Origin of the sequence: Sphaerisporangium fuscum, from assembly GCF_018531465.1 — a bacterium.
Taxonomy (GTDB): Bacteria; Actinomycetota; Actinomycetes; order Streptosporangiales; family Streptosporangiaceae; genus Sphaerisporangium; species Sphaerisporangium fuscum.
In genome coordinates, this window is record NZ_JAHDTF010000018.1 from 115,343 (window position 1) to 230,685 (window position 115,343).

General features: G+C 70.0%; 94 protein-coding genes and 1 pseudogene (2 of these 95 running past the window's edge). 49 read left to right on the plus strand and 46 right to left on the minus strand.

Going from position 1 to position 115,343, the window contains the following annotated elements:
• A protein-coding gene (locus KIK05_RS22945; protein WP_214412947.1) for a cupin domain-containing protein crosses the window boundary here: on the plus strand, positions 1 to 135 show its final stretch. It extends 462 nt beyond the left edge of the window; the window shows 135 of its 597 coding nt (coding positions 463-597); its start codon lies beyond the left edge, outside the window; the stop codon is at positions 133 to 135.
• Between the two features lie 17 nt (positions 136 to 152).
• Here the strand turns inward: KIK05_RS22945 and KIK05_RS22950 are convergent, their stop codons facing one another.
• On the minus strand, positions 153 to 845 hold the full coding sequence (locus KIK05_RS22950; RefSeq protein ID WP_214412851.1) for a TNT domain-containing protein: 693 nt from the start codon (positions 843 to 845) through the stop codon (positions 153 to 155).
• Positions 846 to 1,135: 290 nt separating this feature from the next.
• Here KIK05_RS22950 and KIK05_RS22955 point away from each other — a divergent pair, with 290 nt between their 5' ends.
• The gene (locus tag KIK05_RS22955; protein ID WP_214412852.1) at positions 1,136 to 2,677 is read left to right on the plus strand and encodes an aldehyde dehydrogenase family protein; all 1,542 of its coding nucleotides are present in this window, start codon (positions 1,136 to 1,138) and stop codon (positions 2,675 to 2,677) included.
• A gap of 67 nt (positions 2,678 to 2,744) precedes the next feature.
• On the opposite strand, the gene KIK05_RS48245 is transcribed toward KIK05_RS22955, so the two are convergent.
• The 3 genes from KIK05_RS48245 to KIK05_RS22970 form a co-directional block, all read right to left on the minus strand.
• On the minus strand, positions 2,745 to 5,825 hold the full coding sequence (locus KIK05_RS48245; protein ID WP_214412853.1) for an AAA family ATPase: 3,081 nt from the start codon (positions 5,823 to 5,825) through the stop codon (positions 2,745 to 2,747).
• A 17-nt stretch (positions 5,826 to 5,842) separates the two neighbouring features.
• Positions 5,843 to 6,520 (minus strand): hypothetical protein, encoded by a 678-nt coding sequence (locus KIK05_RS22965; RefSeq protein ID WP_214412854.1) that lies wholly within the window; start codon positions 6,518 to 6,520, stop codon positions 5,843 to 5,845.
• A gap of 277 nt (positions 6,521 to 6,797) precedes the next feature.
• A complete protein-coding gene (locus KIK05_RS22970; RefSeq protein WP_214412855.1) occupies positions 6,798 to 7,784 on the minus strand; it encodes an aldo/keto reductase in 987 nt (328 codons plus the stop codon).
• A 205-nt stretch (positions 7,785 to 7,989) separates the two neighbouring features.
• On the opposite strand from KIK05_RS22970, the gene KIK05_RS22975 reads away from it, so the two are divergent.
• The gene (locus KIK05_RS22975; protein WP_214412856.1) at positions 7,990 to 8,739 is read left to right on the plus strand and encodes an SDR family NAD(P)-dependent oxidoreductase; all 750 of its coding nucleotides are present in this window, start codon (positions 7,990 to 7,992) and stop codon (positions 8,737 to 8,739) included.
• Positions 8,740 to 8,748: 9 nt separating this feature from the next.
• Here the strand turns inward: KIK05_RS22975 and KIK05_RS22980 are convergent, their stop codons facing one another.
• Complete coding sequence (locus KIK05_RS22980; protein WP_214412857.1) at positions 8,749 to 10,008, minus strand: nucleotide sugar dehydrogenase; 1,260 nt, start codon at positions 10,006 to 10,008, stop codon at positions 8,749 to 8,751.
• 202 nt (positions 10,009 to 10,210) lie between these two features.
• Here KIK05_RS22980 and KIK05_RS22985 point away from each other — a divergent pair, with 202 nt between their 5' ends.
• From KIK05_RS22985 to KIK05_RS23000, 4 genes are all read left to right on the plus strand, one after another.
• Positions 10,211 to 11,290, plus strand: coding sequence for an ice-binding family protein (locus tag KIK05_RS22985; RefSeq protein ID WP_214412858.1), 1,080 nt, complete (start codon positions 10,211 to 10,213; stop codon positions 11,288 to 11,290).
• Between the two features lie 409 nt (positions 11,291 to 11,699).
• A complete protein-coding gene (locus KIK05_RS22990) occupies positions 11,700 to 13,742 on the plus strand; it encodes a DUF4082 domain-containing protein (protein ID WP_214412859.1) in 2,043 nt (680 codons plus the stop codon).
• A 92-nt stretch (positions 13,743 to 13,834) separates the two neighbouring features.
• Complete coding sequence (gene rffA, locus KIK05_RS22995) at positions 13,835 to 14,989, plus strand: dTDP-4-amino-4,6-dideoxygalactose transaminase (RefSeq protein ID WP_308250071.1); 1,155 nt, start codon at positions 13,835 to 13,837, stop codon at positions 14,987 to 14,989.
• A 2-nt stretch (positions 14,990 to 14,991) separates the two neighbouring features.
• Entirely contained in the window at positions 14,992 to 15,747 is a 756-nt protein-coding gene (locus KIK05_RS23000; RefSeq protein WP_214412860.1) for a GNAT family N-acetyltransferase, read from the plus strand.
• On the opposite strand, the gene KIK05_RS23005 is transcribed toward KIK05_RS23000, so the two are convergent.
• Together KIK05_RS23005 and KIK05_RS48960 are read right to left on the minus strand one after the other, a co-directional pair.
• Positions 15,698 to 16,708, minus strand: a complete 1,011-nt coding sequence (locus KIK05_RS23005; protein ID WP_214412861.1) for a glycosyltransferase family 2 protein — start codon at positions 16,706 to 16,708, stop codon at positions 15,698 to 15,700. The genes KIK05_RS23000 and KIK05_RS23005 overlap by 50 nt on opposite strands.
• A gap of 264 nt (positions 16,709 to 16,972) precedes the next feature.
• The gene (locus KIK05_RS48960) at positions 16,973 to 20,422 is read right to left on the minus strand and encodes a DUF4082 domain-containing protein (protein WP_308250072.1); all 3,450 of its coding nucleotides are present in this window, start codon (positions 20,420 to 20,422) and stop codon (positions 16,973 to 16,975) included.
• A gap of 422 nt (positions 20,423 to 20,844) precedes the next feature.
• On the opposite strand from KIK05_RS48960, the gene KIK05_RS23015 reads away from it, so the two are divergent.
• The 7 genes from KIK05_RS23015 (at position 20,845) to KIK05_RS23045 (ending at position 29,566) form a co-directional block, all read left to right on the plus strand.
• Positions 20,845 to 23,196, plus strand: coding sequence for a hypothetical protein (locus tag KIK05_RS23015; protein ID WP_214412863.1), 2,352 nt, complete (start codon positions 20,845 to 20,847; stop codon positions 23,194 to 23,196).
• Positions 23,197 to 23,522: 326 nt separating this feature from the next.
• Positions 23,523 to 24,695: a glycosyltransferase gene (locus tag KIK05_RS23020; protein WP_214412864.1), complete on the plus strand. Its 1,173-nt coding sequence runs from the start codon at positions 23,523 to 23,525 to the stop codon at positions 24,693 to 24,695.
• Entirely contained in the window at positions 24,692 to 26,044 is a 1,353-nt protein-coding gene (locus KIK05_RS23025; RefSeq protein WP_214412865.1) for a lipopolysaccharide biosynthesis protein, read from the plus strand. The genes KIK05_RS23020 and KIK05_RS23025 overlap by 4 nt, the downstream gene beginning before the upstream one ends.
• Positions 26,045 to 26,105: 61 nt before the next feature.
• A complete protein-coding gene (locus KIK05_RS23030) occupies positions 26,106 to 27,206 on the plus strand; it encodes a DegT/DnrJ/EryC1/StrS family aminotransferase (protein WP_214412866.1) in 1,101 nt (366 codons plus the stop codon).
• Positions 27,207 to 27,210: 4 nt separating this feature from the next.
• A complete protein-coding gene (locus KIK05_RS23035) occupies positions 27,211 to 28,197 on the plus strand; it encodes a glycosyltransferase (RefSeq protein ID WP_214412867.1) in 987 nt (328 codons plus the stop codon).
• A complete protein-coding gene (locus KIK05_RS23040) occupies positions 28,194 to 29,144 on the plus strand; it encodes a WxcM-like domain-containing protein (protein ID WP_214412868.1) in 951 nt (316 codons plus the stop codon). The genes KIK05_RS23035 and KIK05_RS23040 overlap by 4 nt, the downstream gene beginning before the upstream one ends.
• Entirely contained in the window at positions 29,141 to 29,566 is a 426-nt protein-coding gene (locus tag KIK05_RS23045; RefSeq protein ID WP_214412869.1) for a GtrA family protein, read from the plus strand. Before KIK05_RS23040 ends, KIK05_RS23045 begins: the two co-directional genes overlap by 4 nt.
• Here KIK05_RS23045 and KIK05_RS23050 read toward each other — a convergent pair.
• The 3 genes from KIK05_RS23050 to KIK05_RS23060 form a co-directional block, all read right to left on the minus strand.
• The gene (locus KIK05_RS23050) at positions 29,542 to 31,878 is read right to left on the minus strand and encodes a hypothetical protein (RefSeq protein ID WP_214412870.1); all 2,337 of its coding nucleotides are present in this window, start codon (positions 31,876 to 31,878) and stop codon (positions 29,542 to 29,544) included. The genes KIK05_RS23045 and KIK05_RS23050 overlap by 25 nt on opposite strands.
• 238 nt (positions 31,879 to 32,116) lie before the next feature.
• Positions 32,117 to 33,100, minus strand: a complete 984-nt coding sequence (gene rfbB / locus KIK05_RS23055) for a dTDP-glucose 4,6-dehydratase (protein WP_214412871.1) — start codon at positions 33,098 to 33,100, stop codon at positions 32,117 to 32,119.
• Positions 33,097 to 34,164 (minus strand): glucose-1-phosphate thymidylyltransferase, encoded by a 1,068-nt coding sequence (locus tag KIK05_RS23060; RefSeq protein ID WP_214412872.1) that lies wholly within the window; start codon positions 34,162 to 34,164, stop codon positions 33,097 to 33,099. The genes rfbB and KIK05_RS23060 overlap by 4 nt, the downstream gene beginning before the upstream one ends.
• Before the next feature lie 285 nt (positions 34,165 to 34,449).
• Between KIK05_RS23060 and KIK05_RS23065 the strand changes: the two genes are divergently transcribed.
• From KIK05_RS23065 to KIK05_RS23085, 5 genes are all read left to right on the plus strand, one after another.
• Positions 34,450 to 35,385, plus strand: coding sequence for a sulfotransferase family protein (locus KIK05_RS23065; RefSeq protein WP_214412873.1), 936 nt, complete (start codon positions 34,450 to 34,452; stop codon positions 35,383 to 35,385).
• Between the two features lie 31 nt (positions 35,386 to 35,416).
• The gene (locus KIK05_RS23070; RefSeq protein ID WP_214412874.1) at positions 35,417 to 36,046 is read left to right on the plus strand and encodes a class I SAM-dependent methyltransferase; all 630 of its coding nucleotides are present in this window, start codon (positions 35,417 to 35,419) and stop codon (positions 36,044 to 36,046) included.
• Between the two features lie 9 nt (positions 36,047 to 36,055).
• Positions 36,056 to 37,105: a polysaccharide deacetylase family protein gene (locus tag KIK05_RS23075; protein ID WP_214412875.1), complete on the plus strand. Its 1,050-nt coding sequence runs from the start codon at positions 36,056 to 36,058 to the stop codon at positions 37,103 to 37,105.
• A gap of 11 nt (positions 37,106 to 37,116) precedes the next feature.
• Complete coding sequence (locus tag KIK05_RS23080; protein WP_250563300.1) at positions 37,117 to 38,214, plus strand: glycosyltransferase; 1,098 nt, start codon at positions 37,117 to 37,119, stop codon at positions 38,212 to 38,214.
• A gap of 173 nt (positions 38,215 to 38,387) precedes the next feature.
• Positions 38,388 to 38,810, plus strand: a complete 423-nt coding sequence (locus tag KIK05_RS23085; protein ID WP_214412877.1) for a hypothetical protein — start codon at positions 38,388 to 38,390, stop codon at positions 38,808 to 38,810.
• A gap of 106 nt (positions 38,811 to 38,916) precedes the next feature.
• Here the strand turns inward: KIK05_RS23085 and KIK05_RS23090 are convergent, their stop codons facing one another.
• The gene (locus KIK05_RS23090; RefSeq protein WP_214412878.1) at positions 38,917 to 40,200 is read right to left on the minus strand and encodes a hypothetical protein; all 1,284 of its coding nucleotides are present in this window, start codon (positions 40,198 to 40,200) and stop codon (positions 38,917 to 38,919) included.
• A gap of 561 nt (positions 40,201 to 40,761) precedes the next feature.
• Between KIK05_RS23090 and KIK05_RS23095 the strand changes: the two genes are divergently transcribed.
• From KIK05_RS23095 to KIK05_RS48965, 5 genes are read left to right on the plus strand one after another with little or no spacing between them, the layout of a single operon-like run.
• A complete protein-coding gene (locus KIK05_RS23095) occupies positions 40,762 to 41,937 on the plus strand; it encodes a glycosyltransferase (RefSeq protein WP_250563272.1) in 1,176 nt (391 codons plus the stop codon).
• A complete protein-coding gene (locus KIK05_RS23100; protein WP_214412880.1) occupies positions 41,934 to 42,902 on the plus strand; it encodes an NAD-dependent epimerase/dehydratase family protein in 969 nt (322 codons plus the stop codon). Before KIK05_RS23095 ends, KIK05_RS23100 begins: the two co-directional genes overlap by 4 nt.
• Before the next feature lie 56 nt (positions 42,903 to 42,958).
• Positions 42,959 to 43,957 (plus strand): GDP-mannose 4,6-dehydratase, encoded by a 999-nt coding sequence (locus tag KIK05_RS23105; protein ID WP_308250073.1) that lies wholly within the window; start codon positions 42,959 to 42,961, stop codon positions 43,955 to 43,957.
• Complete coding sequence (locus tag KIK05_RS23110; protein WP_214412882.1) at positions 43,954 to 44,991, plus strand: glycosyltransferase family 4 protein; 1,038 nt, start codon at positions 43,954 to 43,956, stop codon at positions 44,989 to 44,991. Before KIK05_RS23105 ends, KIK05_RS23110 begins: the two co-directional genes overlap by 4 nt.
• A 4-nt stretch (positions 44,992 to 44,995) precedes the next feature.
• Entirely contained in the window at positions 44,996 to 46,378 is a 1,383-nt protein-coding gene (locus KIK05_RS48965) for a tyrosine-protein kinase domain-containing protein (protein ID WP_214412883.1), read from the plus strand.
• On the opposite strand, the gene KIK05_RS23120 is transcribed toward KIK05_RS48965, so the two are convergent.
• The 4 genes from KIK05_RS23120 to KIK05_RS23135 all read right to left on the minus strand — a co-directional run bounded on the left by KIK05_RS23120 (position 46,341) and on the right by KIK05_RS23135 (position 51,359).
• Complete coding sequence (locus KIK05_RS23120) at positions 46,341 to 46,979, minus strand: arsenate reductase/protein-tyrosine-phosphatase family protein (protein WP_214412884.1); 639 nt, start codon at positions 46,977 to 46,979, stop codon at positions 46,341 to 46,343. The two genes, KIK05_RS48965 and KIK05_RS23120, sit on opposite strands and share 38 nt — an antisense overlap.
• 95 nt (positions 46,980 to 47,074) lie before the next feature.
• Positions 47,075 to 48,826, minus strand: a complete 1,752-nt coding sequence (locus KIK05_RS48970; RefSeq protein WP_214412885.1) for a DUF4012 domain-containing protein — start codon at positions 48,824 to 48,826, stop codon at positions 47,075 to 47,077.
• A complete protein-coding gene (locus KIK05_RS23130) occupies positions 48,816 to 49,808 on the minus strand; it encodes a hypothetical protein (RefSeq protein WP_214412886.1) in 993 nt (330 codons plus the stop codon). The genes KIK05_RS48970 and KIK05_RS23130 overlap by 11 nt, the downstream gene beginning before the upstream one ends.
• A 330-nt stretch (positions 49,809 to 50,138) precedes the next feature.
• Positions 50,139 to 51,359: an ABC transporter ATP-binding protein gene (locus tag KIK05_RS23135; RefSeq protein WP_214412887.1), complete on the minus strand. Its 1,221-nt coding sequence runs from the start codon at positions 51,357 to 51,359 to the stop codon at positions 50,139 to 50,141.
• 166 nt (positions 51,360 to 51,525) lie between these two features.
• Between KIK05_RS23135 and KIK05_RS23140 the strand changes: the two genes are divergently transcribed.
• Entirely contained in the window at positions 51,526 to 52,524 is a 999-nt protein-coding gene (locus tag KIK05_RS23140) for a LacI family DNA-binding transcriptional regulator (protein WP_250563273.1), read from the plus strand.
• 4 nt (positions 52,525 to 52,528) lie between these two features.
• Here KIK05_RS23140 and KIK05_RS23145 read toward each other — a convergent pair whose 3' ends face one another.
• Positions 52,529 to 53,017, minus strand: a complete 489-nt coding sequence (locus KIK05_RS23145; protein ID WP_214412888.1) for a glutathione peroxidase — start codon at positions 53,015 to 53,017, stop codon at positions 52,529 to 52,531.
• Between the two features lie 1,551 nt (positions 53,018 to 54,568).
• Here KIK05_RS23145 and KIK05_RS49710 point away from each other — a divergent pair.
• A pseudogene (locus KIK05_RS49710) lies at positions 54,569 to 54,859 on the plus strand (aggregation-promoting factor C-terminal-like domain-containing protein); the annotation flags it as partial.
• 45 nt (positions 54,860 to 54,904) lie between these two features.
• Here KIK05_RS49710 and KIK05_RS23155 read toward each other — a convergent pair.
• Positions 54,905 to 55,573 carry a TetR/AcrR family transcriptional regulator C-terminal domain-containing protein gene (locus KIK05_RS23155; protein WP_214412889.1) on the minus strand — a complete coding sequence of 223 codons (669 nt, stop codon included), beginning with the start codon at positions 55,571 to 55,573 and terminating at the stop codon, positions 54,905 to 54,907.
• Between the two features lie 92 nt (positions 55,574 to 55,665).
• Between KIK05_RS23155 and KIK05_RS23160 the strand changes: the two genes are divergently transcribed.
• Positions 55,666 to 56,781, plus strand: a complete 1,116-nt coding sequence (locus KIK05_RS23160; RefSeq protein ID WP_214412890.1) for a ferritin-like domain-containing protein — start codon at positions 55,666 to 55,668, stop codon at positions 56,779 to 56,781.
• Positions 56,782 to 56,784: 3 nt separating this feature from the next.
• Here the strand turns inward: KIK05_RS23160 and KIK05_RS23165 are convergent, their stop codons facing one another.
• Genes KIK05_RS23165 through KIK05_RS23175 form a run of 3 tightly spaced genes read right to left on the minus strand, consistent with a single transcriptional unit; the run spans position 56,785 to position 57,912 of the window.
• Positions 56,785 to 57,150 (minus strand): DUF202 domain-containing protein, encoded by a 366-nt coding sequence (locus KIK05_RS23165; protein WP_214412891.1) that lies wholly within the window; start codon positions 57,148 to 57,150, stop codon positions 56,785 to 56,787.
• The gene (locus KIK05_RS23170) at positions 57,147 to 57,488 is read right to left on the minus strand and encodes a YidH family protein (protein ID WP_214412892.1); all 342 of its coding nucleotides are present in this window, start codon (positions 57,486 to 57,488) and stop codon (positions 57,147 to 57,149) included. Before KIK05_RS23170 ends, KIK05_RS23165 begins: the two co-directional genes overlap by 4 nt.
• 55 nt (positions 57,489 to 57,543) lie before the next feature.
• Entirely contained in the window at positions 57,544 to 57,912 is a 369-nt protein-coding gene (locus tag KIK05_RS23175) for a DUF8711 family protein (protein ID WP_214412893.1), read from the minus strand.
• Between the two features lie 144 nt (positions 57,913 to 58,056).
• Here KIK05_RS23175 and KIK05_RS23180 point away from each other — a divergent pair, with 144 nt between their 5' ends.
• Positions 58,057 to 58,314 (plus strand): UBP-type zinc finger domain-containing protein, encoded by a 258-nt coding sequence (locus KIK05_RS23180; protein ID WP_250563274.1) that lies wholly within the window; start codon positions 58,057 to 58,059, stop codon positions 58,312 to 58,314.
• A 23-nt stretch (positions 58,315 to 58,337) separates the two neighbouring features.
• On the opposite strand, the gene KIK05_RS23185 is transcribed toward KIK05_RS23180, so the two are convergent.
• Together KIK05_RS23185 and KIK05_RS23190 are read right to left on the minus strand one after the other, a co-directional pair.
• On the minus strand, positions 58,338 to 59,957 hold the full coding sequence (locus tag KIK05_RS23185; RefSeq protein ID WP_214412895.1) for a Na+/H+ antiporter: 1,620 nt from the start codon (positions 59,955 to 59,957) through the stop codon (positions 58,338 to 58,340).
• Positions 59,958 to 60,018: 61 nt separating this feature from the next.
• Entirely contained in the window at positions 60,019 to 61,782 is a 1,764-nt protein-coding gene (locus KIK05_RS23190; protein WP_214412896.1) for a hypothetical protein, read from the minus strand.
• A gap of 419 nt (positions 61,783 to 62,201) precedes the next feature.
• On the opposite strand from KIK05_RS23190, the gene KIK05_RS23195 reads away from it, so the two are divergent.
• Entirely contained in the window at positions 62,202 to 64,274 is a 2,073-nt protein-coding gene (locus KIK05_RS23195) for an ATP-dependent DNA helicase (protein ID WP_214412950.1), read from the plus strand.
• Positions 64,275 to 64,427: 153 nt separating this feature from the next.
• On the opposite strand, the gene KIK05_RS23200 is transcribed toward KIK05_RS23195, so the two are convergent.
• From KIK05_RS23200 to KIK05_RS48980, 6 genes are all read right to left on the minus strand, one after another.
• Positions 64,428 to 65,189, minus strand: coding sequence for an SGNH/GDSL hydrolase family protein (locus KIK05_RS23200; RefSeq protein WP_214412897.1), 762 nt, complete (start codon positions 65,187 to 65,189; stop codon positions 64,428 to 64,430).
• Positions 65,186 to 65,620, minus strand: a complete 435-nt coding sequence (gene aroQ, locus KIK05_RS23205) for a type II 3-dehydroquinate dehydratase (protein WP_214412951.1) — start codon at positions 65,618 to 65,620, stop codon at positions 65,186 to 65,188. Before aroQ ends, KIK05_RS23200 begins: the two co-directional genes overlap by 4 nt.
• 52 nt (positions 65,621 to 65,672) lie before the next feature.
• Positions 65,673 to 66,749, minus strand: a complete 1,077-nt coding sequence (gene aroB, locus KIK05_RS23210) for a 3-dehydroquinate synthase (protein WP_214412898.1) — start codon at positions 66,747 to 66,749, stop codon at positions 65,673 to 65,675.
• Entirely contained in the window at positions 66,746 to 67,252 is a 507-nt protein-coding gene (locus tag KIK05_RS23215) for a shikimate kinase (protein WP_214412899.1), read from the minus strand. Before KIK05_RS23215 ends, aroB begins: the two co-directional genes overlap by 4 nt.
• Complete coding sequence (aroC, locus tag KIK05_RS23220; protein WP_214412900.1) at positions 67,249 to 68,427, minus strand: chorismate synthase; 1,179 nt, start codon at positions 68,425 to 68,427, stop codon at positions 67,249 to 67,251. Before aroC ends, KIK05_RS23215 begins: the two co-directional genes overlap by 4 nt.
• Positions 68,428 to 68,500: 73 nt before the next feature.
• A complete protein-coding gene (locus KIK05_RS48980) occupies positions 68,501 to 69,232 on the minus strand; it encodes a prepilin peptidase (RefSeq protein WP_214412901.1) in 732 nt (243 codons plus the stop codon).
• 164 nt (positions 69,233 to 69,396) lie between these two features.
• Between KIK05_RS48980 and KIK05_RS23230 the strand changes: the two genes are divergently transcribed.
• Complete coding sequence (locus KIK05_RS23230) at positions 69,397 to 69,981, plus strand: SseB family protein (protein ID WP_214412902.1); 585 nt, start codon at positions 69,397 to 69,399, stop codon at positions 69,979 to 69,981.
• Here KIK05_RS23230 and KIK05_RS48260 read toward each other — a convergent pair.
• The 4 genes from KIK05_RS48260 to KIK05_RS23250 form a co-directional block, all read right to left on the minus strand.
• Entirely contained in the window at positions 69,971 to 70,165 is a 195-nt protein-coding gene (locus KIK05_RS48260; protein WP_214412903.1) for a hypothetical protein, read from the minus strand. The genes KIK05_RS23230 and KIK05_RS48260 overlap by 11 nt on opposite strands.
• The gene (locus KIK05_RS23240) at positions 70,162 to 70,536 is read right to left on the minus strand and encodes a hypothetical protein (protein WP_214412904.1); all 375 of its coding nucleotides are present in this window, start codon (positions 70,534 to 70,536) and stop codon (positions 70,162 to 70,164) included. The genes KIK05_RS48260 and KIK05_RS23240 overlap by 4 nt, the downstream gene beginning before the upstream one ends.
• A 48-nt stretch (positions 70,537 to 70,584) precedes the next feature.
• On the minus strand, positions 70,585 to 71,691 hold the full coding sequence (bar, locus tag KIK05_RS23245; protein ID WP_214412905.1) for a barbiturase: 1,107 nt from the start codon (positions 71,689 to 71,691) through the stop codon (positions 70,585 to 70,587).
• Positions 71,692 to 71,755: 64 nt separating this feature from the next.
• A complete protein-coding gene (locus tag KIK05_RS23250) occupies positions 71,756 to 72,697 on the minus strand; it encodes a carbamate kinase (RefSeq protein ID WP_308250075.1) in 942 nt (313 codons plus the stop codon).
• Positions 72,698 to 72,910: 213 nt separating this feature from the next.
• Between KIK05_RS23250 and KIK05_RS23255 the strand changes: the two genes are divergently transcribed.
• Complete coding sequence (locus KIK05_RS23255; protein ID WP_214412906.1) at positions 72,911 to 73,252, plus strand: hypothetical protein; 342 nt, start codon at positions 72,911 to 72,913, stop codon at positions 73,250 to 73,252.
• Positions 73,253 to 73,264: 12 nt separating this feature from the next.
• Here KIK05_RS23255 and KIK05_RS23260 read toward each other — a convergent pair whose 3' ends face one another.
• Positions 73,265 to 74,431, minus strand: a complete 1,167-nt coding sequence (locus KIK05_RS23260) for a pyridoxal phosphate-dependent aminotransferase (RefSeq protein WP_214412907.1) — start codon at positions 74,429 to 74,431, stop codon at positions 73,265 to 73,267.
• Between the two features lie 199 nt (positions 74,432 to 74,630).
• Here KIK05_RS23260 and KIK05_RS48985 point away from each other — a divergent pair, with 199 nt between their 5' ends.
• Genes KIK05_RS48985 through KIK05_RS23290 form a run of 6 tightly spaced genes read left to right on the plus strand, consistent with a single transcriptional unit; the run spans position 74,631 to position 79,213 of the window.
• Positions 74,631 to 75,746, plus strand: coding sequence for a DUF418 domain-containing protein (locus tag KIK05_RS48985; protein ID WP_214412908.1), 1,116 nt, complete (start codon positions 74,631 to 74,633; stop codon positions 75,744 to 75,746).
• Positions 75,743 to 76,558 (plus strand): carbon-nitrogen hydrolase family protein, encoded by an 816-nt coding sequence (locus KIK05_RS23270; protein ID WP_214412909.1) that lies wholly within the window; start codon positions 75,743 to 75,745, stop codon positions 76,556 to 76,558. Before KIK05_RS48985 ends, KIK05_RS23270 begins: the two co-directional genes overlap by 4 nt.
• Before the next feature lie 16 nt (positions 76,559 to 76,574).
• Positions 76,575 to 77,033, plus strand: coding sequence for a hypothetical protein (locus tag KIK05_RS23275; protein ID WP_308250076.1), 459 nt, complete (start codon positions 76,575 to 76,577; stop codon positions 77,031 to 77,033).
• Positions 77,030 to 77,458, plus strand: a complete 429-nt coding sequence (locus KIK05_RS23280) for a UCP033725 family protein (protein WP_214412910.1) — start codon at positions 77,030 to 77,032, stop codon at positions 77,456 to 77,458. The genes KIK05_RS23275 and KIK05_RS23280 overlap by 4 nt, the downstream gene beginning before the upstream one ends.
• A complete protein-coding gene (locus KIK05_RS23285) occupies positions 77,455 to 77,967 on the plus strand; it encodes a SigE family RNA polymerase sigma factor (RefSeq protein ID WP_308250077.1) in 513 nt (170 codons plus the stop codon). The genes KIK05_RS23280 and KIK05_RS23285 overlap by 4 nt, the downstream gene beginning before the upstream one ends.
• Positions 77,960 to 79,213, plus strand: coding sequence for a hypothetical protein (locus tag KIK05_RS23290; protein WP_214412911.1), 1,254 nt, complete (start codon positions 77,960 to 77,962; stop codon positions 79,211 to 79,213). Before KIK05_RS23285 ends, KIK05_RS23290 begins: the two co-directional genes overlap by 8 nt.
• Positions 79,214 to 79,230: 17 nt before the next feature.
• On the opposite strand, the gene KIK05_RS23295 is transcribed toward KIK05_RS23290, so the two are convergent.
• The 4 genes from KIK05_RS23295 to KIK05_RS23310 form a co-directional block, all read right to left on the minus strand.
• The gene (locus tag KIK05_RS23295; protein WP_214412912.1) at positions 79,231 to 80,778 is read right to left on the minus strand and encodes a carboxyl transferase domain-containing protein; all 1,548 of its coding nucleotides are present in this window, start codon (positions 80,776 to 80,778) and stop codon (positions 79,231 to 79,233) included.
• Positions 80,754 to 81,911, minus strand: a complete 1,158-nt coding sequence (locus tag KIK05_RS23300) for a CaiB/BaiF CoA transferase family protein (RefSeq protein ID WP_214412913.1) — start codon at positions 81,909 to 81,911, stop codon at positions 80,754 to 80,756. Before KIK05_RS23300 ends, KIK05_RS23295 begins: the two co-directional genes overlap by 25 nt.
• 276 nt (positions 81,912 to 82,187) lie before the next feature.
• On the minus strand, positions 82,188 to 82,343 hold the full coding sequence (locus tag KIK05_RS23305) for a hypothetical protein (RefSeq protein ID WP_214412914.1): 156 nt from the start codon (positions 82,341 to 82,343) through the stop codon (positions 82,188 to 82,190).
• A gap of 132 nt (positions 82,344 to 82,475) precedes the next feature.
• The gene (locus tag KIK05_RS23310; protein ID WP_214412915.1) at positions 82,476 to 83,543 is read right to left on the minus strand and encodes a hypothetical protein; all 1,068 of its coding nucleotides are present in this window, start codon (positions 83,541 to 83,543) and stop codon (positions 82,476 to 82,478) included.
• Positions 83,544 to 83,904: 361 nt separating this feature from the next.
• Here KIK05_RS23310 and KIK05_RS23315 point away from each other — a divergent pair, with 361 nt between their 5' ends.
• The 5 genes from KIK05_RS23315 to KIK05_RS23335 all read left to right on the plus strand — a co-directional run bounded on the left by KIK05_RS23315 (position 83,905) and on the right by KIK05_RS23335 (position 90,266).
• Positions 83,905 to 85,053: a sensor histidine kinase gene (locus KIK05_RS23315; RefSeq protein WP_214412916.1), complete on the plus strand. Its 1,149-nt coding sequence runs from the start codon at positions 83,905 to 83,907 to the stop codon at positions 85,051 to 85,053.
• Positions 84,993 to 85,622 (plus strand): response regulator, encoded by a 630-nt coding sequence (locus tag KIK05_RS23320; RefSeq protein WP_214412917.1) that lies wholly within the window; start codon positions 84,993 to 84,995, stop codon positions 85,620 to 85,622. The genes KIK05_RS23315 and KIK05_RS23320 overlap by 61 nt, the downstream gene beginning before the upstream one ends.
• 152 nt (positions 85,623 to 85,774) lie before the next feature.
• A complete protein-coding gene (locus KIK05_RS23325) occupies positions 85,775 to 86,866 on the plus strand; it encodes a DUF2786 domain-containing protein (RefSeq protein ID WP_214412918.1) in 1,092 nt (363 codons plus the stop codon).
• 445 nt (positions 86,867 to 87,311) lie between these two features.
• Entirely contained in the window at positions 87,312 to 89,369 is a 2,058-nt protein-coding gene (locus KIK05_RS23330) for a DUF6571 family protein (protein WP_214412919.1), read from the plus strand.
• 591 nt (positions 89,370 to 89,960) lie between these two features.
• Positions 89,961 to 90,266: a hypothetical protein gene (locus KIK05_RS23335; RefSeq protein WP_214412920.1), complete on the plus strand. Its 306-nt coding sequence runs from the start codon at positions 89,961 to 89,963 to the stop codon at positions 90,264 to 90,266.
• 395 nt (positions 90,267 to 90,661) lie between these two features.
• Here KIK05_RS23335 and KIK05_RS23340 read toward each other — a convergent pair whose 3' ends face one another.
• The 4 genes from KIK05_RS23340 to KIK05_RS23355 form a co-directional block, all read right to left on the minus strand.
• Entirely contained in the window at positions 90,662 to 91,921 is a 1,260-nt protein-coding gene (locus tag KIK05_RS23340; protein ID WP_214412921.1) for an NsdA family TPR-like regulatory protein, read from the minus strand.
• A gap of 491 nt (positions 91,922 to 92,412) precedes the next feature.
• Positions 92,413 to 93,111 carry a hypothetical protein gene (locus KIK05_RS23345; protein ID WP_214412922.1) on the minus strand — a complete coding sequence of 233 codons (699 nt, stop codon included), beginning with the start codon at positions 93,109 to 93,111 and terminating at the stop codon, positions 92,413 to 92,415.
• A 312-nt stretch (positions 93,112 to 93,423) separates the two neighbouring features.
• A complete protein-coding gene (locus KIK05_RS23350; protein ID WP_214412923.1) occupies positions 93,424 to 93,690 on the minus strand; it encodes a DnaJ domain-containing protein in 267 nt (88 codons plus the stop codon).
• A 4-nt stretch (positions 93,691 to 93,694) separates the two neighbouring features.
• On the minus strand, positions 93,695 to 94,315 hold the full coding sequence (locus KIK05_RS23355; RefSeq protein WP_214412924.1) for a hypothetical protein: 621 nt from the start codon (positions 94,313 to 94,315) through the stop codon (positions 93,695 to 93,697).
• A 460-nt stretch (positions 94,316 to 94,775) separates the two neighbouring features.
• On the opposite strand from KIK05_RS23355, the gene KIK05_RS23360 reads away from it, so the two are divergent.
• Both KIK05_RS23360 and KIK05_RS23365 read left to right on the plus strand, forming a co-directional pair.
• Positions 94,776 to 95,297, plus strand: a complete 522-nt coding sequence (locus tag KIK05_RS23360; RefSeq protein ID WP_284681416.1) for a DUF4365 domain-containing protein — start codon at positions 94,776 to 94,778, stop codon at positions 95,295 to 95,297.
• A complete protein-coding gene (locus KIK05_RS23365) occupies positions 95,294 to 96,409 on the plus strand; it encodes a hypothetical protein (RefSeq protein ID WP_214412925.1) in 1,116 nt (371 codons plus the stop codon). The genes KIK05_RS23360 and KIK05_RS23365 overlap by 4 nt, the downstream gene beginning before the upstream one ends.
• 64 nt (positions 96,410 to 96,473) lie before the next feature.
• Here KIK05_RS23365 and KIK05_RS23370 read toward each other — a convergent pair whose 3' ends face one another.
• The 5 genes from KIK05_RS23370 to KIK05_RS23390 all read right to left on the minus strand — a co-directional run bounded on the left by KIK05_RS23370 (position 96,474) and on the right by KIK05_RS23390 (position 110,298).
• Positions 96,474 to 97,121, minus strand: coding sequence for a phosphoribosyltransferase (locus KIK05_RS23370; protein ID WP_214412926.1), 648 nt, complete (start codon positions 97,119 to 97,121; stop codon positions 96,474 to 96,476).
• An 85-nt stretch (positions 97,122 to 97,206) separates the two neighbouring features.
• Positions 97,207 to 98,127 carry a DNA-processing protein DprA gene (locus tag KIK05_RS23375; RefSeq protein WP_250563275.1) on the minus strand — a complete coding sequence of 307 codons (921 nt, stop codon included), beginning with the start codon at positions 98,125 to 98,127 and terminating at the stop codon, positions 97,207 to 97,209.
• An 83-nt stretch (positions 98,128 to 98,210) separates the two neighbouring features.
• The gene (locus tag KIK05_RS23380; protein ID WP_214412927.1) at positions 98,211 to 102,260 is read right to left on the minus strand and encodes an Eco57I restriction-modification methylase domain-containing protein; all 4,050 of its coding nucleotides are present in this window, start codon (positions 102,258 to 102,260) and stop codon (positions 98,211 to 98,213) included.
• Complete coding sequence (locus KIK05_RS23385; protein WP_214412928.1) at positions 102,257 to 105,103, minus strand: DUF8741 domain-containing protein; 2,847 nt, start codon at positions 105,101 to 105,103, stop codon at positions 102,257 to 102,259. The genes KIK05_RS23380 and KIK05_RS23385 overlap by 4 nt, the downstream gene beginning before the upstream one ends.
• A complete protein-coding gene (locus KIK05_RS23390; RefSeq protein ID WP_308250078.1) occupies positions 105,100 to 110,298 on the minus strand; it encodes a DEAD/DEAH box helicase in 5,199 nt (1,732 codons plus the stop codon). The genes KIK05_RS23385 and KIK05_RS23390 overlap by 4 nt, the downstream gene beginning before the upstream one ends.
• Positions 110,299 to 110,888: 590 nt before the next feature.
• Here KIK05_RS23390 and KIK05_RS23395 point away from each other — a divergent pair.
• From KIK05_RS23395 to KIK05_RS23415, 5 genes are all read left to right on the plus strand, one after another.
• Entirely contained in the window at positions 110,889 to 111,863 is a 975-nt protein-coding gene (locus tag KIK05_RS23395; RefSeq protein ID WP_214412929.1) for a hypothetical protein, read from the plus strand.
• 121 nt (positions 111,864 to 111,984) lie between these two features.
• Positions 111,985 to 112,350, plus strand: coding sequence for a nuclear transport factor 2 family protein (locus KIK05_RS23400; RefSeq protein WP_214412930.1), 366 nt, complete (start codon positions 111,985 to 111,987; stop codon positions 112,348 to 112,350).
• A 350-nt stretch (positions 112,351 to 112,700) separates the two neighbouring features.
• Positions 112,701 to 113,177 (plus strand): ATP-binding protein, encoded by a 477-nt coding sequence (locus tag KIK05_RS23405; RefSeq protein WP_214412931.1) that lies wholly within the window; start codon positions 112,701 to 112,703, stop codon positions 113,175 to 113,177.
• Between the two features lie 383 nt (positions 113,178 to 113,560).
• Complete coding sequence (locus KIK05_RS23410; protein WP_214412932.1) at positions 113,561 to 114,004, plus strand: Rrf2 family transcriptional regulator; 444 nt, start codon at positions 113,561 to 113,563, stop codon at positions 114,002 to 114,004.
• A 246-nt stretch (positions 114,005 to 114,250) separates the two neighbouring features.
• On the plus strand, positions 114,251 to 115,343 hold the 5' portion of the coding sequence (locus KIK05_RS23415) for an MFS transporter (RefSeq protein WP_214412933.1). The gene runs 110 nt beyond the window's last position; 1,093 of the gene's 1,203 nt are visible here — the first part of the coding sequence; it begins with the start codon at positions 114,251 to 114,253; its stop codon lies off the right edge, out of view.

A 115,343-nucleotide genomic window follows, 5' to 3' on the forward strand; every position in this document is an offset into this window, starting at 1 on the left:
GAGAACGGCGAGGTCCCGCAGGCCCTGGTCCCGGCGGGCACCTGGCAGGCGGCCCGTCCGGCGGGCGGCGAAGCCGTCCTGGTCAGCTGCGTGGTGTCGCCGGGGTTCGACTTCGCCGACTTCAGGGCGGTGTAGCCTCCGGGCGCGGGCTCTCAGTTGAGCCGCTGCAGGTAGCCCTGCTCCACCAGGAAGGCCACCGACGCCTCACGCCTGCCCTTCGGCGCGTCCACGAAGTACTTGCTCAGCAGGTGGTACTGGCGCCCTCCGCCCGGCTGCTGGAAGGCCGGCGCGATGGGGCCGACATCGACCGCGAAGGATCTGGCGACCCTGTACACGTGGTAGTTGCACGGGTACTGGGGAGCGAAGGTGTCGAGATTGCTCGGCGGGATGGCCCGCTGCGAATAGGGCGTGCCGACGGGCGAGAGGAACGCGCCGCCCTCGCCGCCGAACCGGTCGACCTCCGTGCCCGCTTCGAGGTTGTAGCCCTCCAGGACCGGTTTCGCGTTCGGAAATCCTCCCGCGTGCGCGAATCCGTCATCCGGCGGAAAACGGTAGGAGTTCGTCGTGAGATCCCAGTAGCGGTCGATGAATTGGTATCCGGAGAGGCCGCCCAGTTGGGCGTATCCGCGCAGGATCCTGCCCAGCAGCCCTGTCTCAGGGAGATTCACCGGGCCGAGCCTGGGATCGTTCTCGACGAAAGGAGCCGTGCAGACCGCCTCCGCTTTCTCCGGGGCGGGCTGAACGGCGGGCGGGCGCGTGCCCGCGAGGGCGGGAACGCCGGCCGGGGTGACGGCGACCACGGCCCCGGCCGCGATCAGCAGGGCTCCTCGGCGGATTCTTCTCAACAAATCATCCTTGTCGCTCCGGGGGCCGCCGGAACGGGGAACGCCTCGGAAAGGCGGCGGCCAGGGAATGGGACAAGGAGAAGAATGATCGCGATCAACGCCGCACACCCACCGAACACCCGGGGCGCCGAGGCAAAGAGATGACAAATTCCGGGCGCCCCGGGGGCCTCACGAGCACGCACCGGCCGGGGCGGCCGCGGGAGCCGGCGCTTCTTGATGGGCCCCTTGTTGGGGGAAGGCGGGCCGAGGCGTAAGAATGCAGGCAGACGCCCCATACGAGGAGGTCAACGGTGACCCGCCAGATCGTCTCCGTCGTCGGTGGCAAGGCCGCCGACGATCCCACCGCCGCCGTCCACGACTCGGTCAACCCGGCGCGCACCGCCGAGGTCGTCGCCAAGGTGCAACTGGCCGACGGTGCGGCCTTCGCCTGGGCGTGCAGCGTGGCCACGGCGGCCCAGCGCGAGTGGGCGCGGGTGCCGGCCCCGGTGCGCGGCAGGGTGATCGCCTCGATCGGCAGGCTGGTCGAGGCGAATGCCGAATCCCTGGCCAGGCTCGTCACCGAGGAGATCGGCAAGCCGTACGCCGAGGCGCTCGGCGAGGTGCGGGAGATCGTCGACACCTGCGACTTCTTCCTCGGCGAGGGCAGGCGGTTGTACGGCCAGACCGTGCCGTCGGAGATGCCGGACAAGAACCTCTTCACCTTCCGCGTGCCCGTCGGCGTCGCGGCCGTGATCACGGCGGGCAACTTCCCCGTCGCGGTGCCCAGCTGGTACCTGGTGCCCGCCCTGCTGTGCGGCAACGCCGTCGTGTGGAAGCCCGCCGAGTACGCCGCCGCCTCCGCGCACGCGCTGTACCGCCTGTTCGCCGCGGCGGGGCTGCCCGACGGCGTGCTGAACGTCGTGTTCGCCGACGGCCCGGCGACCTTCGCCGGGCTGGAGGCCGCCCTCACGGAGGGCACGGTGCAGAAGGTCGGCTTCACCGGTTCGACCGCGGTCGGGCGCGAGATCGGCGAGCTGTGCGGGCGGCACCTGCAGTCGCCGTGCCTGGAGCTCGGCGGCAAGAACCCCATGGTCGTCATGCCCGACGCCGACCTCGACCTGGCCGTGGAGGGGGCGCTGTTCTCGGGCTTCGGCACGGCGGGGCAGCGCTGCACCTCGCTCGGCACCGTCCTGGTCCACCGTTCGGTGCACGAGGAGTTCCTGGGACGGTACGCCCGAGCCGTCCGGGACGCGGCGGTGGGCGACCCGAACGGCGAGGTGCTGTACGGCCCGATGCTCGACGCCCGCTTCGCCGAGCGGTACGAGGACTACCTCGGCTGGATCCGGCCGCACCACACCGTCGTCACCGGGCCGGCGGGGCGGATCACCCCGGACAACCCGCGCGGGGACTTCGACGGCGAGGGCGGCCTGTACTACCACCCGGTGGTCGTCGACGGGGTGCGTCCCGACGATCGCCTGTTCCTGGAGGAGACGTTCGGGCCGATCGTCGGGGTCGCCTCGTTCGACAGCCTGGAGGAGGCGATCGACCTGGCGAACCGGTCGGGGTACGGCCTGTCCTCCTCGATCTACACGACCGACCCGCAGGCGGCGTTCCGGTTCCGGGCGGGCGTCGCGGCCGGCATGGTCAGCGTCAACAACTCCACCTCCGGGGCCGAGGCGCACCTGCCCTTCGGCGGGAACGGCAGGTCCGGCAACGGCAGCCGCCAGTCGGGGGTGTGGGTGCTCGACCAGTTCACCCGCTGGCAGGCGATGAACTGGGACTACTCCGGCCGCCTCCAGAAGGCCCAGATGGACGTCGCCGAGATCATCCCCGACCTGGACTTCCGCCTCTGACCCTGCGCCTCCGGACCTCGGGGGAGGTGGTGGGGCGAATCCGGCCCCGCCGTACGGCGGGGAGCGGTCAGGAGGGGGTCTGGCCGTCGTAGCCGAGCAGGCGCATGGCGGTCTCGGGTTCCATGGCGGCGGCGAGGAGCTGGGCACGTTCGATCGCCCTGTCCCTGGCCTCCTCCGCCCTGGCCCGAGCGGCCTGCTGACCTCGTACGACGAGGACGGCGACACCGCCTCCGACGGCCAGCAGCACGACGATCAGCAGCGCCACCACGTTCACCGGAGGCGTGGCCGTCGCGGGGGCCTCGGCGGCGGCTCCCGGCGGGGTCGCGCCGAACAGGGACAGCCCGAGCACCACCAGGACCGCGAGCGCCGCCGCGGCGGCCAGGGCGAGGCCGATCGGCCGCAGGCTCCCCGAGTGACGCCGTCCCGTTCCGCGTGCCCGCTGCTCCGGGGGCACGGCGGCGGGACCCCACGGGATGAAGTCCGGCGGCGCGTAGCCGGGACCGCCGTCGGCGGGAGCCTGGCCCGCGCCGCCGGCGTTCCCGGACGCCGAACCGTTGCGGCCCGGCACCGGTGAGCCGTTGTGCGCGGCCGGTGGGGCGGCGCCGCTGTGCGGCAGGATGACCGGGCCCGAGGGGCCGCCCGTGATGCCGGTCGTGCCCGGCGGCGGGCCGAAGGTGTCCACCATCGGCGGCGCGGCGGTGTCCGCCGGCGAGCCGGGGGCGCCGGACGCGGGCAGGAGCCGTCCGGCGACGACGGGGGCCGGGAGCAGCGACGGGGCCGGGGCCGGCAGGGGGGAGGTCACCTGGCTGTGGGTGCGGTGGGCCTCGGCCGCGATCAGGTGGTAGGCCTCCAGCTCCTCGTAGAACTCCTCGGAGCCGTAGACCGAGCCGTCGACGAGCGGCCCCCGCGTGCCCTCGATCACCGCGATGACGTCGTCGCCGTTGAGGGTCTTGTGCCGCTCCAGGGCGTGCGCGACGCACAGCACCTCGCGGCGGTTCTCCCTGAGCAGCTCCTCGGTCTTCTCCAGCAGCCGGGCCAGGTTGAACTCGATGCGCTCGGCCAGCATGTCGGGGGTGAGGTGGTCGCGCCGCGCGGCCGGCTCCTGGGTGTACCCGATGCCGCCGGGGCGCGGCCGCGGGGACGCCTTCCCGTCGCGGATGCCGAGAAGCTGCAGCGCCGGCAGGGACGCGACGCCGGTGCCCATGCCCCAGTGGGCCTCCATGAAGCCGACCACCATGGTGGCGTTCTCCAGGTCTCCGGAGACGCCCGAGGAGTTGTCCTCGCCGAAGAACATGCGCTCCCCCGCCAGCGAGGCGAGCGAGACCATGATGTCGGCCTCGTACTCGCTGCGCCACCGGGTGAACTGGTCCTCGGGCTTGATGCTGGACACCATGCCGAGGTAGTCGGCGCCCTTCTCGATGGTGGCCAGGTCGATCTCGAGGTGCTGGCGGGTGCGGTAGGCGGTGACGGCGTGGCAGGCCTCGTGCACGGCCACCGCGTGGCGCTCGCGCTCGATGTACTCGACGTCCTCGGGGGGCCCGAGCTGCTTGAGCCGCTTGGCGGTCATGACGTCCGCCCAGGTGATCACCTCTCGCCCGGCCCGGATGGCGGTGATCAGCGACTCGTTGACCAGGTCCTTGATGGTCGCGCCGGTCGCGTACGGGGTGATCGTGGCCAGCTTGTCGAGCTGCTCGGGGGTGAGCTCGTGCCGCACCTTGTCGAAGTACCCCTGGTAGGTGCGCACGCGCCCGGCCTTGGACGGGTAGCCGACCTTGTAGATGCGGTCGATGCGGCCCGGCCGCAGCAGCGCCTCGTCCAGGGAGTTCGGCATGTTGGTGGCCATCATGACGAGGATGCGGTACTTCGGCGGCGGCTTGGGCCGCATGCCGAGCAGCCGGCGCACGTACCGGTTGACGAAGCCGCGCGGCTTCTTCAGCCCGGACAGCTCGGTGAGCAGCGCCTGCAGCGTCCCCTGGTCTCCGCTGCCCATCATCCCCATCGAGCTGACCACGCGGTCACGGCCGGGCTCGGGGGGCTCGGCGCGGGCTGCGCCCAGCGACCGCCGGGTCAGCAGGGCGCGGGTCTCCTCCGACAGGTAGCCGAACCCGTGGCACCCGGGGCCGCGGAAGGGGGCACCGGCGGTGAGGCCGGCGCCGCCGGGCGGGCCCTGCTGGGCGAGGGCGCCGCGCCGGCCGAGCGAGTCGGCCTCGTCGAAGAAGACGATGACGCCGCCGTACCGCAGGGCCAGCTTGCGCAGCTTGCGGAACAGCGACTTCACCTTCAGGATGCCGATGCCCATGAACATGTTGATGAAGGCGCCGGGGTCGACGAAGACGTACGGCTTGCCCGTCTCGCCGGCGACCGCCTCGGCCATCAGCGTCTTGCCGGTGCCGGGCGGGCCCCAGAGGAGCAGGCCGCTCGGCACGTAGCCGCCCTTGGCCTCGATCTCGTCGGGCTTCTCCAGGAAGACGATGTTCTCCTTGACGCGCTCGACGACGTGGTCCTGCCCCCAGACGTCGGAGAAGCGGGTCTTGATGTCGTCCGGGAAGTACGTCTCGACGCCGCCCCTGGCCATGAACCAGAAGAGCCCGACGAACTGCACGATGACGAAGAAGAACCCGAAGGCGAGCTGCAGGCCGTACGGCAGCACCTGCCACAGCAGCGCGGGGGCCTGGAACAGGGCGAGGGCCGGGGAGACGGCGAGGATCTGGCCGAGCACCAGCGCCAGGACCGCGATCCAGAACAGCCACTTCAGCGCCCTGGCGATGCGGTAGCGGTTCCAGTCGCTGAACCGGCGCCGGCTCCACCGGTCGAAGCCGCCGAAGACCTTCGCGGTCCAGAAGCGGTGGTAGCGCGCCGAACGTTCGCTCACCAGGAAGTGGAGCTGCCTTACGGCCTCCACCGCCATCAGCCCGAGGATGACGGACCCGGCGCGGCTGGGCGTGGTGGTCTTCACGGCCTCGTCGAAGGGCTCGATACCCTCGAACGCGGCCATCTCATGCCAGACCAGGATGAGGAACGCGAGCCCCAGCCCTAGAAGGATCTTGATCCGGTCCCAGAACGGCAGGGCGGTCCGCCCGGTGGAGGCCGGTCCGGAGTCGGGGGCGCGCAGTCCAGTGGGGGGCTCAGGGGCGGGGGCTTGTGTCATCGGTGCTCCTCACCGGGTCACCCGGGAATCCGCTTTACCTTGAACGACCGCGCGACCCGCTCGATCTCCTGGCCACGTTGGCGGTAGCAGGTGGCCGAGCAGCGGATGAGGAGGACGGAGACGCGCGTGCCGTCGGCGGCGAGGTAGGCGGTCTGGTCGAAGGTCTGCACCGGCCCTCCGAGGACCTTGAAGTTGTACACCACGTGGACGCCCCGCACGCCGTCCTCGGGTGGCAGCACCTCGTCGCTGAGGAGTTCGAAGTTCTTGTAGGGATAGGTGGGCATCTGTTCGAGCTGCTGCCGCACGTCGGCGCCGACCGCGACGGGCAGCATCGCGGCGTTGCGCAGCCCGTCGAGGGACATCTTGTCGCGCTCGGACGCGGTGAGCTTGGACACCATGGCGAAGACGAACGGCTGGTCGGATCCGCCGGTGGCGTCGAGCAGGTGGTCCGCCGAGGGCCGGCTGAACGCGTCGTAGGCGACCGTCCAGGAAAGCCGCTTGCGCAGTCGCGCGGTGGCGGAGTTCGGGTCGCCGAAGACCCGCTGGTCGAGCGCGGCCTGGTCGACCTTCCGCCAGGAGGCGGGAACCTTGAAGTAGCTCTGCCCATCGTCACCCATCACGTAGGTGAAGTCGGCGCCGCCGCATCCGGTGAGCCCGGCGGCCATGGCGGCGACGACCATCGCCGTCGCGATCAACCGTGACCCTGCCCGCGATCGTTCCACAGGGGCATTACCTCCGCTTTGCGGGTCATCATGGTTCTTATGCCCGCTTTTAAGGAGACATCCCCAAGGGAGATTTCATAAATCTTGACGAAAGGCGGCCACGCGGTTCATCGCGGCCGCGAGGGAGGACGCCCGGCCGTCGCCGACCCTGACGACGGACGCGCCCGCGAACCGATGAGCCGGCCAGGCGGCCCGGCGCGACGCGCCGCCCGGCCGGGATCGGCGGCGGCCGGCCGGCCATCACGCGGCGTCAGTACCGGCTGCCGGCCGGTGCGGGCAAGGCGTCCAGTTCGGCGAGGTCGTCCGGGGTGAGCCGCAGGAGTGTCGCCGCCGCGTTCTCCTCGACGCGCGAGCGGCGCCGGCTGCCGGGTATCGGCACGACGTGCTCGCCCTGTGCCAGCGTCCAGGCGAGGGCCACCTGGGCCGCGGTGGCCTGGTGCCGGGCGGCGATCTGCTCGACCCTGTCCACGATGGCCAGGTTGGCCGTCAAGTTCTCCTCCTGGAAGCGGGGGTTGTGCGAGCGATAGTCGTCCGGGGCGAACCTGGCCTCGCGGAACCGGCCGGTCAGGAAGCCGCGGCCGAGCGGGGAGTAGGCCACGAAGGCGGCCTCGTGGCGGGCGCACCACTCCACGGAGGTGGCCAGATGGTCCCTGGTCCACAGGGACAGCTCCGACTGCACGGCCTTGATCGGGTGGACGGCCTGGGCCCGGTCGAGCTGTTCCAGGCTGAACTCCGAGACCCCGAGGGCCAGCACCTTGCCCGCGGCCACCATCTCGGCCATGGCGCCGACGCTCTCCTCGACCGGCACCTGAGGGTCCGGGCGGTGAAGGTAGTACAGGTCGACGTGGTCGACGCCCAACCGCCGGAGGGAGGCGTCGAGGGCCGCGCGCAGGTGCTCGGGGCGCCCGTCCGGGTGGGGAAGGGCGGGGGTGCCGTCCTCGCCGACCCGCGCGACGTTGCCGCCCTTGGTGGCGAGCACGACCTCGTCCCGCCGCCCGGCGATGGCCCTGCCGACGGTCTCCTCGTTGGTGAAGGGCCCGTACACGTCGGCGGTGTCGAGGAGATTCACGCCCAGGTCCAGCGCCCGGCCGATGACCTCACGGGGATCCTCGGCGTCGGTGGCCGCGCCGTAGGCCCACGTCATCCCCATGCAGCCGAGCCCGATCGCCCCCACCTGCGGCCCGCCGGGCCACAACCGCCGGGTCGTGATCCGCTCCTGGTTCGACCTGCTGCTCATCAGCTCCTCCTCCTGATTCGATCAGGAATGCCGCGTTCCCAGGCTCGCGGTGAGAAAACCCCCGGTCTCGTCGTTGCCGGCCCTCCCCTCGGCTCCGTGCTCGCCGGCCGCGATGTGACTGTGAGAGACCTCGGGAAACGCGACAGAAGTCCGGCTCCACTTGCGACACGGACCGGGCCGGTGAAGGCTCCACTAGTCTTCCTGCATGCCTACCGCACTGATCACGGGCGCCACCGCCGGCATCGGCGCCGCGTTCGCCCGCAGGCTGGCCGCCGACGGCCTTTCCCTGGTCCTCGTGGCCCGCGACGAGAAGCGCCTGCACGAGAGCGCCGAGGCGTTGCACCGCCGGTACGGCGTGCGGGCCGAGGTGCTCCCCGCCGACCTCGCCACCGAGGAGGGAATCTCGGCGGTGGAGGCACGGCTGCGCGAGGGCGTCGACCTGCTGGTCAACAACGCCGGGTTCGGCCACCCCGGGGAGGCGCTGGAGGTGCCGGTGGCCGACGAGCTGGTCATGCTGCGCGTGCACTGCGAGGCGGTGCTGCGCCTGACCATGGCCGCCCTGCCGGGCATCCGCTCCCGGGGACGCGGCGGCGTCATCAACGTCGCGTCGGTGGCGGCGTTCCTTCCCTCGGGCACCTACGGCGCGTCCAAGGCCTGGATCGTGAACTTCAGCGAGTCGCTGGCCGCGCAGGTCCCGGAGCGGCGCGTCCGCGTCATGGCGCTGTGCCCCGGGTTCGTGCACACCGAGTTCCACCAGCGGGCGTCGATCGACACCTCCGGCAGCCCCCAGTTCCTGTGGCTGTCGGCCGACCACGTGGTGGACGTCGCCATGCGCGACTTCGCCCGGGGGGTGCCGGTCAGCGTGCCGGACATCCGCTACAAGGTGCTCACGGCAGTGGCGCGGCACCTCCCACTCGGACTTCTGAGCAGGGCTCAGCGGCGCTTCGGACGCTGAGCCCGCCGGTCACAGGCGCTCGACGTTGTCCCCCCGGCAGCGGTTGCGGGTGTCGAAGACCAGCTTGCTCACCCCCTGCACCAGCCGGTAGTCGAAGCAGTCGTGGTCGGTGAGCACCACGACGGCGTCCGCGGCGGCGAGCTGCGCCTCGGTCGGCTCCACCATGTCGATGCCGGGTGGCAGCTGGAAGGCGTCGACGTGCGGGTCGGCCGCGAGCACGTCGGCGCCGAGCTTCGTCAGGGCCTTGGCGACCTCGATCGCGGGCGACTCCCGGCAGTCGCCCGCGTTCTTCTTGTAGGACAGGCCGAGCAGGAGCAGGCGGCTGCCCTTGACGGGCTTGTACCGCTGGTTGAGCGTGAGGGCGATCCGCTGCACGACGTGCTCGGGCATGTGGTCGTTGATGTCGTTGGCCAGCTCCACGAACCGGAAGTTGTGCCCGAGGCTCCGCTTGACCCGCCATGACAGGTAGGACGGGTCGATGGGCAGGCAGTGCCCGCCGACGCCGGGGCCGGGGGTGAAGCGCATGTACCCGAACGGCTTGGTGGAGGCGGCGTCGATGGCCTCCCACACGTCGATGCCGAGCTGCCGGGCGAAGATCGACAGCTCGTTGACCAGGGCGATGTTGACGTGCCTGAAGGTGTTCTCCAGCAGCTTGCACAGCTCGGCGACCTGCAGCGAGGAGACGGGCACGACCTCGCGCACGATGCGGCCGTAGAACTCCTGGATCTTGCGCAGGGACAGGTCGTCGATGCCGGAGACGACCTTCGGGGTGTTGTCCAGGCGCCACTCGGCGTTCCCGGGGTCGATCCGCTCGGGGCTGTACCCGAGGTGGAAGTCCTCCGGGGTGCGCAGGCCGGAGCCGTCCTCGAGAAGGGGCCGGAGGTACTCCTCGGTGGTGCCGGGATAGGTGGTGGATTCGAGGACCACCGTGGCCCCGGGCCGTACCAGCGGCGCGATCGACTCCCCGGCCGAGCCGATGTGGCGCAGGTCGGGCACCCCCTCGCGCAGCGGGGTGGGCACCGTGATGACGCAGACGTCGAATCCCTCGGCGGCGGCGTAGCCGGTGCTCGCGAGGTAACGGCCCGAACGGTGCGCGGCCGCCAGTTCCTCGTCGCTGATGTCCTCGACGTAGGACTCGGCGGCGTCGAGCCGCTTCACCCGCCACTCGTCCACGTCGATGCCCACCACGTGGAAACCTGCCCGCACCGCCCGCATCGCCAGGGGCAGGCCCACATAGCCCTGCCCCACGACCACCAGCTTCTCTGCCATATCAGGACCTCCGCGCATTCGCGAAACGATATGCACGACTGTAAAAGGCCCTCCTTGTTATAACGCCGATTCGACGGCGGCACGGGCGTGTCGTTCCCGGGCTCGCCGCGAAGGTGGAGATAGTGAGCCGGGACACCGAATCGAGCGGCATTCATATCGAAAAGTGGGCTGATTCATGATGAATACGCATTTCCGTGATTCCTTGCGACCTCGTCCCGCGACGATCCTCGCGGCCGTCGCCATGACCGTCCTTCCCCTCGCCTCGCCCGGCGCGGTCGCGTCGGCGGCCCCCACCCCCATGATCATGCCGGGCCATTTCCACAAGGTCTCGGTGCGGCCGGTCCAGCTGGGCGAGGCCAGGGACCTCGCCGTGCTCGGCGCGACGGGCGTGATCAACACCGACAGGACCACGATCACCGGGGACGTCGACGTGACCCCCGGCAGGACCGTGAGCGGTTTCCCGCCCGGCGCGGTCCGAGGGCAGATCTCGATCGACACCGCCGAGGCGCGGCGTGAGAGGGCGGCCGCGATCGCCGCCTACAACGACGCCGCGTCCCGCACGCCGACCGCCACGCTCCCTTCGGTCATCGGCGACAACACCGTCCTGCCGCCCGGCGTCTACAACACGCCGGGCGGGGTCTTCACCCTGATGGACACGCTGAGACTCGACGCCCATGGCGACGTGAACGCGGTGTGGATCTTCCAGGCCTCGTCACTGATGACCATGAAGTCCAGCAACATCGACCTGCTGAACGGGGCGCAGGCGGAGAACGTCTTCTGGCAGGTGAGCGACGACGCCACCCTCGGCCTGTACGGCACCTTCCGGGGCAACCTCCTGGTGCGCAGGGGGATCACCGTGGACCGGTGGGCGGCGGTGTTCGGGCGCACGATGGCGCTCGACCAGACGCTGCAGATCATCGGCACCGACGACGGGCCGCACACGCGCATCACTCAGCCGGACGACCCGCCCACCGCCACGACCCTCACCTCGTCGCCGAACCCCTCGGGTTCCGGTCAGACGGTCACCTTCATCGCGAAGGTGGCCGGCGACTTCCAGGGGTTCACCCCCAAGGGCCAGGTGCTGTTCAGGGACGGCGACCAGATCATCGGCTCGGGGACCATCGACGCCTCGGGTGCCGCGACGTTCAGGACGGCCAGGCTGGCTCCGGGCGACCACCCGATCACCGCGGTCTACGTCGGCGTCGGCACCTTCGCCAACGAGGCGTGGGTCCAGTTCCTGCCCAGCCAGTCGCCCGTGCTGGTCCAGCACGTGACCGGCTAGCGCGGCGGCGGCGTCGCTCCGCCGGAGGCGCGGGCGCACCGGCGGAGCAACGCCCGATATTCCTGACACAAATGCAATTAAGATGATAAATGCAAGTATTTCAATATAAACGCACTACGGAGCATGATTTCTTCGTCCGAAGTATTGTCAATAAAGACCGGGAGAGCGTAAAGTCGGAGACACAGAGCGTTACAGAGGTCTCCCGATGGTCCAGCCCAGGCCCGCATCCCACGCCGCCGATGGCGCGATCGCCGAAAATCGTCCCCGATCCACTCCATGACGTGGTGACCTTTCCCCACCACGGGTGGCGTCCCGATTCGGACCCCGTTCGCAGAAGATCCTGAGACAGGCCTCGACGCTTCCGCACGGGCGCCCGCAAGGCGCCGACATCCCCGAGAAGTTGATCAGCATGCCCTACCCTCGCCCCATCTTCGGCTCCCCTCACCACCGTCCCCGCATCGTCCGCATCTGTCTCCTCATGGCCCTGTCCACCGCCCTGGCCATGGCCCTGTCCATCGCCGACCCGCACACCGCGTTCGCGGCGGTCCCCCCCATCACCCTCGGCAGCGCCGCGTCCTTCGCGGTGCTGGCCAACAGCGCCGTCAACAACACCAACCAGACGACCATCACCGGCGACCTCGGGGTGAGCCCCGGCAGCACGGTGACCGGGTTCCCTCCCGGCACCGTGAGCGGCAGCGTCCACGCCGGCGACTCCACCGCCGCCGCGGCCCGAAGCGACGCCGTCTCCGCCTACAACGACGCCGCGAGCCGCACCCCGGTCGTCACGGCGGCCGCCGAGCTCGGCTCCACCACCAAGACCCCCGGCGTCTACACCCCCGGCGGCGGCGCCTTCCAGATCAACGGCACCCTCACCCTGGACGCCCAGGAGGATCCCAACGCCCTGTTCGTCTTCACCGCGGGCAGCCTGACCACCGCGAACGTCAGCAACATCAGCCTGATCAACGGCGCCCAGGCGAGCAACGTCTTCTGGCAGATCACCGGCTCGGCGTCGCTGGGCGGCCTGTCCACCTTCCGGGGCAATCTCCTGGCCTCCAGCTTCGTCACCGTCAACAGCGGCGCGTTCGTCTTCGGCAGGACCTTCTCCCTGAACGGCTCGGTCACCACGGTCGGCGGCACCACCGGCCCGGCCACCGCCATCAGCCTCCCCAACAACCCGGCGACCAGCACCGCCCTGACCACCTCCGCCAACCCCGTCCAGGAGGGGCAGTCGGTCACCTACACCGCCACGGTGAGCCCGGCCTCGAGTCCGCTCATCCCGCAGGGCCCGGTGGCGTTCAAGGACGGGGCGACCGTCCTCGGCACGGTCAACCTGAACAGCTCGGGCGCGGCGACGTTCACCACCTCGAGCCTCGCGCCGGGCCGGCATCCCATCACCGCGGCCTACCTCGGCGGCGACGTCTCCAGCGGTGAGGGCATCGTCCACTTCGCCCCGAGCATCTCCCCCCAGATCACCGAGATCGTCACGGCCTCGTTGTGGGACAACTCGGCGGTCCCCGCCGTGGCGTCGGCCGCCGACGGCAGGGCGGTCGTGGTGGGCGTGAAGTTCCAGGCCACGGCGAACGGCACCGTCAGGGGCATCAGGTTCTACAAGGGCGCGCTGAACACCGGCACCCACACCGTCAGCCTGTGGACCAGCGGCGGCACGCTCCTGGCCAGCACCGTGGCCACCATCGAGACGGCGTCCGGCTGGCAACAGGTGAACTTCTCCACGCCGGTCGCCATCACCGCCGGGACCACCTACATCGCCTCGTACCACACCACCTCCGGGCACTTCTCCTACACCACGGGCTACTTCAGCTCGCAGTACACCAACGACCCGCTCCTCGCCCCGGCGGACGGCGGGCCGCAGGGCGGCAACGGCGTCTACGTCTACGGCTCGACCAACGCCTTCCCGACCAGCACGTGGCAGTCGGCGAACTACTGGGTGGACCCCGTCTTCGTGCCCGCCGCGAGCCTGTGGCCCAACAGCACCGTCCCGGCCACGGCCTCCAGCGCCGACACCGCCCCCGTCGTGGTCGGCGTGAAGTTCCAGGCCACCGCGGACGGCGTCATCGAGGGCATCAGGTTCTACAAGGGCGCACTCAACACCGGCCCGCACACCGTCAGCCTGTGGACGCTCGGCGGCACCCAGCTGGCCAGCACCACCTCCAGCGGCGAGACGGCGTCCGGCTGGCAGCAGGTGAACTTCCCGACACCGGTGGCGATCAGCGCCAACACCACGTACGTCGCCTCGTACCTGACGACATCAGGGCACTACTCGCAGGACACCTCGTACTTCACCTCGCAGTACACCAACGCCGCGCTGATCGCGCCCGTGGACGGCCAGTTCGGCGGGAACGGCGTCTACGTCTACAGCGCGACGAACGCCTTCCCCACCAACACCTTCCAGAGCTCGAACTACTGGGTCGACGTGGTGTACACCGCGAGCTGACATCTCGCCCCGAACGTAAGTCTTTCGCAAGGGCTCTCCAACGCCGGCGGGACACCGCGCCCGCCGGCGTCCCGCCGTTGTTGACTGCCTTCGTGAACACGATCGGCCTGGACGCGATCCCCTTCAACCGACCGCACCTGTCCCCGCGCGAGCTCGACTACCTCGCGGAGGCGGTGCGCGGCGGGTCGACCTCCGGGGACGGTCCGTTCACCCGCCGGGCCACCGCGCTGCTGCAGGAGATGACCGGGGCGGGCCAGGTGCTGCTGACCACCTCCTGCACCCACGCGCTGGAGATGTCGGCGATCCTGCTCGACCTGCGTCCCGGCGACGAGGTGATCATGCCGTCGTTCACCTTCGTGTCGACGGCCAACGCCTACGCGCTGCGCGGCGCGGTCCCGGTGTTCGTCGACTGCCGGCCCGACACCCTCAACCTCGACGAGAGGCTGGTGGAGGCGGCGGTCACCGAGCGCACGCGGGCCATCGTGGCCGTCCACTACGCGGGGGTCGCCTGCGCGATGGAGGTCCTGTGCGAGGTCGCGGGCCGGCACGGGCTGGCCCTGATCGAGGACAACGCCCACGGGCTCGGCGGCTCCTACCGGGGACGGCCCCTCGGATCCTTCGGCCGGATGGCGGCGCAGAGCTTCCACGCCACCAAGAACGTGCAGTGCGGGGAGGGCGGTGCGCTGCTGGTGAACGACCTCGACCTCGCCGCGCGCGCCGAGATCGTCCGCGAGAAGGGCACCGACCGCAGCCGGTTCTTCCGCGGCCAGGTGGACAAGTACCGGTGGGTCGGCATCGGCTCCAGCTACCTGCCGTCCGACGTGCTCGCCGCGCAGCTGACCGCCCAGCTGGAGGCCTTCGACGGCATCCAGGCGCGCCGGCACGAGGTGTGGCGGACGTACCACGAGGAGCTGGCCGACTGGGCGGCCGCGCACGGCGTGTCACAGCCGGCGGTCCCCGAGGGGTGCCTCCACCCCGCCCACCTGTACTACCTGCTGCTCCCGGACCTGGAGAACCGCCAGGGGCTCATGGCCCATCTCAGGGACAACGGGGTGCAGGCGGCGTTCCACTACCAGCCCCTGCACATCGCCCCCGCCGGGGCACGGTACGGGCGCGTGGCCGAGGGCGGCTGCCCGGTCACCGAGCAGGTCGCCGACCGCCTCCTGCGGCTGCCGGTGTACGCCGATCTGGACGAGGCCGGTCTGACACGGGTGATCGACGCCGTCCGCGCCTACGGGATGAGCTGACGGTGCCGGAGAGCGAGACGCGGACGGTGGCGTCCCCTCAGGAGTCGGCCCGGTTCGGGTGCTCGGTCGAGCGCCTGACCGTACCCGGCGGCGCCCGCTTCCCCTCGGTCCGGGAGGCGATCCTGGCCTCGGCGGCGGACGTGATCGTGGTCCGGTACCCGGCCGAGCACGTCGACTGGTTCGCCCGGCTGACCGCGCTCGGCCGTACCGCGGTGTTCGCCGACTCGCTGGCCTACTGGCGCCTGCGCGCGGGCGAGGGCCGCGCGCCCGGGCCGTCCGCGGGCCTGAGCCCGAGGCCGGTGGGCGAGGTGGCCGAGGTGAGGAGGCTGGTGGCGGAGATCTTCTCCTCGTACCGCAACCACTACCTGGCCAACCCGCTGTTCGGGGCGAGCCAGGCGCTGGCGGGGTACCAGGAATGGGCCGTGCGGTCCGCCGCCGAGCGAGGGTGCCTGGGGCTGTGGAGCGCGGACGAGGAGGCCTTCCTCGCGCTCGCGACCCTGGACGAGGACGGCCCCCGGACGGAGATCCTGCTCGCCGGCGTGGTCCCTCAGGCGCAGGGAGGCGGCCTGTACGCGCACCTGCTCAGGGGCGTCGAGGAGCGCACGCTCGCCCGGGGCGCGCGGGAGGTCCTCATCTCGACGCAGGGGCACAACGTCCGGGTGCAGCGGGCGTGGGCGAGGTACGGGTTCGAGCCGGTGGAGGCCGTCCTCACGGTTCACCTGATCCGGCCCCGGCTCCCGCGCGCCGGTGACCGCTAGCCGGCACGCCCGTCTGGTACGGCTCGCTCACCCGGGCGCCGCCCCCGGCGCGTTCGCGCACGACGTAGGTGGGCCGGCCCATGCCGCTGCCGTGGATGCGCCCGATGTACTCGCCGAGGACGCCGATGGCCATCAACTGGGCCGAGGAGAAGACGGCCACCATGGAGGCGATGGTGGTGAAGCCGGCCACCGTGGTGTCCCCCGCGAGGAAGCTCCACAGGACGGAGCCGGCGAGCAGCAGGCCGACGACGCCGACGAGGAACCCGAGGTAGCTCGCCGCCCGGAGCGGCGTCGTGCTGTAGCCGAGGAGCATGTTCATCGCGTGCCGGACCAGCAGCCGCGCGGTGTAGGCCGAGCGCCCGTGGTCGCGCTCGCTCATGTGCACCTTCACCGAGCCGATCCGTGTGGTGGCCCAGGACAGGGCGACGTCGATCGACGCGTGCGGCCCCGACAGCCCTTCGAACCCGTCGCGCAGCTGGGTGCGGAACGCGCGGAAGGCGCTGATGGCCCGCGCGGCGCGCACTCCGAGCGCGATCGCCATGGCCGCCTTGACCCACCGGGACGCGAGGCTGCGCACGAAGCCGTGCTCCTCCTTGTGCGGGACGCCGTAAACCAGGTCCAGGCGGTCGCCCTCCAGTGCCGCCAGCAGGAGCGGGATCTGTTCCGGCGGGTGCTGCAGGTCGTCGTCCATCGTGACGATCTGCTCGAAGGCCGCCTCCCGGATGCCGGCCACCAGGGCGTTGTGCTGCCCGTAGTTGCGGGAGAGGTGGAGCGCACGGACGCAGTCGTACCGCGAGGCGAGCTCGGCCGCGGTCCTCCAGGTGTCGTCCGGGCTTCCGTCGACGACGAGGAGGACCTCGTGGCGGACGCCCATCTCGCGAAGGACGGGCACCAGCCGGGCCACCAGGACCGGAAGGGTGCGCGCGGAGCGGTAACACGGTACGACCACCGACACCGACATTTGGTCCCCCGATCATCCTCAGTGGCCGGCCACGATCCCCTCCGCGTCTCACCGATGCCGATCGCATCACAGACCTCTCGGCGCACGCCACCACGGCTCCGGTCCCTTACGGCGTCCTTGGCCGGGGATTGCCGCCGGCGGGCACGGGGCCGCGATTCTTTCCCCGGTGGTGACGGCCGGTTGGCGCCCGGGGGGGGCGTCCCGGCGAAAGCGGCCCCGCCCGCTGGATGCGGGCGGGGGTGTGCGTGACGGGACTCCTGTCGGCTAGGCCGGGTCGAACAGCGTGTCCACCCAGTAGTTGGTGGCCTGGAAGGTGTTGTTCGGGAAGGCGTTCGCCGCACTGTAGACGTAGACCCCGTTGCCCCCGGAGGCGGCGTCGGACGGGGCCACGAGCGGGTAGTTCGTCCACGAGCTGCTGAAGTACGGCCGCGTGTACGAGAAGTGACCCGACAGTGTGTTGTAGGAGGTGATGTAGGTGGTCCCGGCGGTGACCGGCACCGGTGTGTCGAAGTACGCCTCCTGCCAGCCGGAATCGGTCTCGTTCGTGAACGTCACGCTGGCCAGCAGCTGGCCGTCGCTGGTCCACAGGCTCCCGATGTGCGTGCCGGTGTTGAACACGCTCTTGTAGAACCGGACGCCGCGGATCGTCCCGTTGGTGGTCGGCGTGAACTTCACGCCGAGCACGACGGGGCTGGTGTCGGGATGCGCGTCGACGGCCGGCGTCGCCGAGTCGTTCCACAGCGAGTTCGACGGCGCGAACACCACGTCCGTCCAGTAGTTGGTCGCCTGGTAGGTGTTCGTCGGGAAGGTGGGCGACGCGCTGTAGGCGTACACCCCGTTACCTCCCTGCGCCCCGTCCTGCAGCGCGATCAGGGGCGGGTTGTTGTACTGCGTGGTGAAGTACTGGTTGGTGTACGGGAAGTGCCCGGATCCGACGAAGGTGGAGGCGATGTAGGTGGTGCCGGCCTTCACCTGCACGGGAGTGCCGAAGTAGACCTCCTGCCAGCCGGACGGCGTCTCGTTGGTGAAGGTGGCGCTGGCGAGCAGTTGGCCGTTGGTGGTCCACAGACTCCCCACGTGGATACCGGTGTTGAAGGCGTCCTTGTAGAACCGGATGCCCCTGATCTCCCCGGTCGTGGTCGCCTGCCACTTCACGCCGACGTTGACCGGGGTGGTGTCCGGGTGGGCCCCCACCGCCGGGGTGGCGGTGTTGCTCCACAGGGTGGCGGACGGCGTGAACACCACGTCGACCCAGTAGTTGGCGGCCTGGGTGGAGTTGGTGGGGAAACCGCTGGTCGCCCCGTACCGGTACACGCCGTTGCCGCCGTCGAGGCCGTCGGCGAGCGCGACGAGCGGCCCGTTCACCACCGAGGTGGTGAAGTAGCCGAAGTCGAACGCGTACCTGCCGTTCGGCGCGAAGTAGGAGGCGACATAGGTGGTGTTGATGTTGACGGGTACCGGCACCGGGAAGTCCACCTGCTGCCAGCCCGACGCGGACTCCGAGGTGAACGTCGCGCTCGCCAGGAGCTGCCCGGTGGAGGTCCAGAGGTTGCCGATGTGGGTGCCGGTGTTGAACGTCCCCTTGTAGAACCTGAGACTCCTGATGTAGCCGGCGCTGGTGACCCTGAACTTCACCCCGAGCTCCACCGACCTGGTGTCGCTGGAGTTGGCCGCGCCGGGGACGGTCGTCGACGACCAGATCGTGCAGGGACAGGCCAGGACCACGTTGACGGTGATCGCCGTGGTGGTCGTCTGCAGGTTGCCGATGTCGTCGACCGCCCGGACCCTGATCGTCACCGGCCCGCTCGTGGCGGGCGGCTGCCACTGGTAGCTCCAGTCGGTGGTGCCCTGTGCCTGGAACCACCGGACGCCGTCGAAGGAGATCTCGACCCCGGCGACGACGCCGCCCCCGGTGTCCGCCGCCGTTCCCTGCACCATGACGACCGACCCGTTCGTCACGGTGCCGGCGTTCGACGGGCTGGTGATCGCCGAGGTGGGAGGGGACGTGTCGGTGGACGCCGTCGCCGGCACCAGCCCGGGTTGCAGGCTGGACGGCTGGGAGTGCATGTCGGCGAGGAGGTTGACCGTCGCCTGCTGCATGTCGATGTTCGTGGGCGTGCCGGGGGTGGTGTGGTTGGCGTCCAGCCCCCACGACCACTGGACGGTGCCGGCGCCGAAGACGAGCGCGCCGCTGGCCGCCCTGTACAGCGCGAGGCTGTGCGTCAGGACGCCCGCCCCGTACCTGCTGCCGAAGTCGAGCAGTACCTGCGTGTCGGCGGCGATCGTCGTCGACGAGTACCTCACCGGGCCGGGGGGCTCGACCCCGTTGTCGGGCAGGATGTCCCACTCGTACCCGAGGGTGTTGGTGGGGAAGGTCGCCACCTGGCCGGGCTGGAGGTTCGCGATCGAGGTGTTGCGCCAGATCCGCATCTGGGAGAACACCGACGACACGGTTATCGCGTCGTGCCTGGCACCGTTCATCATGAACAGCGTGCCGGTCATGGCGTTCTCCGGCCGTCCGCCGTCGGACGGCGGTGAGAAACGCGGGTCGCGCCAGGTGCCGGTCCACTGCGGGCTCGGATCGATCTTCGCGTTGGCCAGCGTCTCCTTGTAGCAGACCAGTGTCCGGAACGGGGTGGAGGTCCCGTCGATGCTGGGCTCCCACCTGGTCTTCCAGAACGACTCGTTGCCCGAGAAGAACGCGAGGTTCACCCCGTTATCTCGGGCGTTCACCACATTTGTTCGCATCTCGTTGGACCAGTACTCGTCGTGGCCCACCGACAGGAACGCCTTGTGGTTGAGCAGCAGGTTGCCCTGTGCCGAGGTGTCGATGCTGGAGATGTAGCTCACGTCGTAGCCGTTGGCCTCCAGCCATCTCACCATCGGATACTCCGCCGACATGAACCACGACTGGTAGGAGCCCTGGCAGCAGTCGCAGCAGTTGGTGGTGAAGGGACGGTTGTAGCTCACCTTGTAGGCGCGCCCGGCCGGGTTGCCGGAGTACAGGCTGTTGCCGCCGTAGGTGTTGTACGCCTGCCAGGTGGTGTCGGAGGTCTTGAACAGCAGGTCGGAGTTCCGCACGTCGTCGCGCACGACGAAGATCACCTGGCTGGCGCCGGGGGTGCCGTCGTCCCGGACCAGCTTGCCGATGTACACCCCCGACACGGCGGTCGCGGGTATCGTCCAGGTGGCGGACACCGCCCAGTTGCCGCAGTCCACCAGGCCGGTGGACGGGTCGGACACGCAGGCGGGCTGGGCCTGCGGAAGCGGCACGGAGGGCAGGACGGTCGCGATCTTGCGGGCGCCGTTCCCTCCGTAGTAGCCGATGCGATAGATGTCCATGTGGTAGGCGGTCGCATCGGTGATGACCTTGAACCGCATGGTGTCGCCGACGACCCCGCTCATCGTGGTGGCGTAGCCCCGGATGTTGTCGCTGCCGGCGCCGGACACGTCCCACTCGCTCGGCGGGTTGCCGGGCAGGTTGTTCTCCTGGCAGATGATGTTGGTCGGCGGGTTGCAGGTCGCGCGACGGGCCCGCCGTCCGTCCCGCTGCTGCGCCTCCCGGAACGCGAGGGCCGCCTTCCTCGCCCCTCGCGCCTTCGACAGCTCGGCCGCCGCCTTCTCCAGATCCTTCGCCTTCGGCGGGCCGGGGGGCCTTTCCGCCCCCTTCGAACCGTCCTCCCCGGTCTTGTCGTCGGCCGGGATGACCTGCACGTGACGGCGGTCCGCGGCCGGCTTGCGTGCGCCGTCCGGATAGGCATTCGCCGCCGTGTACCCGCTGCCAAAAGTGCCAAAAGTGGTCAGGACCATGACCAAGGCGATCCGGGATCTCCATTTCCCGCCCGGTGGTCCAGCCGTTTCGGAGCCCCGCGGGAGCTCCCGCGAATTAAGTAAAGAACCGCGAACAGGCCACGTCATCTTCATGCGCGCAAGCGTTACAACACGTTCGCCGCCACGAGCGCCGGGACTCCTCGCACGACCTTATCCTTGCCAGGCCTTGCCCGGGTCAAAAGGCTTCGGGCGAATGAATTTGCGGATTATCGGCTCGGTACGTGCCGACAAAAGACGGGCAATGACATCGCCCAGCGCGGGCGTCGGCGGCCACGTCCGAAGCCCGCGTCGCGACACTTTCGCGCATGACCACCAATCCGGCCGTCGACGACTCCCCTCTCGGCCCCGCGGAGGCCACGACCGCGGCACCGGCCCGGCGGGAGGAGCCGCCCGCCGGCCGCGGGAAGGCCCGCCGCCTCATCACCTCCGGGTGGCCGCCGGCGGCGCTGACGGCGGCCCTCACCGTGACCGTTCTCGCCCGCTACGGCGTCTCCCCCCGGGAGACCGCGGTCTTCGGCGCCTATCTCCTGCTGTGCGTGGCCCTTCCCGGCACATTGCTCGTCAGGGCGACGTTCCCCGGCGCCCGCACGCTCGCGGAGGATCTGGCCCTCGGGCTGACACTCGGCTACGCGCTGGAGGTGCTCGCCTACATGCCCGCCCGGGCGGCGGGCGCGCCCCTGCTCGTCCTGCTGTGGCCGCTGACCGTCTACGGCGTCTTCGTCCTGGTGCCCCGGCTGCGCCGGCACTGGACGGCGAGGCCCGCCCGCACGGCTCCGCCGTGGTGGACCTGGTTCCTCGCCTCGACCCTCATGTACCTGGTCGGCTGGAGCGCCTTCACCTGCTTCCGGCTCAACGCCCTCACCTGGCCGCAGGCCGGATGGGCCCACCACGACCTGCCGTTCGCCCTGTCCCTGATCGGCGAGCTCAAGCACCACATGCCGCCGTCCCTGCCCGAGGTGGCCGGGGAGGCGCTCCACTACCACTGGTTCGTCTACGCGCACTACGCCGCGTCGAGCTGGATCACCGGGATCGAGCCGCTGACGCTGCTGTTCCGCCTTTCGGTGCTTCCCATGCTCGCGGCCCTGGTCGTCATCGTCGGCATGACGGGGCGGCGGGTGACGGGCTCGCGCGCCGGGGCCGTGCTGGCGATCGCCGGCACGCTGTTCGTGGCGACCCCCAGCCTCTACGCCAACGCCAACGGCCTGCTGCGCTGGACGGGCGTCCTGCACGTGCCGTGGAACAGCCCGACGCAGACGTTCGGCGCTCTGCTGTTCGCCCCGGTCGTGCTCGTCCTGATCGACCTGCTCACCCGGCCGAAGGGCGGCCCGGCGCGATGGGCTCTCCTCGGGGTGCTCCTCGTGGTCCTGATGGGGGCCAAGTCCACGTATCTGCCGATGCTCGCGGCCGGGCTGAGCGTGGTGGCGGTGACCGAGCTGCTGCGGCTGCGCCGGCCGCCCCGGGCCGCGCTCACCGCGCTCGGGATGACCCTCGCCTGTCTGGCCTACGCGCAGCTCGTGCTCTTCGGCCGCGTCCGGCAGGGAACGGTGGTCGACCCCCTGGCGGTCGCGCGGGGCACCTGGCGGGACCTCGTCGAGCAGGGCGCCCTGACCACGCCCGGGACGGCCTCGGTGCTGGGCGTCACCCTGGTGTACGTGCTGTGCTGGGCCGTCACGTGGTGCGGCGTCCTCGGGCTGCTGAGCAGGCCGCGTCTGCTCGCCCGGCCGCCGGTGGTGCTCATGCTCGCGACCGCGGCCTCCGGCGTCGGCCTGATGCTCGTGCTCGGCAGTCCGGGCGACCTGAACCAGTCGTACTTCCTGCAGGCCAACTACCCGTATCTGGCGGTACTGGCGGGCTACGGGCTGCTGGTGGTGACGCGGCGCGAGCGGCCGCCGGCGGTGGCGCTGGCGTGCGCGGCGGCCGTGGGCATGGCGGCCGCCTTCCTGATCCGCGCCGCGTGCCACGTCGAGGTGCCCCTCCCCACCGGCAGGCCGGACGGCGACCTCTTCCTGCCCTTCGCCGTCCTCCTCGGGGTCCTGGTCGCGGCCACGGCCCTCGCGGCGGCGGCACGGCGGCGCGTACCGGCCTGGGCGCTCCTGCTCACCATGGTGACCGCGGCCGGGGCGCCCGCCGCCTGGCAGGCACGCGTGTTGTTCCACTCCCATGCGGGGGCCGACGGCAACATCGTCGCCGACGGCCACCCGACACCGGAGCAGATCCCGCAGGGCGCCCTGGCGGCCGGCCACTGGCTGCGCGCCCATTCGCGGCCGGATGAGCTGGTGGCCACCAACGCGCACTGCCGGTGGGGGCACGAGGATCCCTGCGACAGCCGTCACTTCTGGGTGTCGGCGCTCAGCGAACGGCGCGTCCTGGTGGAAGGGTGGACCTACGCCGCCACCAACCTGGACCGCTGGCGCGCCGGGCAGCCGTACCCCATCCTCCCCTTCTGGGACACCCAGCGCATCAGGGACAACGACGCGGTGTTCCTGACGCCCTCCGCGGCGGCGGTCGCGCGCCTGCGGGACAGCTACGGGGTGCGGTGGCTGGTGGTCGACGAACGCCTCACCGGACCCGGGGCGGGGCTCGAGCGCTTCGCGGGTTTCCAGGTCCGTTACGGCGACTACGCGATCTACCGTCTGCCGGACCGGCCCGCCTCGTAGTACATCCACGGCTGAACGCCCATCGAATATGTCGCGCCACCGGACTTCACGGCAAAACCACCGAAACGGCGACTTCCGGCGAACACGGAGCCGCAAAAGGCGTGCCGTCCGGGAATCGAATGACCGAATCGATATGCTGGCCTCAATTTGGGCCCGCCGGTCCTCGCAGGCCGCCGGAGTTATTCGTCAAAATGCGCGCCGGAGAACAGTCACACACGAAGGTCGATGAAATCCGCGATTCACCGGGTCCTCGGGGGCCCACAGGAATCCGGAGCGTCCGTGCAAGCGGGAGGCAAGATGAGAATCGCATCCGGAAAGGCGTCGTGATGGCGGAGTACGCGATCAGCGGGATCACGTCCAAGCCGGTACGGGCGTCCGAGCCCGCTCCGCCCGGCCGGCGGCGCGCCCCCATCCGCGTCTGCGAGGTGATCAAGGGGCTGAACCTCGGCGGCGCGGAGACCGCTCTGGCGGAGCGGCTGCGAGTGGCGCCCCAGGACGGCGTCACCTACACGGTCATCTGCCTCCACGCCTCGTGGAACGTCCTCATCGACAGGATCCGCGCGGAGGGGATCGAGGTCATCGACCTCAGCCCGTACTCCCGTCTCTCCGCCTACGTCCGGCTGGTCAGGGTGGTCCGGCGGCTGGCCCCGCAGGTGGTCAACATGCACTCGCCGCTGCCCGCCATCGTGCTGCGGCTCTTCCTGCGCCCGTCGCGCCGCAAGCCGCATCTGATCCACACCGTCTCGGGCATCAAGTACCGGCCCGCCACCCTGCTGCTCGACCGCCTGACCCGGCGGCTGGACGACCACACCGTCGCCGTGGCCTCGATGGTGGCCCACTCCCCCACGGCCGTCGGGGCGCGGCGGGTGTCCGTCCGGATCCACGGCATCGACCTCGGCAGGCAGCGGGAGTGGGCGGCGCGGGCCGGCGAGGTGCGAGGGGAGTTCGGCGTCCCGGACGACGCCTTCCTCGTCGTCTCGGTGGCCAATCTCCGCGCCTGCAAGAACCACCTGATGCTCGTCGAGGCGGCGGCCGAGGTCGTGCGCGCCCGCCCGGACGCGCTCTTCCTGCTCGCCGGCGAGGGCCCGATGCACGACCAGATCAGCGCGGAGATCGAGCGGCGGGGCCTCGGGGACCACGTCCGTCTCCTGGGGCGCGTCCCGGACGCCTACAGGCTCATCGCCTCGGCCGACCTGCTGGTGCTGAGCTCGCACAACGAGGGCCTGCCCGTCGTCGCCATGGAGGCGCTCGGGGCCGGCGTGCCGGTCGTGGCCACGGATGTGGGCGGCCTTCCCGACATCATCACCTCGGGGCGCAACGGCATCCTCACCAGCCCCGGATCGCCTTCGGCGCTCGCCGCGGGCCTGCTGGAGGCGATGGAGCCGGCCGAGCACCGCAAGCTGAGGTCGGGGGCGTTGTCGAGCGACCCGCAGATGCTCGACATGGTCAACACCGCTCGCTGGTTCGAAGACCTCTACCAGGATCCGACCCGGGGATGACGGGTTCGACGGGCGGCGTCAGGACCCGCCGGGGCGGCGAGAGCGCGCCCGCGTCCCACCCGGGCGGGGGACGCGCGGCGCGCACGCGCGGCGCGGCACGGGCGATCCTGGACACGATCATGGCCCGCGGGATGGTGACCGCGAGCACCGCGGTCGTCGGCGTGATCACCGCGCGCACCCTGCTCCCCGAGGGCCGGGGGCGGTACGCCGTCCTGATCGCGATCGCGTGGGCGGGGCTGGTGCTCGGCGGCCTGTCGGCCGACCAGGGCCAGGTCGTCCTGTGGACCGACTCCGGGCGCCGTCCCGCTCTGACCGCCAACGCGCTGGTGCTGGGCGTCCTGCTGGGGGTGGTGGCCGCGCCCGCCGTCGGCGTGGTGACGGTCCTGGCGGGAGCCGGCCCGGCCTGCACGGCCGTCATGCTGGTCTCCGTACCGATCCTGATCGCCTGGGAGTACCTCTGCGGCATCGCCCTGCTGCGGAACCGGACCGACGTGCTGAACCGCGCCACGATCCTGGCCTCCCTGCTGTGGTGCGCCTCGGTGATCGCCACGGCGCTGGCCGGGTGGCTGACGGCGGAGCTGGCCTTCGCCCTGTGGACGGTGTACGAGCTGGTCACCGTCGTCTTCTTCGTGATCGCGCTGCGGCCCGACGTACGGCGGTTCGACCTCGGGCTCGCCCGCCGCACGGTGGGCGTCGGCCTGCGCTACCACCTCGGCCTCGTCTGCACGCAGTTGCTGCCGCGGATCGAGATATTGCTGGTGAACACGTTCGGCTCCACCAGCCAGGCCGGCCTCTACGCCGTCGCCGTCACCCTGGCCGACCTGGCGCGGATCCCGGTGGAGGCCCTGGTCAAGGTGGCGTTGCCGAGGCAGGTGGAGGGAGACCGCCTGCGGGCGGCGCAGATCACGCTGCGCGCGGCGCGCGGGGCGTTCCTCATGGCGGTGGTGTCCGTGGGCGGGCTCACCGTGCTCGCGCCGACGCTGGTCCCGCTCGTCTACGGGGACGCCTTCAGGGGCAGTGTCGTCCCGTTCTTCTGCCTCACTCCGGGAGTCGTCGCCCTGAGCGTCGCGCGGCCGATCTGGATCTTCCTGGTGCGCCTCGACCGGCCCTGGACGGTGACGACGATGTCGGTCTCGGCACTGGCGCTGGACGTGCTGCTCGGGGTCTTCTTCATCCGCCTGTGGGGGGCCACCGGGTGCGCCGCGGTGTCCAGTGCCGTCCTCACCACGCTGGCCGCCGCCCAGTGCGCGTGGTTCCTGCGGGTCACCGGCACCCCCGTGCGGCGCCTGCTCCCGAGGTGGTCGGAGATCGCCACATCGTTGTCGGCGGCCGGCACCCGCGGAGGCTGATCGAGGCGGCCCGGGCCGCCGTCCCCGTGGTGAACCAATGAGAAGGAGAGTGAGTGCGGACGTGCCAGAACAGATACTGATCAACGATCTCGGCCGCCACGCGTCCATGACGGAGACGGCGGTGCGGGCCGGCGTCGAGCGGGTGCTGCGCAGCGGCTGGTACATCCTGGGCGAGGACGGGGCGGCCTTCGAGCGGGAGTTCGCGGCGTACTGCGGCGCGGACCACTGCGTGGGGGTCGCGAACGGCACCGACGCCATCGAGCTGGCTCTTCGTGCCCTGGGGATCCGCCCGGGAAGCCGCGTCGCCTCGGTCGCCAACGCCGGCGCCTACACGACGACGGCTCTGCTGGCGCTCGGCGCCGAACCGGTCTTCGTCGACGTGGACCGCGACAGCAGACTCATGGACCTGGCCCACCTCCGGCAGGTGATCACGCAGGGCGGCGTCGACGCTGTCGTGGTGACGCATCTGTTCGGGCTGCTCCACGACATGCAGGCGGTGCTGGAGATCACGGGACCGTCCGGCGTCCCCGTGCTGGAGGACTGCGCGCAGGCCCACGGCGCGCGCCGGGACGGGCGGCGCGCCGGAGGCTTCGGCGCGGCGGCGGCCTTCAGTTTCTACCCCACCAAGAACCTCGGTGCGCTGGGCGACGGCGGCGCGGTGGTCACCGGCAGCGCCGAGGTGGCCGAGCGGGTGCGGCGCCTGCGGCAGTACGGGTGGGAGACGAAGTATCGCGCCACCGTCCGGGGCGGCCGCAACAGCCGCCTCGACGAGCTGCAGGCGGCGGTGCTGCGGGCCAAGCTGGCCTTCCTGGACGAGTGGAACGAGCGCCGCCGGCGCATCGCGACGCGCTACAGCACCGAGATCAAGCATCCGCGGGTCGGCTGCCCGGCCGTGCACGGTGAGGAGTTCGTCGCGCACCTGTACGTCGTCACCACCGACGACCGCGACGGGCTGCGCCGGCACCTGGCGGACGCGGGGATCCGCACCGACGTGCACTACCCCGTCCCGGACCACCGGCAGCCCTGTCTCACCGAGTTCCGCGAGCGGTCCCGGCTGCCGGTGACCGACGAGCTGGCCTCCGCCGTCCTGACGCTCCCCTGCTTTCCCGAACTCTCCGAGGACGAGGTCACCCGGGTGATCTCGTGCGTGAACGCCTGGTGACCCCATGTTCTCTGTGATCATTCCCGTGTACCGGAACGCGGAGTCCCTGCCGGAGCTGATCGAGGAGTTCGTCAAGATCAACTCCATCGTCGCGGAGCGCCACGGCATGCCCACGGAATTCGTCTTCGTGGTCGACGCCAGCCCCGACGAGAGCTTCGAGCTGCTGAAGGCGGCGCTTCCACTGGCGCCGTTCAGGTCGCAGCTGCTCCTGCACGCCCGCAACTTCGGATCCTTCGCCGCCATACGCACCGGGCTGCGGGCCGCGCGGGGCGACTACTTCGGAGTCATCGCCGCCGACCTGCAGGAACCACCGGAACTCCTGCTCGGCTTCCTCCACCGGCTCCTCGACGGCGACACCGACATCGCGGTGGGGGTGCGCGAGGCGCGGGACGACCCCGGCATGTCACGCCTGTCGGCCAATCTCTTCTGGGGGTTCTACCGCCGCTTCATCGTGCGTGACATCCCGGCCGGCGGCGTCGACGTCTTCGGGTGCAACAGCCGCATCCGCGACGAGCTGCTGAAACTCGAGGAGGCCAACACCTCCCTGGTGGGACTCGTGTACTGGCTGGGCTTCCGCCGCAGCGAGGTGCGCTACGAGCGGCGGGCCAGGGCGTACGGGAAGAGCACCTGGACCCTGGGCAAGAAGGTCGACTACCTGCTCGACAGCGTCTTCGCCTTCACCGACCTGCCGATCCGCATCCTCACCCTGCTCGGCATGCTGGGATTCGCGGTCGCCGGCTGCATGGCGGTCTTCGTCGTCGTGATGCGCCTCATGGGGCAGATCGAGGCGGCGGGCTACACGACCACGATCCTGGTCATCACGTTCTTCGGCGCGCTCAACACCATGGGGCTCGGGTTCATCGGCTCCTATGCCTGGCGAAGCTACGAGAACACCAAGAAACGTCCCCTGGCCCTGGTGCGCACGGCCGACGCCTTCGACGGCGCGCCCGAGGCCGCCTCCACCTTCTCCTACTCCAGCAGGCGCACATGAACCAGACCTTCATCCATCCGCAGGCTCTGTGCGAGAGCCCGGCCGTCGGCGCGGGCACACGCGTCTGGGCGTTCGCGCACGTGCTTCCCGGGGCCCGCATCGGGGCCGACTGCAACATCTGCGACGGGGTCTTCGTGGAGAACGACGTCGTCCTCGGCGACCGCGTGACGGTCAAGTGCGGCGTGCAGATCTGGGACGGGATCACGATCGAGGACGACGTCTTCATCGGCCCGAACGCGACCTTCACCAACGACCCGTGGCCGCGCAGCCGGGTCCACCTGGACGGATATCCGCGCACGGTGATCCGTTCCGGTGCCTCGATCGGCGCCAACAGCACGGTCCTGCCGGGAGTGGAGGTCGGGACCGGGGCGATGGTGGGCGCGGGCGCGGTGGTCACCCGCTCCGTCCCCCCGAACGCGGTCGTGGTCGGCAATCCCGCCCGCATCAAGGGCTACGTCACCGACACCCCGGGGCTCGGCGCCTCCGTGCCGGACGGCGACACCCGGCGGCCCGGCGGCGCGGGGCTCGGCATCGGCGCCGCCACTCTTCACGATCTGCTGGTCACCAGCGACATGCGCGGCGAGCTCTCGGTGGGAGAGTTCGAGCGCCAGGTGCCGTTCACCCCCAAACGGTACTTCCTTGTGTTCAACGTGCCGAGCCGGGAGGTCCGCGGCGAGCACGCCCACCGGGAGTGCGAGCAGTTCCTGATCTGCGTGCGCGGCTCGTGCGGGATCCTGCTGGACGACGGCCGCAACCGGTGCGAGATCACCCTCGACCGTCCCAGCCGGGGGGTCTACATGCCCGCGATGATCTGGGGGACGCAGTACCGGTACTCGCCCGACGCCGTGCTGCTGGTGTTCGCCTCGCACTTCTACGACCCGGACGACTACATACGCTCCTACGACGAGTTCCGCGCAATCGTCTGCCGCGAACCGGTGAGGTCGTGAGCCGGTTCGGCCGGTTCGTGGTGGGCGGCACGGTGAACACCGCCGCCTGCCACGGCCTCTTCCTGGTCCTGTCGTGGTCGGTCCCGGTCGCCGTCGCCTACTCGATCGCGTATTTCACCGGAATAGCGCTCGCCTACCTCATCAACACGACCTTCGTCTTCCGCACCCGCGTCACGCTCGCGTCCGCCGTCCGCTTCCCCGGCGTGTACCTCGTCGCCTATCCGGTCGGCCTGGTGGTCCTGACGCTGCTGACCGGGGCGGGCGTCCCCAAGTGGCTCGCGATGCCGGTGGTGATCGCCGTCAACGTCCCGGTCACCTTCGCGCTGACGCGCTGGGTCATGACGGGCGGCGCCCGGCATCGCGAGCCGGCCTCCCGGCCGGAAGGCGCCGTGGGCGCCTACGAACGGTCCGGGATCCGGTAGACGGCGTAGTCGCCGGAGCGGAAGCCGAGGGTGGCGAAGTCGCCGAGCCTGGACCCGGGGGCGAGCCTGCGCTCGTCGACCAGCAGCCAGCGCACGTGGTAGCGGTCGCGCAGCAGCGCGATCGACGCCGTCGTGGGGGCGTTGATGGCGGAGTCGTTCAGGCGCAGCCGCTCCGGATCCCAGTAGGGGATGCGCTCGTAGACCATCCCCGGCCGCCAGGCGTCGTTGGCCCGGTAGGTGTACAGCCACCCTTCGACGAGGACGCGGCGCTCGGAGAGCCCCGCCGCGAAGAACTGCCCGGCGTCGCACGGGTTCTCGCGTCCCCACCGGCAGTGGGTGCCGGTGGCCACCACGTCGCCGGGGTCGGAGTGGTCGCGCAGCCAGCGCGCGGCGGTCAGGGCGCCGCGGGGCACCGCCTGGGACTCCCCGGCGGGAGTGCGGCCGACATCGCCGATCCCCTTGGCGACCGCCTTTCCGGGCAGCCAGAGCAGCAGGCTGGATCCGCAGGCCAGCAGTCCGATGCCGGTGAGCGCGGCGGTCAGCACCGCCGCCGCCCGGGGCCGTCCCAGGGTGACCCACAGGACGGCGCCCGCCAGCAGGACGAGGATCACCACGATGACGTAGGGCAGGTACAGCACGGCGAACGGCCGCGCGGGGTCGAGCGGGACGGTGACGCCGCACGCGACGGCCACGGCGCAGGTGAGGAGGACCGCCGCGGCGACGGCACCGGCGGCCGCCAGGGCCGGCAGGTGCGCGCGCCGCCACAGCAGCAGCGCTCCGTAGACGGTGACGATCACCAGGTAGGGATAGGCGCCGTCCAGGAACAGGAACTGGCTGAACGCGACGTGCTGGCACAGCAGCGTCACCGCGTGTCCCGCCACGGCCATGCCGAGCATGAGCACCACCGCCGGGCGGGCCGGCAGGCGCCGGTCGCTCAGCAGCCCCGCGGTCCCGCACCAGGCGGCCGCCATGCACAGCACGAGCAGCACGGTCATGCCGGCCACCGCCGCGGCGGGGACGCCGGGGCGGACGCCGGCGAGCAGCTCCCATCTCTCCCGCATCGCCGACAGCGGGGCCAGGATCATCCCCTGCCGGGCCTGGCCGAACAGCACCAGCTGCGCGTAGGCCAGGCACGCCAGCGTCATCGCCAGCACCGCGGCACCGGGCCACAGCGGCCGCCGTCCCGTCGCCGCCTTCACCACGACGACCGCCGCCACCCCCACCAGCAGCAACGGCAGATACACCGCCTTGGCCCCCATGACGGCCACCAGGAAGACGGCCAGCAACGTCCACAGCCCCCTGCGGGAGGGGAGCCGCCGGCCGCTCCCCCGCGCCGCGACCGCCGGGACGAGCAGGTCCAGCAGCACGATGACGACCGGGGCGAACAGCAGGGCGCCGAAGGTCTGGGTGGGACTGCGCCAGGCCGTGTACTGCAGGCCGTTCCAGCCGAAGACCAGGTTGGAGCTGAGGTACAGGTTCGGCGTGCCCACGAAGACGGTGCCGGCCAGGACCGGAGCGGTCCCCCGCCACGAGCCCGTCACCCGCCGGGCGGTCATCGCGATAAGCACCAGGAACGCCGCCAGCATGGGCAGCATCGCCAGGCGGAAGACCAGCACCACCGGTTCCACCCCGGTGATCCAGCTGGCCGCGGCGATGTGCGCGTAGGCGAACCAGTGGTAGAGGAGCGGTTCACCGGCCACCGTCGGCATCTGCGGCGGCATGTGGTGCTTCAGCTCCCCCGCCAGCGCCAGATGGAACGGCACGTCGTACCCGGCCGCGCCGAGCGCCGGCCAGGTGAGCCCGTTGTTTCGGAAGTACGGGACGCCGCTCCAGGTGAGCAGGCCGGCGAAGGCCAGCGCCAGGGTCCACGGCACCCACGCGGGCGACCGGACCCGGGCCGGGCTCCTCCAGTGGCGGCGCAGGCGGGGGACCGCGAGGAAGGCCACGTAGGTGGCGGCGGGCCAGACCAGCACCAGGCGGGGCGCGCCCGCGGCCCGGGCGGCGATGTAGGTGAGCACCTCGACGGCGTAGCCGAGCGCCAGGCCCAGGGCGACCTCCTCGGCGAGGGTGCGCCTGCCCCGGTACACCGCGCGGATCAGCAGCGTCCCGGGAAGCGCCAGGCCGAGCGCCACGTACAGCCCGAACCGCGCGATGTCCGCGACGGGGGCGCCGAAGGCCGCCGGCAGGGCCACGGCGACGGCGGTCGCGAACGCCGCCGGCAGCCACGCGCGCGTCAGCCGCCCGGCGACGCGGCCCCCTGGATCACGTTTCTCATCCGGATTCTCCGGGCGGCTCAGGATTTCGGTCGACATCACGCCGGCGGTCGCGAATCCGGGCGAGCGGCTCTCGGAACCGCGAAGTGATGGAGTATCGGCCATGAAGGCAATTCTGGTGAGCGGTTCACCGCGGACAAGCGCCCCGATGCGCGTCCATCGTTTCATTGCCCGTTGTTGACCCGGCCGCGTCGCCTGATTTCCGGCTCGCGACATCTCGCCCGTTTTCCATTCCCCCGTTCATTTCCCGGGGGCCGGCGGCCGGCCCCCGGTGGGGTCAGTCTCCCGGTCGCGTCCGGCGCGCGGGACGCCACCAGTCCTGGTGGTCGTGGTACCACCGCACCACTTCGGCGAGTCCCCGGTCGAAGTCCACCCGGGGTTCGTAACCGATGGCCATGATCTTGGTGGAGTCCACCGAATAGCGGCGGTCGTGCCCGGGCCGGTCGGCCACGTGGTCCACCATGTCCCACCCGGCGCCGACGGCCGCCAGCAGCCGTTCGGTCAGGTCCCGGTTGGTGAGTTCGACGCCGCCGCCGATGTTGTAGACCTCGCCGGCCGCCCCCTTCTCCAGAACCAGGTGGATGCCCCGGCAGTGGTCGTCGACGTGCAGCCACTCGCGGACGTTGAGCCCGTCGCCGTACAGCGGCACCCTCAGGCCGTCCAGCAGGTTGGTGACGAAGAGCGGGATGAGTTTCTCCGGGTACTGGTAGGGCCCGTAGTTGTTGGAGCACCGGGTCACCCGGACGTCGAGGCCGTAGGTCCGGTGGTAGGCCCTGCAGAGGAGGTCCGCCCCGGCCTTGGCGGCGGAGTAGGGCGAGTTCGGCAGCAGCGGCTCGTCCTCGCGCCAGGACCCGTCGGCGACCGACCCGTACACCTCGTCGGTGGAGACCTGCAGGAATCGCTCGAGGTCCGACTCCAGCGCGGCCTGGAGGAGCCGCTGGGTGCCGAGCACGTTGGTCGTCACGAAGTCGGCGGCCCCGGTGATGGAGCGGTCGACGTGCGTCTCGGCCGCGAAGTTCACCAGCACGTCGTGCCCGGGGACGACGTTCGCCACCACCTCCGGATCGGCGATGTCCCCTCGCACGAACGAGAACCGGGCGTGGCCGGCCACCGGTGCCAGGTTGGCCGGGTTGCCGGCGTAGGTCAGCTTGTCGAGGACGGTGACGTGCGCCCCCTCGTAGCCCGGATAGGCGCCGCCGAGGAGTGATCGCACGTAGTGGGAGCCGATGAACCCGGCGCCGCCGGTGACCAGGATTCTCATGCCCTCACCTGGATCCTGCTGTGGTCGCCGATCATGAGCTCGTGGGTGTTCGGCACCCCCGACGCGCGGCTCACCTCGGCGTTGCGGCCGATCAGCGAGTGCGCGATGCGCGAGACGCCGTCCACGGAGGACCCGTCGAGGACGATCGAGTACTCGATCTCCGCGTCCTGCACCAGGCAGCCCCGCCCGATCGAGGTGAACGGCCCGATGTACGAGGAGATGATCTTGGCGTCCGCCCCCACCACGATCGGCCCGCGCAGCACCGAGTTCTCCACCACCGCGCCCCGCTCCACGACGACCCGCCCGGTGACCTCGCTCATGCGGTCGACCTGGCCCGCCACGCCGGGCGTGATCCCTTCCAGGACGATGCGGTTGCACTCCAGGATGTCCCGCAGCCGCCCGGTGTCCTTCCAGTAGCCGTCCACCATGTGCGAGTGGACGCGGAAGCCGTTCTCTATGAGCCACTGGATCGCGTCGGTGATCTCCAGTTCGCCCCGCCCGGACGGCCTGATGGCCCGGACCGCCTCGTGGACGGCCGGGGAGAAGGTGTACACCCCCACGATGGCGAGATCGCTGTTGGGGGCCTCGGGTTTCTCCTCCAGACGGAGGATCTCCCCGCCGGGGCCGAGCTCCGCGACCCCGTAGAACTGCGGCTCGGCGACCTTGGTGAGGAGGATCTGCGCGTCGAAGCCCCCCTCCTCGAACGATCCCACCAGGCCCGCGATGCCGCCGATGAGGAAGTTGTCGCCCAGGTACATCACGAAGGGATCGTCGCCCAGGAAGTCACGGGCGATCAGGACGCAGTGCGCCAGACCGAGCGGCGCCTCCTGCGGGATGTAGGAGACCTCCAGGCCGAACCGCGACCCGTCGCCCACCGCCTGGCGGACCTCGTGCCCGGTGTCACCGGTGACGATCCCCACACTGGTGATGCCCGCGTCGCGGATGGCCTCGAGCCCGTAGTAGAGGACCGGCTTGTTCGCCACGGGCACCAGCTGCTTGGCCGAGGTGTGGGTCAGCGGTCGCAGCCTCGTTCCCCGGCCGCCCGCCAGCACGAGTGCCTTCATTGCTCATCGCTTCCTTCCGTGAAGGACACATGGCCACGGCGGCCACCTGCCCGCGCCCGACGGGCCGAAATTAACGCCGATACGGGATTGCGCGCCTCACCCGTTCTCCGCCTTTGCCGAAGGGCGTGTGACATGTTGCCGCGCATTGACCGGGAAAACCGGGGACGGCCGGTCAAGGCGGATTCTGAAAATGGCAGCGATTCGGAAACCAGGCCGAATGTGCTACGGAAATCCGCCCCCCGCGTGTACCTCTTCCACCAGGGCGCGACAACTGGAGACACCGCCATGAATGACACCCTCACCGCGTGCGGCAGGGTCGAAGCCGGGACACCGGCGAAGTCCGAGCGGCTGGGGCTCACCTTCCTGCTGGGCACCGGCCGCTGCGGATCCACTCTCCTTTACGAGGTGCTGGCCCGCCATCCTCAGGTCGGTTTCCCCACCAACCTGGACGACCGGTTGCGGCGGGTGCCCCGGGCGGCCAGGTCGCTCGGGGCGGCGATGCACCGCTGGTCGTCCCCGAGCTTCCCGCCGAAGCGGGTGCGGCCGAGCGAGGTGCAGGCCGCCCTGGCGCGCGACGTCTCCCCCGCGATCGTCGACCCGTTCCGGGAGCTGGTGGCGGCGGACGTCACGCCGTGGCTCGCGCGGCGGACGGCGGCGTTCTTCCGGGACCGGGCGGCGACCCAGGGGGTGGACCACTACGTGCACAAGTTCACCGGCTGGTCGCGGGCGACGTTCCTGCACGAGGTCTTCCCCGCGGCCCGGTTCGTGCACATCGTGCGGGACGGGCGGGCGGTGGCCAACTCGTGGCTGCAGATGTCGTGGTGGCGCGGCCACCTGGGCCCGGCCGGCTGGCACTGGGGGCCGCTGCCGGAGGCGTACGCCCGCGAATGGGACCGGGAGGGCCGCTGCATGGTCCACCTGGCCGGGATCGGCTGGAAGATCCTCATGGACGCGTACACCTCCGCCCGGGCCGGCGTTCCCGACGATCTGTGGCTCCAGGTGCGGTACGAAGACCTGGTCACCGAGCCGCACAAGCAGCTGCGCCTGATCCTGGAGTTCCTCGGCCTCCCCTGGACGCCGCGCTTCGAGCAGGGCCTCGCCCGGCAGGGGTTCACGGCCGGACGGGTCGAGGCGTTCCGCCGGGATCTGACGCCCGGCCAGGTCGAGCTGCTGAACCGTTCCCTCGGCACGCACCTCGCCGAACTCGGCTACGCCGTCTGACACCGGAACCCGATCTCGACAGGGACTCGTGATGAACACCGCGATGAAGCAGCTCAACAGGAAACTCATGGTGGCCAGAAGGCACGGGGTGGACAGTGTGGCGATGGCCCTGGCGGGCAGGGCGCTGCAGTTCCCCCTCGCGCTGGCCTTCGGCGGGGACAAATGGCATCTCCGGGGGTTCCACACCACCAATTACAAGAAGGTCGCGGTGCGGCTCGCCGACGCCGTCCCCGGCCGGCTGGAGGTCGTCGCCGAGGTCGGCTGCGGCCTCGGCGACGTCCTGAAGCGGATCCCCGCCCGTCGGAGGATCGGGTTCGACATCGACCGCGGCGCCATCAGGTGGGCGCGGTTCCTCCAGCGTCTGTCGCCCCGGCGCTGCGAGTTCGGCGTCGGCAGCTTCGACGCCCTGATCAGGAGCGACGCCGAGCGCATCGACCTTCTGGTCATGCTGGGCTGGTTCCACTACATGCCCGACGAATGGATCGGCGACCAGATGCGCGCGCTGCTGGCGAGCAAGCGCGTGAGGTACCTGATGGTCGACGAGTTCCCCGAGCAGGAGGGCCGGATCAAGCGGCTCTTCGACGCCTTCGGCGAGCGCGTCGAGTGCCGGCACGACTGGCAGGACGACAAGAACCTCCTCCTCTACCGCTGCGGCGGGTGAGACCGGAACATGACGACGGAGAACCCCTCCCGCCCCGCCTTCATCATCACGATCGACGTCGAGGCGGACGACGCGTGGAACGACCGCACGGCGGTGACGACGCGGAACGCGGCGTTCCTGCCCCGGTTCCAGACACTGTGCGAGAGGTACGGCCTGCGCCCCACCTATCTCGTCGACTGGACGATGGCGCGCAGCCCCGAGTTCCAGCAGTTCGGCCGCTCGGTGATCGAGAGCGACACGGCCGAGATCGGGATGCACCTGCACGCCTGGACCACGCCGCCCATCGTCCCGCTGACCGAGGCCGACCACCGGTACAAGCCGTTCCTGATGGACTACCCCGAAGCGGTCATGGCGGCGAAGGCGGAGACGGCGACCCGGGTCCTGGAGGACACCTTCCGGATCACCCCGGTCAGCCACCGCGCCGGACGCTGGATGCTGGACGAGAGGTACGCGAGGATCCTCATCGACCTCGGTTACCTGGCCGACTGCTCGGTGACCCCGCACGTCTCCTGGCAGGGGACCACGGGAGCGCCCGGCGGACGGGTCCAGGACTACACCCGGTTCCCGGCGGAGCCCTATTTCGTCGACCCGCGGGCCGTCGACCGGCCGGGTGACTCGCCGCTGCTGGAAGTGCCGATGACGATCGTCCGCCGCCCGCGCGGCGCGCTGACGAGCCGGGCACGCGCGCTGCTGCCCCCGGGCGGCACGGCCAGGCGGCTCGTGGACGGGCTCCTTCCGGACAGGCTCTGGTTGCGTCCGAACGGCAGGAACAGGCGCGCCATGATCGGGATCGCCCGCGGTGCGCGGCTCTGCGGTCGCGACCACGTGGAGTTCATGCTGCACTCCTCCGAGCTGATGCCGGGGGGCAGCCCGTACTTCCGGACGAGGCGGAGCGTGGAGAACCTGTACGCCGACATGGAGGCCCTGTTCGCGTTCGCCGCCCCCCGGTTCGACGGGCGGACCCTCGCCGAGTACCGCGCCCGTTTCGCCGCCCGCGCCGGACTCCCGTCCGACCACGGCTCCCCGCCCGTGCCCATGACGCGCCGGGCCGAACGCTGAGCAGGGTGACCATGCACGTCTGCGAAGTGATCAAATCACTCGCCGTCGTCGGCGGCGCGGAGGTGCTGCTCGCCGAACGGCTGAGCGCGGCCCCCGTCGGCAAGCGCTACACCGTCGTGTGCATGCAGTCGGGGCCCACGGTCGTCCTGGAGCGGCTGCGCGCGAAGGGCGTGACCATCGTGGACCTCACCGCGTGCCCGCGCCCGCTCCGGCTGGCCCGGCTGCTGCGGGTGGTCCGCCGGCTGCGGCCCGACGTGCTCAACATCCACTCCCCCCTTCCCGCGGCCGTGCTCCGGCCCGTCTCCCGGCTGTGGCGTCATCGCCCGATGCTGGTGTCGACCGTGCACAGCGTCCGGTTCAGGCTGCCGACCCTGCTGCTCGACCGGGCCACCGGGTGGCTGGACGCCCGCACCGTGGCGGTGGGCCCGCAGGTCGCCCGCAGCGTCACCACCTGGGGCGCCCGTAACCTCTCCACCCGGGTGCACGGCGTGGACGTGGCGGGGCAGCGCCGCTGGGCGGCGCAGGCGGCGGCGATCCGCAAGGAGTGGGACGTCCCGGAGGACGCCTTCCTCATCGTGCACGTCGGCAACTTCCGCCCGGTCAAGAACCAGGGCTTCCTCGTCGACGTGGCGGCGCGGCTGGCCGGCACCGAGCCGCGTGCCCTGTTCCTGCTGGCCGGCTCCGGCCCGCTGTCGGACCACATCGCGCGCCGCGTCGCCGACCTGCGGCTGGAGAACGTGCGCCTCGTCGGTCCCGTACCGCTGGCCGCCCGCCTGATCGCCTGCGCCGACCTGCTCGTGCTCTGCTCGACCTACGAAGGGCTGCCCGTCGTCATCATGGAGGCGCTCGCGGCGGGCGTCCCGGTGGTCTCCACCGATGTCGGCGGCGTGGCCGACCTCGTCGAGCCCGGCCGCAACGGCCTGCTCGTGCCGCCGGGGAGTACGGACGCGTTCGCGGAGGCGATCCGGCACGCGATGCGCCCGGACTCGCACGCGCGGCTGCGCGAGGGGGCCCTCAGCACAGGATGCGCGGACATCGCCGACACCGCCGACTGGTTCGACAAGCTGTACGAGAGCTCCCGTGCCCGCGACGGCGCCGCCCGGCGCTGAGCAGCCGAAACGCCTCCCCCGCGACGATGTGGCGTACCGCGACGATCGGCTCGTCACTGACTACTATCAGTGACAATGATCTCTATTTTCGGAGGCCGTGACCGACGCCGTCGCACCGCGCGGCGTCGCCCCGAGGTCATGCCCGCCGGGACTCTTTACCCAAGGAGGAACGCATGTCCTTGATGAGGTCCACGACCCTCGCCGTCTGCGCCCTGGCGTTCGGCGGCACGCTGGCGACGGGCACCGCCGCGTACGCCGACCAGGGCCCGGCCGGCAAGCCGCCGGCGGTGAGGGCGGCCCAGCTCGTCGCGGCGGGCAGCACGGTACCCGGGGTGGGCTGGGAGCCCTACAAGGACAACGGGCTTTCCATCCACGTCGACACCAGTTCCGCCCACTTCTCGGGGACCCCGGTCTACACCATCTCCGTCGGCGGCACCGGCAGGCAGTGGGTGCTCTCGGGCACGAACACCATCTACAACGCCGGCCCGGCGGGGTTCGACGTCTATTTGCGCTGGGTCGACAACGGACCTCTGAAGCCCGCGATGGCCATGATCGACAAGTGGTATGTCAACTGGATCGGGGTCGGCAGCTCGTAAGCCCCCCATCGACCGGGCAGGCGGAAGGCACTGCTCCGGAAAGCCGTGCGGTACGGGCGCGGGTCACCGAGCGTGACCCGCGCCCTGTCGTTGGCCTGGAGGCGGGTCACGTCAGGACCGCGCGGCGCGGCGCCTCCTCCGGCTCGGGAAGGGCGTCCGGCGGCGTGTCCACGGGATCGGGTTCGCCGGGGGAACTCCTCGTCCAGGCGACCGCGGACAGCAGGCTCGTCACCATGACCACGGGGATCCGCTGGCGGAAGATCAAGCCCATGTTGGACATGGTGGTGGCGTAGGCGACCGTGGCCGGGACGACGAACAGCAGAAGGACCAGCACGGCGCCACGCTCCCTGCGCCACAGCCGGCGGGCGCCGACCACGGCGGCGGCCAGCAGGAGGTACCACAGGCATGTGTCGATCTTGCTGAACTGCAGGGCGAAGCCCCCCGGCGTCCACGGGAACGGGGACAGGACCGTGTAGACCAGCCGGGGACCGAGAGAGTTCCAGGTGTTCCCGCCGTCGTCGAACTGGACGCCCGAACCTTGCCGCCACCAGACGCGGGGCGTGGAGTTGGCCCTCTGCACGGCCTGCGACTGGGCGTAGTCCATCTGCTCCCGCATCATCTCGACGGGCCCGTTGTCCACGACCACCTCCGGCATGAAGGCGAGCAGGACGGCGGCCACGGTGACGGCGAACAGCGTGCGCAGCGAGATCACCCGCTTCGGCGCGATGATCCCGACGGCGAGCGGCAGCAGGCACAGGAACGTCATGTAGGGGCGCACGTTCCACAGCGCCCACAGCAGAGGGACCAGCACGAGCAGTTTGGCGAAGGTGAAGCGCCTGACGAGCGAGACGCCGACGTACAGGGACGCCACCACGAACAGCGCGTTGAAGCCGTCCTTGAAGGTGTCGGAGGTGTGCAGCAGGAAGGCGGGCATGAACGCCAGCACGACCAGCAACCGGAAGGCGGCCCGGTCGTCCGCGCCGACCAGGCGGGCGAACCTGTACATGATCACGCACAGCACGCAGGCGAGCAGGCCGACGAAGGCGGTGCAGGCCACCGGCGCCGGGCCGCCGCAGAGGTAGACGATGACGGCCAGGAGGTTGCTGGGCAGCGCCACCGAGAAGGGCCGCCCGGCGCTGTCGGCGGTGACGTAGGAGAAACCGTCCAGCTTCCACTGGTCGGCGATGTCCACGGCCCAAAGCTCGTACCACAGGTTGTCGCCGCCGTACCCGATCAGGGCCCCGCGCTGCAGGACCACGTGGACGACCAGGCGGACGGCGAGCGCGAGCATCAGCACCGGGAAGACCCGTCGCGCCACCGGCGCGTCGAGGCTCACGCGTACGACGAAGGCGAGCGCCGCCACGGCCGCGACGACGACCAACAATTCCACGCGAACCCCCGACGATCTGGTGACGACGCCGCAACGACCGGCAAAAGATCCCTGCCTGAGGCTGGGCACTCCGGACGACGCTAACGTCCGAAGACCTGGCAGATCATCGCAGCGCCCGCATCTGACGCGACGATGACCCGTTCCATGCGCACTCTTTCCCGCCACCGTGCCGTTCGACAGGCGACCGCCCGGTGCACGATTTCCCTCCGGATATCCCCTGAAGCGATGGAACCGGCCCGGAACGCCCATATGACGAGGGCCCAGAACAACGTCCTCCGAATGGGCGTGTTCCACCTGAACGGCCGACCGCGTCATGCCTGATATCACTTCGGACAAATCCGGGATCGCCGGTGAAGAGGCCAGGTCAGGCCGATCAGCCATGCACCGGACCACACTCCGGCCATGAGCGAGTAGCGAATACGGAAACACTTCCGAGCGGACCGCGACGGTACCGATGAACCGAAAAACGGCGAGCTAGTTTCTTCGGCGTGACCAGGCCCACGTCAAGGAGCTGCTGTGAATCCAGACAGCCGGATTCGAGTCATGGAAATAATCGCCCGGTTGAACGTCGGGGGCCCGGCGACTCAGATCTCGGGGGTTGTCGAGCGGCTCGACCGGGATGAGTTCGACCACCGCCTCTACGCCGGGCACACCGAGGGAGACGAGGCGGACCATCTCCGGCTGGGCGGCCCGCTCATCAGGGACGGCCGGGAGTCCCGCGTCGGCGAGGCACGGGTGCACCCGGTGCCGGGACTCGCACGCTCGGTCCGGCCGGCCGACGACCTACGCGCGCTCGCGCACCTCGTCGCCGAGATGCGCCGGTTCCGGCCGCACGTCGTGCACACCCGGACGGCCAAGGCCGGCGCCGTCGGCCGCCTGGCCTCCCGCCTCGCGGGCGTCGGCTCGGCCCGGGTGCACACCTTCCACGGGCATCTCCTGGACGGTTACTTCACCGGGGCCAAGCGCACGGCGTACGTGTGCTCCGAGCGTCTCCTCGCGCGGGTCTGCGACCGGCTGGTGACCGTCGGGGAACGGGTCCGCGACGACCTGCTCGCGGCGGGGATCGGCCGGCCCGGTCAGTACACCGTGATCCCCCCGGGCGTGCGCATCGGCCCGGTGCCGGGCCGCGAGGCGGCCCGGCAGGACCTCGGCCTTCCGATGGACACGCCGGTCGTGGCCTACGTCGGACGGCTGACGCAGGTGAAGCGTCCCGACCGGCTGGTGGCCACCGCCCAGGCCGTGCTCCGTCACGTCCCCGGCTGCCGGTTCGTGGTCTGCGGGGGCGGCGAGCTCCGCGAGGAGCTCGAGGCGGCCGCGGCGCGGCTGCCCGGCTCGCTACTGCTGACCGGCTGGCGGAGCGACACCGAGACGATCTACTCCGCCGCCGACGTGGTGCTGCTCACCTCGGACAACGAGGGCACACCGCTCACCCTCATCGAGGCCGGGATGGCGGGGACCCCGGCCGTGGCCACCCGGGTGGGCAGCGTCGCCGAGGTCGTGCTGGACGGCCGGACCGGCCTGCTCGCCGGCCGTGACCCCGCCGAGCTGGCCCGGCACGTGGTGCGGCTGCTCCGCGACCCCGCCCTGGCCCGGGAGATGGGCGAGGCCGCCCGCCGGTGGACCACCTCCGCCTTCCCCGTGGAGCGCCTGGTCTCCGACACCGAGGCCCTGTACCGCGCGGCGGCGCGCACGGCCCCGCGTCTGCCGTCGCACGAAGTCATGGAGGTGAACGGATGAGAGTCCTGGTGACCGGCGGTGCCGGGTTCATCGGCGCGAACCTGTGCCGCGTCCTCGCCGGCCGTCCGCAGGTCGAGCGCGTCACGGTGCTGGACGACCTGAGCAGCGGCGACCCGGCCAACCTCGACGGGCTCGACCTCGACTTCGTGCGTGGCAGCGTCCTGGACCAGGAACTGGTGAACGAGCTCGTCGCCGGCGCCACGACGGTCGTCCACCTGGCGGCCGTCCCGTCGGTGCCCCGCTCGCTGAAGGACCCGCTGACCTCGCACGCGGTCAACGCCACCGGCACCCTCCACGTCCTGGAGGCGTGCCGCCGGAGCCTGCCGCACCTGATCCTCGCCTCGTCGTCGTCGGTGTACGGCAACAGCCCGGAGACGCACAAGCACGAGGAACTGCCGGCCCGGCCGCTGAGCCCGTACGGAGCCGGCAAGCTCGCCGCCGAGGGCTACACGCTGGCCTACGCCGAGAGCTTCGGCCTGCCGGTCCTGGCCTTCCGCTTCTTCAACGTGTACGGGCCGCTCCAGCCGGCCGACCACGCCTACGCGGCGGTCGTCCCGGCGTTCGTGTCGGCGGCCCTGGAGGGCCGGCCGGTCCCGATCTACGGCGACGGCACCCAGGCCCGCGACTTCACCTATGTCGGGTCCCTGGCGCGCATCCTCGTCGAGGCGGCCGCCCGCCGAGTGACCAGCCGCACGCCCGTCAATCTCGCGTTCGGCACCCGCGTCTCCCTTCTGGAGCTGAAGGAGGCGCTCGCGAGCGTGCTCGGGCGTCCCGTCGAGGCCGACTTCCTCCCGCCGCGCCAGGGCGACATCCACGACTCCAGGTGCGCGCCGCGCCTGTTGCTGGAGCTGTTCCCCGGGCTGCGCGCCGTGCCGCTGGAGGAGGGGCTTCGCCGGACGGTGGCCTGGTTCGAGGGCCTCCCGCATTCCCCTCAGAGCCTGGAGACCAACGCGAGCATCCGATGACCGACGACCGCCACCCCCTTCACCACGCATGTCCTCAAACGTCCGAAGGAGAAGCCGTGAACGATCCGGCAAGGAAGACCTATCTCATAACCGGCGGAAGCGGATTCATCGGGTCCCACCTGACCGACTCCCTGCTCGCCCGCGGCGATTCCGTCATCATCCTGGACAACCTGTCGACCGGCCGCCTGGCCAACATCGCGCACGTCACCGACCACCCGCGCCTCCAGTTCGTCCAGGGCTCGGTGCTCGACGAGCTGATCGTGGACGAGCTGGTCCATCGGTGCGACGTCGTCGTGCACCTCGCCGCGGCGGTCGGCGTCAAGCTGATCGTCGAGCACCCGCTGCGGTCGCTGACGACCAACATCCGCGGCTCCGAGATCGTCATCGAGGCGGCGCACCGCTACCGGCGCAAGATCCTGATCACCAGCACCAGCGAGATCTACGGGAAGAACGCCAGCGGACCGCTCTCCGAGACCGCCGAGCGCATCCTCGGCAGCCCGGCCGTCGTCAGGTGGGCCTACAGCACGGCCAAGGCCGTCGACGAGATCCTGGCGAACGCCTACCACAAGGAACGCCACCTGCCGACCGTCATCGTGCGGCTGTTCAACACCGTCGGCCCCCGTCAGAGCCCGGCCTACGGGATGGTCATCCCCCGGCTCATCAGGCAGGCGCTCGGCGGCAGCCCGCTCACCGTCTTCGGCGACGGCACGCAGACGCGCTGCTTCGCGCACGTCGCCGACGTCGTCCAGGCCCTTCTGATCCTGCTCGACCGCGAGGACGCGGTCGGCCAGACCTTCAACGTCGGCTCCTCCAACGAGATCAGCATCCTGGAACTGGCCAAGATGATCATCGACCTGACCGGGACGACGAGCGGCATCGAGCACATCCCGTACGCCGAGGCGTACGTGGCCGGCTTCGAGGACATGGCGCGCCGCGTCCCCGACACCTCCAAGCTGCACGCCCTCACCGGATGGACGCCGCGGCGCTCTCTCCTCGACATCCTGGAGCAGACCATCGCCGAAGCCCGCGACGAGGCGACGGTGTCACTGGGATGAGCGCCTCGACGATCCTCCTCGTCGGGCTGACCGGTTTCCTGTTCAGCGCGGCGGCCACCGGGCCGCTCGGGCGGCTCGCGAGGCGCTGGGGCCTCGTCGACCGGCCGGGCGGGCACAAGGCGCACGCCCGGGCGGTACCCTACCTGGGCGGCATCGCGATCATGCTCGGCACCGTCGTCCCCGCGATCGCCTGGTTCGGCCTGCGCGACCACACGATCACCGTGATCGTGTGCGGAGCCGTGGCGGTGTCCCTGCTCGGCCTGATCGACGACGTCGCGCCCCTGTCCCCCCTCACCCGGCTCGGCGTCGAGTCGGTCGCGGCGACCGGCGTCGTGCTGAGCGGCGTCCGCGTCCCGCTGACGGGCGGATGGGTGGACGCGCCTCTCACGATCCTCTGGATCGTCGTGATCACCAACTCGTTCAACCTGCTCGACAACGTGGACGGGGCCCTCGGGGCCATCACCATGGGAGGCGCGGCCCTGCTCTCCGCGACCGCCTTCGCCGACGGCAGGCAGGCGGTCGGCCTGCTGCTGGCCACGCTCTGCTACGCCAGCCTGGGCTTCCTGCCCTACAACTGGTCGCCCGCCAAGGTGTTCATGGGCGACTCGGGCTCGCTCTTCATCGGGTTCGTCATCGCCTGCTCGACCGCCCTGCTGACGGCGAGCCGGGGCACCGACGCCATCATCGCGAGCCTGCTCCTGCCCACCTTCGTCGCCACCGTCGACACCGGAGTGGTCCTGCTGTCCCGGGCGAGGGCCGGCCGCCCGCTGCTGCGCGGCGGCACCGACCACCTGTCGCACCGTCTCCACTCGTTCGGCTTCAGCGTGCGGCTCAGCGCCCTCGCGCTCGCCGGCGCGGCGTGCCTGTCCGGCGCGCTCAACCTGGCGATGGCACTGCACTTCACATCGCCCCTCGTCACGACGGTCGCGACCGTCACCGCGGCGATCGTGCTCATCGCCGTGCTGCAGAAGGCCCAGCTCCCCGAACCCGGCCGGTCCCTCGAACCTCCGATCGGCATCAGCGAAAGGCTATGACCAGGTGGACCCGATCTACTACCTCCGGCTCGTGCGCCGGAACTGGGCCCTCACCGTGCTGGCGGTCCTTCTCTCGGTGGGCATCGCGCTCATCGTGACCGCCAAGACGCCGCCCAAGTACCAGGCGACGATCACCATGCTCGTGTCCGGCCAGGACAAGGAGGGCAGTCTCACCACCGCCATCCAGGCGGGGGCGCTCTCACAGCAGAGAGTGCAGTCCTACGCCAACCTGCTGTCCAGCCGCCGAGTGGTCGGCCGGATCGCCCAGGGCGACGAGATAGGGCGCGTCCAGGCGAACATCAAGGCGGAGGCCCTCCCGCTGACCACGCTGCTCAGGGCCACGGTGACGGACGGCGACCCGCGGCGGGCGGCGCTACTGGCCAACAAGCTGGGCACCACGTTCTCACGGCTGATCGACGAGCTGGAACGCCCCCCACACTCGAGCCGCTCCACCGTGAAGGTCACGGTGGTGGACCCGGCGACCGTCCCCGACCGGCCGGTCAGCCCGCGGCCGCTGGTCAACATCGTCGTCGCGGTCCTCATCGGCCTGATCATCGCCTTCTCGTCGTTCGTCCTGCGCGATCGGCTGGACACGACGATCAAGACGAGCGAAGTGCTGCACCAGGTGTCGAAGAGCCCCACCATCGGTGTGATCGGCTTCGAGAAGGACGCGCGGCAGTATCCCCTGGTGATCCGGGAGGGCGGCCGGTCCACCAGGGCCGAGGCGTTCCGGTCGATCCGCACCAACCTGCAGTTCATCGGAATCGACCGTCAGCCGCGCTCGCTGGTCGTCACCAGTGGCCAGGAGGGGGACGGCAAGTCCTCCACCGCCGCCAACCTCGCGATCGTGCTGGCCCAGGCCGGCTGGCGGGTGCTGGCGGTGGAGGCCGACCTGCGCCGTCCCCAGCTCGCCGACTACCTGGGCCTCGAACGGTCGGCGGGCCTGACCGACGTGCTGATCGGCAGCGCGAAGCTGGAGGAGGTGACGCAGACGTGGGGTCCGTCCTCGCTCTCGGTGCTCACCAGCGGCAAGATCCCGCCGAACCCCAGTGAGATCCTCGCCTCGCAGGAGATGCGCACGCTGCTCGCCAGGCTCAGGTCCGAGTACGACATGGTCATCATGGACGCCCCGCCGCTGCTCGCCGTCACCGACGCGGCCGCCCTGGCAGCCATCTGCGAGGGCACGCTGCTGGTCGCGCGCTACGGGCGGACACGCTCGGAGCACATCGCCCGCGCGACGGAGATGCTGGCGTCGGTCAACGCCCGCCTGGTCGGCACGGTGCTGAACTTCGTGCCGACCAAGGTGGCGCGCACCTACGGCTACGAGCAGGGGTACGGGTACGAGACCGTCACCAGCGGCCGGCCATCGGCCGAGGTGGGGGTGTGACGGTTCCGGTGAGCAGCGTGGCCGGCGCCCACAGAGCGCCGGCGATCCGCCGGGCGGCCCTCCGGTAGGCCCACGCGGAGCGCCGGAACGGATCCGGCACATCGGGATCCTCCACCTGGACGAGCCCGCGCCGCCCACGCGCCTCCTCGACGAGCGCGTGGGCTCGCCGTACCGGGTCCCGGTGACGGAACACGGCCGAGGCCGAGCTGGCCCGGCTGATCACGGCCTCCGACAGGAGGCCGAACTCCACGATCGTGAAGACCCGCCGCGAAGCCTGCGGGTACCGCGACACCACCTGGGCCCGGTGCGTGCCGGTGGCGGTGAGGACGAGGTCGGCCTCCACCAGCATCCGCGTGGTGAGCGGCCGTGCCGCGAACCCCTCCGCGTCGGCTCCCATCCTCGTCAGCACCCGCACCGAATGGGGGCTCATCGGCGCCCCCTCCACGGCCTGGGTGCCCGCGCTGCCCACGACGACCGCCGACCCCGGCCCGAGCGCGCGGCACAGGAACCGCTCGGCGATGGGCGAGCGGCAGATGTTGCCCGTGCAGACGAACAGGATGCGGAAACGGCGTCCGTCCTCCAGTGGCCGCGCCTGTCTCATGGCGGCAGAGTATTTCGTCCCGGGGCGGGCGCCGTTCACGACGCACCGCGCTTTAACGTCCCCTGCCGATCACTCGTGGCCGCCCTGGGAGCGGATCACGGCGCGCAGCCCCGCGGATCCGTCTGTATCCGGGTCCGCTGGGAGCGGGCCAGCGGCTGCACAGGGACCACCGGCGGCCGGTCGGAGACCGGCTCCAGCAGATCGAGCTCCAGGGTCCTGCTTTGCTTGGGAGCGAGCTCGAGAAGAAGGGAGTAGACGGGATGGGACCGCTCGGACCGGGTGGAGACCGAGAACGGCTGCCCGTCGAGGCGTACCCCCGTCAGCTTGGCGCCGACACTCGCGTACAGGGACACCCACAGGAGGTTGGAGCCCGCGACGTGCGGACGGCCGGGCGAGTCGAGCCGTGAGGTGACGTAGCCGGGCAGGGTGCCGTCGGGAACGTTGTTGCTCAGCCCGATCCGCACCTTGCTCACGCGCGAACCGGCCCGGCAGGGGCCGAGCTCGTAGTCCAGAGAGCGGTCGAGGTAGTAGTCGAGCTTCCCGCCCGCGGAGTTGTTGACCACCAGCTGCGCGTACGGCCCCGGCTCCTCCGGCAGTACGCCCCCGACGGGCGTCCGGGCCAGGCGCCGCTCCTCGGCGGCGTGGCGGCTCCACACCTGGATCCGGCGGTCCTCGATCATGGCCTTCAGGACGGGCAGCACCCGGGACGGCCGGGTGAAGCTCTCCGGCAGGGCGCCGCTGACGGCCCTGGCGATCCGGATCAGGTACCTCTTGCGGGCCACGGGGTCGGTGTAGCGGGCGTAGGCGACGCGTTCGGTGAGGTCGACGACGTTCGCCGCCGTCACGTGCTCGCCTCCGGGGAGGGTGACGGGTCCGGTCAGGCCGAGCAGGTACGACAGGCCCACCGGATCGAGGGCGATGGCGCCGTCCAGACGCCGCCCGGTCTGGCGTTTCCAGAGGTCGGTCCAGGTGGAGGCGGCGTAGGGGAAGTGCGGGGACAGGTTCGACACCGACAGGATCCTCCCGGCGCTCGGCCCGCCGCTCCTGCGCTGAACCGTCCGGCCAGGGGGACCGGCATCGATCTCGTTGTTGGCGGCGAGCCGCGTGACCCGGACCTTGCCGTGGTCGGTCTCCAGGATGCCGAACGCGCCCACCAGGCCACCGGTCCCCCGGGCCTCGGCGTTGGTCTGGAAGGCGAGGAAGAGGCGGCGGGGGCCGTCGATCCCGAGCATCGGGGGCAGCAGGGCCGCGGCGTCCGCCGCGCCGCCGAGCCACTCCTCCAGCCGGTCGAACTCCGTCAGGGCCGTGGTGCGCGCCTGGTCGACCACCGCGAAGCGGGTATGCGGCGGGGTGGCCGCCAGGCGCGAGCGCGCCCGCCCGAGGCGGGCGACGGCGCCGTCGAGCTCGGGGGCGGCCTGCCGCATGTCGGCCAGCAGCCGCCGCGCGTCGTCCGGGGAGTCGTCCCGTCCGATCATCACCTCCATGCCGGCCCGCCGCACGCCGGCCAGCACGTCGGTGAGCTCCGCGGCGCTGTCCGCCAGCGCCCGCACGGTCGTCGCGCCCGGGCCCGCCACCGGCAGGTGGGTGAGCAGGCCCCAGTCGGGGCCGCCGGTCAGGCGACGCGCCTCGGCCGCATGCCACCGTGCGCTTTCCAGCGTGGAGGCGATGCGGCCGGTGTCACGCGCGCTCACCAGAGCGCGCAGATGTGAAAGCTCGTCCCTGGTGGCCTGAAGGTGGTCACGCGCACTCATGCCGAGGTGCGCGGACCACCCTCCTGCCGAGACCAGCGCGGCGGTCAGGACCAGCGACGCGGTCGTGATCGCCCGGCGACGCCTTCTAACGGGCACTGGTGGATCGACGGCGCCGCACGGAGATCAGGATTCCCGCGAGGCCGGCCACCAGCAGGCCCCCGCCGATGCCCGCCACCGTCGCGACGGGCGCGCCGGTGAACGGCAGCTGCCGCGCGGCGTGCTTGCCGCCGAACTCGCCGCCGCCGACCTTCGGACCGTGTTCCTCGCCGTGCTCACCGGGGCCGCCGTGACCGTGCTCGCTGACGCTCCAGTCACCGCCGCCTCCGCCGCCGTGGTGGCGGTCGGCGTCCTCCTCCCAGCGGATGACCTTGCCACCCTGGATGATCTCGTCGTTGTTGTGGTGCCGCCCGAAGTCGTCCTCCTCAGCCCTGTGGTGCCGGTTCCGGTCGTTGCGGAAGTCGTCCTCCTCGTGCTCGAACGGCTCGTGGGTGGCGGTCCGCGTCGGCTTCGGGGTGACCGTGACCGTCGGGGTCACCGTGACCGTCGGGGTCACCGTGACCGTCGGGGTGACCGTGATGGTCGGGACGATGGTCCCCGTGATCGTGATGGTGGGCTTGGCGGTGTGCCCGCAGTTGCTCCTGGGGCTGACGACGATGTTGCTCGACACCGACACGTTCCCCGCGGCGTCCCTGGCCCTCACGAAGTAGAACGTCGTCACGTCCGGGCTGTGATGATCGGTGTAGGTGAGCACGTTCCCCTGGACCGTCGCGATGAGCCTGAACGGCACCCCGGACCAGATCTCGTACTGCGTCACACCGATGTTGTCCGTCGACGCCGTCCACGTCAGCTGGCTCACCCCGCAACCGGGGTCGGTGAGAGTGAGGGTGGGCCTGGTCGGCCGCTCGTGGTCCGGCGGGACGGGCGGATAGGTCGTGAACGTGACGACGGGCTGCGCGTGAGGGACGACCGGCGGCGCGTGCCCGCCCGCCGCCGCGGCGGAGGCGCCTATGAGACCGGCCCCGGCCCCACCGGCGACGGTGGCCGCGAGAATAACAGGTATCGTGTATTTTCCAGGCATTCAGGACTCCCCGTGGGCCTCGATTCGGGCCATGAGAAAAATCGCCCGGCAGCCGAGCGACATGTCGACGCACCCGTTATATCCGCTTGCGACAGATGAGCCGCCGCCTGGCGCATGCCCTTTACCGAAACATCGCATACGGATTTTGAACAATGGAAAGCCCCCGCCGTGGGAGGGGTGCACGGCGGGGGCTTTTATCTCGGAGGGGGAGCTTTATCGAGAAGTCATATTCTTGGCTGAGCTTCCAGCCCTAATCACACACTTTCCGGCGAACCGGATATCCACCGGCTCGCCGGATGCCGCCCAGAACGAGGCGGCGGTGTGACGGGGTCAGTTGCCGACGTTGGCGGGGTGGCCGATGGCCAGACCGCTGTCGGAGTCGAAGAAGTGGAGGTTCTGGGTGTCGACCACGAGCTCGATGTTCTGGCCGGGGCGGACGTGGCTGCGGGCGTTGACGCGGGCCGTCCACAGCGACTTGTCGCCGACCAGCGGCAGCGCCGCCTCTTCGTCGTCACCGGTGTCCTGCGCGGCCACGGTGTCCTTGTGCTCGACCGGCGGGGCGTCGATGAGGAACAGGACGTTGATCTCGCTGCCCAGCTCCTCGGTGACCTCGGCGCGGGTGGGGATGCGGGCCCAGCCGGCGGAGTGGCCGTTGGCGGCGGTGGCGTCCTCGAAGTCGGAGGGACGGACACCGAGGATGATCTTCTTGCCGAGGTAGGCGTCGAGGCCCGGCTTCTCGGCGAAGGTGGACTCCGGCACCGGCAGCTTGTAGCCGGCGAAGGCCACGGCGGCGCCGCCGTCGTCGCGGACGAGCTCGGCGTTGACGAAGTTCATCGACGGCGAGCCCATGAAGCCGGCGACGAAGAGGTTGACCGGGTTGTCGAAGAGGTTCTGCGGGGTGTCGACCTGCTGCAGCAGACCGTCGCGGAGCACGCAGACGCGGTCGCCCAGGGTCATGGCCTCGACCTGGTCGTGGGTGACGTAGACGGTGGTGACACCGAGGCGCTCGTGCAGGGTGTTGAGCGAGGCGCGCATCGAGACGCGGAGCTTGGCGTCGAGGTTGGACAGCGGCTCGTCCATCAGGAAGGCCTGCGGCTCGCGGACGATGGCGCGGCCCATCGCCACACGCTGGCGCTGACCACCGGACAGGGCGGCCGGCTTGCGCTTGAGGTACTGCTCGAGGCCGAGCATCTTGGCGGCCTCCTGCACGCGCTTGGCGATGTCGGCCTTGGGCATCTTGCGGAGCTTGAGGCCGAACGCGAGGTTCTCCTCGACCGTCATGTGCGGGTAGAGGGCGTAGTTCTGGAAGACCATCGCGATGTCGCGGTCCTTCGGCGGCAGGTGGTTGACCACCCGGTCGCCGATGATGATCTCGCCGCCGCTGATGTCCTCCAGGCCGGCGACCATGCGCAGCGCCGTCGACTTGCCGCATCCGGACGGGCCGACGAGCACCATGAACTCGCCGTCCTTGATGTCGAGGTTGAGGCCGTTCACAGCCTTCACACCGCCGGCATAGATCTTGTCGACGTTGCGCAGAACGATTGATGCCATGACAGTCCTTCGTGCGTCCGGGTGCCGCCGGAGGTGGATACGTTTTCACGAATCTCATCTGAAGCGGACATCCGTGTCAAGCCCTTCCGGAATATAGGCTTCTCAGACTCTTCGGATGCCCTCCTGACACTGGCCTCCGGATGGAATCCATGATGGAATCGTTTCCATGATGGTGAGCGGGCAGCGCCGTACGACGATCAAGGACGTGGCCGAGGCGGCGGAGGTCGGGGTCGCGACCGTGTCGCGCGTGCTGTCCGGGACGGGATCGGCCAGCCCCGCGACCAGGGAGAAGGTGCTGGCCGCTGCCGCCAGGCTCGACTACCGGCCGAGCGCCCTCGGCAGGAACCTCCGCCGGCAGCGCACCGGCGGCATCGGCCTGCTGGTCCCCGACATCACCGACACCTTCTACGCCCGGCTCGCCGACGGGGTCCTCGACTGCGCGCGCTCGGCCGGCGAGCCGGTGATGGTCGGCGTCACCGCCGACGACCCCGAGCGCGAGGCCGAGCTGATCGGCTCGCTCATCGAGGAGAGCGTGGAGCGGGTGATCGCGGTGCCCTCCGGCGACGGCGAGATGTGGGGGCCGGCGTTCCGGGCCGGGCTCGGCGTGGTCTTCGCCGAGCGTCCCGTCCAGGGCGGCGACGGCGCGCCCGCCGTGGTCGCCGACGACCGCTCCGGGGTGCGCACCGCCGTCGAGTACCTCGCCGGGCTCGGGCACCGGCGCATCGCCTTCCTCGCCCGGCACGGCCAGGCCCGGCGCGTGCGCGCCTTCCGGGAGGCGCTCGGCTCGCTCGGGGTGGCGGTCGACGAGGAGCTGATCGTGCACGCGCGCGCGACCCGCGACTCGGCGTACGCGGCGGCCTCCGGCCTCTTCCAGCACCGCCCCGACCTCACCGCCGTGCTGGCCGGGAGCAACATCCTCGGCGAGGCCGCCGTCCTCGCCGCCCGGGAGCTCGACCTGCGCCTGCCGCGCGACGTCTCGTTGATCATGTTCGACGACGTCCCGTGGGCGGAGTTGTGCTCTCCCCCGCTCACGGTCGTGTCGCAGCCGGCCCGCGACATGGGGTACCGCGCCGCCGAGCTGGTGCTGCGCGAGACGCGCCGGGCGCGGACCGTCACGCTCCCCACCGAACTGGTCGTCAGGGGCAGTTGCGGGCCGCGCCGCTAGCCTTTCAGCCGACCACCTTCTCGATGGCCTCCACGACGGCGGGGTCCTCGGGCTCGGTGCGCGGGCGGAACCGCGCCACGACGTTGCCCTCCCGGTCCAGCAGGAACTTCTCGAAGTTCCACTGGATGTCGCCGGCCTCACCCTCGGCGTCCTGGGCCTGCGCCAGGGCCGCGTACAGCGGGTGGCGGTTCTCGCCGTTCACCTCGGTCTTCTCCAGCAGCGGGAAGTCGGCGCCGTAGTTGGTGGCGCAGAACTGCTGGATCTCCTCCGCCGATCCGGGCTCCTGCCCGGCGAACTGGTTGCACGGCACGCCCACCACCGTGAAGCCCTTGTCGCCGTACCGCTCCTGGAGGCGGACCAGGCCGGCGTACTGCGGGGTCAGCCCGCACTTGGACGCAACGTTGACCACGAGGGCGGCCCTGCCGCCGACGACCTCTCCGAACGTGCTGGGCGCGTCGGCGAGCGTGCGCACCTGAATATCGCGAAGACTCATGAAGACACCCTAATCAGACGCCCGGTGTGACGCGGCACGCCGGACGAGATGCGACATCGGTCCTGTATCGGCGGCCGACACGGCCGCAAACCTCAAACGTCCGGCATTTCTGGATCACGGCGCGATCATCTCCGGCACGACGCCCGCCAACCGGCCCCCGCGAGACGGCAGAGATCTCACGGCAAGATCGCAAACAACTGTCCCACGCGTGTCGCGAAAGGCGGGCCACCGGCGCGCCGCCTACTAGAAACCGCCCTAGAGCCCGTCGCGGCGCCGTCCGGAGGACAGCGATGTCTTCAACCGATTCCGGAACGGCCACGCGGACGCCGCGCGCCCGAGCCACTGGCGCGCGGCGGGGGCGTCCGTCTTTTCGGCCGCCTTTCCGCACGCGACCCGATGAATAGGACCGATTTGGACAGTAAACGCGCTTTTCATGGCGCAGTCGCGGCCGTCATCGCCGCCGTCGCCCTGAACGGGACGGCGGGCGCGGCACACGCCCTCTCCGGAGGGGAGGGGACGGCCGACGCCATCACCGACGTGTCCGGCACGTCGGACGCGGCCGGCTCCGCGGGCAGCGCCGCCCAGGCGTCGCAGGAGATCGCACCGGCCCGGCCGGGCGCGGACGCGCAGTCCGCCACCGGCGGGGAGAAGGCCACGGTCGAGGGGACCGCGACGACCGTGGAGACGACCGCCGCGGGGAAGACCGCCGCCACGTCGCAGGACCTCGCGATGGCGACCGCGTCCGCACCGCAGGTCCCGCAGGCGGGGACGGTGCCGAAGGCGGCGGGGACCGGGGCCGTCACGGCCGCCGGGGTCGCCGCGGCCGGGGAGGTCAGGCAGGCGGCCGCGCCCGAGGCGGGGACGACCGGGACCGCGGCCGCCCCGAAGGCCGCGGACGCGGGCATCGTCCCAAAGGCCGCGGACGCGGGGATCGCCCCGAAGGCGGGGAGCGCTCCGGAGTTCCGCGTCGGCGGCGCCCCGTTCGCCCGTCTCCACGGGGTGACGGCGGCCCTGCTCGGGCGGGCCGCGCCCGGGACGCCGGAGGCCGGGACGGGACCGGCCGCCCTCCAGGCGGCACCCGGCGGCCGTACCCTCCCGCTGTGGACGCGGGCAGGCCTGACAGGGGTGCCCAGAGGCCGCCTCGCGCCGGACGCCGCCCGCGCCGAGGCGGGCGAGCAGGCGGCCCGGCAGCCGGCCGCGCACGCCGTGGCGCGGAAGACCGCCGCGCACGCCGTGGCCGGGAAGGCCGCTCGCCCGGCCGTGGCGAAGAAGGCGGCCCACCCGGCCGTCGCGAAGAGGACGGCCCACACGGCCGTGGTCAAGAAGGCGGCCCACCCGGCCGTCGCGAAGAGAGCGGCCCACCCGGCCATCGTGAAGAAGGCGGCCCACCTGGCCGTCGTGAAGAAGGCGGCTCGCGCGGTGGTGGCCCACAAGGCCGCCGCGCCGGTGTCGGCGAAGAGGGCCGCGCTGCCGGTGCACCAGCGGGTGTGGCGGACCTCGGCCCGCCCGCACGTGCGGGTCTGGGCGCCGAAGACGCCCAAGAGCAGGAACAAGGCCATCGCCTACCGCCTGGTCACCCAGCGGGCCTGGCCCGTGACCGAGTTCCGGTGCCTGGACAGCCTGTGGACCCGGGAGAGCAACTGGAACCACCGGGCGCAGAACCCCTCCTCGGGGGCCTACGGCATCCCGCAGGCGCTGCCCGCGCGCAAGATGGTGGGGGTCGGCCCCGACTGGCGCGTCAATCCGGCGACCCAGATCCGGTGGGGGCTGAACTACATCAAGGGCCGCTACGGCTCGCCGTGCGGTGCCTGGGGGCACTGGCAGTCGCACAACTGGTACTGAAAGTGGGAGCGCCCTCGGGGAAGGGCGCGCTCCGGCGCCCGGGGATCACCCCCGGGCGCTTCCCTTCTCCGCCTTCGCCGCGCTCTTCGACTCCTCCAGCCGGACGGCCATCGCCTTGATCAGCATGTCGAGCCCGTACTCGAACGCCTGCTCGTGGTCGCACACCCCGAGCAGCGGAGCCAGGGCGCTGACCTCGGGGAACAGCGCGGGATCGACCACTGCCAGGTGCACGTCGTTGCGGTGCACGGGGGCGAACGTCGGCGTGACGCCGACCTCGCGCAGCAGCGACCCGACGACGTAGGCGATGAAGGTGCGCAGCAGCTGGACGGCGTCCTCTCCCCCGAAGCCGGCCTCGCGGAGCGTGGACAGGGCCCGCTCGACCGGGAACAGCCCCGCCGTCGACTTCAGCTGGCGGCTGACCACGACCATGGTGGAACGCGGGTAGTGGTGGGCGATCTGCCGGAAGGCGCGGGCCTGGATGCGCACCCTCTCGGTCCATTCCGCCGACGGGTCGTCGGTGAACTCGATCTCCGACAGCACGGTCTCGGCCACCGCGTCGAGCAGGGCCGCCTTGTTGGGCACGTGGTTGTACAGCGACATGACGCCGACGCCGAGATCGGCCGCGATCCGCCGCATCGATATCGCGTCGGCGCCCTCCCGCTCGATCAGGTCGATGGCGGCGGCGACGATCCGCGGGCGCGTCAGGGGCGTCATACGGCCATTGTCTCCTCATCCATTGACGTACGTACAGCGTACGTGTCAGGCTCGAAGGGATACGTACGGTGTACGTCCCTCCGGAGGCCCCAGTGTCGACGCACGAGCTCTACACGATCCCCGCCGAGCTCTCCACCTGGGATGTGGAGATGGCCGGCTCCTCCCGGTTCACGTGGGAGTACGACGAAGGCCGTGACCGCATGCTGGCCCTTTACCAGAAGGGCAAGGACAAGCAGTGGGACTCGGTCAAGCGCATCGACTGGGGGATCGAGGTCGACCCCTACGACGTGCTCGGCATCCCCGACCAGTCCATCGCGATCTACGACACGCCGCTGTGGCACAAGATGGACGAGAAGACGCGCAAGGAGGTCAGGCGGCACGGCGCCGCGTGGCAGTTCTCGCAGTTCCTCCACGGTGAGCAGGGCGCGATGATCTGCTCGGCGCGCATCGTCGAGTCCGTCCCCGATCTCGACTCCAAGTTCTACGCCGCCACCCAGACGATGGACGAGGCCCGGCACGCCGAGACGTACGCCCGCTTCCTCCAGGAGAAGGTCGGCCTGGCCTACCCGATCAACAAGCATCTCAAGGCCCTGCTGGACGACACGCTGAGCGACTCCCGGTGGGACATGCCCTACCTCGGCATGCAGGTGCTCATCGAGGGCCTCGCCCTGGCGGCCTTCGGCGTCATGCGCGACATCACCACCAAGCCGCTGCCCAAGCAGATCCTCGCCTACGTCATGCAGGACGAGGCCCGGCACGTCGCCTTCGGCCGGATGGCCCTGCGCGACTACTACAAGCAGCTGTCGCAGGCCGAGCTGCGCGAGCGCGAGGACTTCGTCATCGAGGGCTGCTACCTCATGCGCGACCGGCTGCGCGGCGTCGAGCAGTGGGAGAACCTCGGCCTGGCGCCCGCCGAGGTCGAGCAGGCCATGAAGGCCGTCGACGAGTCGGAGTACCTCAAGCTGTTCCGCTCCCTGCTGTTCAGCCGCATCGTGCCGTGCGTGAAGGACATCGGCCTGTGGAGCGAGCGGCTGCAGAAGGCGTACGCCGACATGGGGGTGCTCGAGATGGCCGGGCAGAACCTCGACGCCCTGATGAGGCAGGACGAGGAGATCGCCGACAGGCTCGACGCCGAGCGTTTCGCCGCCGAGGAGGCCGAACGGGCCGACGAGGTCGCCGAGACCATCTCCCTCGGCGCCGACGGCTGACCCTCAGACGGTCGTCAGGACGAACACCAGCGAGCCCGCCGCGACGGCGAGCACGCCCAGCCAGGCCAGGACGGCGTCGGCCCGGTCGTCCAGCGGCAGCCCCTCCCGGCCGGCCCGCTCGACGCGACGGTACCGAAGGCGGCTCCTGGCGAGCAGGACGGCGCCGCACAGGGACGCCAGCACGAACGGGACCGCCGCCAGGCCGTCACCCGACGACAGCCGGGCGGCGACGCCGGCCGCGCCGATCCCTCCGGCGCCCAGCAGCGCCGCGGTGCGGATCCACGCCAGCAGGGTGCGCTCGCTGTGCAGTCCCGGCCCGACGGGGACGTCGTAGCCGCCACCGTGCTCCTCGCCGGGGCCGGTGGTCAACGGGCGATCACGATCAGGACGAGCGCCAGTACGGCCACCAGCGCGACGCCGTACCCGAACACGGGGGCGAGCGCCAGCGAAGGCAGCGGTTCGCGCCGCCGCAGCGCCCTCTGGACCTGTCTCCACCGGGGATAGGCCAGGGCGGCGGCGAGCGCGGACAGCACGACCAGCACGACGGCCAGACCGGTGCGCAGCCAGGGGATGAAGATCTCCCGCGGCACGGCCGCCATGGCGATCCCGCCGGCGCTCAGACCGAGCGAGGTGCTCAACCAGGTGAGAAACGTGCGCTCGTTGGCGAGCGTGAACCGGGGGTCCGGCTCCCTTCCCTCGATGTCCATGAAACGAGGCTAATTCAGGCCCATTTCCCCTAGAGATGTCGGGTTTTAATGCCCGTCAGGTGCATTCTTCGGCAATGCTCTTGATCGCCTGGGCGGTGTCGGTCGCGACCTTCTGGGCGGTCCTGGCGGCCTGGTCGGCGTCGTCGGCGTTCAGCTTCTTGAAGTTGTCGGCGAGCTTCTGCAGGGCCTCGTTGAGCGTGGTGTTGCCCGCCTCGTCGGCGACCTTCTCCAGCTTGTCGGCCCCGTCCTTCAGGGCCTGCTCCATCGCCTTGGGGTCGTTGACCACGCTGGCGATCTTGGCGCCCGTCTCGCTGATGACCTTGTTGGCCTCGATGCAGGACTGGGCCTTGTCGACGCTGCTGCACCCCGTGGTGAGCACGCCGAGACCGATCACCGCGGCTGCGGCAAGGGGGAGGAATCGCATACCAAGGACACTAGCCAACTTCTCCCCGCCCCGGCCGTGGGCGGGATACGCGGGCAGACCGCCGGGCCGCACGGCGTGAGCGAGGTCCCGGCTCCACTACTCTCTACCGTCGAGGGGGGATGACCGGTGAGCGGTTGCGAACACATGGACTTCGACACGGAGGCGGAGCCGCGGACGCCCGACGGGTGCGAGGGGTGCCTCGCCGAGGGCCGCCGCTACGTCCACCTCCGCAAGTGCGTCGAATGCGGGCACGTCGGATGCTGCGACTCCTCTCCGGCGCGCCACGCCACCGAGCACTACAAGCAGACCGGCCATCCGGTGATGCGCTCGTTCCAGGCCGGCGAGGCCTGGCTCTGGTGCTACGTCGACGAGGTCGTCGGCTTCGCCAAGATCGCGCACTGAGGCCCGGCGGGGGCGTCCCCGGCTCAGTCGCGGGCCAGGGTGGCCTCCTCGTAGTCCAGTTCCCTGGTGACGCGGCGCAGGACCTCGTCGTCGATGCGGCGTTCGTCGCGCATGCGGACCAGCACGTCGCGTTCGGCGTCCAGCATCGCCCGGCGGAGCCTGCGGTACAGCGCGCTCGGGGTCTCCTCGCCGCCGGGGCCGACCCCGCCGCCGAGCCGCTCCCAGGCGCCCATCGCCCTGCGCTCGGCGAGGTCGCGCAGCCGTTCGACGACCTCGGCGTGGGTCTCCAGGACGCCGTCCTTGGTGAGCTCGTCGAGCCGGGCGATCGCGGCGCCCGCGGCCGCCTGCTGCGCCGCCGCCTCCGTGAGGTTGTCCTTGTAGACCTCGTGGTCGCTGTTGACCCCGAGCCGCCTGATCAGGAACGGGAACGACATCCCCTGCGCGAGCAGCGTGCCGATCACGACGACGAAGGTCAGGAACAGCAGCAGGTCGCGGTCGGGGAAGCCGGGAGGCAGGGCGAAGGCCGCCGCCAGCGACACCACCCCGCGCATGCCCGCCCAGCCGAGCACCGCCACGTGCGAGGCGCGCACCGCGGGCTCGCGCTCCCGGATCCTGCGGAACAGCAGCCGCGGCAGGTACGTGCCGGGGATCACCCACACGACGCGGGCCAGCACGGCGGCGGCGAACACCGCCGCCGCGTACCCGGCGACGCGCCAGGGGTTCTGCCCGCTCAGGCCCTGAAGGATCAGAGGGAGCTGCAGCCCGATGAGGACGAAGACCACGATCTCCAGGACGAAGTCGAGGACCTTCCACACCGAGTACGACACCACGCGCGTGCTGTAGTTGACGCGGTTCATCCGGTGACCGAGGAAGAGACCCACCACCACGACCGAGAGCACCCCGGACGCGTGCACCGCCTCGGCCGCCAGGTAGGACACGAACGGGATCAGCAGCGAGACGGTGTTGGTGATCAGCGGGTCCCGCAGCCGTCCGATCAGCCACCCGAACGCCTGGGCCAGGACGAACCCGATGACCAGGCCGCCGCCCGCGGCGTACAGGAACTCCCCCGCGGCGTAGGCGAACTGCGTGACGGTGCCGGCCCGGCTCATCCCCTCCCCCGCGACGGCGGCCACGGCGACGCGGTAGGCCGTCAGGGCGGTGGCGTCGTTGAAGAGGCTCTCGCCCACCAGGATGGTGATGATCCGGCGCGGCAGCCCCAGCCTGCGGGCGACCGCGACGGCCGCCACCGCGTCGGGAGGGGCGACGATGGCGCCGAGCGCGACCGCGGCGGCCAGCGGCAGGCCGGGGATCAGCGCGTGCGCCACCAGGCCGATCACGCCCGCGCTGAACAGCACGAGGCCCACCGACAGCAGGCCCACCGCCCGCCGCACATCGCGCAGGCGTAGGTAGGAGCTGTCCAGGGCCGCGGAGTACAGCAGCGGCGGCAGGAAGACGAGCAGCACGATCTCGGGGTCGAGATGGTAGGCCGGCATGCCGGGGATGCGCAGGGCGATCAGCCCGACCACCAGGCCCGCCAGCACCAGCATCAGCGGCACCGGCCAGCCCCGCCACCGGGACAGTCCCGCCACCGCGACCGCCCCGGCCGGCAGCAGCACGAGCTGGAGCGCGGTCGAAATGTCCATTGATCACAAGGATAGGCGCGGTGCGGCGATGCCCCTGCTCCGCCGCACCGCCCTCAGGAGATCACCAGTCCCGGCCCGGCTCCTGCGGGTACGGGCGCCCGTTCTCGTCGGTGCGGGGCCGGCCCTCGGGACGCATCCGCTCCCCGGTGCTGTACATGGTGTCACCGGAGACGTACGGGCGCGGGAGCCCGCCGTCGGCGGGGTCGGCGGGCGGCTGCGGCATGGCGCCGAGGCCCAGGGGGTCCGCCGGGTCGACGGGGGCCGCCTGCCCCCAGTCGTACCCGGACGGGTCGCCCTGAGGACGGTACCCGGAGTCGCCCCCCGGCCCGTAGGGCAGGGAGTCGTTGACGATGAGGTTCTCCCTCGGCACGGCGTCCTGGCCGCGCAGAGGGTCGCCGTGGCCCGGCACGGCGTCCGGATGGGGCGCGCGACGTCCGCCGCGTCCCGGCTCCGGACGGCCCTGGCCGGGGTGTCCCGCCCCGGGGACGTCCGCGCGGGGCGCGGCGTCCGGGTGGGGGTGCGGGTAGCGGGCCGTGGCGCCGTACTCCGACGGCGGCGGGTAGTCGGGCGAGGAGCCGTAGCCGGGCGGGGCGGAGTAGTCGAGAGGCGGCGTGGAGTAGTCGGCGGTCCCGAAGGGATCGGCCGGGCGGCTGTAGTCGCCCCGGGGGGCGAACTCCCTGGTGGGCCCGTACTCGTCCTGCGCGCCGTAGTCGCCGGCCGGCGGGAAGTCGTTCGGGCCGCCGTACTGGGCGGCCGGCGGGTAGTCGGGCCGGGAGGCGTAGCCGCCCTTGGCGCCGCCGTACTCGCCGGCGGGCGGGAAGTCGTTCGTGCCGCCGTACTCGCCCGCCTGGGGGAGGTCGCGCTGCGGGCGGGTCGCGTAGTCGCCCTGCGCCCCGTAGCCCCCGAGGGAGGGCTGCTCGGCGGGCGGGGCCTGGTCGCCGGGGAAGGCGAAGCCGGTGGGCGGGGTGTAGTCGGGGTGCGCGGCGTAGTCGGACGGCCTGGGCACCGGCTGCGGGCCGGTCTCCGGCGGCCGCCCCCGGGACGGACGGCCCGCCGGCCTGGCCTGCTGGTGCCCCTGCGGGGGCACCTGGCCACGCGGGGGCTCGCCCTGCGGCGGGAAGTCGACCTTCTGGGTCGCGTACTCGCCCTGCGTGCCGTAGTCGCCCTGCGCCGGGTAGTCGTTCTGCGGCGGGTAGTCGGGCCGGGCGGGGTAGTCGGGGTTCGCCGGATAGCCGGGCTGGTCGCCCCGGGGGGAGGGGGCGGCGGGGCGGGGCTGGGAGGCCACGAGCTTGTCGGGCGCGGGCGCCGTACCGCGTGCCACCAGGACGTCGTTGGGCCCGAGCGCCGGCACCGGGGCGGCGATGGTCTCCTCCTGCGGGTACGACTCCTGGGTGTACTGCTCCTGGGCGTACTGCTCCTGCGGGTACGGCGGCCCCGCCTGGCCCTGGGCGAACCGGGGCTGCTCGTCGGCGTAGGGGATGACGTCGGGGTACTCGGCCTGCTCTTCGGGCACCTGAGAGGGACGGGCGTACTGTCCCGTGCCGGGGTACTCGGGATACTCGACGTCATCGTGGTGCTCGTCGCCGTCGTCGTAGTCCTCGCCCTCGGCGTACTCACCACCCGCCTCGGCGTACCCCTCGTCCAGCGTGTCGAGCAGGCGCCCGACGTCCTCCATGGGCATGCGGAAACTCGCGGTGCACATCTCGCCCCGCCACAGGCTCAGGACCAGCGTGCCGTCATGCCATGTGACCCGTAGGACGCGCTCCTGGCCGCGAGCGTCGAAGAACACCTCGCCGAACGATGGCAGTGGGACAACTTCCGACATGGCAGACATCGTTCTCCAACCAGCCTTTATTCGTCCACTCGACCTCAGGAAACCCTACCGAACAGTAGACCTCGCCGTCATGGCAGACCTCATGGCCCGCTCCGCGCGAGCGGCCCCCTGCCGCGGGCGAGCGAATGGCGGGTCGCCGTCGTCGACCCCCCTGACCCGGCTCCGACAGTGTGCCACGGGAACCGCCGTTCGGGTTCCGGAATGCCGAGATGGACCCGGAACGCACCGCGAGTCGCCTCACCGCTCCGGGCGCGGCGACCCCCTAGCGGCCGGTAGCGTTTCCTGTCGTGCTCGACGACTCCATCACCGCCACCGAAGACGTGATCGGCACCGCCGAAGACCCCTACGACGACGCCGGCGACGGCTTCGACGAGCCCGGCGACGGCTTCGACGAGGCGGAGGACGACGACCTGCCTCCCGTCGAGGAGCTGCTGAGCGCCGCGGTCGCCGCCGTGGGCGGCGTGGAGCGTCCGGGCCAGGTGAAGATGGCACAGGCCGTGCGGCACGCCATCGAGCACGACGAGCACGTCGCCGTCCAGGCCGGCACCGGCACCGGCAAGTCCCTGGCGTACCTCGTGCCCGCGATCCGTCACGCGATCGAGTCGGACACCGCCGTGGTCGTCTCCACCGCGACGATCGCCCTCCAGCGCCAGCTCGTCGACCGCGACCTCCCGCGCCTCTCGGAGGCCCTGGCCGACCAACTCCCCCACGAGCCACAGTTCGCCATCCTGAAGGGAAGGCGAAACTATCTCTGCCGCTACAAGGTGACGGCCGTCTGGCCCGACGACGAGGAGGACCAGCTCTTCGACCCGCGCGAGGTCAGCGCCACCGGCCGCATGGTGCAGCGCATCCAGGAGTGGGCCGAGGAGACCGAGACCGGCGACCGCGACGAGCTGGTGCCGGGCGTCAACGAGCAGGCCTGGCGGCAGTTCTCCGTCAGCGCCAAGGAATGCCTCGGCGCGCAGCGCTGCCCGAGCGGGGCCGAATGCTTCGCCGAGCAGGCCAGGGAGCGCGCCGGCCAGGTCGACGTGGTGGTCACCAACCACGCGCTGCTCGCCATCGACGCCATGGAGGAGTTCGCCGTCCTGCCCGAGCACGACGTCGTGGTGGTCGACGAGGCCCACGAGCTGGTCGACCGGGTCACGAGCGTGGTCACCGACGAGCTGTCCGAGACCACGGTGTCCATGGCCGTACGCCGCGTCGGGCGGCTCATCGAGCAGGGCGTCGCCGACCGCCTCCAGGCGGCCGGGGAGGACCTCAAGGCGCTGCTGGCGGCCGCCCCTCCCGGGCGTCTCGACCAGCTTCCGCAGGTCCTCGGCACGACCTTGACGGTGCTGCGCGACGCCGCGTTCACCTGCCTCACCGCGATGGGGCCGCGCGGCGGCGACAACTGGGGCGGCGGCAAGAACGACGACCCCGAGCAGGCGGGGCAGCGCAAGGCGGCCTTCACGGCGCTCGACGAGGTCCACGACACCGCCGTGCGCATGCTGGAGGCCTTCGGCGGCGACTCGGAGGTCGACCGCGCCGAGGTGGTGTGGCTGGAGGCCGCCACCGACCGCCGTCCGGCCGTGCTGAAGGTCGCGCCGCTGAGCGTCGGCGGCATGCTCCGCGAGAAGCTGTTCGCCGACCGCACCGTGATCCTCACCAGCGCCACACTGGCCCTCGGGGGCACCTTCGAGGGCATGGCCCGCCAGTGGGGCCTCGGCCCCGCCCGCCCCGACCAGCCGGCCGTCCCCGACGACGGCTCAGGGGACGGCGCCGGCACCGGTCGCTCCGGCGAGGACGGCGAGCGGGCGGCGGGCAGGCCGAAGCCGTGGACTGGCCTCGACGTCGGATCGCCGTTCGACCACCCGCGCAGCGGCATCCTCTACATCGCCAAGCACCTGCCCCAGCCCGGACGCGACGGCCTCCCGCAGGAGTACCTCGACGAGATCGCGGAGCTGATCGAGGCGGCCGGCGGCCGTACGCTCGGCCTGTTCTCGTCCATGCGCGCCGCCAAGGCCGCCACCGAGGCGCTGCGCGAGCGCATCCAGATGCCGCTGCTCTGCCAGGGCGACGACTCCACCTCGCTGCTGGTCAAGCAGTTCGCCGAGGACCCGGAGACCTGCCTGTTCGGCACGCTCTCGCTGTGGCAGGGCGTCGACGTGCCCGGCCCCTCGCTGAGCCTGGTGATCATCGACCGCATCCCGTTCCCCCGGCCCGACGACCCACTGGCCTCGGCCCGGCAGCGGCACGTCGCGGCGCGCGGCGGCAACGGCTTCATGGCGGTCGCCGCGACCCACGCCGCGCTCCTGCTGGCCCAGGGCACCGGACGCCTGCTGCGCAGCCAGCACGACAAGGGCGTCGTGGCCGTCCTCGACCCGCGCCTGGAGACGGCCCGTTACGGAAGCTTCCTGAAGGCGTCCATTCCCCCCTTCTGGACCACCACCGATCCCCAGAAGGTCCGCGCCGCCCTCCGCCGCCTCACCGCCGCGTCATCCTGAGCGCTGGGACCCACTGCGGCCCCCAGCGCTTCCCTGCGGGAAGACCGCGCCCCAACCGACACGGGACTCAGGTGGAGAACGAGTGGGCCTTCCCGCCCTCCCCCTCACCAGCCGGTGTGAGATTGATCACGCGCGCCGGGACGCGCCGCGTGATCAGGCGTACGGGTCCAGGTTGGGGCGTTTGGGGGTCACGGTGTCGCCGGAGGAGGTGCCGCGGAGGCGGCGGCCGATCCAGGGGAGCATGTGTTCGCGGAGCCACTGGCGGTCCTCGCGGAGCTTGGTCCTGCGGTCGACCCGCTCCCTCGGGGGCCAGGTGTGGCGCCAGTCGTCGTCGGACGGCACGCCGAGGACCCGGCACACCTTCGCGGCGACCAGCCGGTGCCCCTCGGCGTTCATGTGGAGCCGGTCCTCGCTCCACGCCCGCCAGTCGCGGATGGACTGCATCGACCACTGGTCGACGACATGGCAGCCGTACAGGTCGGCGATCGACCGGATGTGCAGGTAGAACACCGCGCACTTGCCGCGGATCTGGCGCATGAGCGGGGTGTCACGAGGGTCGACGCCGGTGAACAGCACGACGTCGGCCCCGGTGGCGCGCAGATCGCGGACGGCCCGGGCGAGCGTCTTGGCCAGGCCGTCGGGGTCGGCGCCCGGCCGGAGCAGGTCGTTGCCGCCGGCGCAGAAGGTGATCAGGTCGGGCTTGAGGTCGATCGCCACCGGGACCTGGTCCTGGACGATCTGGTCGAGCAGCTTGCCGCGCACCGCCAGGTTGGCGTAGCGGAAGCCGGGGTCGAGGGCGGCCAGCCGCTCGGCCACCCGGTCGGCCCAGCCGCGGAAGCGGCCGTTCTCGCCCGGGTCGTTGAGCCCTTCGGTGAAACTGTCGCCGATCGCGACGTAGGAGGTGTACGCCTTCACCGGCCGTCCTCCGCGATGGCGCGCAGGGCCAGCTCGTAGGAGCGCAGGCCGAACCCGGCGATCGTGCCGCTCGCCACGGCGGCGACCACCGAGGTGTGGCGGAACTCCTCCCGGGAGGCGGGGTTGGAGATGTGCACCTCGATCAGCGGCGCCGTGCGCTGGGCGATGGCGTCGCGCAGCGCGTAGGAGTAGTGGGTGAACGCGGCGGGGTTCAGGACGACGGGGATGGCGCCGTCGGCCGCCTCGTGGATCCACGAGACCAGCTCGGCCTCGTCGTCGGTCTGCCGGACGTCGACCGCGAGCCCGAGCTCCCTGCCGGTCTGCCGGCACAGCCCCTCGAGGTCGTCGAAGGTCTGGGCTCCGTACACGTCGGGCTCGCGGGTGCCGAGCCTCGACAGGTTGGGCCCGTTCAACACGAAGACCGTCCTCATCACGCCGCCGTCCTGCCCTTGTCGATCGCGCCGGTCATGTCGAGCTCCGCGGTCACCTCGCGACCTCCCGGTAGGCCGCCTCCAGGAGCTTCTCCGAGGGGTCCTCCAGCCTGGTGACCTTGGCGATGTCGTCGAGGATGACGAAGCGCTGCCTGGCTCCGCGGTTCTTCTTGTCGACCCGCATGTGGTCGCGCAGCTGCGGCCACGCCTCGTGGCGGTACGACGTCGGGAGCCCGACCGAGGCCAGGATCGACCTGGTGCGCTCGACGATCTCCGCGGGCGCGTGGCCGGACAGGTGGGACAGCGCGGCGGCGTACACCATGCCGATGGCGACGGCCTCGCCGTGCCGCATGCGGTAGTCCTCGACGCGCTCGACGGCGTGGGCGAGGGTGTGGCCGTAGTTGAGGATCTCCCGCAGGCCGGACTCGCGCAGGTCGGCCCCCACGACGTCGGCCTTGATCTGGATCTTGCGCTCGATCAGCTCGCGGGTGTGGCGGCCGTCGGGCTCGCGGGCGCCCTCGGGGTCGTCCTCGACGAGGCGCAGGATCTCCGGGTCGGCGATGAAGCCGCCCTTGATGATCTCGGCGAGGCCGGCGACGTAGTCGTCGCGCGGCACGGTGACCAGGGTGGCGAGGTCGCACAGCACGCCCGCCGGCGGGTGGAACGAGCCGACGAGGTTCTTGCCCTCGGGGGTGTTGATGCCGGTCTTGCCGCCCACCGCCGCGTCGACCATGGCGAGCAGCGTGGTCGGCACCTGGACGACCTTGACGCCGCGCAGCCAGGTGGCGGCGACGAACCCGGCGAGGTCGGTGGTGGCCCCGCCCCCGACGCCCACGACGGCGTCGGACCGGGTGACGCCGTGCCGGCCGAACGCCGACCACAGCTCGGCGGCCACCTCGACGGACTTGGCGCCCTCGCCGTCGGGCACCGGCAGCGGCACGACGGAGTGACCCGCGGCCTCCAGGGCCCCGCAGACGGGCCGGGCGATCTCCGGCAGGGTGGCCGGGTGGACGACCGCCACCGTGCGCACCCCTTCGCCGAGCAGACCGGGCAGCTCGGCGAGCACCCCCGCCCCGACGACGACGTCGTAGGGGTGCTCGCCCTTGACGGTGATGCGGGTGCTGGTCACGCCGTGAGCCCCTTCACGATCTCGTCGGCGACGTCGTCCGGGGTACGGCCGTCGGTCACCACGATCGTCGAGGCCAGCCCCTCGTAGATCGGCCGGCGCTCCTCCATGAGGGCCTTAAGGCGGCTGCGCGGGTTCAGCACGAGCAGCGGGCGCGCCGAGGCGAGGCCCACGCGCTGGACGGCGTCGGACAGCCCCACCTGGAGGTAGACCACGTGGTGCTCGGCCAGCAGGCGCCGGGTCTCCTCGTTCAGGACGGCCCCGCCGCCCAGGGACAGCACGCCGTCGTGCTCGGCGAGCGCCAGCCGTACGGCCTCGGCCTCCAGAGCGCGGAACCGCTCCTCGCCGTCCTCGACGAAGATGTCGGAGACGGGCTTGCCGGCGACGGCCTCGACGTCGGCGTCGGTGTCACGGAAGCCGGCGCCGAGCCGATCGGCCAGCAGGCGGCCGACGGTGGACTTGCCCGACCCCGGAGGGCCGATGAGCACAGCTCTGGGAGAGGTCACTTGATCACCATGGACGAGAGGTAGCCGGAAAGGTTGCGGGCGACCTCCTCGACGGAGTCGCCACCGAACTTCTCGACGGCCGCGTCGGCGAGCACCAGCGCGACCATCGCCTCAGCGACGATACCGGCGGCGGGAACGGCGCAGACATCCGACCGCTGGTTGATCGCCTTGGCGGGCTCGCCGGTGAGCACGTCGACCGTGGACAGCGCCCTCGGCACGGTGGAGATCGGCTTCATCGCGGCGCGGACCCGCAGCGGCTCGCCGTTGGTCATGCCGCCCTCGACGCCGCCCGCGCGGTTGGTGACGCGGCGCACGCCCCCGCCGGTGTTCTCGATCTCGTCGTGGGCCTGGGAGCCGCGGCGGCGGGCGGTCTCGAAGCCGTCGCCGACCGCCACCCCCTTGATCGCCTGGATGCCCATGAGGGCCGCGGCGAGGCGCGCGTCGAGGCGGCGGTCCCAGTGGACGTAGCTGCCGAGACCGGGCGGCAGGCCGTAGGCGAGGACCTCGACGACACCGCCCAGGGTGTCGCCTTCCTTCTTGGCGGTGTCGATCTCCTCGATCATGGCGGCGCCGGCGGCGGCGTCCAGGCAGCGGACCGGGTGCTCGTCGACGGCCGCGAGGTCGGCGGGCGCGGGGACGACGCCCGCGGGCGCCTCCACCGTGCCGATCGAGACGACGTGGCTGACGATGTCGACCCCGAGCGCCTGCTTGAGGAAGTTGCGGGCGACCTGGCCGAGGGCGACCCGCGCGGCGGTCTCGCGGGCGCTGGCGCGGTCGAGGACCGGCCGGGCGTCGTCGAAGCCGTACTTCTGCATGCCGGACAGGTCGGCGTGGCCGGGGCGGGGACGCGACAGGGGGGCGTTGCGGGCCTGGGCGGCGAGGACCTCGGGGTCGACCGGGTCGGCCGCCATCACGGTCTCCCACTTGGGCCACTCGGTGTTGCCGACGCGGATCGCGATCGGGCTGCCGAGGGTGCGGCCGTGGCGGACGCCGCCGACGACGCTCACCTCGTCCTGCTCGAACTTCATGCGCGCGCCGCGGCCATAGCCCAGGCGGCGCCTCGCCAGAGCCTGCTGGAGCTCGGCCGTCGTCACCTCCACCCCTGCGGGCAGCCCTTCGAGGATCGCGACGAGCTCAGGTCCGTGGGACTCACCTGCGGTCAACCAGCGCAACATGATGACAAGTCTTCCATGTACCGCCTACTGCCATCGCCGCCCACGCCGCGTGCCCACCGGCCCGGGTGCCCGATCAGAGGAGGACGGCGGCGAGGGCGCCGAGCAGGATGAAGGGGCCGAGGGGGAAGTGGCTCTTCAGCGTGCCCCGGCGGGTCGCCAGCAGGGCGACGGCGTACCCGGCGCCGAGGAACTGCCCGCCGACCGCCGCCACCAGCCAGGCGTCGACCCCGAGCGTCCCGGCGAGCATGCCGACGAGCCCGGCGAGCTTGACGTCGCCGAACCCGAGCGCGTCCGGCCGTACGAACCACATCACCCCGTACACGCCGGCCAGCGCCAGCCCGCCGAGCAGCGCCGCCGGCAGGTCCCCGGTGGGGGCGAGCAGCAGCGCGAGGACCGGGTACGACGACAGGGTGATCACGTCGGGCAGCCGCCGGGTCCGCCAGTCGATCGCGGCGAGCGCGCAGCCGGCGACGGCGGCGTACAGCCAGGCGACCAGGGAGAAGCCGCCTTCCACCCTCCAGGCGACCAGGGCGCAGACGGCGGCGGTGCAGATCTCGGCCAGCGGCGGCCAGGTGAACGACGGCCCGCCGCGCAGCGCCCCCCGGAAGGCCTCCCGCGCCTCACCGCGCCGGTCTCGCGGGTGGTGATCGCGTGCCGCCTCGTCCGGAGGTGGCGCGTCCGGCCGGTCGCGCTCGGGGGCCGCTTCGTCGAGGTCGTCGTACGGGGCGAAGCCCGCCGCCAGGGCGCGGACGTAGGGACCCGCGACCAGGCCCAGCAGGGCCGCCCCGGCGACGACGAAGCTCACCCGCCGACGATAACGTCCACGCGAAGGCGGAGCCCATGGCGGGCGCGGAGCCCATGGCGGGCGCGGAGCCCATGGCGGGCGCGGAGCCCGTGAGGGGCGCGTGGTCCTGCTCCCGGGGTGGCGCGCGGGCACCCCGGGCCGGGGGCCGGGTAGGCTCGCGTGACGTGCCGAGCATTCCGCAGCCCCTGGTCCCCGACGACGACGGCAGCGCCGACGCCTCCGTGGCGGCGGCCCTGGCGGGCCTGGCCGCCGGCACGGCCGACGCCACCGAGGTGGTCTCGGCCCTGAGCACGGCGCGTCTGCTGGTGCCGGTCGTCGCCCTGCTGACGGAGTCGGAGGTCGGCGAGCACGGGCTCAAGCAGGAGAAGGAAAGCGAGATGGCGCTGCCCGTCCTGGTCGGCGCCGACGGCCGGAGGGCCGTCCCCGCGTTCACCTCGGCGGAGTCGCTGAGGCTGTGGCGGGCGGACGCCCGGCCGATCCAGGCCGTGACGCCGCAGGTCTGCCGCGCGGCGCTCGGCGAGGAGGCCGCCGCCGTGGTCGTGGACGTCGCCGGGCCGGTGCCGTTCGCGATCGAGGGCGCCATGCTGCACGCCCTGGCCTCGGTCGGCGGGGTCAGCGGCGAGGAGGAGAGCGTCCAGGCCCTCCTGCGCGACCTGTCCGGCCACGCGGAGGTCACCGTCGCCCGCCCGACCGCCGCCCCTGCCCCGAGGCGCGGCCTGCTGCGCCGCTTCCGCCCCCTCAAGGGCTGAAGCCCGGCGGCGAGCCGTGCGGTGGGCGGCCGCCCGGCCCGTAGTGGTGGTGCTCGTGCAGGTCTCCCGCCAGCTGGTAGACCGCGCCGTCACCGGACGCCCCGGCCCGCTGGCGGACCGGGCCGCGCCCCGGCGCCCTGACCGGCCGGCGGCCCCGGCCGACGCCGTCCGTCCGGCCTTTCACGCCTCGCCGGGCCCGTGGTCGTCACCGCCGATCTGGGTGATCACACCGTCGCCCCTCGCCCTGGCCCGCTGGACCATATGCCCCTCGGAGCCGGCCACCTGGCCGCCGGACGGATTCCGATCTCCACCGATCTGGGTCACCCGCCCCCGCTGTGACGCCTTCGCGCGTTGCGACCCCCGCCGGCGTCCGCCGGACGGGGACGCCACGCCGTACACCGACACCGCCAGTCCGACCAGCCCGGCCAGAGCCCCGATCACGCTGGCCCTCTGGTCGGCCTCGGACAACGGGACCTTGGAGAAGTAGACGGCCAGCCCGGCGACGGCCCCGGCCGTCACCACCGCGCCGCCCCACATCCATATCCGCCTCGCCATAGCGGACATCATCGACGAATCGCCAAGATCATGGGCCGAAGGAAGGGCTCAGCCGAGGTCCGCGATGGCGGCCACCGGGCCGCCGCCGGAGGGGCCCTGGTGGACGGCGGCGACGGAGACGAAGACGGCGGGGTCGCCGGTGACGCTCGCCGCGACGCCGCCGACCGTGGCCTTGATCTGCCGGTGCCAGTGCACGTCGGAGTCGTCGAGCATGATGTTCCTGCGCCCGCGCACCCGCCCGCTCGGGTCGGCCTCGCACTTCATGAAGACGTTGACCAGCCGGCCGCCGAGGTCGCTCGGGTGCGGGCGGGCGGGCAGCTCGATCCCGCTGGAACGGATGGCCTCCCAGATGCCGTCGGCGTCGAGGGCGTCCTTCATGACGCTGTGCCCGATGCGGTACCGGCCGCCGACGCCGCGCACGTTCCCCACCACGACGATCTGCGCGCGGTCGAGCTCGACCCCTGAGGAGCAGGAGGCGACGCTGGAGTACAGCGAGAGGTCCTTGTGGATCTGCTCGGCCGTGGGCGTCTCGATCTCGCCGAGCGCCACGGCGATGCCGAGGGCGGTGGTGGAGTTGGAGATGTCCATGGAGGGGCCGGTGTCCTCGGTGACGACGTCCTGGCCGCGCGACTTGGCGTCGGTGATGGTGGCGAGGGTCAGCAGCGGGGTCTTGGTCTGGACGTAGTGGACGTCGGCGGGGTCCTCGATGCCCGCGATCTTCATGGCCTCCCGTACCCCGGCGGCGACCTTCTCCACCATGGCGGGACGGCCGATGTCCTCGGGGAGGATCACCTCGCTCATCGCGACGCCGACCGACACGCGCGGCTCGTCGGTGGGCTGGACGGTGGACGGGTCGAGGGTGGCGAAGATCGTCGCGTGCGGGCTGAGCACGCCGTCCGTACCGCCGGACCACACCAGCGGCACCTGCGCGACCTCCTCCGGCGTACGCGTGCCCTTGGCCACCAGCACCTCGCGGAACGCCCGGTCGGCGAGGATGCGGGTGTAGTCGTTCACGCCGCCGTTGCCCTCGGTCTTGCCGATCACGGCGAGCACCCGGTCGGCCTCGATCACCCCGTCGTCGATGAGCTTCTCGAGCCCGGAGGCGTCGGTGACGCTCTCGATGGCGACCTTGCGCACCTCGATCGGATCCGGCATATCTCCTACCTTCCACTCATTGCGTGGCATATATCCGGCCGCGCGAACCGTTGACCCCCGGCCGTCACGCGATGTCCCCGGCGCCGCCCGGCCCCGCTGCCGGGTCTACCACGGTGCCGACGCGGCCGGTCAGCGCCTCGCCGATGCTCTCCAGCGAGGTGATGACGGCCCGGCCGCCGCCGGCCGCGAAGCGCAGCGCGGCCTCCACCTTCGGGCCCATGCTGCCCCCGGCGAAATGCCCGGCGGCCTGCAGTTCCCGCAGCTCGCCGACGGTGGTCCTGCCGATCGGGCGGGGGTCGGCGGTGCCGAACCCGGCGACGGCCGCGGGGACGTCGGTGGCGATGACGAGCACGGTCGCGTCCACGGCCCGCGCCAGCGCCGCGGCCGCGGCGTCCTTGTCGACCACCGCCTCCACGCCGGTCAGCCCTCCGTCCGGGGATCGGACGACCGGCACTCCCCCGCCTCCGGCGACCACGACGGTGTATCCGGCCTCCATCAGGGTGAGCGCGGCGGGGGCGTCGAGGATCTCCAGCGGCTCGGGCGAGGCGACGACCCGCCTCCAGCCCCTGCCGGGGAACTCCCGCCAGCTCTGGCCCAGCTTCTCGAACCGGCGGGCCTCGGCCTCGGTGAAGTACCTGCCGATGGGCTTGACGGGGTCACGGAACGCCGGGTCGCGGGGGTCGACCAGCGTTCGGGTGACGACCACGGCCGCGCGGTGGCCGAGCGCGTTCAGGATGAGCACGCCGATGGTCGCCTGGGTCTGCGCGCCGCACCAGTCCAGCGGTACGGGGGGCACCACGTGCGCGGCGAGCTGGTTCTTCAGCAGGAGGTTGCCCACCTGGGGACCGTTGCCGTGGGTGAGGACGACCTGGTGGCCGTCCCCGATGTGCGCGGAGACGCGCCGCATGGCGTCCTCGACCGCCCGCCGCTGGTCGACCGGCGAGGCGCTTCCGTCGGGCGCGGTCATCGCGTTGCCGCCGAGCGCGATCAGTACGCGTTCACCCACAGCCCGAAGCTATCCAGACCAGTAGCTCTCCCTCATTGGCCACAATTGCCCACGAAGCAGGATTTGTTAGGAACAATTCGCCAACCGGAATCGTGGCGGCGCGGGAGCCCAAGGGCCTCCACGGCCAGCGGGGCATCGTTGCCGGACATATCCGTCCCGCAACGACATACCGGCTCCCCGCTGCAAATCCCGCCGCGGAGGCAGAATCAAGGCGTGGATGCCCCCAAAATCGAGCGCGACGAAGTCGCCGCCGCCATGTCCGCGCACCGCGAACTCGGACCGCAGTACGAGCTGGAGCTGGCCCAGTCGCTGGTCGACCGGATCAACTCGGTGATCGACGCCAGGCTCGCCGCCGAGGCGCCCCGGCGCCGGCAGGCGGGACCCGACTGGGCCCAGATGGCCCTCGGCCTCGGATCGGTGGCCCTGGCGATCCCCCTGACGGCGCTGGTCGCCAGCGTGACCTCGCGGACCGCCCCCCTGATCCTGCTCTTCGCGCTGATCGCCATCGTCAACATCGTCTACGCGGGCAGCAAGGCGTCCCGCAACCGCGACTGAGAGCGCTGGGCCTCACCTCGGCAGCCGGGCCAGGCGCGACACCGCCTCGTCGATGATCTCGTCCTTCTTGCAGAATGCGAACCGGACGAACGGCCGCCCCAGCTCCTTGCGGTCGTAGAAGACCTGGGTGGGGATGGCCACGACCCCGGCGAGCTCCGGCAGGCGCCTGGCCAGGTCGAGCCCGTCGGTGAAGCCGAGCGGCCGGATGTCGGTCTGCACGAAATAGGTGCCCGCCGGCCGGTACACCTCGAAGCCCGCCGCCGACAGCCCGGCCATCAGCCTGTCGCGCTTGGTGGCGAGCGCGTCGCGCAGCCCGTCGACCCAGCCGAGCTCGTGCCGCAGCGCGTAGGCCGCCGCCAGCTGCCACGGGGCCCCGGCGGTGAACGTCAGGAACTGCTTGACGGTCTGCGCCGCCCGCACCAGCTCAGCGGGCGCGCAGATCCACCCCGTCTTCCAGCCGGTCACCGAGAAGGACTTGCCCACGGAGGAGATCATCACGGTGCGCTCGCGCATGCCCGGCAGCGCGGCGATCGGAAGGTGCTCCACGCCGTCGTAGGTGAGGTGCTCGTACACCTCGTCGCTGATCGCGACCAGGTCGTGCTCCTGGCAGACGGCCGCGATCGCCGACAGCTCCTCGGGAGTGAAGACGGTGCCGGTGGGATTGTGCGGGGAGTTGACGAGGATCGCCCGGGTGCGCGGGCCGACGGCGGCGCGCAGCTCGGCCGGGTCGAAGGTGAACCGGCCCTCGGCCGGCCGCAGCGCGACCGGCCTGCGCACGGCCCCGGCCAGCGCGATCGCCGCCGCGTAGGAGTCGTAGTAGGGCTCGAAGACGATCACCTCGTCGCCGGCCTCGCAGAGCGCGAGGACGGCCGCCGCGATCGCCTCCGTCGCGCCGACCGTCACCAGCACCTCGCCGTCGGGGTCGTACAGCAGCCCGTACCGCTCCTTGCGATGCTCGGCGACCGCCTGCCGCAGCTCGGGCAGGCCCGGGCCGGGAGGGTACTGGTTGGAACCGCCTCTGATCGCCTCCACCGCGCGCTCCAGCATGGCCGCCGGGCCGTCGGTGTCGGGGAAACCCTGGCCGAGGTTGATCGACCCCGTGCGGACGGCGAGGGCCGTCATCTCAGCGAAGACCGTCGTGCCGAACTCGCGCATGCGGCTGACCAGAGGCTCGTTCACGGCCGCCAGCCTATCCGCTCGCGGCACGCTAGCCTCTTCTGGTGATTGCCCGGTTCACACCCCCTTGGCATGATCTACGGCATTGTCCGGCCCCCCGGTGCCCTCGACCGGCGCCGCGCGCCCGCCGTGACCACGGCGACCGGACTCCTCGGACGGCACCGGACGTCTCGCACGGACCTCTCCCCCCGAGGCGGCCCTGGTGACGTCCGCCCAGGCTCGCGGCGGCCACGCGTCCCCCGCCGCGGGCCGCATCCGGGAGCTGGACGCGCTGCGCGGCTTCGCCGTCTGCGGGATCACCATCGTCAACACCTGGCAGCACACCGTCGGCGCCGTCCACCGGCACACCACCACCCCTGCCGACTGGGTGGTCGAGAACCTCCTGCAGAGCCGCTTCTTCCCGATCTTCTCCTTCCTGTTCGGCGTGAGCTTCGTGCTGTTCCTGCGGTCGGCGGCCCACCGGACGTCCCGTCCCCGGCTCGCGCTGCTGCGCAGGCTCGCCGTGCTCGCCTGCCTGGGGCTGCTCCACCAGATGGTCGACCCGGGCGAGGTGCTGCTGCCGTACGCCGTCATCGGCGCCGTCGTGCTGCTGCCCGCGTCCTTTCTGCCGGCCTGGACGGTGCTGATCGCCGGGGCCGCGGCCACGCTGTGGGCGGCGCTGTTCCACGCCGGAGGCATCTGGCTGGTCCCGGGGCTCTTCCTGCTCGGCATGGCGTTCATCCGGTACGCGCCCGGACCGCGTGCCCTCGGCCCGGTCTTCGCGGTCAGCGCGCCGCTCGCGGTGGCGCTCACCGGTGCGTGGGTGTACCTGTGGGCGCACCCGGGGACGTTCCTCTTCCCCTTCACCGTGAGCGTCTACCCGCTCGCCGGCCTCGCCGCCGCGACCGCGTACTGCACCGGCGTGCTGCTCCTGCTCCGCCGCCGGTCCTCCCCATGGCCGCCCGAGCCGGAACCGGGCCGGGAACCGGAGCCGGGACGGGAGACGCGACCGGAGCCGGGGCCGGGGTGGGAGGCGCAACCGGGACCGGGACGGGGGCCGGGGCCGGGCGGGCGGGCGGCGCGGGTGCTGGAGGCGCTCGGGCGCGTGGCGCTCACCGCCTACCTCGCCGGCACCCTGGCGACCCTCGCCGCCCTTCCGCTCCTGACCGGCGATGGCACCCGGGCCGGCGTGCTCGCCGTCGCGGCGGTCACGATCGCCGTCCTGGCCGCGTTCGCCCGCTGGTGGCTGGCCCGTTTCAGGTACGGACCGGCGGAGTGGCTGTGGCGCTGCCTCACCTGGTGGGAGATCGTGCCCAACCGCCTTAGGCTTGGGCGGTGACACGCATCGCCCTGTGCCAGATCCCGGTGTCCTCCGATCCCAAGGCCAACCTGGAGTGCGTTCGCGACGCGCTCGGCAAGGCCGCCTCGCGGGGAGCGGCCCTCGCGGTGTTCCCCGAGGCGACGCTCACCAGGTTCGGCCCGGGCATCACCGAGTCCGCCGAGCCGCTCGACGGCCCCTTCGTCACCGCCGTCGCCGACGCCGCCCGGGCGAACGAGGTCGCCGTCCTCCTCGGCACGTTCGAGCCGGTGGGCGGCCGGGTGTACAACACGGCGGTCGCCCTCGACCGGCGCGGCCGGCTCCAGGCGGCCTACCGCAAGATCCACCTGTTCGACTCGTTCGGCGCCCGCGAGTCCGACCTCGTCGCGCCGGGCGACCGGCCGGTCGTGGTGGAGCTGGCCGGGCTGCGCGTCGGCCTGATCACCTGCTACGACGTCCGCTTCCCGGAGCTGGCCCGCGCCCTGGTCGACCTCGGCGCCGACACCTTCGCCGTGATGGCCGCCTGGGGCGGCGGCCCGCTGAAGGAAGAGCACTGGACGACGCTGGTGCGGGCGAGGGCCATCGAGAACACCACATGGACCATCGCCGTCGGCCAGGCGCCGAACCCCGAGGCCAAAGACGCCTTCGGCGTCGGCCGGAGCATGCTGGTCGACCCGATGGGGGTGGTCCGCACCGATTTGGGCCCCCGGCCGGGCGTCCAGGTCGTCGAGATCGACCCCGCCGAGACCGCCCAGGCCCGCGCCACCCTGCCCTGCCTGGAGCATCGCCGCCAAGATATTTATGCCACCGAGCCGAAAGCGCAGCTCGGCTGATCGTAAAATGCGGGATGTGAGCGAACCGGCGCCAGGAACGCAGATGCAGAAGGTCATCCCGCCGCGGCTGCTGGTGCCCTATCTCGCGGGCCAGCGCACGATCATCTCGGGCTACGTCTACCGCGTGCAGGACTGCTCGCGGCTGGCCACCCCCGATCAGCTCGTCTCGGCGCTCGACCTCGCCTTCGAGGGCTCCGAGCTCACCCCGTCCGTCCCCGAGCTGTACGTCCTTCGGTGGCTGGCGCGCGACACCGACGTCTATGTCGTGCCCTACGGGCCGCACATGGGCGGAGATTGGAACGATTCGCCGCCGTTCGCCGGGAACGGGTTCACCACGTCGCGGCAGCACGTCGTCCCCCAGTTCCACACCTCGCCCATGCCGATCCCGGCCGGCGCCGAGATCAGCCACCTCACCGACCGGGCCGAGCGGCGGTTCGCCGAGTACGACGGGCTCACCTGGCGGCGCGCGGCATGAGCGACATCGCCCCCGTCGGCCTCGGCTTCATCGCCCACCTCGACGAGCAAACGTACGCCGCCGCCCTCGGGCCCGGCCCCGACGACGTCGTCCTGTTCAGCGAGGAGCCCCGCGAGGGCTTCGACCAGGTCGGCGGCTACTGGCGGCGGCAGGTCCGGCGCGAGGACCTCGAGTGGCTGGTGCTGCTGCGCACCGTCGGCGCGTTCGGCGGCGAGCCCTGCGTGGTCCTCGACGAGGACGACGACGGCCTCCACATCGCCTACACCGGCCACAGCGGCCTGAAGGCCGAGGCGCTCGGCTACTGGATGGTCGACCACGGCGCGTACGAGGTCGTGGTGCCGCACGAGGAGGTCCACTCGATCCGCGTCGAACGGATTCCGATCCCCTGTCAACCGGCGCAGGGCGCAAGTGTCTCTGGAGTGTGACCCAAGCTCTCCCACTATCGCGCGAGCGGCCGACGTTAGCCGAGATCTTCGCCGCGCACTACCCGGCGATGGTCCGGCTCGCGGGGCTGCTCGGCGCCGATGACCCGGAGGACATCGCGCAGGAGGCGTTCGCGCGTCTGCACCTGCGAAAGGCCCGGCTGCGCGACGACGCCGCCGCCGTGCCGTACCTCCGGTCGATCGTCTGCAACCTGACCCGCAACCGGCTGCGGCACCTGCGCCTGGTACGGCTGCGCCGCCCCGAGCCGCCGCCGCCCGCGACGAGCGGCGAGCACGCGTACCTGGTGTCCGAACGGCACCGTGACCTGCTCACCGCGGTCGACCGGCTGCCCCGGCGGCAGCGGGAGGCCGTCGTGCTGCGGTACTGGCTCGACCTGTCCGAACGCGAGATCGCCGACGCCATGGGCGTCTCTCCCGGCTCCGTCAAGAGCCACACCAGCCGCGCCATCGCGGCCCTCGGCCGTGCCCTGGAGGAGAAGGACGATGACTGACGACAGGTTCCTTCTGGAGGACGACCTGCGCGAGGCCCTGCGCGCCCGCGCCGCGACCTACGAGACGAGCCCGCACGCCTGGCTCGCCGTCCAGCGGCGGACGAACAAGGCGCGCCGCCGCAGGTGGACGACGCTGGCCGCCGCCCCGCTCGTGGCGGCCGCGGCACTGACCGCCGTCCCGATGGTGCTCTCCGGTATGCGTGCCGGCCCCGACGCCGGCGTCCGCACGTCCCCGACCGCCCAGGCCTCGCCGGGGCACGGGGACGCGTTCAAGTCCCTGATCAATGAGTACCCTCCGACGGGTGAGGTGCTCGCGATCGTGGACCCCGCCACCCGCAGGCCCATGATGCTGTGGTTCTCACGCAGCGCCTACCAACCCGCGCTGGACAAGCCCGTGCCGAAGGACGCGCCGAAGTACGACGTCCTGTGCTCGGCCCTCGAGGAGCCGGACAACGGCGGAAGCGTCGGCGGCTGCCCGATGGACCGCGACCCGTCCCACGCGCGCGACCAGGCCTGGTACGTCGGCGGCAGCGATGACGACCGGCCGCTCACGAACAACCGCTTCATCTACGGCGTGGCCCGCTCACCGGTGATCATGGTGAGGGGCCGGGAGAAGGGGGGCAGCCCCATCCCCGGCATGATCTACCGGCCCAAGGGCGCGCCGGCGGCCGTATGGGTGGTGCCCTATATGGCTCAGGAGAAGATCGCGTCGGTGGAATTCGTCGACTCCGACGCGAAGACCGTCCAGCGGGTGAAGCCGCCTGCCGAGCCGGGCCTCGCCAAGGGCGTCAAGGCCGTGAAGCCCGACATGGATCTGCCGGGAGGCCTGACCGCGCGCCTGCACACCGACGGCACTCTGGTGTGGCGGCACGACGGCACGGAGGTGGGCAGGAGCGAGGTGGAAGGGCCGGTCACCAAGGATGTCCTCGCCAGGCAGGTGTCCGGGGACTCCCCGTACGCCATGAGGATCCGCGACGACTTCTGGATCGGGCTCGCCACGGCCAGGACCGCCCGCGTGAGGCTGACCTTCCTGGACGGGCAGTCGGCCGAGGCCCGCACCAGTCTCGATCCGTGGACCCACAGCGTCGGGATGTTCTCGGCGCCCCTGCCCCGTCACGGTGACATCTACGCCAAGGGTTATCTCGTCACCGGGTACGACGCCGACGGCAAGGAGATCTGGCGGCACCAGGAGCCTCCGCACCCGCCGCTGTGGCCCGACGTGCCGATCTCGACCCCGGCCCGGTAGCACCGCGAACACCCCTTCTAAGCGCTTCCCAGGTGGCGGTACCGGGCGAGGCGGGCGGTGAGGCGGTCTTCGGGCGGGCGGCCGAGCAGGGTGATGATCTCGTGTTCGAGCGCCCGGGCGACCCGCTCGCAGAACGCCCTCGGCTCGTACGCCGCGTCGGGGAGCTCGGGGATGACGCGGTCGACGATGCCGTCGCGCCTGAGGTCGGTCGCCCGCACTCCCTGCGCCTTGGCGATCTCGGGGGCGAAGTCGATCGTCCGGTACAGCAGGGCGGAGGCGCCCTCGGGCGGCAGCGGCGACAGCCAGGCGTGCTGGGCGGCGAGCACCCGGTCGGCGGGGAGGAGCGCGAGCGCCGCCCCGCCCGCCCCCTCGCCGAGGAGCAGGCAGACGGTGGGCGCGTCGAGCATCACCAGGTCGGCGAGCGAGCGGGCGATCTCGGCGGCCAGCCCGCCCTCCTCGGCGGCCTTGGACAGCGCCGCACCGGCCGTGTCGATCACGGTGACCAGTGGAAGACCCAGCTCGGTCGCCAGGCGCATGCCCCGGCGCGCCACCCGCAGCCCGGCCGGGCCGAGGTGGCGGCCGAGGCGGCGCTGGCGGCGGTCCTGGCCGAGCACGACGGCGGGCGCCGTGCCGAACCGGGCCAGGGCGAGCAGCAGCCCCGGGTCGTTCTCGCCCACGCCGGTGCCGTTCAGCGGCGTGACGTCGGTGGCGCCCAGCTTGAGCAGCGCCCGGACGCTCGGCCGGTCGTCGCGCCGTGACCGGCTGATGGCCTCCCAGGCCTCGACGGCGACCTCGTGCTCCTCCGGCTCCTCGATCACGGCCGGCGCCGGCGCGAGCCGCCCGGCGTCCCTGGGCGCGCACAGGACGTTCAGCGCGCGGACGGCGATCTCGCGGGCGTTCTCGGCCGTGACCAGGGCGTCGACCAGGCCGTGCCTGAAGAGGTTCTCGGCGGTCTGGACGCCCTCGGGGAACGGGTAGCCGTACAGCGACTCGAACACCCTCGGGCCGAGGAAGCCGATCAGGGCGCCCGGCTCGGCCGCGGTGAGGTGCCCGAGAGATCCCCAGGAGGCGAACACGCCGCCCGTGGTGGGGTGGCGGAGGTAGACGATGTACGGCAGGCCGGCGGCGCGGTGGGCGGAGACGGCGGCGCTGATCTTGATCATCTGGACGAACGCCAGCGCGCCCTCCTGCATGCGGGTGCCGCCGGAGGCGGGCGCGGCGAGCAGCGGGAGATTCTCGGCGGTGGCCCGCTCGACGGCGCGGACCAGGCGTTCGGCGGCGGCCACGCCGATCGATCCGGCGAGGAACGAGAACTCGCAGACCATCACCGCCACCCGGCGGCCGTCCAGCAGCCCCTCCCCGGTGACCACCGACTCGTCGTACCCGGTCTTGGCGCGGACGGCGGCGAGTTCCTCGGCGTACGGCGAGCCCGGAGGGGCGGGATCGGCCGGGGGCTCGTCCCACGAGATGAACGACCCGGGGTCGAGGACGGTGTGGATGAGCGTGCGCGCGTCGGGACGGCCCGCGTTCACCGGCTCGATCACGCTTCCCGCTTCGCCAGCCATTCGAGCACGGCATCGTTGTCCTGCCCGAGCGCGGGAGGGGCGAGGTGCTCGGCGGGCGGCGCGCCGTCGAACCTGAGCGGCGAGCCCGGCAGCTCGATGCGGCCGAGCGCCGGGTGGTCGACGGTGACGACCAGGTCCTGCGAGCGTGTCTGGTCCCACCCGTACACCTCGTCGAGGGAGCGGATCGCCCCGGCCGGGATGCCGATCTCGGCGAGCGCGGCCAGCCAGTGGGCCCGGTCGTGGGCGCTCAGGGCCTTCTCCATGTCGGCGATCAGCTCGTCGCGGTGCGCGAAGCGTTCCCGGTTGACGGCGTATTTCGGGTTCTCCGGGTCGATGCCGAGCAGGGGGGCGAGCTTGCGCCACTGCGCGTCGTTGGCGACCGCGATCTGGATCATGCCGTCGGCGCAGTGGAAGGCGCCGTACGGGGCGATGGAGGCGTGGTGGTTGCCGCCGGCCGCCGGGACCTTGCCGCCGACCGTCCACGCGGTGCCGTGGTAGGAGTGCACGCCGACCACCGAGGCCAGCAGGGACGTGCGCACGACCTTGCCCTTGCCGGTGCGCTCCCTCTCGTAGAGGGCGGCGAGCACGCCGTACGCGCCGTGGATGCCCGCGAGCAGGTCGGCGATCGAGGCGCCCACGCGGTACGGCTCGTCGGGCGAGGGGCCGGTGAGGCTCATCAGGCCCGCCTCGCCCTGCGCGATCTGGTCGTACCCCGGGCGCCCGCCCTCGGGGCCGTCGTGGCCGAAGCCGGTGATCGAGAGGATCACCAGGCGCGGGTTGAGCTCGTGCAGGCGCTCCACCGGGAAGCCGAGCCGGTCGAGCACGCCGGTGCGGAAGTTCTCGACCAGGACGTCGCTCTGCCTGACCAGCCGGGTGAGCAGTTCCTTGCCGTCCTCGGACTTCAGATCGAGGGTGATGGACCGCTTGTTGCGGTTGGCCGCCAGGAAATACGTGGAAATGTCGCCCGAAGGGCCGACGAACGGCGGACCCCAGCCGCGCGACTCGTCGCCACCCTCGGGATGTTCCACCTTGATCACCGTGGCGCCCAGATCGCCCAGCATCTGCGCTCCATGCGGCCCGGCCAGAGCCCGGGACAGGTCGAGGACGACGATGTCACTGAGAGGTCCCTGCAAGGTCAGCCTCCACGGGGGTCGGGGGGAACGCGTACGGTCTCCACCGGCAAGCCTGCCAGGTCGGACCGGCCGCGCAGCACCCAGGTCGCACCAGTGCCCCCGGACGACGGCCGGAGCCCGTCCAGGCCTGGGGGTGATTCTTCATATCACCCCCAGTGGCCGATCGCCGCGACCGACACCGAAGTCCCGCACCCCCTGCTCCGACTTCCCTCCGCGTGAGCGGGCGGCCCTACGGACCTCCCCCGGCCGTACCCCGGACCCGCGGGAGGCCGGGATTCAGGGACGGGGCTTCTTGCTGCGGAAGCGGTCCATGAACTCCCGCAGCTTGCGCTGGTTCTCGGGGTCCCGGGCCATCGTCTTGACCTTCTCCACCTGCTCCTGGCCCTTCTGGCTGCGCAGGTACTCCTTGATGCGTTCCACCACGGACGCCATATCTTCACCACCGTGTGTAGGTAGCCGTTCCACTGACAGAACGGCTACCCTCGGCACTCAAGATCAATCGCCCATTGTTCTCGCCACCTGCAAAAACATGACAACCAGTGACAAGAGGTGGGACAGTCGCGGTCACGCTGTGACGTTCTCGGGGGCCGGCGCACGGGGGTCTTCGGGGGGTGACGTGCGGGGGTCTTCGGGGTGTGACGTGCGGGACTCTTCGGGGCGTGACGTGCGGGCGTCCCTGCGGCGGTGGTGGTAGCAGACGGTGGCGGTGGCCAGCGCCGCGCCCCAGACCGGCCAGAAGCATTCCGGCAGCCAGGCCCCCCACTCGTCCAGCGAGAACCGGCCGGCGATCGTCCACCGGATGTAGGTCAGCCCTGCCACGGTGATGATGATGGAGACGAAACCGGCCGGGACGACCGCCAGCAGCGGCGGCACCCGCCTGCCCCGCAGCCCCGGGATCCAGCGCGGGAAGATCTCGCCCCATCGCTGCGTCAGCCCCAGAGTGAGCACACCGCCGAACGCGCCGAAGGTCGCGAGATAGGCGCCCGCCAGCCACAGGCCGTCCTCACCCTGGGCCAGGAACCGCCGGCTCACCCCGAGCGGGATGCCGAGCGCCCACGCCCACCGGGTCAGGCAGTACAGCAGCGGCACCGCGACGGCCACGTACACGGCCGTACGTCCCCGCCGCGGCGTGAACCAGTTCGTACGGCCGGCTCGCCGGCCGTACGCCGACGCCGCTGCGGCCAGGAGCAGCCCGCCCAGCACACAGACGAGCTGGTTGAGCACCGGCCACGGCCAGGCGTCGGCGAAGGTGGCCCCGCCCAGGCCCCACCCGAAGATCGGCGCGACCAGGAGGAGCGGCGTATAGGCGACACCCATCATCAGCCGGGAGTCGGGAATCACCAGGACCAGGACGGCGGCGACCGGCCAGGCGGCGTACAGGGGCGCGCGGCCGCGGCCGCCGCGGGCCAACGCGAGCGCGGTCATCAGCGTGAGCACGGCGAAGGCGGCGATCCACCATCCGAAGCGCGGGGTCGTCCCGGCCAGGAGGGACAGCGCCCGATCGGGGTCCGGGTCGGTCGGGCCCCAGGGGTAGCCGGGCATCCCCAGCGCCCAGGCCAGCCCGAGCACCCCGTAGACCACGGCCCACACGGCCGCCGCGTAGCCTCGCCGGGCAGAAGTGACGGTTTCCATGCAAATCAGCGTCCCGGACCGCCAGGTGACGGGACATATGCCATCCGGCACCCCTTACGACCGGAGACCGTGCCGTTCGGCACCTCCGTCCCGATGAAAGCCCTGGTCCGACCTGCAGGAGAGGTTCCGCCGGCAGGGAGACCACTGACCGTGCCCTCGACACTGCCGGCAGCGGGGAGCCCCCTGATCAAGCCCGTCAGCACCGTCCGCGGGCACTCTCGGCGTGGAAGAGACTTCTGGCCAACCCCCTCCACACCGCGGGCGGACGATCCCGGCGGAGGAGACCACTGGCTCAGCCCCCTGGCCGGGCCCCTCGGCGGCCCCGGCGGACGATCCCCGCGGTGGGCGTATCGTCGGGCGGGTGAGTTTTCTGGGGGCGGCCGTCATCGTGTCGATGCTGGTTCCCGTCGTCACGGCGGCGACCGCTTTGTTCCTGCCGCGGCTCAGGCCGCGCCTGCCGGTGCCGACCGGCGTGGCCGCGGCCGTATCGCTGGCCACCACGCTGGCCCACGTCGGCGGTGCGTCGCCGCCTCGGGGAGCCGACGCCCTGGGGATGATCGAGAGCCTCGCGCTCATGGTCCTCATCGGCCTCGTCGTGCGATGGTCGCCGGTACGCCGGGCCGTGCCGTTCGCGGTGCCGGCGGGTCTGGCCGCGGCCGTGTGGCTGCTGCGGTACTTCACCCCCGCCTCGCCGCTGGAAGGGCTGGGTGTCTGCGCGTTCTGGGGGCTGGGCGCTCTCGTCGCCGCGGCCGTGGGCGGTTACCTGCGCTTTCTCAACCTGCGTCAGCTCCGCGCGGTGGCCGACGGCCGGACCGCCCTGCGGCTGCAGCTGGCCGGAGACCTGCACGACTTCGTCGCCCACGACATCAGCGAGATGGTGGCGCACGCGCAGGCGGGCCAGGTGGCGGGCGACCCGTCGCAGGCGCTGCGGCACGTCGAGGCCGCGGGCCAGCGGGCCTTGTCGACGGTGGACCAGTTCCTGGACATGCTGCGGCACGAGCGGCCCATCTCCTCGGGGGTGGACCTGGGCGACCTGCGCGAGGCGGCGGAACGGTTCTCCGCCGCGGGCCGGGCCGAGGCCCGCGTACGGCTGGACCCGTCCCTGACGGTTCCCGTGGAGACCGCGGCGTTGGCGTACCGGATCGTGATCGAGGGGCTGACGAACGTCCGGCGGCACGCTCCCCACGCCACCCGGGTCGACATCGACGTCAGCGCCGTGTCCGGCGTGCTCCAGGTCAGGATGACCAACGACGGCGTCGGATCCGCCCCGCCTGTACGCCGGGGCGGTGCGACGGCTGCCGTACCTCCGGGTGGTGACCGGCGGCGTGGCGGCTCCGGCCTGTCCGGCCTGGCCGCGCTCGTCCACGCACAGGGGGGCGAGCTGGTCGCGGCGCCCGCCACCGACGGCTGGTCGCTGACCGCCCGGCTTCCGCTGGCAGAATCTCCCAGGTGGTCACCCGTATCCTCATCGCCGACGACCAGGAAGGCATCCGCAGCGCCTTCAGGCTGATCCTCGACGCCCAGCCCGACATGACGGTCGTGGCGGAGGCCGCCGACGGCCGCACCGCCATCGAGACCGCCAAGGCGGTCCGGCCCGACGTCGTGCTCGCCGACATCCGGATGCCCGGAGCGGATGGCATCGAGGTGACCCGCGCCCTGGCCGACACCGGCATCCACGTCGTGATCGTCACGACGTTCGGGCTCGACGAGTACGTGCACGCGGCGCTGCGGCACGGCGCCTCCGGGTTCGTCCTCAAGCGCTCCGGCCCCGCCTTGCTCGTCGAGGCGGTCAGGGCGGCGATGAACGGCGACATGCTGATCAGCCCGCAGCTCACCGTCCGGCTGCTCCGACGGCAAGGCGTACCGGCCGAGACACCGGCCGCCGTCCTCACCGAGCGTGAGGACGAGATCGTCAAGCTGGTCGCCCAGGGCAGGACGAACGGCGAGATCGCGACGACACTCTTCCTCGCCCCGGGCACGGTGAAGAACCACATCGCGTCCGTCCAGCGCAAGATCGGCGCCAGGAACCGCGTCGCCGTCGCCGCCTGGGCCTGGTCCACCGGCAGAGCCGAACCGTGACGCCACACCGCCTCAGGCTGCCGGGGAAGAGCCCCAGGCGGGGCAGACCCATCCTCTGGTCCACTGACGGCCCCCGAACTCCGCGCCGAGGGCGAGCCGGGGCCGTACCTTCGGACATGGCTACCGATCTTTCGACAGACCGAAGGGACCCTGTGCTGACGAACACCGAAGACGCCGCCCGGGCGAAGATCATGGAGCGGGTCAGGCGATTGCTCGACCTCGCCGAACATCCCAACACGGGCGAGGAGGAAGCCGCCGTCGCCTCCGCGCACGCGGCCGCGCTGATGCTCCGGCACGGCCTGGACGCCGCCGCGGTACGGCGCGGATCCACCGGCCGCGGCGAGACCATCGACGGCATCGAGTTCGAGGTGTCCAACCGGGGCGGCCACGCCAGGGAACGCTGCTGGGCGCTCCACCTGGTCTGCGACGCCCTCGGCTGCAAGGGCGCCCAGCACTGGACCGGCGTCAGGGGCCGCGGCATCCGCGCCGCCAAGCGCGTCACCATGACGGTCATCGGCCCCGAGGCCGTCCTCGACAGCCTGCGGATCCTCCTGCCCTCCATCACCCTGCAGATGGAGAACCAGGTCGGCCCGGCTCTGCAACGTCACATGACCCGTCTGTCGGAGGCCACCTCGACGGGCCTCCTCGCGTCCCGCCCGGGCGAGGCCGCCTCAACGGGTACCTTCCCGCCGTATCGGGCCGAGGCCGCCTCAACGGATACCTTCCCCGGGGCCGAGGCCGCCTCTACCTCCCGGGCGTACCGGGCCGGGGCCGCCGATCAGAGCCCTGCCCGGCACGTCACGTCCCCCCTCGTGGACGTGATCGGTCGCGGCGACCGGAACCGTTCCGCTCCGACGGGCAAAACGGACGCCCCCGGCACCTCCAGCATCATCGGCGCCGGGGCGGCCACCATCACCGCCGAGGAGAAGTACCGGCGCGCCCGGACCTCAACCGACTTCAGGCGGGCCTTCTACGTCGGGTTCGGCTCCGGCGTGTCGGCCAAGCTGCGGGAACGGGTGGCCGAGGTCGCCGAACAGGTCAAGGGCACAGGCGCCGAACTCGTCCTGCTGGACCGCACCGCGCTCGTCCAGGCGGAGTTCGATCGCCGCTTCCCGGGCCTCCGCCGCGCCCGCGCCACCCAACTCGACCCGGACGGCTACGACACAGGCCTGCGAGCAGGCAGGCAAGCCGACCTGAACGACCGCAACCTCGGCACCATGCCGGCAGGCGAACTGGCTCCCTGAACAAGGGGCGGGCAGAGCTTGGCACGTTGTCATCGCGTGGTGGCCGACCTCGCCCCAGGGGAGTGGCCGGCCTCGCCTCCGCCGGGAGCGTGAGCCTTCACCCTCACGTGCTCCTCACTTGGTACGGCACGTGGACGAGTAGTCGAACGTCACCCCTCCGAACGCACCAGCGCGGCCGGCCATCGGAGGGCAGTGAGGACCCACCCCGACCACCGCCGGGCAATGAAGACAGCGTCCGAACTCCACGACCACCGCCCTCCGAAAGCGAGCAGCCGAACTCCGCACCGACCACTACCGGGCAATGGAGCAAGCACAAACGCCCCTTCTTGCACCATCTGAACGCTTCCCTTCACACACTGGGCACAACAATTCCGGCAGACGCGCTCTCCCCTCTGACTCGCTGGTTTACGTTGGTGGCACGGGGATCATCAGGCATCGGAGGGGCGTGACCACCTTGTCACCGGAGGAAAAGGGAACGGGAGCGGTGTCCTCGGGGGCGCCGGCACTGCCGACCGGGACGGGACCTCTGTCACCGCAGTTCACGGGGATCAACCCGGCCCTGATGGACGGGTTCGTCGCCGAGATCGACCATGCGCGGGGCGTCATCGGCGAACGCACCGAAGCCATCCGGCGCGTCTTCGCCGCCAACGGCGTCCCGGCCACCTCCCTCAATCCCATAGCCGAGATCGAACACTGGCTCGACGAACGCCTCCCCGACCTCCGGCGCCGTAGCAGGCAGGCCCACGAACTGGCCAAACTCCCCTCCTGGGCCCCTGGCGGCGCCGGCGCCCTGCTGCCGTACGAGGAGAAGACCGTGCTCCCGGCGGCCGAGGCGCGACGCCTCGGCACCGACCTGGCATCCCAGTACAAGAGCATCAACCCGGACGCCTTCTTCGACCCAGGACTGGACGAGAAGTACCAAAAGATCGTCAACGCCCTCGCCGCTCACAGCCACGACCCGGAGTTCACCACGGCCTTCTTCACCAGCCTCGGTCTGAACCGCACGATGCAACTCCCTGAGCGGCTACGGCGGGTCCTACAGGAAGGTGACCAGGAAGCCGTCGACACCGTCAGTCGGGCTTTGGGAACAGCCATCAGCGCCGGAGCCGCGGGCATGGCGGCTATCAGCAAAGGCCTTAAGGACAAAGCCGATAAATACGACGACCAGAAGGCGATCGGGGAGCTGCTTTCGGCGGGCCGCTTTCCCACTGAATGGCTTGCGCAAGTCGTCGCCACTCAGATCTTCACCCCCGGCGACAAGGCCACCGGTTCGGTCCTGACTCCCTACCTGCATGCGCTGGCGAACGACCCCGGTGCGGCCCGCCTGGCAATCAGCCTCGCGACCAGCGACAGCCCACTTCCGAGGGATGCGCTCGCGAAATTGTCAGCAGGCGGCCTGTTTCCCGTCGCCCTCGCCGACCGGCGGCCCAACCTAGTCGCATTCCTGAAGAACCTCAACGACCGAGCAGCAGTCGACGCCACCTCGGCTGACGCCTTCGGACGCGTACTCGCCGCCGCCTCCGGAGCCTACGACGAGAAGGACGGCCACCACAGCGACATGGCCGCCCGCTTCGCCTTCACCGTCATAACGACGGCAGACGGCTTGAAGCTGGCGGACCCGACCAGGATCCACCTGTCGGAGATCGCCGGAGCCTACGCCACCGAGATCACCGAGGGGGCGAACCTCAGCGACGTGAACCATCTGCTGTCCAGCGCATACGGTAACTTTAAATCACAGATTCCCGGACTGAAGCCAGCCTTTCGCCTCAGCCCCGAGGACACCTACAAGTTCATCAGGACCTTCACCGACACAACGGAAAACCAGATGCCGTTCCGGGAGGGCATGGGAAATCTGGCACGTCGGCTGATCGACGCCGAGGTGCCCACGATGATGAAGAGCAAGGATACTACCCAACTGGATGACCTCTTCGCAGCACTAGGCAATGTGTCAGGCCTGCAACTCGCGGCCGAGAAGAAGTGGGGCAAGGCGAAGGACGACGCAGCGGACGCATCCGATAAGACTTTCAGTACGATTTCCGGCAACACGTTAGGCGTATTCGGCCTCTTCGTCCCAGGCGCACAGGTCGGAGCGACACTTTGGACCGTACTGAGCGGCGTTTGGTCAGCTGCCGACACCTACAAGCCCGATCAGGAAAAAGAGGTCGAAAAGATCGAGAATACCGATAATCTTGAAACCCTCGGCCGTCAACACGCCATCGCTCAAGCCCTGATGGATGCAGGCTTTAAACCCAAGATCTCCCCACAGGACTACCAGGCAGCACACCCTAAGGCCGTCGCCATATCCGAGACGAACGGTCATCTGCGCCCCTTCGCCGATATCCTCAAGACAGGAAAGGGAGGCATCGAATCGCTCGACAGCTGGTTTCTAGATAATGGCGCAGACGACGACAAGAACTCGTTGGGTGGCGTCACCCGCTTTCTAGCAGATCGCTTTGACGGACGAAAAGATTACTCTCGAGATCGCGCACGCATGTTCGACTGACAACTACCCGATATCAAGGCACTGCGTTTCTCCACTGACAAGATACTCACCGTTTTTCGGTGAGCTGAGAATCAGAATTGTCTTCGTTGCCTTGTTCTGCACTCGGATAGGCTGACCCGGAGCCCCCGAAGAGATGATTTCGTATGGCGCCACTCTCTTAAGCGCGCCCAACAACGAATCTACGAGCGCATCCGGCCTTCTCTCAGGAAGATCTCGTCCTGATGCCGCAAACGTCTGCTTCGCCCTGTTGCCCGCACATGGAATGTTCCTGCCGCCTGCATCGGTTATAGCAACATCGTCCGCGTTTCGCTCCTTCAACAGCTGAAGGATGTGACTCTTCAAGATCTGACCGGCTTGAGTAGCGGTGGGGCCGTTGTCTGATGTGCAGGACGCCAAAGCCAGAGGCGTGAGCAATACCAGCATGGCTGCCTTACGACGCCAGGGCCTTAGGGGACTGGGCGGGACGAGCATCCTCTTTGCCTCCACGTCTGGCCGGATCCTGGTTGCGCCCCACATAATCTCATTGAGAACCGCTGCGCCACCTAGTATCTACATCCTGACCGACCATCCCACCGCAGCAGGAGTTCGGCGTTGCCCGTCGACGATGATCTGGTGCCTAACCCGAGGCATCGTGACCTGGAGATAGCCCTCGCCACCGTGCGCGAACACGCCCATGTGCTGGAGACCGCCCTTGATCCGGCGTGTGCGCACTTCGGTGGGCAGGCCGTGTGGGTGGGGCCGACCGCTCGGGCCTTCGGCGAGGAGTTGAACGGGCGCAGGGCACGGATCAAGACAGCCGTTCAGCATGTGCTCGCGGAGCTTGAGGCCGAGCTACGATCCACTCCCCGCAAGGTCTCGCGGGCGACGGCGGCAGCCAGCACGGACGGCTGGTCATAGTGATTCACCACTGGTCATAGCGATTCACAGGCTCGCCATGTCCCTGCTCGCTTGCCGTCTGCTCGGTCACCCCTAACAGGTGCCCTTTATGTACGTTCGCCAGCTTTACCACCGCAGACGGCGCCGACCTCGCCGTATCACCCCTCGCCGTCCCGGCGCCGAAAACTGGAACGCAGATGGGACGGGAGGAGCGCCCCTTCCCCCGCCTCTGACACGCTCTCCTTTCGGCGCCGAAATTGGAACGCCGGACCCGGCGAGCGGGACCCCCTTCCCCGCCTCGGCCATGCTCTTCCTATTGGCGCCGCGACGGCGGGAGGGGGTACGGCGAGATCGGCGCCCGTCTGCGGCGAAGAGCCGACGAAGCGCTGGGATATCACTGGCGAGGGGACAGCCAATCAGCCCCTAGCTAGGGATCCCGCTGGCAGCGTTGTCGGATTCGGGACTCTTAGTTCGGACAGGGCCTCTTGCCAGTCGGCTGTCACCGATCCGGAAGTGGCGAGAAGGGCGTCGAACTCGTGGGCGCGTACCACCACGACATGGCTGGGGCAGGTGGAGGGATCACGGATGGCGGCGGTGGCGATGTGGCATGCCTCTTCGATCTCTCCTGCCTTGACGAGAGCACACGCATAGGCGAAACGCACCAATGCAGGATCGGCGTTGTCCGTAGGGTCATACGCGGCAAGCGCACGCGTCGCCGCGTCGGCCGTTCCTTCTAGGTCGCCGAGGTCCGCACGGCCTCGCGTCTCGTAGAACATCTGCCTTTGCGGCTGAAAGGACAGGGCGCCTGACTGTTGATGAGCCGGCTCACATCGTTCAAGGGTCGTACGCGACCTGCTGATCGCGCGTTCGAAGGCGTCGCGATCGCCCAGGGAAGCGTGTGCGAGCGCCGCGAAGCCCCACATCCATGCGATTGCCGGAGTGGCGCCCGTGACCTGTTCCAGGCGAGGTGTGACCAGCGCCAGTACGCCCGGCGCGTCGCCCGAATAGGTCGGTAGGAGGGCCGTGTTCGCCAACGCCAGGTCGGATAGACGTTGGTCTCCGGCTTCCTCAGCCGCCCTGGTGGCCGCGGCGTACCAACGGCGCGCCAGAGGGAACTGGTTGGCGCAGAACATCGCCACACCGACCACGAGAGAAAGGCTGGCGCCGACGCGTACGAGGCGACGCTGAGCATCCGTGAGCTGCCGATGTGCAAGGAGTTCCCGAATGCTCGTCAGGCACAATAGCGTCTCGGGAAGAACACTTGCCGGGTGGGCCTTCTCCATTTTCTGGGCGAGCCGGTCGACTGCTGACTCCAGATAGAGGAGCCGGGCCTCGCCGACATTGCTCGAATCCAGCGCCTGCTCGAACAGGTCCGGGCCGCGGAGGATGCTTTCTGTCAGGCCCAGGGCCATGGTGGTGGCGCCGAGTTGGAAGACTTCTCTTCTGTTCGTGGCCGCCTCCCGGGGGTCGGGGCGCGTTTGCTGGACGCCGGGATCCTCGCCTCCAGGGTCATACGGCGCGAGCAGTTCCGCAACCGTGTGCCCGGGAAACATGCGCTCCAGCACCCGGCAGTGGTCGGCGTGCGGTTTGGTCTTCAGGTGCCCTTTCAGCCACCGCCCGTACGCCTCCCGGCTGGGCGACGACCCGACCAGTCGCCGGTCGACACTGCGCGCCACCTTGTCGTACTCCAGGCAGAACGCCCGGTGCGTCTCCTGGTGACGCTACATCAGCAACACCCTCAACAGGGTCTGTCGGCCAGGCATCGGTGACACCTTTCCGTGATCGATCGACTACTCAAAGCGATGACCTTCTCACCGTAAAGCCCGTTGGCACCGAGTTCAGCCTTCTTTACGCCCAAGGCATAGAGAAGACACACCGACGACCATCCAACGACCTGTCGCTTCTCCCCTGGAGCGGCAGTTGAGGTCTCAAGAAGCACGAGATCTCGACCGGCGATACGACGCGGCCGCCCCGACATCCTGATCGCGCAGGCCGTGCCGGACCTGTTCGGTGTCACCGTCTGGAACGGCGGTCTGTGGCCAGCCGATCATCACGATGAGCTGCGGCGTCTCGTGACGTACCGATTCTCGCCATTATGACTTCAAGGCGACACTCGCAACGGACTCCGCGAAGACGTCGCGCTGGATATTGCGACAGATCTTGCTTCTCAACGAGACAAGGTGTCCTTGCGAATCGTCTTTTCGTTCACGTCTTTAATGGTCAGACTCACGCTCTTACTGTCGCGAGCGATCAATGTCCAGATTCCATTACGGTCGCAAGTCGAACCGCCGGCCACTAGAGTCGCGCCATCCTCGGCGGTATGAATAGGAGCAAAGACGCATACATCGCTGGACGATCGAACGCTTCCCGACAACCCTGGAGTGTTGTTATCCAGCACGAACTCCAGTCCACTCTTACTCGTCCAGGAGCCGACGATTGAATCGGGTAGGCGAAACGAACCGCCGTCAGGCTCCCTTTGAAGCGTGATTACTTGATCCATGATACGTAGATCGAGTTGACCGTTTGCTCCCTTTCGGAACTCCAAGGTACCATCTGAACACCCGCTGGATTTATCGAGGTGCTCCTGCGTCACCAGCCATCCTCCGCTCATCTCTCGCGGAACGATGGATCCAGAGCAATCATGCAAGGGATAATCGACGCGCCCGTTATGCCAGCCGGAGATGAGGGAGACTCGCACCACATACAGTTGATCAGTTCCCTCGAGGCGACCATACCCTACCCAATTTCCGGATAATATCTCCGGAACAACGACACGCGGCATCAATTGCAAGAAGACGGCATAGATGGATACCGCAAACATAACAATGAATAAGAGAACTGACGTCACAACGAGCCAGATGACCAACCTATTTCTTTTTCGGCCAACTGGTGCATGTATCACGTATTGATGATGGGGACGTGCGTAACGTGGTACAGGCCCTGGCCCGCCTGATGGCGGGGGCCAGTGAAACTGACGTGGCGGAACGTGATGAGCCGCTCGATTCGTGTGCGACTCACTTTCCATTGGCGACGGAAAAGCTTCCTGCCATGAAGGAATTACGTCGGTTCGCGACATATCCCAAGGGTCCACCCTCTCCTGCCTAGAATGGCCAGGGTGAGAGGCGTGCGAAGTGGCCGACTCGGACGGGCCCGGGAACGCCCCCGATTCGGCACCACCTCAGGGATCGTTAAGGAAGATCTCCTCTGGTTCGATATCCCCTGCCCTGAAGTTGTCGCACTCGACCCGATTATTTAAGAGTGCATCCTTGGCAGCGTTGAGCAAACGCATATTTTTTTCACTGTCGGCGTCGAGATTCTTGTCGGGATGCCACTTGGCCGCTTGCTTGCGGAATGCTGTCCTTATCGCGTCGTCCGAGCTTTCTTGAGATACCCCGAGGAGCTCATATGCATCGCGCCCATCAAGATCTCTGAATCTCTCGTTCACGCCTTCATCTCCCGATACGACGAGTCACCGATGCGCGATAGCAGATCAGGGACCAGTGCGCAGTGGAGGGCGAATGCCCGGCTGGGATCATGCGCCTCCCTATTGCCATCGTCACGTCGTGATGGCCGGCCAGATACAGCATGAACGGATCAAGATTGTTGTCGTATCCCTCATAATACCAATCGTGATCTTTTATGCCCTGGCTCTCGATGAACGGGGCCTGCAGCAGCTCCTGTGCCCCAGGGGGAAGGTTTCCCAGCTTCCCTCTGACGCTTTCACTGATCCCATAATCGCAAGACAAAGAAGAGCGCTGTTGTATATTATGAGACATCTGGTTCAAGTGCGGCCGATGCTCGATATGCATACGCCGGAAACTGACGGGATCGAACAGATAGGCGCTGATGGCGTATACCGGCCGATGTTCGGTATTGAGCCGGGGCTCGGCGATACTCAATCCGTGTTCACCGAATACCACGGCTCTGGATCGATTGTCGGGGTCGGCCGGGTCGGTGGTCGCGAACCACCCTAAGACCTGGCCCGATAATTCCAACAGCCGTTGTCTCACGCGTCCGCTGAGTGAGTTCCAGCAGGCGTCACGAAGCGGCTTGCCGTGCTCCAGTCCCATAGAACCCGCTTGGTGAATGGGGATCGCCGGAGATCTCTGGGCCGGCAAGGCCTGTCCCCGAGAGTGAGGCGGCATGGCATCGGATGGAACAGCGGGCAAGTAATCCACAGATCAAGCCTCCGGCGAGTCAGAGAGACAGAAGGGTGATCGTAAGTGTCGTATGAATCGCTTGTCTCCGCCACCTCAGGACGATCGGAGGGACTCTACGTACTCGGCGAGCAACCGCCCATGCAGTCACTCGCGGCATGTCACTGGTCGAGGCTCATGCAGGTGGGCACGGCTGTTCCAAGGCGTTGATCTGAGCCAGGCCGGGCTCGGTGAGTAGATCGCAATTTGATCACGCTGGGGCGTTCTTCCTCGGCTGAGACGAAGCTCCGACTCCAGGTCTTTCAAGAAGCGGAAAAGGCTTGTACGGTGGGATGTCGATCATGGATCAGTTCCCGAGCCACGGAGGCGTGCCCTGGACGGCCGTGAGTACCTCGACCGGTACAACCATCAGGGCTGGTACGGCGAGTGTTTCGTTCAGGCCCTCGCCTCCGCGGCCGGACTGCAGGCGTACAAGCCCGTACCTGACTGCACCGGTGTCGACCTTCAGATCGCTCTGCCGCGCGAGATCGACGACGACTTCCCTCGCATGGAGGTGCAGGTCAAGACCTGGTCGACTCCGAAGGAGCGGGACGGTTTCTGGCGATATGACCGACTCAATGAGAATCGATTCAACCTGCTCACCGGAAAACGCCGAGTGCCGCGATATCTTTTCTTGCTCATCGTCCCGCCGGACGCCGAGCGGTACGCTGTGGCCACCGAGGACTCACTGACGCTGACCCGCGCGGCATACTGGGTGTCGCTGGCGGACGAGCCGAAGATTCTCAACCCAAGCAGCAGCAGCTACGTACAGGTCTCGGTCCCCAAGAGCAACTTACTCACCGTGGAGAGCCTGTTAAAACTGTTCGACCCCCTCCGACTGGTGGAGGCACCATGAACGAGCAGGCGTCCACGATCGATCCTGACGCGCTGAGCAGTTACCTGGCCAGCCGGGGGTGGCGGCACGGCGGCTTCTGGCGTGGAGCGATGGTATGGGAGCGTGAAGCCTTAGGTCGCTTGCTCGTGCCCACGCAATCCCAGCACGACATCGAAGAGTATGTAGACGACGAGGACCTGCTGGCCACGGCTCTCCACAAGCTCGCCAAGCTCGAAGACCGCCCGGAAAGCGAGCTCTTGCTCGACATCGCCGAACCTGAGGTGGACGTCCCCTCTTTCAGGTTGGAGCCAGAGACCCCTTCCGGAACCATCCCGCTGCCCGCCGCAGTGAAGGCGGTCCAAGGCATCCACGACCTTCTCAAAATCGCCGCGTTGACCCGCGAGATCGGCCCTCGCCCGCTGTTCACCGGCGCACGTTCCCGGTACGTGGACAACTTCCTCCAGCGCGTACGGCTCGGCACGTCCCGGCCGGGCAGCTACATCTTCGATGCCAGGGTTCCGATCTCCCAGCCGCCATCGACCTCACGCGCCATCTCTTGGAACGACGAACTCGCCGGCCGTGAGGTCATCGCCACCCTGCACAAGGCTCTTCATGCCGCGCACAAGGCCGCGATGGAGGCGGCCGGGAATCACGAGCGCCTGGACGCCTTCGACGACCATGTCGGCGACGGCGTCTCGGCCAACCTCTGCTCCACGTTGAGTGACCTCAGCGGGAACCACCCCGTCTCGATCAGCTTCGCCTGGGCTCGCGCCGAGCCCACCGACCTGCCGACGGAACCGCTCACGTTCACCACTTCCCTCGTCCGTACCCTCTCGGCGGCGGGGCGCGAGCTGGAACGACTCGCCAAGACAGGCCGTGTGATCGTGACCGGCGAGGTGGAGACGCTTCAGCAACCCATCGGCGAATCACCCCGCGTCAAGATCCGCGGCGAATTGAACAGCCATGCCGCTACCTCCCGCCGTGCCATCTGGGTCGTCCTGGACCCCGCCGACTACCAGCGCGCCTTCCACGCTCAGATCAGCAAGCGCCGTCTACGGGTGACGGGACAACTCGACCCCGATCAGCGACGCCTGGAGATGCGCCCCGACCCCGGAGGCTTCGAAGTGTTATAGCCGGTCTCCGCGCAGCAGGGCTGCGAGCTCGGGCACCGTCTGAAGCTACGCTGACGTCATCTGCTCAAAGGTGCACGGCGCACGTCTCCTGCCGATAGGGACGATCCTTTATCGTTTGCAGAATCGGCTTCCACCCGTCGTACTCGGGGTTCACATGCCGTCCCAGCACGATCGCGGCGACGCGGGTGGCCCCGGCCTGCTTGAGCGCATAGGAAGCCGACTGAACACGCGCGCCGGTGGTCCACGTGTCATCCAGCAGAAGCACCTGCGCTCCGGCGAGGCCGTCCGGCGATGCCGAGAACCGGTCCTCATGAAAAGCCCTGAGATCCGGCGATACCTTGAGATTCGCGGTGAGCTCGGCCCAGGGCAGCCTCAGCCGGTCCCCGATCAGAGCACGGAGAGGATGTTCGCCCGGCCGTCCCTTGGTGCTCGGTACCACCGCGGCATGACTCCACTGATCCACGCCGGCTGCCCTCGACACGCACGGATGGTGGTCCACGATGAACAGCAGGAGCAGGTTGAGGAGATCGGTCTGGACTTCGGGGGGCGAGTACGCCGCCTTGTAGGCCGCGAGCGCATGGGCATGCTGCTGCCGCTTGACCGCATAGGAGATCGGGACGACAACGTCGGCGACGAGGGACTGGGCGGCTCTCAGATGCTGTTCGCAGGTGTAGCAGCGGCTCCAGCCCGGGTTGGCCGGACCTCGGCACACGTAGCAGATCCCAGGCGCGGGTTCGAGGGGATTGCGCAGGTAGTGGGCTTGCTGAGCAACACGTCTACGGGCGGCGTTCCATGGGTCAGCAGCTCCTGGCAAGGGGGGAGACCTCCGGAAGCGAATCGGGGCCTGTGTTCAGTTCTGAGATCAATCTTTCCACAACCGACAGCAGCTCACGCAGGCTCGATACCACGTGCACCCCGGGCTTCTTCGCGTACTCGCGAGCCCAGTCGTGCTCCAGAAGCTGCTCCGGCATGACGACAGGACGGCCGTGCTCCAGTGCGAGGCGGGCCTGAATGCGGGCACCACTCTTCCAGGGGGCCTCGACCACGACCGTGGCGGCGGCGTATCCGCTCATCACCGCGTTCCGCATCGGGAAGTTCCGCTGGCTGGGCGGTGTGTCGGGCCAGAACTGACTGATCACCAGCCCTTCGTGGGTTATGCGTTCCTGGAGGGCGCGGTTCTCTGCCGGGTAGAAGCGGTTGATGCCCGTCCCGATCACCGCGACCGTACGGCCGCCGGCCTCGAGCGCCGCCCGGTGCGCGGCCGTGTCGATGCCCTTGGCCAGGCCGCTGACCACCGTCATGCCGTTCAGCGCGAGGTCTCTCGCCACCGCCGAGGCGATGTGGAGCCCCTGGTCGCTGGCCTGCCTGGTGCCGACCACCGCGATGGCGCGCCGGTCGTCGGCGAGAGCGCCTCGGGAGAACAGGATCGGCGGCATCTGGTGGATGCCGCGAAGTCGGCCAGGATAGAGCGCATCGAGGCATGTATGGACGGCGATACCCGCCTTCTCCCACTCTTCGACCATCTGCTTGGCGTCCGCTAGGGCCGCGCCCACCGGGTCGGTTTCGGGAAACAGAGTGTCTTGGACCCTTAGCTGCTCTGTGAGAACCGCGACCGCGCTGCCCCGCTCCAGCACGGCGAGAGCGACGTCGGACCACCTCAGCTCGCCACGCTGCAGCAGCGCCACCACAGCGGCACGTTCACACAGCTCAACAGGCATGTCAGCCATGGTACTCAGGCGGTCGGCCACGCCCCCACCATACATGGCAGGACTTACGGAATCGAACTGTTCGAATATACGTGTCATCGAGCCGGGTGGCGCGGGCCGTGGCCGGGAGGAGGGTCCAGCGGGGTTTGATACGGCTTGCGTCCGTCGATGGCATCCTGCATGGCGTCGTAGAGCTCAAGGATCAGGCGCTTCGTGCGGTATTCGCCGTACTTGGCCTCATCCTTGCGCTTGACGATGGGGAAGGTGTCCATGATGTAGTCCACATCGTCACGGGCGACACCGTAGAGGTGGAAGAACGCCGCATCGAGCTCGGCCCGGATCATCGATCGCCGTTCCTCGTCCCAGATGAATGGCGGCCCATCATCGCCGAGGTCATGGGCGAAAGATGCCATGTCGTAAGCGGTGTACGACAGCTCCGACACTCTCGCGCTGATCCATTCAAGGGTAGTTTCAGCGGCCCATGCACAGCTCCGCTCAAAGCTCTCTGGCGGGCAGAATGGCAACTGCTCGAACTGGAAAAAGTTCAGATTTGTTCCACCGAGTTTTTGTCTCAGGACGTAATCAAGCGGGAAGGATATCGCCGAGGCCAGCAGAGCTTGTGGCGCCCCCCGACCGGGAAGCAGGAGATTTCCAGAATCCCCTAACCCTGCCTTCCTAACAGCGAATGCGATATTTGTGCGCTCATCGGTCGACCTGCAGATCTTCCTAAACCCAAGGAACCAGTCGGAGCCCCAGTCCTTGTCATCCAGTCCCTGATCCACCTCTGCTTCGCTGACCCAGTACCGCGGAAGCACAACAGTGCTGGCGTCCTGCTTGTCTGACAAAGAAAGGTCGCTGGTAGAGCCGTCTGCGGTGTATGTGGCCCAGCGGTGGTCGTAGTGGTGGAGCATTTTGGCCTCGTACAACGGGAGGAGGCGCCTGTTGCCCTTGACGAGGATATTGCCCTCCAGCTTCCAGCCGTCGGCGAGCATCGTCTCCAGTGTCTCGCCATCCGCTTCGCTGGGGCGGAAGAGCGCGGAGTCGTTCGACATGTCGAACATCCGCATGAAGGTGACACCCCACGGGTTGCCGTTTGGGTCGCCCTCCTTGAGAAGGACCGGGACGCGGCGATAGATACCAAGAGTGATCTCCGCATCGCGACGAGCGCGAAAGACCGGGCAGGTGCCGGTGTTGGGATTGAGTAGCGTGATCTCGTCTGGGGTGAGCGTGAACCGCTTGCCATCGTCGCCGAGCTGGGCGGCGTCGTGCAGGAAGAACGCGAAGTCGGCTCGGTCCACGCCGCTCCTGTGCCCGGTGAGCGTGAGCAGGCTGAATTTGTAACTGCGGTGCACCTGAGCGAAGATCCCCTTGGCGTTCTCGAAGTCGTAGAGCGAGGCCAGGGAGCGCTTGAGGACAAGGTCTTTGAAGAAGTACTGCGTGGTGGCATCAGTGGCGATGCCTGTAGGAACGATGATCCCAAGACGGCCTCGTGCGTGCAGCACGGTCCGGTTGTTCTCCGAGAAAATGGCGTAGGTGTTGACGTCACCTCGGGCGGTCAGCGGATACCGTTCCGAAGCCCGCAGGAAGTGGCTCTCGCCTTCAGCCCGCCGCTTGGCGTCGGTGAACGCTTCGTACAGTGACCTTCCCTCTTCGGAGACGGCCAGTGCCTTGATGAGCTTGTCGCGGGCCGCTTTGTTGCCCGCATTCGCTATCGCGTCGTTCCGCCCCGCGAAGAACTCCTTCTCCGAAAGCTTCACCTTTTCCCAGGGTGGATTGCCGAGGACACAGGTGAAGCCGCCGCTCCACCCCGTCTCCAAGTTCACCTCTCCTCCCTTGACCTGGAAGACCTCGGGGAACTCCAGGTGCCAGTGGAAGAACTGGTACTGGTCGACCAGTTTCCGCAGCTCCACCGACTGCTCAGGCGTCAGCCCGCCACCACGCTTCAGCGCCCGGATGGTCGAGGTGGTGATGGCACGCGGAGCCTTGGGGTGCTTGCGCCAGACGAACGCCGCGCACCAGGCGTCGGCGATCAGCCGTTCCTGGGCCAGTTCCGGGGACGAGTCGTACTCCTGGAAGCGGCGCTCCTGCTCGCGCACGTCTGCCACGCTGAGCACGGGCATCTCGGCGAAGCTCTTGGCCTTCTTCACCAGGGCGTCCGCCAGGCCGGCGACCTCGTCATCGTCGAACAGCAAGCTTGTCCCCCACGCGTCATGGCGCGACCCGCGTCCGACCGTTCCTCGCAGTTCCTGCTTGTTCACCTTCTTCAGCTCGGCGACGACGCTCTTGTCGTCGCCTTCGAGTGCCTTGAAGGCCCCCTCGGGGATCCCCGCCTCGATGAGCTTCGGGGTCGTGCCGATGAGAGCGTTGCCGACCTTGATGTGGGAGTCCAGGAAGGCCAGCGGCTGGCCGGGCTCCAGCGATTCGATCCAGAGTGAGACCTTGGCCAGCTCGGCGGCGAGCGGCTGGAGGTCCACCCCGTAGATGCACGCGGCGACGACCTTGCGCATGGCCTTCCGCACTTCGGACGGCACGGGCTCGTCCTCGCCGGTGACCATGGCGGCGTACCGCTTGGCGATCCGACGCGCGGCAGCGACCAGGAAGTGTCCTGATCCACATGCGGGGTCGCAAACCGTGATCTTCAGCAGGTCGTCCGGGTCGCCGGAGGCGGCGTGCTCGTCGATGACCGGGTCGAGCGCGGTGTCGAGCAGAGACTCGATCAGCGAAGTCGGCGTGTAGTACGACCCGGTGAGCTTGCGCTCATTGCCGGAGACCTTCTCCCTCAGCTCGAACCGCGTGTGCCCGTTGGAGTGCGCGTACGGCACCAGCTCCAGCAGCGACTCGTAGATGCTGCCCAGCTCGTCGGCGCCCAGGTGCTGGAAGTCGACGTCGCGAGGCCGTCCGTCCTTGTCGCGAACCGTGGACATCGACCGGATGGCGGTCAGGAACGCCTCGTTGGGCAGCTCGCACCAGAGCAGCTGGTCGGGGCGGGGCTCGTCTGTCAGCTCCGGCACGGCGCCGGCCGTACGGAAGAAGAGACCACCCAGGCCGGGCAATCCCAGCTCCGGCAGCCCCTCGTCCGCACCGAGGGCCTTGATGACCATGACGGCGGTCTTCCACAGGTCCCGATGCCGGTCTCCGGCGCGCCGTACGGCAAGCTTCCGCAGCCGGCGGGTGGAGAACCAGTTGTCGTAGCGGTCCCGTACGGCCGGCTGCGCATCCGGATCGAGTAGCGCGTTCCGGTCCTCGGCGACGAAGATGAAGATGAGCTGGTAGGCCAGGCGCAGCAGCTCGTGCCGGAACTCCTTGGCCGTGAGCTTGCCCGATTCGACCTGCGCCCGGAGCTTGGGGTTGGCGACCAGGAAGCCGGTGCCTAGGGCCTCCAGGGCTCCTTTGACGCCGTCGCGGAGCTGGTCCCGGGCCCGCATCCCGGTCTCGGCGGCGAAGGCCCGCCACTTTTCCAACCAGCAGTCAGCACAGGTGGGCGTGCCCTCGTCAGGGGCGATCAGCTCGAAGCGGGAGGCGTGCAGCAGCGTGTAGAGGAGGACGAACTCCGCGTACAGCTCGCCGTCGAAGATGGCCTCCAGGTCGAACTCGACGTAGGCCGAGCCGACCAGCGCGGTGGAGTCGCGCAGGATGCGCAGCCGCCGGCCGTTTGACAGCACCGCCCATAAGTGGTCGTCGGAAAGGTTGAGGAACTCCTGCAGCATCGACTGGGGCGCACGCTTGACGACCCCGGGGACGCTACGGTCCAGGTCGGTCTTCCATCCGAGCAAGTGGATGGGCACGCTGTGCCACAGGTGGGAGACAGGGAACTCCTTGTCCGCCGCCTTGAGGCTGCCGTGGTTATAGGTCAGGCGTCCGAAGCCGAGCTCCTGGAAGAGGATGAGCAGCCAGCGTTCCCGGGTGAGCGTGGTCGCCGCGTCCGACTCGGGGAGGGCGACGAGCTTCTCGCGGAAGGCGCGGTAGGCACCGAGCAGGTAGTCCCAGCGGCGGCTGGCCGCGTCCGCGAGCCGTTCCGATTCGGCGAGGTAGTAGTCCTCGGGCCGCATGCCGGGCAGTCCGCGGTCCGCGGCGGCGATGCGGGAGAGCACGTCCTGCGGGATGAGGCCCCCCTGGACGTCGACGGCGAGGTAACCACCTTTCATCGGACGCCTCCGGCGGGCAGGTAGACGTAGACGCCGAGCACGTCGGCCGGGCGGATGGCGGTCACTTTCAGTCCTCTCGTCCCGGCGCCTGCCGCGCCGCGGACCCGCTGGTGGGATTCGGCGAGGCGGGCGGCGAGCATGTCGCCGCGCACGCCCAGCTCGGTGGCGAACTCGGGCGCCAGTTCGCGTCGAACCTGGCCGGTCTGCTCATCTTTGGTCTCTGCGACGAGCTCACCCAGGACGCGATCGGCGGTGCGCTGAACCAGCTCGGGCAGCGTGTTGACGGGTTTGGCCGCCAAGGCGGCGGTGATGTCGTCCTCCGTCAGCCATTCGCGGCCCTGTGCTCCGGCTCGGTACCCCATCACCTGGGCGTCCTCGGCGACCATCGTCCTGGTTCCGGTACGGCCCGGCAGGGTGACGTGGAAGCGGTAGCGGACCAGCAGCAGCACCGTCCGCGTACTCACGTCCGCGGTCCTGATGACCCCGAGCCGTTTGGCAGGGCCGTCGCCCTCCAGTGCGGAGTCCAGGACGGTTCTGGCGAGATCGCGGACCACGGGATCGGTGCGGACGAGCGCGTGGCTTCCGGGCGGGGCGGGAATGTCAGGGTGGAAGCCGAGATGGTCGGCCTTGCCGTGGAGATCCAGGCCGAGGGCATGCCGGAGGCTGACGGGCAAGTCGCGGATGTCGGCGCGGAAGCCGTCGCCGTTCGACTCGACAAGGGCGCCGAAGGCCGACAGAGCCTCTCGCGTGAAGCGGGAGACGTCGGCCGAGGTGCCCAGGGCCGCGCGGATCTCGGCGACCTCCTGCCTGACCTCGCCGAGCTTGATGGCCGAGTGGGCGTACTTGCGGATGGCCTTGGACTCTCGGTCGGCCGCATCCTCCCAGGCCTTGTGGACCTGGTCGCGGGTTCTGGTCACGCCGATGTCCAAGTCGAGCTGGTCCTGGCTGTCCTCGCCGCGGAGCAACAGGCCCTCGACCAGAGCCTTGATGACGTCGTCGCTGTCGGTCGGCACGGACACCGCGACGCCGGTCTGCTTGGCGATGGTGCGGTGCTTGCGGATCAGCACGTCGAGGACGATGCCGTCGATGCCGTTGTCGCGGCCGTAGAGAGTGATGGCTCGCACGCTCTCGGCGCGCTGGCCGAATCGGTCGACCCGGCCCTCTCGTTGTTCATGCCGGGTGGGGTTCCAAGCCAGGTCGTAGTGGATCACGCCCTGGAAGTGTTCCTGCAGGTTGATGCCCTCGGACAGGCAGTCGGTGGCGACCAGGACGTGCCGTCCCGGTTCGGCGGCGAGGGCCTGGATCGCCTGCTGGCGGGCTTCCGGCGGCAGCTGGCCGGTGACGTGCCGGACGTGGGCCTTCCTGCCGAGCGCCTTGGCCAGGTGCTCGGCGACGTACTCGGCGGTCGGGATGAAGCGGCAGAAAACGATCGGGTCGAAACCCTCGGCCAGAGACTCCTTGACCAGGTCGATCAGGGCGGCGAGTTTGGCGTCGTCCTCAGGACCCTCGATCTTTCCAAAAGCACGGGCGAGCCGCTTCAGCCGTTCGCTGTCGCTCTCCTCACCGTTCTGGCCTCCGGCCGCGGCGTCGAGGCCTTCAAGTGCCTCTTCGTCGGTGAGGTCGAGGACGCTGGCGCGGCCCAGCTCGTCGGCTTCCGGCTCGGTCTCGGCGGCGACTGTGGCCGATCGGGTGCGTAAGGTGGCGGCGGCGGCTCGAGGGGAGGAGGCCACCGAGCGGAGCAGCGCGAGCGCCGACCACCAGGAGACGCGCTGCCCCAGGCCGGTGCCAGGCTTGCGGACGGTCTCGCGGGCGTAGGCCAGGACCTGGCGGGCAAGCTTGTGATAGTCGCCCGTCAGCAGATAGGAGACGTCGCGGATGTAGCGGGCCTTCGGGAAGGGGGTCTCCTCGTCAAGGTAGCGCTTGATGTCGTTGCGGCGACGCTGGATGAAGTATTTGGCGAGCTCTTCCCGGCCCCTGACGGATTCCAGATCGACGCCGGCCAGCTTGGGGTCGAGCAGGCCGATGAGGTCGCGGAAGGCCTCTTCCTTGCCGCTGTGCGGGGTCGCGGTGACCAGAAGCATGTGTCTCTCGGGATCGGCGGCAAGTTCCTGCAGTAGCCGGTAGCGCAACTGGCTCTGCCTGCTGGTGGACCCCGCCGCGACACAGGTGTGGGCTTCGTCGACGATCACCAGGTCCGGGCAGGTGCGGACGAACTGCTGGTAGCGGCGGTCCGACTTGATGAAGTCGGTGGACACCACGGTGATCGGGTGACGTTCGAAGATGGATTCGTCCAGCCGGAGCCCGCGCTCCAGCCGGGTGACCGTGGACGGCAGGACGGCGGTGGCCTCGATGGCGAACTTGTCGCGCAGCTCGGCCACCCACTGGTCGGCCAGAGCCGGGGAGCACAGCACAGTCAGTCCGTTCGCCTCGCCGCGCTCCAGGAGCTCCTTGGCGATGAGACTCGCCTCAATGGTCTTGCCGATACCCACGTCGTCGCCGATGAGCAGGCGGACGGTGTCCATGCGCATGGCCAGCAGCAGGGGGACGAGTTGGTACTGGCGGGGCTCCACGGCGATGGCGGCCAGGGAGCGGAACGGCCCGGCGCCGGATGTGAAGCCGATGCGCAGTGCCGTACGGAGCATGCTCGCGGCCACGCTGTCGCCGACCTGGTCGGCCGTGGGCGGCGGGAAGGTGGCGTCATGGACCTCGTTGCGGAACAGGCAGGCCTCGAAATCGGTGTCCCCATTGAGCGGCCGGACGACGAGAAAGTCGGTTCCGCTCCCAGGCTGGACGACCCATTCGCGGCCACGAGCCGATACCAGCGATCCTGCGGTGTACGTCATCTGTTCCCTCGTCCCGTGCCGAAGACGCCGGAGTACCTGCGTGCGATCTCGTCCCAGTTGTCGTCATAGCGGAAACGAATCACCAGCCACCCCTGGTCCATCAGCCGGTCTTCCGCCTGTATGTCGCGCTCGATCACATCAGTTGAATCATGGTGCGGTCCATCGATAAAGATCGCAATATTGCCCGCTTTGGTGTGATAAGCGAAGTCCGGTCGGGCCAGTGCGTCGGGAACGAGCTCTTGGGCGGCGGTGGGAAGCCGGTAGTCGTGCTCCCGAAGGAATTCGACGAAGCTGCGCTCCAGTTCGCTCTCCGACCTCGCGCGAAGCTCGGTCAAGTGCTCCTCGGGAGTCGCCTTACCGTTGGTGGGCTCGGTGGACGAACCCGCGATTTCACGCAGGAGCGAGACCACGCTCAGCCGATCGATCCGCTCGTGCCAGCGCTGGTTCGAGTACGACAGCAGGCAGTCGTAGCAGCCTCGCTCGCACCGCTCACGTGCGCCGTTGGCACGGTCGAGGTCCTCACCGCTGTCCGGGTCGATGTGGATGATCTCCATCGCACGGCGGGCGACCCTGCTGAGCGCGTCCTTCTCGTCTTGGAGGCGGCGCAGCGCGCCCGCCCCGCCTTCGGCGCTCTCGATCAAGAGCATTCGCCCTCGGTTCTGCGGGTCGGGGAGAGGCTCGCTGTGCAGCTCGGCGTCCTCCAGCTGGAACTCGGCCTCGATGCCGCGCTCCAGCGCGTACCGGAGCGTGGTCGCGACGCTTTCCTCAACCGGTGCGGCCAACCGGATGACGCAGATGTTCTTCTGGTCTTGGACATAAGGAACGACCCGAGTGATCCGCTGCGCCTTATCGATGGGAAGCAGCCCTTCGTCCTCGGGTGCCTGGTTGGTGGCGTCGGAGTCCTTGGCCCACCGGCCGCGGACGGGATCGAGCCAATAACCGATCTCGTTGCGGTTCTTCCGGCCTCGCCGTCCCTGGTTGATGATGCGAACGGTCGCGACGTCTCCGTAGACGAGCTCGGCCACGTCGTCACCGTTCCGTACTCGAGCGTGGAGCTTCCCCTCTCGAGAGCCGTGCCTGCTGAACCGGTAGGTGATCAGCAGGTCGAATCCGGCCTTGCGGCGCTCCTCCTCGTCGGAGGAGATGCGCTGGCGACGGATGGTCTCAACGGTTGCCAGGTGCATCAGGCCGGGCAGGGACCCAGGAAGCTCCGCATCGCACTCGTCGCATACATCCGTACCGGCTTGCCGGTCGTGCCAGTAGCCGCACTGAGCACAGATACGAGCCTCGCTGGTGGTGACCTCGCCCTCTTCGCCGGTGGGCACCTGGATCTTGGCCACTTCGTAGCGACGCCCCTCGTGATAGATAAGCGCTCCGGGGCCGAACTCGTTGACCGCGATGAATCTGGGCCGTTGGATGTAGCTCCCCTTCGTGCCCCGCTCTCCGGGCACGTAGGCGGCAAGGGGCAGACGAGGGAAGGAGTAGCCCGGCAGGAAGCCCTCGGAGGCGAAGTAGCGATAGGTGTAGAAGTCACTGAACTGCCGGTCGCTGTCCTCGTTGAGCAACAGTTTCCGCTGGTTCTCCGCCTGCGTGCGGCGGCGACGGGCCTGGTCCTTCTTGTCGGGAGGCAGGGAGACCTCCATGACCCGGCGGTTCTGCTCCCTCTGCTCGGCGGTGGCCGCCTGAAACAGACCGCGCCACCGGTCGCAGGCGCTGTCGAACCACTTCGCCGCGCCGCGGACGGTGTCTTCGACCCACCCCTCGTACCACCAGCTGATCGTTGTGAGATTCGCGGGCGTCAGGACGTCGGCCAGCACCTTCTTAGCCTTGGGTATGGCCCGGCGGATCGCGCCTTCGTCCTCAAGCTGGACACGAAGGGTGTCCAGGATCGGCAGCTCGGCTTCGTTGGCGACGTCCAGGACCTCCGACATCCGCGAGCGCAAGGAGGCACCGGTCTCGGCCAACCAGACGGCATGGACGTGCGAACGCACCAGGTCTTCGTTGGTGAGATCGAGCCGGGGCGGTTCGACGCTTCCCGCGACCATACGCTCGGAGCGCCGGAAGTAGTACTGGTCGTGTGGACTTCCGGTGGAGCAGTAGGTCGTGATGAGCGCCGGCTGCCCGCTTCGCCCGGCGCGCCCTGACCGCTGGGCGTAGTTGGCCGGCGTCGGCGGCACATTGCGCATCGCGACCGCGTTGAGGGTCGCGATGTCGACACCCAGCTCCATCGTGGGCGAGCAGTACAACAGCGGCAGCGGCACCCCCTCGCGGAAGAGGCGCTCTCGTTCCTGCCTGATATCCGCCTGGACCTGAGCGGTGTGTTCGGCGGCTTGGATCGCCGAAAGCTCGACGGCGTGTTCGGCGTAAAGGTCGCGGAAGAACGCGTTGACCCTGGACCCCACGTCCGGGTCCACGGTCTTGCGCAGCGGATCGGGGGCGCCGGTCTTCCCGTCACCGCCGCGCCAGATCAGTTCCGAGGACTTCAGCCGATACCCCGGTGCACCGTTCCGCCCTTCATCGGCCTGGAGCAGCAGGCCGTACTTCTCCAGCGCCCACAACATGGTCGTAATGACGGACTGGGCGTCGTCCACCGTCAGCTTGTGCTGGGGATAGGCGACATAGCGTAGATAGCGGCCCAGCGCGGAGCGGCCGGTGAAGTTGACCCGGTTCCTCCGCTCCCCTGGACGCCCGGGGGCAGCGTAAACGGTGGCGGCCTCGATGCGGGTCTCGACCTCACCTAGCGCCCAGACGCCGGTCAGGTAATTGCGGGACTGCAGAAGGATGCGCTCGTAACCCTCCAGTGTGAGCACGTCCACATCGACGGCGAGGGCACGGCGCATCTCGTCCAGGACGATCTTGATCAGCTCCGCGCGATGACCAGGCGTGTCATCACGGAGCGCGACGTGGGTCTGAGACCAGTAGTCGTCGTCGGCGGCGATCTCGTCCAGTGCCACATAGTCGAACCGCAGCAGCCCGGTCTGCTCCAGGTTAGGCATGGTGATGCGCCAGCCACGAGCCAGGTCAACGTAGATCAAGTAGGAAAGAGCGCCACGTAGGGCCTTGTAGACGTGCTCAAGCTGACCGAACTTGACATCCGGGTTCTGAGCGAAGGCGGTCATGGGCAAGGCAAGTGCTCTTTCCACCTTCTGGGCAACATCGTCGTGACGGAGCCCGTCCTCGCCCGCGGCGACGGCAGCGCGATACAAAGCTCCCCGGACCTGGGTGACCTGGACGAAGTCGTTGAGGTGCCCGGCCTGAAGGCTCGCGTCCTGGCGGTTGTCGACGAAGGTCAGCAGCTTGCGGGCCTTCTGATCAAGTTCCGGCTGACGACGGAGGTTGCGGATGATGCTGGTGCTGATCAGCGACATGGCCGAGCTACGGCCTTCTGAGGCGAAGGTCGCCAGCTTGGCGAAGTCCTTGCCACGCACCTGTTCATAGGAGACCCGGCAACGCAGGCAGAACTTGAACGGCTCCTGGAAGTACCAAGCACGTTGTCCCTGCCCGGCCGGCACCTGACTACCGCCAGGACCGAGCCAGATCTCCTTGGGTAAGTGATCTAACTGGCTCTTACGGATTTGGCTTCCGCCGTCGTCACCCCCCTCCAGCCAGGAGTCGGGCAGCCTGCCTTCTGCGACAGGATCGGCGGGCCAGGGATGGTCGGTGCTGATGTACACGTACCCGTTCGCGTCGTTGCCACCGGCGACGTCGGCCTCCTGCCTGGCGCCGAAACTTTCGTCCTTGCGCTTGGCCACGACCAGGTATTCCTGGCCACATTCCCGACAGAAGGCGAGCGGAAAGAGCATCTTCTCGCGGTCGTGTGGCACGCTCACCTGGTACTGACTGGTGATGTGCCGCGTAGCCTCCGGTTCGAGACTGACGTAGACGGTGTCCCCCTTGGACAGGAACTGATGTAGCCGGAAGGCGAACAGCGGCCGCTTCGTTTCCGGGTGTCGAGCTCTGGCGCCCTCCTGAAGCACCTTCTCGATGATTACCGAGCAACGTTCGCGCTCCACGCCGGTCAGCGTGCGCAACTCCTCAGCGGCGTCGGCCACTCGGGTCGGCTTTCGCCGAACAAGCCGTTGGGTACCGGACTCCCTGGTAAGGCCGAACTTCGTCTCGATCCAGCAGGCCAACGCATCGTCGGCGAGTTGTGCATACTCACGACCTTCGCCGGCCTGTTCCATCGAAGCCAGTAGTTCGCTCTTGCCCGGGTCTCGGTCGGCGGTCGCACGAATCAGAGTTTCGCCGATCACGCGATCCGGAGTGACTTCGGTTCCGAACAACCGCGTGGCGACGTCGGCGACGACTTCCTGCGCCTGGGCGAAGGTCTCTGTGGTGGCCATGGTCGCCGAGGTTCCAACGCACTGCAGTTCTGGTGCCGCGCAGGCGTCACGAAGCCGCCGGACGAGCAGCGCGACGTCCGCGCCCTGGCGCCCACGGTAGGTGTGCAGCTCATCTAGAACGAGGAAGCGCAGCCCTTGCGCCGCACCGATGAGATGCCGCCGCTCGGTCGGGCGCGTCAGCAGGTATTCGAGCATCACATAGTTGGTCAGCAGGATGTCCGGCTTACGCGCCAGGATGGCCTCGCGGTCAGTGTCGCTCTCCTGGCCTGTGTAGCGGGCGAAGGTGACCCGCTGCTCGTTCCTGGCCAACCCCCATTTGAGATACCGGGCGAGTTCTTCCATCTGGCTGTTCGCCAAGGCGTTCATCGGGTAGACGACGATGGCCTTGACCCGGCCGGGCTCCGGGTTGCGGAGGATGGAGTCCACGATGGGGATCATGTAGGACAGGCTCTTGCCAGAGCCCGTGCCGGTGGTGAGGACGTAACTCAGGCCTTTACGCGCGACCTCGATCGCCTCACGCTGGTGACGATGGAGAGAGATGCTCCTAGCCCCTGGATCTTCCGACGTCTCCTTGAACCTGAACAGGCGCTCGCAGTGCGTGTGGAGCGTTCCCATTTCGGCCAGCTTGGCAACAGTGCCGCCCGGCTCGAAGCTCGGATTGAGGGATACCCACGGGTGGGGCCAGCGTGATCGCGCCGCGCGCTCGTCCTGAAGGTGCGCGGCGATGCGGGGGTCACGAACGCTGACCAGAGAGGTGGTGAACTCGTCGTAGTCAGCGACAAGCTGTTCATGCACCTCAAAGACGTCCACGCCACACTCCTCGATGGACATACCAATGTCGAGATGGATCACGCCTTCCAGGAGGCGTGGAGGTACTTAATCATCTTTTGTCGAGAAATTCAGCCATGTAGGACAGAACACGCTGAAGGATGTCTTCCCAATCGCGGTACACGAGCCCCGGGAGAGCAGTCACTCAAAGAAAGGGATTTTCTTCCACAAACCTCACTTATGTTCACGATCAGAGGTAGCGTCCTCCCCACGGCTCGTCTCATTGGCCCCGGACATCAAGGTGACTTTACTTACAGTAAGTAGCAACTTGATAACTGTCAGTGGCGAGGGATCGGTGATGGCGCCGCCACAGCTGACCACCGTCGTGGGCGTACCGCCCAACACGGGCCAGGTGACACCTGCATGACCTGAAGGCGGCACCTCCACGCCCTGGTATGAACCCACCGAGCGACTTCCCATGCCTTGCAAGGCGCGTACCGTCCAGGGCGATCACTGGGACGCAGGTGGCCTGAGCAGCGTGGACGTTTCTCCCCGGGGATGGGGCAAGTCATCTCTGCTTCCAAGGCCGACGCCATCGTGCCCGCCCGCCACATTGTGGCGCTAGGCCACCTCGGAGCGTCCTTTCCCGCTACGAAAGTGACGTCTGAACTCCAATGTCCAGAAGCCAAGCCGTTCTCGAGCCCTTCGAGGCCGTGCAGCGGATCCGGTACGCGGTGTGTTGCGGCGGTTTGTCGCTCATGGTGCTGATCACGACGACCGGGCCCTGGGTCGTACGACATGACGGCATCCGGTCCGTCGAAGTCCTCTCGCTGTGGGACCTGCCCGGGTCCGATGTCCGGGAGCTCGGTGAGCACGGCGTGAGCGCGCTCGGGATGCTGATGCTGAGCCTCGCCCTCACCCTCCTGACGGCGCTCCGCCCGGCGCGTCCCCTGGTGCTCTGCACGATCCTCACGGCCGTCTTGAGCTTCGTGAACACCATGTGGCTCGACCAGGCCCTCACCGGTACGGCTGCCCATCCGGCGGAAGTACCGGCCGCCGCCGGGCCGGGGGTGGCCGCCGCGCTCGGCGAGACGTTCGTGCTCGTCCTCGGCCTCGGCGCGCTGGCGCTGGTCGACACCGCCGACGACAGCGATTCCGTCCGGCGCAGAGTGGTTTCCGACGGCGCGCGGTGGCCTGCGGACATGGGCCGCAGGCTCGCGTACGCGGCCCGCGGAGCGATGCTCTCCGTTCTGCTGCTGATCGGGAGCACACTGCCATGGATGAGCCTCCGGCACGGCGAAGGCGGAGTCAGGCGCCTCTCCCTGTGGGATCTGGCGAACGGGTCGGCCGGCGACCAGGTGACCACCGGGGCCGCCGGGGCGGCGCTCGCGCTGCTGATCGTCTCCTGCGTTCTCCTGCTGCTCCTCGCCGCCGAGCCCGAACGTTTCCTCGCATGGTGGGTCGCCGTGTCGATCGGGGTCACGCTGGCGGCGCTCTGCCGGCTCCACCTGGTGACGGCCGGGCTGTCACAGGGTCGAGAATCAGTACGGTTGGCCGGTGAGGCGGTCACATTGGCCGTGCTCTTCGCGGCGGCGGTCGTCGTCATCGTGCCGCTGGGTCTTCCCCGAAGCCGGCGCCGTCCCGGCTGATCCCGAACGCATCATCGGCCTCCGTGTCATTCCCGTGAGGGAATTGCCGGAGGTCGTCGCATGCCCACAGGATGCCACGCGAACGAGAAGCGTTCTGAGAAGCCTGGGAAAGAGGAAGATCGTGAGCGACCTGAACGAGTTCGCGCGCCGTTACATCGCGATGTGGAACGAACCGGACGCCGAATCGCGCCGTAAGGTGATCGGCGAGCTTTTCGCGCCCGGCGCGGCGCACTACACGCCGACGCGGGAGGTGCACGGCCACGAGGAGATGGAGGCACGGGTCGCGGCGGCGTACGACCAATGGGTGCGGCCGGGTGAGTACGTCTTCCGTCCCGTCCCGAACGCCGACGGCCACCACAATGCCGTGCGGTTCAACTGGGAGATGGTGAAGGCGGCCTCGGGCGAGGTGGTCAGCGTCGGTTTCGACTTCATCGTGCTGGACGACGACGGGCTGATCGTCAGCGACCACCAGTTCATCGACCGGTGATCGCCATCCGTGGCTCTCGGGGTCGGGCCATCGCCTCATGGACCAGGTGCGCGAGGGCGCAGGTCCGTCGCCCGCGCCGTGTGTCGAGTCGCCCACCCGCCGTCGAACCGGCCCGCTGTCGCACCGGCCCGCCGTCGAACCGGCCGCAGTGACGACCCGGCCGTGGTATCGAGTCGACCTGGCCACTGAGTCGACCGGCCGGGAGGGTGATGGCCGGGGCCGCGTGGTTCTCGGAGGCAGAGGGGCGGATCGGTTACGACGCGGCTGCGACTCGTGATCGACAGGACTGCGACCTGGTGCGGCTCGCCGGGACGCTGTCCGGGGCGGGCTGGGCTTCCTAACGTCCACGGTTGAAGGCGAGAGGTCATCCGCTCGCCGCCCACGTCGACGACCTCACGAAGGACGAGGCCCAGATGCGCGACGATGCCGTCCGTCACACCACCCCCGAGATCCGCCTGCTGGAAAAGGCCGCCTTCCTCGCCGGCGCGACCTCCGCCGGCGAGGCGCGGCGGTGGCTCGGGAAGATCCTCGACGGCCACCCGCGTCGCGACGACGCCGTGCTCCTGCTGTCGGAGGCGATCACCAACGCGCTCGTCCACACCACGTCACCGGTGATCGGCGCGGTCGTGTTCGTCGAGGAGGACGGCTGCGTCCAGGTCGAGGTGGTGGACGACGGGGCGGAGACCGTCCCGTCGGTGTGCCGCCACTCCCCCGGCGACCTCACCGAGTCCGGGCGCGGCATCCGGCTCATCCGGGCACTGTCCTCCCGCTGGGGCTTCATCGAGGAGCGCCCCCGCTGCGTCGTCTGGTTCGCCCTGGGCCCGTGACGAGAGGGCGCGGATCGGACGGCCCTCGCCGTACGCACGTGGTCGTACTCGGGATGCGTCAAAGGATCGTCACGCACCCGAGCCGGACGGCGAGGGGCGATCCGCCCTACGCCGGATGCATCGGCGGGAACCGCCCGGCCACCTGCACCGATACCAGGCTGCAGCATCAACTCGGCGGTGTGGTCGTCCCGGCTCCGGACTCGCGGGCGATCTACGTGACGGCCTCCTACGACGCGGGGGCGATCAGCCGGTACGACAGAATGACGTCGTAAGCCGACCGGTCGGCAGTCCCAGAAGCCGCCCGGATCGCTTCGCGTGAAGTGCCACGGCCGGCCCATTTCGGGCTGGACAACAGCGGCCCTGTTGTAACAGGATTGGTTGCGATGAGTTCCAACAGCAGGTTCACCGTGGCCGTCCATGCGCTCGCCTGGATGGCGCTCGTCCAGCCGCGGCGGGGGGACGGGGTCATGACGTCCGAGCAGATCGCCGACAGCGTGAACACCAACCCGGTCGTGATCCGGCGCATCCTCGGGCGGCTCCGGGACGCCGGGCTGGTGGTGACGCAGCGGGGGCAGGGCGCCGGGTGGCGGCTGGCCAGGGATCCCGCTTCGATCGACCTGGCGTCGGTGCGCGACGCGGTGGAGGACGCCCCCCTCTTCGCCCTCCACGCCGGCACTCCGAACCAGGCGTGCCCGGTGGGCCGGGGCATCCAGCCGGTGCTGCGCAGCACGTACGCCAGGGCCGAGGCCGCCCTCCACGCGGAACTCGCGTCCACTTCCATCGCCGATGTACTGGAGGACACGATCGCCCGAACAGAACACCCTTGAGGACGCCAACGCCCACCCCGGCACCTTGAGGAGGACATCGACCCTCACACGAGCGCCCTTGAGGGCGCCGACTCACTCCCTCCGATGCATCGACGGAGCACGGGCACCGCTCTCGCGCGCCTGAGGACACGAAACCTCACGCGTCATCGAAAGTGTGTGATCGCCTGAATCCGTGGCCGGTCCGCCAGGGCCGGTCTTTCTTTCGCCGTTTGAAGTAACAGATTTGGTTACGATAGGAGCCATGTCATGTACCGGTCCCTGCTCGTGCTCGCCACGGGCGTGTTCGCCATAGGAACCGACAGTTTCGTGATCGCGGGGATACTCCCCCAGATGGCCGCGTCGCTGCACGTCGGCACGGCCGCCGCCGGCCAGCTGATCACCGCGTACGCGCTGGCCTACGCGGTGCTCTCGCCCGTCATGGGCGCGCTGACCGGCAACTGGCCGCGCAAAAGGTTGCTGGTCACCGGCCTGGCCGTCTTCGTCCTGGGCAACCTCGCCACCGTCACCCTTCCCGTCTTCGGGCTCGTGCTCGCCGGACGGATCGTGGCCGGCGCCGGCGGTGCCATGGTCACCCCGGCGGCGAACGCGGCCGGCGCCGCGCTGGCCCCTCCCGAGAAGCGGGGCCGGGCCATCGCCCTGGTGATGACCGGTCTCAGCGCGGCCACCGCTCTCGGGTCGCCGCTCGGCACCGCCCTGGCCGGCCTCACCGGCACCTGGCGGGCCACCATCCTGTTCATCGCCGCCGTCGGCCTGCTGAGCATGCTCGGCGTCGCGTCGCTGCTGCCGTCCATCGCCGCGCCCGTGCCGCTCGGCCTGCGGGAACGCCTGACCCCCGTCGCCGACGCCCGCGTCATGCTCACCCTCGGCACGACCCTGCTGGTGTACACCGGGCTGTTCTCCGTCTACTCCTACATCGGCATCGGCTTCGACCGGGTCACGCACGGCGACGGCACGACGCTCGCCCTGCTCCTGCTGGTGTGGGGGCTGGCGGCGACGGCGGGCACCCTCGGTTCCGGCCGGCTGACCGACCGGCTGGGCAACCGTCGTGTCCTGAACACGGCGGTCGCCGTCGCCGCGATCGACTTCGCGCTGCTGCCCTGGTCCAGCCGGTACCTGGCGACCTCCGTCCTGGCCCTGGTGGTGTGGGGCCTGTGCGGGTGGGGTGCGCTGACGCCGCAGACCCATCGGCTGCTGTCGGTGTTCCCCCACCTGGCCCCCGTGCTCACCGGCCTGGCCTCGGCCACCGTGTACGTGGGCGTCTCGCTGGCGGCGGCCGTCGGCGCGCTCGGCATGGCGGCGGTGGGACCGTACGGGCTGGGCCCCTTCGCCGCCGTCCTCA

Coding starts and splice junctions, on each gene's coding strand:
- KIK05_RS48245 (WP_214412853.1), bottom strand. CDS start 5,825: ATGACACAAGCCCCCGCCCCTGAGCCCCCCACTGGACTGCGCGCCCCC.
- KIK05_RS22970 (WP_214412855.1), bottom strand. CDS start 7,784: ATGAGCAGCAGGTCGAACCAGGAGCGGATCACGACCCGGCGGTTGTGG.
- KIK05_RS22975 (WP_214412856.1), top strand. CDS start 7,990: ATGCCTACCGCACTGATCACGGGCGCCACCGCCGGCATCGGCGCCGCG.
- KIK05_RS22980 (WP_214412857.1), bottom strand. CDS start 10,008: ATGGCAGAGAAGCTGGTGGTCGTGGGGCAGGGCTATGTGGGCCTGCCC.
- KIK05_RS22990 (WP_214412859.1), top strand. CDS start 11,700: ATGCCCTACCCTCGCCCCATCTTCGGCTCCCCTCACCACCGTCCCCGC.
- KIK05_RS23005 (WP_214412861.1), bottom strand. CDS start 16,708: ATGTCGGTGTCGGTGGTCGTACCGTGTTACCGCTCCGCGCGCACCCTT.
- KIK05_RS23015 (WP_214412863.1), top strand. CDS start 20,845: ATGACCACCAATCCGGCCGTCGACGACTCCCCTCTCGGCCCCGCGGAG.
- KIK05_RS23020 (WP_214412864.1), top strand. CDS start 23,523: ATGGCGGAGTACGCGATCAGCGGGATCACGTCCAAGCCGGTACGGGCG.
- KIK05_RS23025 (WP_214412865.1), top strand. CDS start 24,692: ATGACGGGTTCGACGGGCGGCGTCAGGACCCGCCGGGGCGGCGAGAGC.
- KIK05_RS23035 (WP_214412867.1), top strand. CDS start 27,211: ATGTTCTCTGTGATCATTCCCGTGTACCGGAACGCGGAGTCCCTGCCG.
- KIK05_RS23040 (WP_214412868.1), top strand. CDS start 28,194: ATGAACCAGACCTTCATCCATCCGCAGGCTCTGTGCGAGAGCCCGGCC.
- KIK05_RS23050 (WP_214412870.1), bottom strand. CDS start 31,878: ATGTCGACCGAAATCCTGAGCCGCCCGGAGAATCCGGATGAGAAACGT.
- rfbB (WP_214412871.1), bottom strand. CDS start 33,100: ATGAGAATCCTGGTCACCGGCGGCGCCGGGTTCATCGGCTCCCACTAC.
- KIK05_RS23060 (WP_214412872.1), bottom strand. CDS start 34,164: ATGAAGGCACTCGTGCTGGCGGGCGGCCGGGGAACGAGGCTGCGACCG.
- KIK05_RS23065 (WP_214412873.1), top strand. CDS start 34,450: ATGAATGACACCCTCACCGCGTGCGGCAGGGTCGAAGCCGGGACACCG.
- KIK05_RS23070 (WP_214412874.1), top strand. CDS start 35,417: ATGAACACCGCGATGAAGCAGCTCAACAGGAAACTCATGGTGGCCAGA.
- KIK05_RS23075 (WP_214412875.1), top strand. CDS start 36,056: ATGACGACGGAGAACCCCTCCCGCCCCGCCTTCATCATCACGATCGAC.
- KIK05_RS23080 (WP_250563300.1), top strand. CDS start 37,117: ATGCACGTCTGCGAAGTGATCAAATCACTCGCCGTCGTCGGCGGCGCG.
- KIK05_RS23085 (WP_214412877.1), top strand. CDS start 38,388: ATGTCCTTGATGAGGTCCACGACCCTCGCCGTCTGCGCCCTGGCGTTC.
- KIK05_RS23100 (WP_214412880.1), top strand. CDS start 41,934: ATGAGAGTCCTGGTGACCGGCGGTGCCGGGTTCATCGGCGCGAACCTG.
- KIK05_RS23110 (WP_214412882.1), top strand. CDS start 43,954: ATGAGCGCCTCGACGATCCTCCTCGTCGGGCTGACCGGTTTCCTGTTC.
- KIK05_RS23120 (WP_214412884.1), bottom strand. CDS start 46,979: ATGAGACAGGCGCGGCCACTGGAGGACGGACGCCGTTTCCGCATCCTG.
- KIK05_RS23130 (WP_214412886.1), bottom strand. CDS start 49,808: ATGCCTGGAAAATACACGATACCTGTTATTCTCGCGGCCACCGTCGCC.
- KIK05_RS23135 (WP_214412887.1), bottom strand. CDS start 51,359: ATGGCATCAATCGTTCTGCGCAACGTCGACAAGATCTATGCCGGCGGT.
- KIK05_RS23140 (WP_250563273.1), top strand. CDS start 51,526: ATGATGGTGAGCGGGCAGCGCCGTACGACGATCAAGGACGTGGCCGAG.
- KIK05_RS23145 (WP_214412888.1), bottom strand. CDS start 53,017: ATGAGTCTTCGCGATATTCAGGTGCGCACGCTCGCCGACGCGCCCAGC.
- KIK05_RS23155 (WP_214412889.1), bottom strand. CDS start 55,573: ATGACGCCCCTGACGCGCCCGCGGATCGTCGCCGCCGCCATCGACCTG.
- KIK05_RS23170 (WP_214412892.1), bottom strand. CDS start 57,488: ATGGACATCGAGGGAAGGGAGCCGGACCCCCGGTTCACGCTCGCCAAC.
- KIK05_RS23175 (WP_214412893.1), bottom strand. CDS start 57,912: ATGCGATTCCTCCCCCTTGCCGCAGCCGCGGTGATCGGTCTCGGCGTG.
- KIK05_RS23180 (WP_250563274.1), top strand. CDS start 58,057: ATGGACTTCGACACGGAGGCGGAGCCGCGGACGCCCGACGGGTGCGAG.
- KIK05_RS23185 (WP_214412895.1), bottom strand. CDS start 59,957: ATGGACATTTCGACCGCGCTCCAGCTCGTGCTGCTGCCGGCCGGGGCG.
- KIK05_RS23190 (WP_214412896.1), bottom strand. CDS start 61,782: ATGTCGGAAGTTGTCCCACTGCCATCGTTCGGCGAGGTGTTCTTCGAC.
- aroQ (WP_214412951.1), bottom strand. CDS start 65,620: ATGAGGACGGTCTTCGTGTTGAACGGGCCCAACCTGTCGAGGCTCGGC.
- aroC (WP_214412900.1), bottom strand. CDS start 68,427: ATGTTGCGCTGGTTGACCGCAGGTGAGTCCCACGGACCTGAGCTCGTC.
- KIK05_RS23240 (WP_214412904.1), bottom strand. CDS start 70,536: ATGGCGAGGCGGATATGGATGTGGGGCGGCGCGGTGGTGACGGCCGGG.
- bar (WP_214412905.1), bottom strand. CDS start 71,691: ATGCCGGATCCGATCGAGGTGCGCAAGGTCGCCATCGAGAGCGTCACC.
- KIK05_RS23280 (WP_214412910.1), top strand. CDS start 77,030: ATGAGCGACATCGCCCCCGTCGGCCTCGGCTTCATCGCCCACCTCGAC.
- KIK05_RS23290 (WP_214412911.1), top strand. CDS start 77,960: ATGACTGACGACAGGTTCCTTCTGGAGGACGACCTGCGCGAGGCCCTG.
- KIK05_RS23295 (WP_214412912.1), bottom strand. CDS start 80,778: ATGGCTGGCGAAGCGGGAAGCGTGATCGAGCCGGTGAACGCGGGCCGT.
- KIK05_RS23305 (WP_214412914.1), bottom strand. CDS start 82,343: ATGGCGTCCGTGGTGGAACGCATCAAGGAGTACCTGCGCAGCCAGAAG.
- KIK05_RS23310 (WP_214412915.1), bottom strand. CDS start 83,543: ATGGAAACCGTCACTTCTGCCCGGCGAGGCTACGCGGCGGCCGTGTGG.
- KIK05_RS23355 (WP_214412924.1), bottom strand. CDS start 94,315: ATGGGACTGGAGCACGGCAAGCCGCTTCGTGACGCCTGCTGGAACTCA.
- KIK05_RS23365 (WP_214412925.1), top strand. CDS start 95,294: ATGAACGAGCAGGCGTCCACGATCGATCCTGACGCGCTGAGCAGTTAC.
- KIK05_RS23375 (WP_250563275.1), bottom strand. CDS start 98,127: ATGCCTGTTGAGCTGTGTGAACGTGCCGCTGTGGTGGCGCTGCTGCAG.
- KIK05_RS23380 (WP_214412927.1), bottom strand. CDS start 102,260: ATGAAAGGTGGTTACCTCGCCGTCGACGTCCAGGGGGGCCTCATCCCG.
- KIK05_RS23385 (WP_214412928.1), bottom strand. CDS start 105,103: ATGACGTACACCGCAGGATCGCTGGTATCGGCTCGTGGCCGCGAATGG.
- KIK05_RS23395 (WP_214412929.1), top strand. CDS start 110,889: ATGTCCAGAAGCCAAGCCGTTCTCGAGCCCTTCGAGGCCGTGCAGCGG.
- KIK05_RS23410 (WP_214412932.1), top strand. CDS start 113,561: ATGAGTTCCAACAGCAGGTTCACCGTGGCCGTCCATGCGCTCGCCTGG.